Raw genomic sequence first — 82,340 nt, 5'->3', positions numbered from 1 at the left:
CGGCGTGCTGGGCGTGCATATCGAGGGGCCGTTCCTCAACGCCCAGCGCAAGGGCATCCACGACGCCGACAAGTTCCGCGTCCTCGACGAGGCGGCGATCAGGCTGCTCTCCTCGCTGAAACGCGGCAGGACCCTGGTCACCCTGGCCCCCGAGACGACCACCCCCGACATGGTGCGCCGCCTGGCCGACGCCGGGGTGGTGGTGGCCGCCGGCCACACCAACGCAGCTTACGAGACGGTCAAGGCCGCGCTCGAGGCCGGCCTGACCGGCTTCACCCACCTCTTCAACGCCATGTCGCCGCTGACCAGCCGCGCGCCCGGAACCGTCGGCGCGGCCCTGGAAAACCAAGAGGCCTGGTGCGGGATCATCGTCGACGGCCGCCATGTCGACCCGGCCACGCTGAGGATCGCCCTGCGCACCCGCCCGCTCGACCGCTTCATGCTGGTCACCGACGCCATGCCCACCGTCGGCATGAGCGACAAGCGCTTTGTCCTGCAAGGCCAGGCCATCACCGTGCAGGACGGCGTCTGCGTGGGCCCCGGCGGCACCCTGGCCGGCTCGGACCTCGACATGATCGGCGCCGTCCGCAACGCCGTCGACATGCTGGGCCTGTCGCTGGACGAGGCCGTCATGATCGCCTCGGCCGCCCCCGCCGCCTTCCTGGGCCTCGCCGCCCAGCGCGGCACCATCGCCCCCGGCATGGCCGCCGACCTCGTGCTGCTCGACGACCAGCGCAACGTCGTCAGGACCTGGATCGACGGGCGCGGCTAGGTCGGGATCGGCAGGGCCGTCGTGAACTTGATCTGCTCCATCGCGAAGCTGGACGACACGTCGGTCAGCGGCGCGGTGGCGATCAGGCGCTTGTAGAAGCGGTCGTAGGCGGCGATGTCCTTGACCACCACCTTCAGCAGATAATCGACCTCGCCGGCCATCCGGTAGAACTCGACCACCTCGGGCAGGCCCGCCGCGCCCTTGGCGAAGGTTGCGAGCCAGTCCTCGTCGTGGCGGCCGGTCTTGACGGCCACGAACACCGTCAGCGGCAGGTCCAGGGCCTCGCGGTCGAGCAGGGCGACGCGGGCGGTGATGACGCCGGTGTCCTGCAGGCGCTTTAGCCGCTTCCAGCACGGGGTCTGCGACAGGCCCACCCGCTCGGCCAGCTCGGCGATCGAGACGGTGGCGTCCTCCTGAAGGATGGCGAGCAGGCGGCGGTCGATGGAATCGAGATCGATCATCTCGCTTCTTTGCATATCGGAGATGGGAATTCTCCCAAACTGCGCCGCGCCGCCCAGATCGACAATGTCTTTCTCGCCCACGCGGCGCATCCTCGCAGGCCTCGATCGAGGAGGGACCCGCGATGCTCGAGCTCTTCACCCGTCACCCCAAACAGGTCGGCGAAACCTATGGCGAGCATTTCGCCATGGCCTGGAGCTTTGGCCTGCCGATGCTGGCCGCCGGCCTGGCCTGCCTGGTCCACGGGATCGCGCCCTTCCTGTTCGAGCGCACCGGCAGCAATTGCGTCAAGACGCTGCACGCCCGCATGAAGGGCCGCGGCGCCCCGACCCCGGCGCCGATCAGCTTCCAGGCCTTCGACGCCGCCATCTGAACCGACGATCCTTCGGCTCAAGGCCGCCCAAACCGGCGTTTCGTCCGTGGAGGGCGCATTTTCGGCCTCGCGCCGAATATCCGTCGTCTTTGCGCCCTGCCCCCTTGGCGGACCCACGATCCCCGGCCATGGTCCCCCGGCAGTCGGGAGGACAAGCATGAGTTTCTGGACGCGCCGCAAGGCGATCGACACGGCGCACGCCGGCCATGACGGCCCGGCGCTGAAGAAGACGCTGAGCTGGTATCATCTGGTGGCCCTGGGCGTCGGCGCCATCGTCGGCACCGGCATCTACACCCTGACCGGCGTCGGCGCGGGCCTGGCCGGCCCCGGCGTGATCCTGTCCTTCCTGATCGCCGGCGCGGTCTGCGCCTGCGCGGCGCTGTGCTACGCCGAACTGTCGACCATGATCCCGGCCTCGGGCAGCGCCTACACCTACAGCTACGTCGCCATGGGCGAGCCGGTGGCCTGGGTGATCGGCTGGAGCCTGATCCTCGAATACACCCTGGTCTGCGCCGCCGTGGCGGTGGGCTGGTCGGCCCACGCCCAGGGGCTGTTCAAGATGATCGGCACGCCCGACTTCCTGCTGGCCGGCCCGCACGCCGGCGGCCTCATCAACCTGCCGGCCGTGATCATCTCGATGGCGGTGGCGGGCCTGCTGGCGCTGGGCACGCGCGAGAGCGCCACGGTCAACATGGTGCTGGTGGTGATCAAGATCGCGGCCCTGGCCGTGTTCGTCGCCCTGTGCCTGCCGGCCTTCGACGCCAGCCACTTCACGCCGTTCATGCCCAAGGGCTTCGCGGCCAACCCGGGTCCGGACGGGGTCAAGGTCGGCGTCATGGCCGCCGCCAGCCTGATCTTCTTCGCCTTCTACGGCTTCGACGCGGTGTCGACCGCCGCCGAGGAGACCAAGAACCCCAAGCGCGACCTGACCATCGGCATCGTCGGCTCGATGGCCGCCTGCACGGCGATCTACATGATCGTCGCCGCCGTCTCGATCGGCGCTTCGCGCACGGAAGTGTTCTCGGCCAGCGAAGCGCCGCTGGTGTTCATCCTGGAAACCCTCAAGCACCCGAAGATCGCCGCCGGCGTCGCCCTGGCCGCCGTGATCGCCCTGCCGACCGTGATCCTGGCCTTCATGTACGGCCAGAGCCGCATCTTCTTCGTCATGGCCCGCGACGGCCTGCTGCCCCGCGCCCTGTCGCGCGTGAACGCCAGGACCGGCACGCCGGTGCTGATGACCCTGCTGACCGGCGTGCTGGCGGCGGTGCTGTCGGGCCTGCTGCCGCTGAAGGAGATCGCCGAGCTGGCCAACGCCGGCACCCTGGCCGCCTTCATCGCCGTCGGCGCCTCGGTGATCGTGCTGCGCCTGCGAGAGCCCGCCCGCCAGCGCGTGTTTTCGACCCCGGCCTGGCCGGTGGTGGCCGCCGGCGCGATCCTGGGCTGCCTCTATCTGTTCGCCAGCCTCCCGGCCAAGACGCAACACTATTTCTTCTACGCCCAGTTGATCGGCCTCGCGATATACTTCCTTTACGGCGTGAGACGCAGTGTTCTGGCGCAAGGCTCGCCCCCCACGAAGTAACGTGGGCGCGGGGCGGGCCGGAGGGGTTTTCGATGACCAATCTCGACCGCGTCCTGCGCATCTGGCCTACCGCGCTCGTGCTGGGCGCGGCCCTGCTGGTCACCGCGTGCGGGGGCGGCGGCGGAGGCGGCGGTCCCTCGACGGGCGTGACCACGCCCCCGCCGCCCCCTCCTCCTCCTCCGCCACCACCGCCGCCTCCCCCTCCGCCTCCGCCTCCGCCGCCCCCGAGCGTCTCGAGCACGGAGTACCAGCGCAGCTGGGGCCTGGCGGCCATCCACGCCAATGTCGCCTATGACGCCGGCTACACCGGCGCGGGGGTGACGGTCGCGGTCGTCGACACCGGCGTCGACCCGTCCCAGCCGGACCTCGCGGGGCGCCTGTCGGCCGCCTCCACCGACATCGTGGCCGGACGCAACACCCCGTTCGACACCAACCGCCACGGCACCCGCTCGGCCGGGATCATCGCCTCGAACTTCAACGGCTCGGGCACGATCGGCGTGGCCTACGGCTCGACCATCCTGTCGATCCGCGCCGACACCGTCTCGACCAATCCCAGCTGCGAAGACTGCATCTTCGGCTCGACCAACCTGGCGCGCGCGATCGACTACGCCGTCGCCAACGGGGCCAAGGTGATCAACCTCTCGCTGGGCGGCGAGGACCAGCTTGGCCCCACCTTCGAGGCGGCCCTGGCCCGCGCCACGGCGGCCGGCGTCGTCGTCGCCGCCGCCTCCGGCAACGAGGGCCTGGCCGACCCCGGCTGGCCGGCCCGCTACGCCGTCGATCCCCGCTATGCCGGCTCGGTGCTGGCGGTGGGCTCGGTGTCGCGCGCCGGGACGATGTCCAGCTTCTCCAACCGCGCCGGCGTCGCCGCCGAGGGCTACATCGTCGCCCCCGGCGAGGAGGTGATCACCGACTGCGACGGTACGAGCTGCTGGCGGATCAGCGGCACCTCGTTCGCCGCCCCGCACGTCTCCGGCGCCCTGGCGCTGCTGTTGCAGGCCTTTCCCAACATCTCCGGCCGCGACGCGGTGTCGATCCTGCTGCGCACCGCCGCCGACCTCGGGACGACCGGCACGGATTCCACCTACGGCCGCGGTTCGCTGGACCTGACACGGGCCTTCCAGCCGCTCGGGACCAGCAGCCTGACGACCGGCGACGGCGCGGCCGTGATCCTCGACGACGGCGCGGCCCCGGGCACGAACCTGGCCGGCTCGTTCGGTAACGCGCTCGCCCGCACCACCGCCCTGACCACGGTGCTGACCGACGACTACCACCGCCGGTTCGTGGTCGACCTGGCCGGAACCGTGCCGTCGGCCTCGCGCCGGGGCGTCGGCGACCTGCCGCCGGCGGCGGCTTCCAGTTCGGTCGTACTGGGCGGCCCCGCCCTGGCCGGCGCCCAGTTGGCGTTCAGCGCCGAGGCGCCGCTGTTCGAGGACATGCCCAGCGCCAGCACGCCTGACCTTCTGCTGGCGCCCCAGCCCATGCGCTCGGCGCGGATGCAGGCGGCGTTCGGGCGCTTCAGCTTCTCGACCTGGAAGGGCGAGGGCGGCGCGCCCGCCCCGGCCGGCCCCGAGGGCCGCGACGCCTTCCGCATGGTCGCCCGCCCCGACCAGACCGTGCAGGCCGCCGTGCGCCTGGGCCGCTTCGCCTTCAGCGCCGAGCAAGGCGAGGCCGAGCGCCGCCTGCCCCTCCAGACCAATGAGATCAAGGCCTCGCGCTATGTCGCCGCCACCGGCCAGACCGCCGTCGGCGGCGGGGTGCTGAGCCTCACGGCCGGCACGCTGGACGAGCCGCTGGGCCCGCTCGGTTCGTTCCTGGCCCCGGGCTCGACCTTCGCCCTGCCCTCGACCACCCGCTTCACGGCCGCGGCCTTCGACATCTCGCCACGCCCGGGCGTCAGCCTGCGGGCCGAGGCCTCGATGGGCCGCATGGACGCCCAGGGCGGCCTGCTGGCCCTGGACGGCGCGGTCAGCGGCGCCTGGCGGCTGGCGGCGGCGGCCGACTGCGGCCTGATCGGCTGGTCCTGCGCCCAGCTGACCTTCGAAATCAGCCAGCCCCTGCGCATCGAGGCGGGCGCCTTCACCACCACCCTGGCCGACGCCCCGCTGTCCTACGAGGATCCGCTGACCTACTCGACGCGGCGGTTCAGCGCCTCGCCGGACGGACGCGAGATCGACCTGCGCCTGGGCCTGGAGAAGGCCCTGGGCGGCGAGCGGCGCCTGACGGTGCGCGGCGGGGTGGCGTTGCAGCCCGGACATGACGCCTCGGCCGATCCGGAGCTCAACCTGTCGGCCACCTATCGCGCCCGCTTCTGACGGGCCTTCCATTCCGCCGCGCGCCGGCTAAAGTCGGCGAATAAAACGATCGTTTGACGCGACGGAAAACAGGAAGGAACCGCCATGGCCCTCGACCGCGAGACCCGCGACCAGCTGCTCGACATGGTCGCCCGCTTCGTGGCCGAACGCCTGCGGCCGATCGAGGCCCAGGTGGCCGAGGACGACGCCGTGCCAGAGGCCGTGATCGCCGAGATGCGCGACCTTGGGCTCTTTGGCCTGTCGATCCCCGAGGAACACGGCGGCCTTGGCCTTTCGATGGAGGACGAGGCGCTGGTCGCCATCGAGCTGGGCCGCGCCTCGCCGGCCTTCCGCTCGGTGTTCGGCACCAATGTCGGCATCGGCAGCCAGGGCCTGGTGATGTTCGGCACGGAAGCCCAGAAGGCCAGGTGGCTGCCCGGCATCGCCTCGGGCGAGACCGTCACCTCCTTCGCCCTGACCGAGCCGGAGGCCGGCTCCGACAGCGCCTCGGTGCAGACCCGGGCCGTGCGCGACGGCGATGACTACGTCCTGACCGGCTCCAAGCGCTTCATCACCAACGCCGGCAAGGCCTCGCTGTTCACGGTCATGGCCCGCACCGACCCGGATGCGAAGGGCGGCTCGGGCGTCTCGGCCTTCCTCGTGCCCGCCGGTCTGCCGGGCCTGCACGTGGGCAAGGCCGAGAAGAAGATGGGCCAGCAGGGCGCCCACATCCACGACGTCACCTTCGACGGCGTGCGCGTGCCGGCCGAGAACCGCCTGGGCGCCGAGGGCGAGGGCTTCAAGGTGGCCATGCAGGTGCTCGACCGCGGCCGCCTGCACATCGCCGCCGTCTGCGTGGGCGTGGCCGAGCGGCTGATCGCCGACTGCGTGGCCTATGCCTCGGAGCGCAAGCAGTTCGGCCAGCCGATCGCCAGCTTCCAGCTGATCCAGGCGATGCTCGCCGACAGCAAGACCGAGGCCCTGGCCGCCCGCGCCCTGGTGCTGGAGACCGCCCGCAAGCGCGACGCCGGCGAGGGCGTGACGCTGGAAGCGGCGGCGGCCAAGCTGTTCGCCTCGGAAATGGTCGGCCGCGTCGCCGACCGGGCCGTGCAGATCTTCGGCGGGGCCGGCTATGTCGCCGACTACGGCATCGAGCGGCTGTATCGCGATGTCCGTATTTTCCGGATTTACGAAGGCACCAGCCAGATCCAGCAACTGGTCATTGCTCGGGAAACACTTCGCCGCGGCGGATAGCCGCAAGCACAACTCGGTAGAGTGCGACGACCTGACGCGCTCAAAACGGGAAAAGTTGTTGGCGCATTAACCATCAGCCGCGAGAGTGAACCTCGATATCTCAATCGGGGAAGCGGCCAGATGAGCCAGGACTATGCACTGAGTGACCGCGTTGCGTTCATGGGCCTCGACAATCGAGCCCGTGCGGCCCTGCGGGCTCTGCGTCCGCTCATCGAGAAAGAAATCGGCCCGGCGCTGAAGGGCTTCTACGATCGCGTCAAGGCCACGCCCGAAACCCGCAAGTTCTTCGGCGACGAACGCCACATGGACGCGGCCGGCAATCGCCAGAAGTCGCACTGGTCGGTGATCGCCGAGGCCGACTTCAGCGACACCTACGTCAAGGCCGTGCGCACCATCGGCGAGACCCACGCCCGCATCGGCCTGGAGCCGCGCTGGTACATCGGCGGCTACGCCCTGGTCAGCGAGCACCTGATGCGCGCGGCCATCCGCGAGGTCTGGCCCAAGGGCTTCATGGCCAAGGCCGACGGCGCCGAGAAGGCCGGCGACGCGGTCTCGGCCCTGATGAAGGCGGTCATGCTCGACATGGACTTCGCCATCTCGATCTATCTCGAAACCATCGAGGCCGAACGCAAGCGCCTGGAAGAAGTGCGCCTGGCCAACGAACGCAGCCAGACCGCCGTGGTCCAGGCCCTGGGCGAGGCGCTGGCGCGCCTGGCCGAAGGCGACCTCGCCTCGCGCCTCGACATCGAGGTCACCCCCGACTTCCACAAGCTGAAGGGCGACTTCAACGCCGCCGTGGCGACACTGGAGGAAGCGATGGCCGCCGTGTCCGCCGCCACCGACGGCATTCGCTCGGGGACCGACGAGATCGGCGTCGCCGCCGACGACCTGTCGCGCCGCACCGAACAGCAGGCCGCCAGCCTGGAAGAAACCGCCGCCGCCCTCGACGAGATCACCGCCACGGTCAAGCGCGCCGCCGCCGGCGCCCGCCAGGCCTCCGACGTGGTGGCCGGCGCCAAGACCGACGCCGAGCGCTCGGGCGTGGTCGTCACAGACGCCGTCGCCGCCATGGGCGAGATCGAAACGAGCTCCCGCGAGATCAGCAACATCATCGGGGTGATCGACGAGATCGCCTTCCAGACCAACCTCCTGGCGCTGAACGCCGGCGTCGAGGCCGCCCGGGCCGGCGACGCCGGCAAGGGTTTCGCGGTCGTCGCCTCCGAAGTGCGGGCCCTGGCCCAGCGTTCGGCCGAGGCGGCCAAGGAGATCAAGGCCCTGATCGGCGCCTCGTCCAAGCAGGTCGAGGCCGGCGTGGCCCTGGTCGGCCAGACCGGCGAGGCCCTGCGCGGCATCGTCGTCAAGGTGGCCGAGATCGACGCCCTGGTCGGCGAGATCTCGTCCTCGGCCCAGGAACAGTCGAGCGGCCTCGCCCAGGTCAACATCGCCGTGAACCAGATGGACCAGGTCACCCAGCAGAACGCCGCCATGGTCGAGCAGACCACCGCCGCGACCCATTCGCTGAAGGGCCAGTCCAACGAGCTGACCCGCCTCGTCGGCGGCTTCAAGACCTCCCGCCAGGCGGCGCCCGCCCAGGCCGCCCGTCCGGCGCCCCGTCCGGCCGCGCCCCGCGTGGCCTCCCGTCCCGGCGCGCACCGCGGCTCGACCGCCGTCGCCATCGACCAGGACTGGGAGGAGTATTGAATTTCGTGAGGTCGGGGCGCGGCTTAGCGTAACGCGCTCCGATCAGTTTCTTCGCGCGTCTCCTCACCTGACCCGCCGCGAGGCGGGTCTTCTTCTTGGGGCGCGTATTCTTAGGGAACGTGGGGCGTTACTTTGAGACGCCAGTGTCCAGACAGCAAAACGCCCCCGCCGGTCCGGCCGTGGCGCGTCCCGTGCGGGATGCGCCGGCCTGGACCAGCGGAGGCGTTTGAAACCCCCTCTGGGAAGGCGCGTAAGTCTTACGCGCCGCCCGGGAAGCGGAACGGAACCTTCACGGTGCCGGTCTTGGCGCCCATCGGCAGCTTCTCGGCGATGCACATGGCCGCCTTGTCGAAGCCCTTGCCGGCCGCGCTGTTGTCGACGACCTTGCAGCCCGAGAGCTTGCCGGCGTCGGCGGTGCACTCAAGCATCACCTGGGCGGCGTCCTTGGTGTTGGCGAACTGCTGAAGGCAGCGGCCCATTTGGTCTTCGAAACCGCCGGCGGCCGAAGCGGCCTGAGCGACGAAAAAGCTGCCGGCGATTCCCGCGGCAATAGCGATCGGATATTTCATCCCGCTGCTCCTAGTATTTTTTCTTCGTCCGTTGGACGTTGCGCCAACCGGACGCCTGCACCTTTTCGCAGCCGCAAGTTAAGATAGTCTGAGTCACCGAAGAATAATCGATATTTACTTATCGATAACCATAATGACTTGTGAATGGCGCCATGCGGCCACAATCCCCCACTCTAGACTCAAATACGCGTGCGTATGCGCACATCGATACGTGTGCGACAGGGGGTGCGACAGGGTGCGGCCATCATCCTTAACCAAAGTCAGGAAGAATTAGGAATCTATCGTGATGATCGCCCCACATTGCGGACGGTCCGTGGGCACGGCCGTCTCTTGGAGGGGATTTGTCATGAAGCGCTTTCGACTCGTCGATCTGCCGTTGATCATAAAAATCGGCTTCGCGCCGGCTTTCGCTCTGCTGATGCTGGCGGCCATGGCCGTGGGGTCCATCGTCGTGCAGAAGAGCCAGTCGGCGGCGCTGCAACAGGTCGTCGAGACCGACATGCGCACCAACAGCGAGATCCAGTCGCTGTCGCGCCGCATCACCGACGCTCACGGCAAGCTCTACCAGATCCTGGCCTCCAAGGCCGACCCGATGGCCGCTCCGGCCGGTCCGCGCATCACCGAACTGCTCGCCGAGTTCGACACCCTGGGCAAGGAAATGAAGGCCCTCTCCGGCCGTCTTCCGGTTTCGGAGCGTCCGAAGATCGAAGCCCTGGTCAAGGCCCTGGCCGAGTGCCGCAGCGCCGTCGACACCGTCAGCGGCATGGTCGACGTCGACGCGGGCATGGCGATGAGCTTCGCCGGCAGCTTCGAAGACCAGTACGTCAAGATGGCCGCGCAGCTGCAGAAGGTGGTCGACGACGCCGCCAACCGCGCCAAGACGCAGGCCGCCAAGCGCCAAGCCGAGGCCGCCGCCTCGATCAGCATCACCATCGTCCTCTCGCTCATCACCCTGGCCGCCGTCGGCGTCCTGGCCTTCATGACCGTGATGACGACCCGCAAGTCGATCGCCGACATCGCCGGCGCCACCGAGAAGCTCTCCAAGGGCGACAACGGCATCGATCTGGAACGCCTGACTCGTGGGGACGAGCTGGGCGCCATCGTGCGTTCGCTGAAGGTGTTCCGCGACAACCAGCTGCACCTGGAGCAGCTGCGCGCCGAGCAGGAGAAGTCGGCCGCCCTGACCGCCGACGAACGTCGCGCCAAGGAACAGGCCGCCGCCGCCGCCGCCCGCGAGAGCGCCCTTGTGGTCAGCTCGCTGGCCGAGGGCCTCGAGCGCCTGGCCCAGGGCGACCTGACCTTCCGCGTCACCGCCAGCTTCCCGGGCGAATACGCCAAGCTGAAGGACGACTTCAACGGCGCCATCGCCCAGCTGCAGGACACCGTGAAGGTCATCACGGCCTCGACCGACGGCCTGCGCACCGGCGCCGACGAAATCGCCCACGCCTCCGACGACCTGTCGCGCCGCACCGAGCAGCAGGCCGCCAGCCTGGAAGAGACCGCCGCCGCCCTCGACGAGCTGACCGCCACCGTGCGCCGCACGGCTTCGGGCGCCCGCCAGGCCTCGGACGTCGTCTCGACGACCCGTGGCGAAGCGACGCATTCCGGCCAGGTCGTCCATCAGGCAGTGTCCGCGATGGGCGAAATCGAAAATTCCTCCAAGCAGATCAGCCAGATCATTGGCGTGATCGACGAGATCGCCTTCCAGACCAACCTCCTGGCGCTCAACGCCGGGGTGGAGGCCGCCCGGGCGGGCGAAGCGGGACGTGGTTTCGCGGTGGTCGCCCAGGAAGTCCGCGCGCTCGCCCAGCGCTCGGCAGAGGCCGCCAAGGAGATCAAGACCCTGATCTCGTCGTCGACCCAGCAGGTCTCTGCCGGGGTGAGCCTGGTCGGCCAGACCGGCGAGGCCCTGCAGCGGATCGTGGCGAAGGTCGGCGAGATCGACGCCCTGGTCACCGAGATCGCCGCCTCGGCGGCCGAGCAGGCGACCGGCCTCAACGAAGTCAACACCGCCGTCAACCAGATGGATCAGGTGACCCAACAGAACGCCGCCATGGTCGAGCAGTCGACCGCCGCGACGCACTCGCTGAAGGGCGAGACCGCGGAGCTGGTGCGCCTGATCGGTCGCTTCCGTGTGGGCGAGGGTTCGGCCCAACGCTTTGAACGCCCGCGCGAAGCCGACGCCCATGTCGACTCGCCGGCCCGCAACCCCGTCGCCGAGCAACGCGCCCGGCTCGGCGCCTTCGCCCGGCCTGGCCGCGGCGGAGCCGCCGCAGCGGCCGCCCCGGTCAGCGACGGCTGGGAGGAGTTTTGATGACTGTGCTTTCGCTGCCCGAGACGCTTGATCTGAAGGCGTCGGGTCCCCTCAAGGCGGCGTTCCTGGAACGCCGCGGCGATGCGGTCGAGGTTGACGCCGGCAACGTCCGTCGCCTCGGCGGCCTGTGCCTGCAAGTGCTCCTGGCGGCCAAGACCGCCTGGGCGGCGGACGGCAAGTCCTTCTCTATCCGGGCCCCTTCGGAGGCCTTTGTCGAAACCACCCGTCTGTTCGGCGCCGAAGGGGCGCTTCTTTCGGCGGATATTCATGGAGTTCAATCGTGACGCGGACGGTCCTCACGGTCGATGATTCCCGAACGATGCGGGACATGCTGCGCATGGCCCTCGCCGGCGCCGGGTTCAACGTCGTCGAAGCGGTCGACGGCGAGCACGGGCTCGAGGTTCTCTCGGCCCATCGCCCCGACGTGATCATCACCGACATCAACATGCCCAAGCTGGACGGCTTCGGCTTCATCGAGGCGGTGCGGGTCGACGACGACTATCGCGCCATCCCGATCCTGGTGCTGACCACGGAAAGCGACCCGGCCAAGAAGGACCGCGCGCGCCGCGCCGGCGCCACGGGCTGGATCGTCAAGCCGTTCAACCCGGAAAAGCTGGTCGACGCCATCCGCCGCGTCGCGGCCTGACGTCGTTTCCCCCTGCCCGGGGGCACTGAAGACTCTCTCGTTTTAGGAACGTTGGAATGGACGAGTTAGAGGCCATCAAGGTCACCTTCTTCCAGGAGTGCGAGGAACTGCTCGCCGACCTCGAAGGCGGGCTCCTGGCCATGCAGGACGGCAACGACGACGGCGACACCGTCAACGCCGTGTTCCGCGCCGTCCACTCGATCAAGGGCGGCGCCGGCGCCTTCGGCCTCGAGCCGCTGGTGCGCTTCGCCCACGTGTTCGAGACCCTGCTCGACGCCGTTCGTTCCAACGAGGTGCCTGCGACTCCGGACCTGGTGGTGACCCTGCTGCGCGCCTCGGACGTGCTGGCCGACCACGTCAGCTCGGCCCGCGGCCTGGGCGTCGTGGACGAAGCCGTCTCGGCGGCCATGGCCGCCGAGCTGAAGGCCTGCACCGACCCGAACGCCGCGCCGGCTCCCGTCGCCGCGCCCGTGGTCGAGGCGGCCGCCTTCGAAGCCGCGCCCGTCGCCGCCGCGCCGGCCGAAGCGCTGATCGGGGCCGACGACGCCCTGGACGACGACGACCTCGGCTTCGACTTCCAGCCGATGACGATCACCATCGACGAGCAGGCGGCGGACGTCGCCGCCGCCGTCGGCAACGTCTGGACGGTGTCGATCCGTCCGAAGTCGGACCTCTACCGCAAGGCCAACGAGACCGCCCTGCTGCTGCGCGAACTGGCGCGCCTGGGCCCGATCGAGGCCACCCTCGACGCCAGCGCCATCCCGCCGCTGGACCTGCTGGACGCCGAAGCCGCCTACGCCACCTGGACGGTGCGCCTGGAGACCGAGGAAGACGAGACCGCCATCCGCGAGGTCTTCGAATTCGTCGACGGCGACTGCGACCTGGAAATCACCCGCGGCGAAGGCCTGAACCCCGACGCCGCCCTGGCCGCCCTGCTGGCCGGCGAGGCGCCCGCCGCCGCTCCGGCCGCCCCCGTGGCGGTCGCCGAGATCCCGGCCCCGGTCGTGGTCGAAGCCGCCCCCGAACCCGTCGCCGTCGCGCCGGTCGTCGAAGCCGCTCCGGCTCCGGTCGCCGCGCCGGTCGCCCAGGCCGCTCCGGTCGCCGCCGCTCCGGCCGCGGCCAAGACCCAGCAGATCGACGTCCCTGGTCCGGGCCAGTCGGTGATCCGCGTCGATCCCGAGCGCATCGACCGCCTGATCGACCTGGTCGGCGAGCTGGTCATCAACCAGGCCATGCTGGCGCAACGCGTCGGCGAGTACGGCATCGCCCCCTCCTCCAACCTGGCCATGGGCCTCGACGAGCTGGAACAGCTGACGCGCGAGATCCAGGACAGCGTCATGGCCATCCGCGCCCAGCCGGTGAAGTCGGTGTTCCAGCGCATGCCGCGCCTGGTCCGCGAAGTCGCCAGCATGACGGGCAAGCAGGCCCGCCTGGTGATGGACGGCGAGAACACCGAGGTCGACAAGACGGTCATCGAGCGCCTGTCCGACCCGATCACCCACATGCTGCGCAACGCCATCGACCACGGGCTGGAAAGCCCCGAGGAGCGCAAGGCGGCCGGCAAGAACCCGGAAGGCGTCGTGCGCCTGGCCGCCCTGCACCGCAGCGGCCGGATCGTCATCGAGGTCTCCGACGACGGCAAGGGCATCAACCGCGAGCGCGTCCATTCGATCGCGATCAAGAAGGGCCTGATCTCGCCGGAGCTGCAGCTGACCGACGAGGAGATCGACAACCTGATCTTCCTCCCGGGCTTCTCGACCGCCGACAAGATCTCGGACGTCTCGGGCCGCGGCGTCGGCATGGACGTGGTCAAGCGCTCGGTGCAGGCCCTGGGCGGCCGTATCTCGATCACCTCGCGTCCGGGCCAGGGCTCGACCTTCACCCTCAGCCTGCCGCTGACCCTGGCCGTCCTCGACGGCATGGTGGTCGACGTCGCCGGCGAGACCCTGGTCGTGCCGCTGGCGGCCATCGTCGAGAGCCTGCGCCCCAAGCCCGAGGAAGTTCGCCCGCTGGGCCCGGTCGGCTCGGTGCTGGCCGTCCGCGACAGCTTCGTGCCGCTGATCGACGTCGGCCTGACGCTGGGCTACCGCGAGGCCTCGCCGCCGCCGACCGAAGGCGTCGTGCTGCTGGTCGAGGGCGAGGACGGCTCGCGCGCCGCCCTGGTGGCCGACGCCATCCACGGCCAGCGCCAGGTGGTCATCAAGTCGCTGGAGCAGAACTACCAGCAGGTCGACGGCGTGGCCGCCGCGACGATCCTGGGCGACGGCCGCGTGGCCCTCATCCTCGACGTCGACGCGGTGATCAGCCTGCGTCGCCGCGAACCGCCCCGCCCCGTCGAACCCACCCTGATCGCCGCGGAATAAGCCGATGACCGAAGAAATCATCACCACGACCGCCGAGCGTCGGGAGCTGATCTCGTTCCGCGTGGGCGAGCAGGAATACTGCGTGGACATCATGGCCGTCCGCGAGATCCGCGGCTGGAGCCCGGCCACGACGCTTCCGCAGTCGCCCGGCTACATGCGCGGCGTCATCAACCTGCGCGGCGCGGTGCTGCCGATCATGGACCTGGCCTGCCGGCTGGGCATGCCGGTGATCGAGCCGACCGTCCGCAGCGTGTTCATCGTGGTCAAGGCGGGCGACCGCATGATCGGCATGCTGGTCGACGCGGTGTCGGACATCCTGTCGATCACCGACGACCTCGTGCAGCCGACCCCGGACCTGGCCTGCGACGCCGTTCGCAGCTTCATCCGCGGCATCATTTCCATCGACGGCCGGATGATCAGCGAGATCTCGCTCGATCGCCTGCTGCCCGAGCGCGAGGCCCTGGCCGCCTGATGACCTTCGCCTCCGCCCCCACGGACCGCCGCGAAGCCATCGTCGATGGCGAGTTCGCGTTCACGACCCAGGACTTCAAGCGCATCGCCGAGATCCTGTACGGCATGGCCGGCATCAGCCTGCCGGACACCAAGGCCACGCTGGTCTATTCGCGCCTGGCCAAGCGCCTGCGCGCCCTGGGCCTGCGCTCGTTCAAGGAATACTGCGCCTTCGTGACCAGCGAGCAGGGTCACGACGAGAGCCAGGAGATGCTGCGGGCCCTGACGACCAACGTCACCCGCTTCTTCCGCGAGCCGCACCACTTCGACGACCTGCGCGCCAACATCCTGGAGCCGATCGCCGACCAGGTGCGCGCCGGCCGCCGCCTGCGTCTGTGGTCCGCCGCCAGCTCGTCGGGCCAGGAACCCTATTCGATGGCCTTCACGGTGCTGTCGGTCTGGCCCAATGCGGCCGAACTGGACATCCGCATCCTGGGCACCGACATCGACACCAACGTCCTGGCCACCGGCCGGGCCGCCGTCTATGACGAGCACCTGCTGGAAGGCGTGTCGCAATCGATGCGCGGCCAGTTTTTCGAGCGTGATCCGAGCGACCGCCGCGCCTGGCGGGTCTGCGAGGCCGCGCGCAGCCTCGTCGCCTTCCGCGAGCTGAACCTCAACGGTCCGTCGTGGCCGATGAAGGGTCCGTTCGACGCCATTTTCTGCCGGAATGTCGTGATCTATTTCGATGAACCGACCCAGGAGCGGGTCTGGAGCCGTTTCGCGCCGCTGCTGGCGCCGGGCGGCAAGCTCTATGTCGGCCACTCCGAACGCGTCGGCGCCAACGTGCGCGGCTTCGAAAGCTGCGGCCTGACCGCCTATCGCAAGGCGGGGGTCTGAACATGGCCAAGATTCGCACCCTCGTCGTCGACGACTCGGCGACCATGCGCGGCCTGATCACGGCCGCCCTCAACCGCGATCCCGAGATCGAGGTGGTCGGCGCCGCCGGCGACCCGTTCGAAGCCCGCGGCATGATCAAGGCCCTGAACCCCGACGTCGTGACCCTCGACATCGAGATGCCGAACATGAACGGCATCGAGTTCCTCGAGAAGATCATGCGCCTGCGGCCGATGCCGGTGGTCATGGTCTCAAGCCTGACCCAGGCCGGGGCCGAGATGACCCTGCGCGCGCTGGAACTTGGCGCGGTCGACTGCGTGGGCAAGCCCACCACCGCCACCGGCACCGCCGAGGCGCTGGCCGAAGTCGCCGAGAAGGTGAAGACCGCGGCCCGCGCCTCGGTCCGCACCAAGGCCGACGCTCCGGCGACTCCGACCCGTCGCGGCGGCGCCTACCTGCCCTCGGGAGACGTCGTGGCCATCGGCTCGTCGACCGGCGGGGTGGAAGCCCTGCTGACGATCCTGTCGCAGTTCCCCGAGACCTGCCCGCCGACCGTCATCACCCAGCACATGCCGGCGACCTTCACCGCCAGCTTCGCCGCGCGTCTCGACCGCGCCAGCGGGGCCAAGGTGCAGGAAGCCACCGACGGCGCCCTGCTGGAAGTCGGCAAGGTCTATGTCGCTCCGGGCGGCGCCACGCACCTGGAAGTCGTCCGCTCGGCCGGCCTGCGCTGCCGCCTGGTCGCCGGCGACCCGGTCAGCGGCCACCGTCCCTCGGTGGACGTGCTGTTCCGCTCGGTGGCCCAGGCCGTCGGCGACAAGGCCGTCGGCGCGATCCTGACCGGCATGGGCCGCGACGGCGCGCAAGGGCTGCTGCAGATGCGCCAGGCCGGCGCCCGCACGGTGGGCCAGGACGAAGCCAGCTGCGTCGTCTACGGCATGCCGCGCGCCGCCCAAGAAATCGGGGCCGTGGAGAAGCAGGTTTCCCTGTCCTCCATCGGCCAATCCATCCTCGATCTGGCCTCCGCGAGGCGATAGTCCCATGCCCCAAGCAAGCTCCATTTCCGTTCTCGTCGTCGACGACCAGCTGACCATGCGGGCGCTGATCCGTAACGCCCTGCAGCAGATCGGCTTCAAGGACATCCGCGAGGCGCCCGACGGCGAGGAGGCCCTGAAGAACCTCCTGGCCAAGCCGGCCAACCTGGTGATCTCGGACTTCAACATGCCGAAGATGGACGGCCTGGCCCTGCTGCGCGCCGTGCGCTCGCACCCGCCGATCCGCCAGACCGCCTTCGTCATGCTGACCGGCCGCGCCGACCGCGAGCTGGTGCAGCGCGCCGTGCAGTTCGGGGTCAACAACTACTGCGTCAAGCCGTTCACCGTGCAGGGCCTGCGCGACAAGATCGAGCAAGTGTTCGGACAGCTGACATGATCGGCAGGGACTATTCTCACGACGACGAGCTGCGCGCGACCAAGGTCCACGTGACCCAGGGCGAGAGCCATGTCTCGACCGACCCCAACGTGGTGATGACCACGGTGCTGGGCTCGTGCATCGCCGCCTGCATCCGCGATCCCCAGGCCGGGGTCGGCGGCATGAACCACTTCCTGCTGCCCGACGCCGGCGACGGCCGGGGCGGCAGCGGCGGCGACGCGGTGCGCTACGGCGCCTACGCCATGGAACTGCTGATCAACGGCCTGCTGAAGAAGGGCGCCCGCCGCGAGCGGCTGGAAGCCAAGATCTTCGGCGGCGGCAAGCTGTTCGACAGCCTTTCGGACGTCGGCGCCAGCAACGCGGCCTTCGCCGAGCGTTTCCTGCGCGACGAAGGCATTCCGATCGTCTCGTCCAGCGTCGGCGGCGTCTCGGCCCGCCGGGTCGAGTTCTGGCCGGTCACCGGCCGGGTGCGCCAGCGCCTCGTGGCCGTCGACAACGCGCCGCAGGAAGTGCGTCGTCCCGCCCCCATTCCCCAGCCCGCGTCCAACGCCGGCGACCTGGAGCTGTTCTAGTCCTCATGACCGCCCCGTCGACCGCCGCCGCCGATATCGTCGTTTCGCCGGATCACCAGCTTCCGGTGGGCGAGCTGTCGCGCCGGCTGGCGGCCGAACTGGCGGCCGCGGCGACGATCTGCCGCGAGTGCGAACACGTGGCGGGCGAACTGGCCACCGGCGGCGCGGCGCTCGAGAACATCACGCGCCTGCAGGCCCTGGACGAGCTGAGCCAGCGCCTGCACGGCCTGTCGGACGTGCTGGCCCGCATCAGCCAGCATGCCTCGGGCGAATGGAGCCTGTCGGTCGACCCGCTGCTCGAAGGCCTGGGCCTGGCCGACCTCGTCGTGCGTCTGCGTTCGGACCAGGAGCATTCCGGCTGGGGCGCCGAGGCCGGCGAACTCGATTTCTTCTGAGGCTCCGATGCCCGAGCCGCTCAATCCATCGACGCGGATAAACCTCGAGCGCGCCACCGTGCTGGTGCTCGACGACAACGGCGCGTCCCTCGACATCCTGTCGGGCGTCGTCTCCGGCTTCGGCGTGCGCACCCTGCACCGCGCGGAATCCGTCAAGGACGCCCAGGCCCTGGTGAAGATCCACACCTTCGACCTGATCATCAGCGACGTGCAGATGCCCGAGGTCGACGGCTACGAGTTCATCCAGTGGCTGCGGCGCGAGGCGCCCGAGCAGAACCGCTATGTCCCGGTGATCCTGGTCACCGGCCACACCCGCATCTCGCAGGTGTTCAAGAACCGGGACGCGGGATCCAACTTCACCGTCGCCAAGCCGATCACGCCCAAGATTTTGCTGGAGCGGATCTTCTGGGTGGCGCGCGAGGAGCGAGCCTTCATCGAGTGCGATACGTACATCGGGCCCGACCGGAGGTTCAAACACGAGGGGCCGCCGCCGGGGACGGACGGCCGACGCAAGGACGACCTTCAGGGGGAGGTTGGGAATGCCCAGGAGCCCAACATGTCCCAAGAGGAAATCAACAATCTGATGAAGGTCGCGAAGGTGCAGATATGACCGTTCGCAAGTTCCGCCCCCCCAACCGCCTGGCCTCGATGATCAAGGACCGCGGCGGCATCCTGGCCAAGGACGCGCTCGCCGCCGCCGAAGCCAACATCGAGACCCTGCGCGAGAGCTCGCTGGCGGCCCTGGACGCGGCGCTGGAGGCCATCGAAGCCCGCTTCGGCCCCGGCGCGCCCGACCGCGCGAGCGAGGAGTTCGAGACCCTCTACACCATGACGCTGAAAGTCGTGGATGTGTCCGGCTTCGCGGCCGACGCCGGCGTCGACGAGGCGGCGGTGTCGCTGTGCGCCCTGGTCGACGCCTGCGCGGAAGCGCAGGCCTGGCGCTGGGACGCGGTCGACGTCCACCTGTCGGCCCTGCGCCTGCTGCGCAATGTCGGCGCGAGCCTGCCGGCGGAGCATCGCCGGGGCATGCTCGACGGCCTGCACAAGGTCGTTCAGCGCTGAATCCCGCACTTTCGTAGCGCCGGCGCCACGTTCGCGCCGGCCGTTACAACTGTTACCGGTCCCATCACTTGATGCGTCCTCCGGTGTTTGTTACGCGTTCGTTGCTACCGGTGTCAGAGAGCTCCAACAAGGAGTGACACCGGTTTCCAGAATGACGGCCGAGAACGGTCGCGTGGGAAGGACGCGGGACTGTTTCGGAGCCACGGCGGGGTCTCTCCAAGGCCGCGCCGCAACGAAACGAACGGGAGGAGGACAAATGTCTTACGGACATGACGCGCGCCTGCGCGCTCTTAAGATCAGCGTCTCGGCCGGCGCCGTCGCCGTGGCCCTGGCGGCCGCCGGCTCGGCCATGGCCCAGGAAGCCCAAGCCACCACCGAGGACACCGCCGTCGAGGCCGTCGTCGTCACCGGCTTCCGCAACAGCCTGGCCAAGGCCCTCAACGTCAAGCGCGAGGAAGCCGCGGCCACCGACTCGATCCTGGCCGAGGACATCGGCAAGTTCCCCGACCTCAACCTGTCGGAATCCATCCAGCGCATCCCGGGCGTGGCCCTGGCCCGCGACGGCGGCGAAGGCCGGCAGATCTCGGTGCGCGGCCTTGGTCCCCAGTTCACCCGCGTGCGCATCAACGGCATGGAAGCCCTGACCACCGCCGGCGGCTCGGACCCGTCGGGCGGCACCAACCGCGGCCGCGCGTTCGACTTCAACATCTTTGCCTCGGACCTGTTCAACGCCATCACGGTGCGCAAGACCGCCGAGGCGACGACGGAAGAGGGCTCGCTGGGCGCCACGGTCGACCTGCGCACCGCCCGCCCCTTCGACTACAACGGCTTTGCGATGTCGGCCTCGACCCAGGCCAGCTTCAACGACCTGTCGGAGAAGGCCACGCCGCGCGGCGCCTTCATGATCTCCAACACCTGGGCCGACGGCAAGCTCGGGGCCCTGTTCTCGATCGCCTACACCAAGCGCAAGATCGTCGAGGAAGGCCACAGCACCGTGCGCTGGGCCACCGGCAACGCCTTCGCCCCCGGCTTCGACGCCTGCAACCGCACCTCCGAAGTCGTGGGCAGCCCGGGCTACACCGTTCCCGACCTCACCCGCTGCGGCTCGAACGCCACGCTTCCGGCCCTGGCCAACCCCAACGCCGCGGCCCAGGCCAACAACGCCGCCCTGCACCCGCGCTTCCCGCGCGTCGACCGCTTCAACAGCGAGCAGGAACGCCTGGGCGCGACCCTGGCCCTGCAGTTCCAGCCGTTCGAGGGCACGACGATCTCGTTCGACGCCCTCTATGCCGACCTGAAGGGCACCCGCGAGGAATCCTACCTGGAGGCTCCGTCCTTCAGCACCGGCAACCCCTGCACCACCGCCAACGTCGCCACCAGCTGCGGCATCGCCGACACCAACGTGGTCTCCTCGACCATCCAGGACGGCGTAATGGTCAAGGGCGTGTTCGACGACGTCGACCTGGCCGTCGAGAACCGCTTCGACAAGCTGCGCACCACGTTCACCCAGTTCTCGCTGACCGGCGAACACCAGATCAACGACAACTTCACGATCAACGGCTTCGTCGGCCACTCGGAGTCGGACCACACCAACCCGATCCAGACGACGCTGCGCTTCGACTACTTCAACGTCGACGGCTATTCCTACGACTACACCGACAGCCGCAATCCGAAGTTCGGCTATGGCAACGCCGCGCTGACCGACCCGACCAAGTGGCGCCTGACCCAGGTCCGCCTGCGCCCGCAGACGGCCCTGAACACCTATGACGCGGCCCAGGCCTGGGGCGTCTACAAGCTGAACGACACCTGGACGCTCAACGCCGGCCTGAACTTCAAGCAGTACGACTTCGAGACCACCGAGATGCGCCGCACGGTGGGCACCACGACCAACCAGGAAACGGTGATCCCGGCGGCCATCGCGGCCATGTCGCTGGCCAACTTCAGCACCCTGGCCACCCTGGGCGGCTCCCAGACCATCATCCCGAGCATCGCCAAGGCGGTCTCGGCGCTCAGCCTCTACGACCCGACCGCCTACGGCGGCGCCTTCCGCCTGGGCTCCGAGCCCTCGCTGGGCAACAACCGCAGCGTCGCCGAAGAGAACCGCGGCGGCTACGCCCAGGCCGACTTCCGCACCGAAGTGGGCGACTGGGGCCTGCGCGGCAACTTCGGCGTCCGCTACGTGAAGACCAAGCAGTACGCCACCGGCTACACCTATGTCGGCGGCGCGCCCGTCGCGATCTCGTCGGGCCGCGAGTACGACGACACCCTGCCGTCGATGAACCTGGTGCTGGAGCCGACCGACAGCTTCCTGATCCGCTTCGGCGCGGCCAAGGTGATGTCGCGTCCGGACCTGGGCAGCCTGACCCCGGGCTCGACGGTCAGCGTCTCGGGCACCGCCCGCAGCGTCACCGCCGGCAACCCGAACCTGGATCCGTTCCGCGCCAAGACCTTCGACCTGGCCTTCGAATGGTACTTCCAGAGCCAGGCCCTGCTGTCGCTGGCGCTGTTCCAGAAGGACATCGACAGCCTGGTGCAGACGGTCACCACCTCGACCACCTTCACCGGCAACCCGTTCGGCATCCCCGACAGCGTCGCCATCGCCGCCTGCGGCACGACGGTCGGCTGCAGCCCCTCGGCGCAGTGGAACTTCTCGACGCCGGTCAACACCGACGGCGGCAAGGTCAAGGGCTTCGAGGTCAATTACCAGCAGCCGTTCAAGTTCCTGCCCGGCTTCCTGGCCAACACCGGCGTGCTGCTGAACTACACCTACGTGAAGTCGGACGTCGACTATGTGAACGCCACCGGCGCCGTGGTGGCCACGACCGACCTGACGGGCCTGTCGCGCAAGGGCTACAACGCCACGCTCTACTACGAGGACACCAAGTGGAGCGCTCGCGTCTCGGCCTCGTACCGCGACCGCTACCTGACCCGCGTGCTGGGCCAGGAAAACACCACGGCCGCGCCGGTGCTCTATGACGGCACCAACGAGACCTTCAACGTCGACGCCTCGGTGCAATACACCTTGAACGACCAGTTCAAGATCACGCTGGAAGGCGTGAACCTGACCGACGAGTATCAGGACCAGTTCACCGGCGCCCAGAACATGCCGGTGGTCTACCACCACACGGGTCGCGAGATCCTGCTGGGCCTGCGCTACAAGTTCTGATCAGGACTTAAGAAGCGCCCCGCCTTCGGGGGGAGGCGGCGGAAAGGGCGTCGGCGAAAGCCGGCGCCCTTTTTCGGGGCTCCAGATGCTCCCCCTGAAGGGCGAGCTGTCGCGGAGCGACTGAGGGGGAAGAGACTGCTGCGATTGGGGCTGCGCTGACTTCATCAGACACTTCCCCCTCCGGCCCTTCGGGCCACCTCCCCCTTCAGGGAGAGGATCTGGGGCCCCTCAATCCGGCCACAGGTCCTGGATGTCGCCCTTGCGGTTGAGCATGTGGGTGGCGCGCTTGATCAGCATCAGCAGGCGCTCGCGGCGGCCTTCGCCGTCGTAGGTCAGGGTCGTGCGGGCCAGGCCTTCGAGCATGAAGCGCGCCAGGTCGCGGCTGGCCTGGAAGCGCGGACCGGCGCCGGCGTGCAGGATCTTCAGGAAGTGGTCGCCGGCCTGGGCGCGATCGAACTCGGCCTGGGCGGGCGCCAGCAGGGCCTGGATGGCCGGGTCGGTGCGGCCGGCGGCCTCCAGCTCGGCGAAGGCCAGGAACGGCTCGCTCTGCAGGAGGTCCCAATAGCTGTCGATGGCGTGCTCGGTGACGTCGGCGCCGGCCGGGATGCTGTCGGCGGCGGCGCGGAACAGGGCCGAGCGGGCGGCCTGGACGTGGGCCACACCGGCCTCGACCAGGGCCTCGCGAGTCGGGAAATGGTAGAGCATCGCGCCGCGCGTCAGGCCCGCGGCGTCGGCGATCACCGGGTTGGTGGCCGCGTGGTAGCCGATCTCGGCGAACAGACGCATGGCGCAGTCGAGGATGCGCGCGCGCGTCTTCAGCGACTTCGGTGTGTCCTTGGCGAGGCGGGCGGCGTCCATCGGGGTCATCTAGTGCGGACGATGCTGCGCTGCAACAGTCGTTTTCCCTATCAATGCAAGGGATCGCGGCGGTTTCAAGTCGTCGGCTGAGCGCCTGCCACAACGGCGCCCGCTGATCGAAACAAGGGCTTCCGTAACGGCGCCTTTCGAAACACCGCCCTCCCCGCCCGCGACAGGGCGCCGCGCCCGACGCCGAACCCGGACGGTTTCATCAAAGCGACATGCAATCAGCTTATCCGCCATCCTGTTTCTCGCTTGGGATGGCGGTCGTCGCGGGGGCGGCCCGCCGCAGCGCTGGGGAAGCCTTCATGGCCGCCGACACCGAGATCCGCCGCTATCGCAGCATCTTCATCAGCGACATCCATCTGGGCACGCGCGGCTGCCAGGCCGAGCTGCTGCTGGACTTCATCCGGCACGTGGAATGCGACAAGCTGTACCTCGTCGGCGACATCGTCGACGGCTGGAAGCTGCGCAGCGGCTGGTACTGGCCCCAGAGCCACAACGACGTGGTGCAGAAGATCCTGCGCCTGGCCCGCAAGGGCGTCGAGGTGATCTACGTCCCCGGCAACCACGACGACCGCGTGCGCGACTTCTGCGGCACCCACTTCGGCGGCGTGGTCGTGGCCCGCGACGTGATCCACGAGGCCGCCGACGGCAAGCGCTACCTGGTGGTCCACGGCGACGAGTTCGACGGCGTCGTGCAGCATGCCAAGTGGCTCGCCTTCCTCGGGGATTGGTCCTATAGAACCATCCTCATGCTGAACACCTTGCTCAACCGCGCGCGGCGGAGGATGGGGTTCGGCTACTGGAGTCTCTCGGCCTATCTGAAGGTCAAGGTGAAGAACGCGTTGCAGTTCATCGAGAACTTCGAAGCCGCCGTCGCCGACGAAGCCCGTCGGCGCGGCGTCGACGGCGTCATCTGCGGCCATATCCACAAGGCCGAGATGCGGGAGATCGACGGTATTCTTTACGTCAACGACGGTGACTGGGTTGAAAGCTGCACCGCTCTGGTGGAGCATATGGACGGCCAGCTCGAAATCCTCGAATGGTCCAAGATGAGGTCCTGGTCGGTGATCGACCGGGCCCGGGCGCTCGCCGTCGAGCCCCCGTTGCCGGAGCCTGCCGCCGCCTGATGCGGATACTTCTCGCCACCGACGCATGGGAACCGCAGGTCAACGGCGTGGTTCGGACCCTCACCAAGGTGATGGCCGAGCTTCGCGCCATGGGCCATGAGGTGGACGTGGTCAGCCCTGACCAGTTCCCGACCTTCCCGCTGCCCACCTATCCCGAGATCAAGCTCGCGATCGGCGCCTACGAGCCGGTGCAGGAGCGCTTCAAGTCGTTCGAGCCCGAGGCGATCCACATCGCCACCGAGGGTCCGATCGGCCTGGCCGCACGCCGCATCTGCCTGGAGTGGAAGCTGCCGTTCACGACCAGCTACCACACGCGCTTCCCCGAGTACGTCTCGGCCCGCCTGCCGCTGCCGCTGGCGGCCGGCTACACCTACATGCGCTGGTTCCACAAGCCGTCGGGCCGCCTGATGGTGGCCACGCCCACCATGCGCGACGAGCTGGTGCGCCACGGCTTCCGCAACATCTCGCCCTGGTCGCGCGGCGTCGACACCGACGTCTTCAAGCCGCGCCAGCCGGACGAGCCGGATCTGTTCGAAGGCCTGGCCCGCCCGATCTTCCTCAATGTCGGCCGCGTGGCCGTCGAGAAGAACATCGAGGCCTTCGCCAGCCTCGACCTGCCGGGCACCAAGGTCGTCATCGGTGATGGTCCCCAGCGCGAGGAGCTGGCCGAGAAGTATCCCGAGGTGAAGTTCCTGGGCGCCAAGTTCGGCGACGAGCTCGCCCGCCATTTCGCCTGCGCCGACGTGTTCTGCTTCCCGTCCCTGACCGACACCTTCGGCCTGGTGATCCTGGAGGCCATGGCCGCCGGCGTGCCGGTGGCGGCGTTCTCGGCCCCCGGCCCCATCGACATCATCCCCGGCTCCGGCGCCGGCGTGCTGGCGCCCGGCCAGACCGACGGCCTGCGCGAGGCCTGCCTGGCGTGCCTCGACATCGACCACGCCACGGTGCGCAAGTTCGCCGAGGGCTTCTCGTGGCGCGCCTGCGCCGAGGAGTTCTTCAAGAACCTCCAGCCCTACCCCGAACCGGAAAAGACCCGCTTCTGGCGCCGGCTTCGGCGGCTGGCGCGGATCCGGCGCAAGACGGCGGCCTAAAGATGCTCCCCCTGAAGGGGGAGCTGTCGCGGAGCGACTGAGGGGGAAGGGATTGCTCGCGCCTGCGGCTGTCGCCGGCTCATCAGGAACTTCCCCCTCCGGCCCTCTGGCCCCCCCCCCCTTCAGGGGGAGGGTCAGGCTACTCCTTCCACCTCAGGATCAGCTGGCCGCCACGGACCTCGTAGGAGTCCAGGGTGCTCAGGAAGCTCATGCCCAGCAGCGAGGCGCTCATCGGGGCCTGGTTGATGTCCATCGGGAAGCGATCACGGCGGATCGGGCCGATCTCGAGGCGCTCGGCGGTCCACTGGGCGCCATAGCCCAGGCCGTTGGCGGTCTCGCTGGTCTGGTCGAAGCGCAGCGAGGCCATGTCGACGCCGATCCGCTGGGCGTCGGCGGGACTCAGCACGGTGTTGGTGGCGCCGGTGTCGACCAGGAACAGCACCCGCTGGCCGTTGACCTGGCCGACGATGACGAAGGCGCCGCTGGCGTCCTGGGCCACCCGCAGCTCGCGCTCGCCCGTGGCCACCGGCTCGCCGATGTTCAGGGCCATGCGCAGGCGCTGGGGCGCCTCGGCCAGTTCGGCGCGATAGAGATAGCCCACGGCCAGAACCAGCACGATCCCGGCCCAGATCGCCGCATAGCCCAGGCCGTGCAGCGCCTGGCGGCGGGTCGCCCGCAGCAGGCCGGTGGACAGGGCCGCGGCCAGCAGGCCGCCCCAGACGAGGTAGAACCAGTCGTCGGTCTGCCGCATCGCCCAGGGCGAGGCGCGAAACAGCAGGCCCAGCACGGCCAGGCCCGCCGAGACCACGACGAACCAGATCAGCCAGCGCCGCCACGAGGCGCGCGCCGGGCGCGCCTCGACCGGCTCGGGCGGCGGCTCGCCGCCCCAGGGGCCCGGATGGCTCATCCCCTGCCCCGCGTCAGCCCTCGTCGCCCTCGCGGCCCTTGCCGGCCTTGAGGATGACCTTGTCGATGCGCGAGCCGTCCATGTCGACGATCTCGACGTCGAAGGCGCCCAGATGCAGGATCTCGCCCTCGGCCGGGATGCGGCCCAGGCGGTCGAGGATCAGGCCGGCGACGGTGTGATAGCCGCCCTCGGCCTCGAAGTTCTCGCCCAGGGCGTCGTTGAGCTCCTGGATGTCGAGGCGGGCGTCGACCAGCCAGCTGCCGTCCTCGCGGCGCAGGATGCGGCGTTCGCCCTCGTCGTGGTCTTCCGGGAAGTCGCCGGCGATCATTTCCAGCAGGTCGATCGGCGTGATCACGCCCTGCACCGAGCCGAACTCGTCGACCACCAGGGCCACGTGCAGCGAGGTCTGCTTGAAGACCGCCATGGCGCGCAGCAGCGACATGGTCTCGGGGATGGCGATCGGCTGCTGGATGTGGGCGCGCAGGTCCAGCGGCTCGCCGCCCAGGCAGGCGTCCAGCAGGTCCTTCTTCAGCACCACGCCGATCTCGCCGTCGAGGTCGCCTTCCATGGCCACGACGATGCGCGAATAGGGGCACTCGCGCACCTCGGCCAGGACGGCCTCGGGCTCGTCCGACAGCGAGATCCAGTAGAGGTCGCGGCGCGGGGTCATGGCCACCCGCACGGGACGGTCGCCCAGGCGCAGCACCTCCTGGATCATCGAACGCTCTTCAGGCTCGATCAGGCCGGCGTCGGCGCCTTCGGCCAGGACGGTCTCGACCTCTTCGGAGGTGATGCCGCTGTTGCGCTCGTCGCGCACCCCCATCAGCTTGAGGATGGCGGCGGTCGACACCGTCAGCAGGGTCACGAACGGGCGCAGCACCGTGGCCACCAGGGCCAGGAACGGGGCCATGGCGCGGGCGATGGTGTCGGGGAAGATCAGGGCCAGGCGCTTGGGCACCAGCTCGCCCAGGATCACCGAGACGTAGGTCAGGCCGACGACGACGATGGTGGTGGCGATGATTTCCGAATGCGGGCCGATCACCGGCTGCGGCTCGAGCCACTTGTCCAGCGCGCCGGCGATGGTGGCCTGGCCGTAGGCGCCGGCCAGGATGCCGATCAGGGTGATGCCCACCTGCACGGCCGACAGGAAGCGGGTCGGATGCTCGGCCAGGGAGAGGGCGATCTTGGCCCCGCGGTCTCCCCGGTCGGCCTGGCTCTGTAGTCTGGCCCGCCGCGCGGAGACCACCGCGAGTTCGGACATGGCGAAGACCCCGTTCAGCAGAACGAGGAACAGAACGACGGCGAGCGCGAGGAGTATCATTGTCCCTAGGGGCAAGTGACGCGGCGCCGGACGGCTGCCACGGCCCAGACTTTCATTACGCGGCGCGGGCGGACCGGGGGACACTATACAAAAGAAAACGCCGCGGCCCATAGGACCGCGACGCAATCTTCGGTCGCGCGGCGCGAACCGCCGCACAAAAGAGCCCTTTTTTACGAAGCCGGACGGACCATGGCGGTCTTCTTGGCCACCACGTCCTTCTGGGCCTGGTGCTGGCCCGGGGGCAGCGGGATCAGGCCGCGACCCTGCAGGTAGCCGCCTCGACCGGTGGCCGCGTCGGAAGTGAACTCCTTCAGGAAGTCCTCCAGGCCCGGCGTCACGCCGATATTGGACTTCTTGACGTAGATGAACAGCGAGCGCGACAGCGGGTAGGAGCCGTCGGCGATCGTCTGGGCCGAGGGACGCACGCCGTTGATCGAGGCGCCCTTGATCTTATCCATGTTCTCTTCGAGGTAGGACCAGCCGAAGACGCCCAGCGCGCCGGGGGTCTTGGTCAGGGTGCCGACCAGGGCGTTGTCGTTCTCGCCGGCGTCGATCCAGCCGTCGTTGCGCAGCGGGTCGACCTTGGCCTTGAACAGCTTCTCGTTGTCCGAGCGGATCGCGTCGATCGACGGGAACTTGCGGGCGCCGGCCTCGATGGCCAGTTCGACGAAGGCGTCGCGGGTGCCCGAGGTCGGGGGCGGGCCGTAGACCAGGATCTTGTTGCCCGGCAGGCCGCCGCCGACGTCGTCCCAGCTGTTGGTGGTGTTCTTCACCCACTGGCCGCCCTTGTAGACGTTGGCGGCCAGGCCCAGGAACAGCTGCTCGGTCTTGAAGTTGTAGTCGGCGCCGTCCTTGTCGGTGGCGACCACGATGCCGTCGAAGCCGATCTTGATCTGGATGATGTCCTTGACGCCCTTGGCGGCGCAGGCGTCGAACTCGCTCTTCTTCATCGGACGCGAGGCGTTGGCGATGTCGGGGAAACCCTCGCCCGCGCCGCCGCAGAACAGCTTGATGCCGCCGCCGGTGCCCAGGCTTTCGACCTTCGGGGCCTTCTTGCCGGACTTCTTGGCGAAGTTCTCGGCGGTGCGGGTGGCGAACGGGAACACGGTCGACGAGCCGGCGGCCCAGACATAGTCGCGGGCGGCGTGGGCGGGGACGGCGGCCAGGCCCGACAGGGCGACGGCGGCGGCCGCGCAGGACAGGAGCTTCTTCATCTTTGATTTCCTGAAGGGGGAAAGGAAGGAGCCGGACGGACGCGTTCCGCCCGCCCGGCGAAACACGGTCTTAGAAATCCAGCTGAGCGCGCAGCTGGAACTGCTTGATGCTGTAGTCCTGGTTGGCGCCGAAGTTGTCGACGTCGCCGTCGGTGTAGTTCGCCTGGAACCGGACATAACTGGTCGGGTAATAGTTCACCCCCAGGGTGACGCCCTTGTATTCGCCGGCCTGCGAGGTCGCCGGCTTGGTCTTCAGGGTCTCGTAGGCCTCGGTGGTGTCGGCGATGTCGTAGCGCAGCGCCAGCTCGACGCCGCCCCAGCCGCCGGCGGTCACCGGGTTGAGGATCTTGGGCCGCTTGAACTCGCCGGCCATGGCGTCGTAGTTGCGCATCTCGCCGGTCGGCCAGAAGGTCACGTAGGCGTAGCCGACCTTGATCTTCGGGTCGCCGCCGACCGCCGCGCCGCCCAGGCGGGTGACGTCGATCGAAGCGTATTCGCCCTGCACCGAGAACGGCCCGTGCACATAGGCGCCCTCGAAGGCCAGGGTGTTGTCGCGGTTGCCGATGCCGCCCGAGGTGTAGAAGGTGGCGTTGCTGTAGGCGGTGTTGGTGCGGCCGCTGTAGACGAAGGCCCCCTCGTCGCCGCGGTTGCGGTAGCGGTAGGACAGCGCCAGGTGCAGCTTGTCGAGGTCGCCGTTGACCGGCGCCCAGTGGGCGCGGGTGGTCAGGGTCAGGCGCTCCTTGGAGTCGGCGTTGGCGTTGGCCAGGTCGGCGGTGTTGATCGGCGCGCCCTGCACCGCGCCGGTCAGGCTGTAGTTCAGGCCCTGGTACTTGGCCACCACGCCCAGCAGGTAGGAATCGACGCCGAAGTCGCCGTACGGACCACGGTCCATGAAGGTGATGAAGCGGGTCGAGGTCAGGTTCTCGAGGCCGGCGGCCTTGATGTTGCCGAACAGCAGCGAGACCGGCTCGTTCGGCTTATACTCGATGACGACGTCGTCCCAGGCCCACGCGCCGCCGTTCACGGCGCCGCCCTCGGCCTTGTAGGCGAAGTAGTTGTTCAGCTTGCCCTCGACGCCGAGGAAGACCTGGCGGCCGCGCACGTTGCGGGTGTCGAAGTCGCCGCCCGGACCGTCGCGCTCGACGTCCTGGAACACGGCGTCCAGCAGGATCCGACCACGGACCTTGAAGGCCACGTCGTCATTGGAGAATTGCGGGGAACCGCTCCATTTCACGCCCAGGTCCTGGGCTTGGGCGGCGGCGGCGAGGCCCAGGGCGAGCGTGAAGCCCAGCGCCGAGCGGGAAAACAAAGAGGCACTGATACTCATTACGAGACACCCCCCTTTAGGTTTGCGTCTGTTTTCCGCGGCCCATAGCGGGCGGGATAACGACGTTCTGGGGCTTAACGGGAGCTCGTGACGGTTCGGATACCGATTTACGACAAGTCGGCGACAACTGTTTTCCAGTTCGCTGAACAGTGTTCAGACGACTACACGGCGGTCTGGGACGACGCCTGGAAAAATCCGCTCACAGACGAACAACCCGCGCCAGGACCAGGGGCCACGGCGCCGCCAAAAGCAGAAGGGCGGCCCATCACTGGACCGCCCCTCGCCGTTCTTGAACCCTTGCTCCGGCTCCGGACAACGCGGAACCGGAAGATCCGGTCCTAGTATTTCACGCGCAGTTCCAGCCCGTAGGTGCGGGGCGGGTTGAAGTTGGCGTAGTCGCCGATCGTGCCGCGGTTGGCGGCCGAGATACGGTAGATGTGCTCTTCGTTGAGCAGGTTGCGCGACCACAGCGACAGGCTGGCCGAGGCGGCGCCGTCAGCCATGCTGATGTCGGCCAGGGTCAGGTTGCCGTTGACGATGAAGCTGCTGTCGGTCTTCGCCGCCACGTACTCGGTGCGCGAACCGGTCGCCGAGGTGTCGGCGAACTCGGTCTGGAAGGAGTATTGGGCGTCGGCGTAGTTGGCGTCCAGGTGGGCGCGGAAGGTCATCGAACCGACCGGCTTCTTGTAGTCGATATAGGCCGAGGCGGCGTTCGGCGGCGTGTAGACCACGTTGACCGGGAACGGCGTGCCCTGCGGAACCACCGAGTTGCCGGTGAACGGGAACGGCGCGTCCGGCACCTTCACGTCGGTGTAGGCGTACGAGAAGCCGACCAGGATGTCGTCGGTCAGCTTGGCCGTGATGTCGGCCTCGAAACCGCGGATCTTGGAGGTGCCCGGCGCATTGCGGGTTTCCTCGGTGTGCGCGCCCTGGGTCGGGCTGCCGGGGGTGGTGTCGACGTTGTCGAAGTCGATCTGGGTGTCCTTGCGGTCCATGGCGTAGGCGGCCAGGTTCACGCGCAGGCGGTTGTCCAGCAGGTCCATCTTGGCCCCGACTTCATAGGACTTCACCGTTTCCGGATCGAAGGCCTGGAAGTTCGACGAGCGGGCGTTGGCGCCGCCGGCGCGGTAGCCGGTCGAGAACTTGGCGTAGAGGTTGATGTTCTCGGCGGCGTCGTAGGCGACGTTGATCATCGGGTCGAAACGACCCTTGTCGTAGTCGAACTTGAAGTTCGTGGCCTTGCCGTTGACGACGTAGAGCGTGCCCTCGCGGGTGTCCTTGGTGTAGCGGCCGCCGAGCGTCAGGTGCAGGGCGTCCATCGACGGCGGGGTGTAGGTGCCCTGGCCGTAGACCGCGTAGCTTTCGGCGTCGGCTTCCGAGGCGCGGGTGATGAAGCGGGTGCCGCGCTGCCAGCCGGCCGTGCCGGCCGCGTTCTTCGAGGTGCCGTAGGCCGACCGGATGGTGTAGGCGGTGCCGTCGGCGTTCCACTGGTTGGTGAACGGCGTGGCGGCCGATTCCTTCACGTGTTCCTTGAAGTAGTAGAGACCGCCGACATAGGTGAAGTTGTCACCGAAGTCGCCGACCAGCTGGAACTCCTGGCTGAACTGGCGCTGGTAGAGGTCCGACAGGCTGTAGCGGCCGAAGTTGGCGTTCGGCGCGAAGACGTTGCGCGACTCGATGCCCGAGTTGTCCCACTGGTTGGTGGCCACGGCGCGGGCGGCGGTGATCGAGCGCAGCTCGAGGTTCGGCGCGAAGCGGTACTTCAGGTTGGCCATCAGGCCGCCGGTCTCGTCGACGCTGGGCTGCTGGATGGTGCCGATGTCCGAGACCGACTGGCGGTCGGTGTGGACCTTAACCAGCGGCGAGAGCGGGTTGATCGTGCCGGCCGGGGCGCTGGCGGCGGCCAGCAGTTCGGCCTGGGTGCGCACGCGCTTGCCGTAGGGGTTGTAGCTGACCAGCTGGCTGAAGAACGGGGTGTTCTCGTCCTTGGCGTAGTCGAAGGCGACCAGGGCGCTGAACTTGTCGTTCGGCTGGTACAGACCGCTGATGCGGCCGCCCTTGCGGTCGTACTGGTTCCAGCCGGCCTGGCCTTCCAGCGGGTTCTTGGTGGTCGGATCCTGGTGCTGGACCAGGGCGTCGACCTTCACCGACAGGTTGGCGAACTCCTGGAAGTCCTGGTGCAGCTCGGCGGTGTAGGAGCCGTAGTTGCCGACGCCGGCGACGACGCGGCCGCCGAACTCGCCCGTCGGGGCCTTGGTGACGATGCTGAGCGCGCCGCCTTCGGTGTTACGGCCAAACAGCGTGCCTTGCGGACCGCGCAGGACCTCGATGCGCTCCAGGTCGAGCAGGGCGGCGTTCAGGCCCTGCTGGCGGCCCAGATAGACGCCGTCGATATAGACGCCGACGCCCTGGTCGCGGGCGGTCTGGTTGGCGTCGAACGGCACGATGCCGCGGATGCCGATGGTCAGCGCCGACTGGCGGGCTTCGAAGGTGGCGACGCGCAGCGACGGGATGGCGCCGTCCTGCAGGCTGATCAGGCTTTCGGCGTGGCGGTCGGCCATGGCCGTCGCGCTCAGCACCGAGATGGCGATCGGCGTCGATTGCAGATTGGTTTCACGCTTGGTGGCGGTGACGACGACGTTGTCCAGAGCGGTGGCGTCATCGGCGGGCGCGGCGGGCGCGACATCGGCGGCGTACGCAACTTGCGCCGAGGCGAGCAGGAGGGCGGCGACGGCCGCGCCTTCGAAATACTTACGCATGAATGTGTACCCCTTTTCGGTGGGGCGGGGGATAAAACGCCAGCGATGACGCTTCGGCGACACCAATATGTATGTTTCAAGACGTGATAAATTTGCGCCACAGCTGACACTCAGCAGCGCTGCTCAAGCATAAATTATAGATAACAACGTTCGTTTTCGACGAAATCGGCCAAGATTGAAAATATTGGTTTAGCGGCAAGATTTCAGCGTGAGCCTCAAGGCGAATTTTCCAACTTAGAAAGCCGGGAACGAACGGCGATATACGGGATCATGGCCGAAAGGGTGCTTGCGAATGCTGTCGCATGGGTCGAGCGCGGACTTCCCGCGTCCGACGAAAGCGTCACCAGACGCCAAACCGCCCTGGCGTGACACAAAACCGTCGCCGGGAATTTTCAACGGTCCGCCCCGGTCGGGCGCCCGCAACCGCCTAAAGCAGCCGCGAGCGGATCGCCTGGGACAGCAGGTCGATCATCGACACCGCCACGACGATGACCAGGACGATGCAGCCGGTCTGGTCGAACTGGAAGGCGTTGATCGAGTCGATGAGGATCTGGCCGATGCCGCCGGCGCCGATCAGCCCCAGCACCGTGGCGGCGCGGGCGCTGCTTTCGAAGCGGTAGAGGGCATAGCTGGTCCATAGCGGGGCCACCTGCGGGATCACCCCCCAGATGATCTCCTGAAGCTTGACCGCGCCGGTGGCGCGAACGCCCTCGACGGGGCCCTTGTCGATCGACTCCACGGCCTCGGCGAACAGTTTCGCCAGCACGCCGCCGGTGTTGAACATGATGGCCATCACGCCGGCGAAGGGGCCAAGGCCCACGGCGGTGATGAAGATCAGGGCGACCACGAGATCGGGGATCGAGCGGATCAGGTCGAGCAGGCGGCGCACCGGCTGCTGGATCCACCACGGCGTGATGTTGCGCGCGCCCAGTATGCCCAGCGGCACGGCCACGAGCACGGCCAGCGCCGTGCCCCACAGCGCCATCTGGATCGTCTCCCACATCTTGGCGACGAACAGCGACCAGTCCATCGCCAGGAAGGCGTCCAGATTGGTGAAGGCCGAGAAGAAGCCGCGCGCGAAGTCGCGCATCCGCTCCGAACCGCCGAACAATTCGGGAAACTTGTCGATCTCGGCCGGCTTGAAGCTGACCAGCAGCAGGACGGCGACGCCGCCCCACAGCAGCAGGTCGAAGCCGATGGCCGAAGCCGAGCGCTTCGGCGGGGCCGGGATCGGGGTCTCGCTCATCGTCAGTTGGCGGGCAGGCCGGCCTTGGCCTCGGCGGCCAGGCGTTCGGCGCGGACGCCGTCCAGCTTCTTCTGGGCGTCGGCGATCTTGGCGGCGTCGCCGCCTTCCTTGGCCAGGCCGAAGTTCTCCAGGGCCTCCATCTCGCGCACGGTCAGCAGGTGGCTGTCATCGGCCGGCTTGAAGCCGCCGATCGACAGGCGCCGCAGGTTCTCGCGCTGCTTGGCGGCCTCGGGGCTGTCGCCCTGGGCGTAGGTCAGGAAGAACTGGCGCAGCTTTTCCTTCACGACCGGGTCGAGGTCCTTGCGCCAGATGATCGGGTCTTCCGGCAGGGTCGGCGACTCCCAGATCACCTTGACCCTGTCGGACTGGCCGTCCTTGCGCTCGGCGTTCAGGCGCAGGCTGGTCGAGTTGTTGGTGGCCGCGTCCAGCTTGCCGTTGGCCACGGCGAACAGGTTGGCCTGGTGGTTGCCGGTCAGCACGGTCTTGAAGCAGGTCTCGGGCTTCTTGCCGGCCGGGATGAACAGGTAGGTCATCGGGGCCAGGGTGCCCGAGGTCGACTTCTTGTCGCCGATGCCGAAGTTCAGCGACTTGTCGCACTTCAGAAGGGCTTCGAGGGTCAGCTTGCTGTCCTTGGGGACGATGACCACCGACTTGTAGCCGTCGACGCCCGAGGGGTCGAAGGTGCGGGCGAAGACCTCGCCGTTCGAGCGGCGCACGGCCTCCAGGCCCGACTGGTTGGAGAACCAGCCCAGGTCCGTCTGCTTGGCGCCCATGGCCACGATCAGCGACGAGTAGTTGGACGAGAAGAACGGCTTCACCTTGAGGCCGGTCTGCTTTTCCATGTCCTGCAGGATGGGCTTCCAGTAGCCCTCCATGTTCTGGGCGGACTCGGTCGACAGGATCGAGAAGGTCACCGTGTCCTTCGACGCGGGGGCCTCGGACGGGCCCGAGCAGGCGGCCAGGGCGAGGGTCGAAAGCGCGAGGCCGGCGATCAGGCTGCGGCGGATCATTGCGGGGCTCCTTCCCAGAACACGTCCTCGAATTCCGGGCCGTAGATTTCGATGAGCTTTTCGCGGTCCAGCGCGTCGGCCGGACCGTCATAGACCTTCTGCGCGGCCTTCAGGGCCACGACCCGGTCGCAGTAGCGCAGGGCGTAGTCCACCTGGTGCAAGGTGACGATGACGGTCAGGCCGTCGCTGGCGTTGAGATCGCGGAGGATCTCCATGACCTTGCGGGCCGAAACGGGGTCGAGCGAGGCGACCGGTTCGTCGGCGAGGATGATCTTGGCCTTCTGGACCAAAGCCCGGGCGATGGCGCCGCGCTGCTGCTGGCCGCCCGAAAGCGTGTTGGCGCGTTGGCCGGCATAGTCGGAGATGCCGACGCGGTGCAGGGCGGCCATGGCCGCCTCGCGGGTCTCTTTCGGCCAGGCGCCCAGCAGGCCGCGCACCAGCGGGATGCGGCCCAGCGAGCCCAGCGCCACGTTGCTGAACAGCGACAGCCGGCCGACCAGATTGAACTGCTGGGCGATGAAACCGATGCGGATGCGGGCCTTGCGCACCTGGTCAGACACCCGGCCCCTGGCCTGGACGGGACCGCCGAAGGCGCTGATCGCCCCCTCGCCCTCATCGATGGTCTGCAGGCCGTCGATCGAGCGCAGCAGGGTCGACTTGCCCGAGCCCGAAGGACCGATGAGCGCGATCATCTCGCCCCGCGCCACGTCGAGCGAAACGGCGTTCAGGGCCTTCCGCGACCCGAAGGTCTTGGATACGGCGCGGATCGAGAGAACTGGGTCCGACGTCATGGTCGGGACGAATCCTTAACGTGGTTTCCGGCGCGGGCAAATCCGTTCCCTGCTTTGCGGCGCGCGCGCAACGGATTTGTGACGGCCAGTGGATCAATTCGCCTCGCCCGCCACGATCAAAAGGGACTTTACATCCCCGGCCTATGCCCCTATTTCGCACGGCTCCGGCGGACCCGAAGTCCTCTAAAACGCTGCTAACGCCGGCCTGGGTTTAACTTCCAACAGGGGGTTACGTGAATTGTCCACGTACCACACGCCCCTGGACCTGGTCCGTGAGCGGTCACCGGAACGTCCCGTCGCACTCGTGCGACCGGACGCGGTGTCGGTAGCGGCGCGCTGGTTCCAGTCTGAATTCAAAGGCGACGTTTTCTACGCGGTGAAGGCCAATCCCTCGCCGTGGGTGATCCGCGAGCTGGCCAGCGCCGGCGTGCGGTCGTTCGACGTCGCGTCCGTGGCCGAGATCGAGCTCGTGGCCGAGCACGCTCCCGGCTCGCGCATGGCCTTCATGCACCCGGTCAAGAGCCGGCGCGCCATCTCGGCCGCCTATTTCGACCACGGTGTGCGCACCTTCTCGTTCGACACGCACGAGGAGCTGGCCAAGATCATCGACAGCACCGGCCAGGCCAAGGACCTGAACCTGATCGTCCGCATGGGCGTGCAGGCCGAAGGCGCGGCCTATTCGCTGTCGGGCAAGTTCGGCGTTGATCTGCACAACGCCCCGTCCCTGCTGCTGGCGGCCCGCCGTTCGACGCAGGACCTGATGGGCGTGTCGTTCCACGTCGGCAGCCAGTGCATGCGCCCGACCGCCTACCAGGCGGCGATGGCCCAGGCCTCGCGGGCGCTGGTGCGCGCCGGCGTGCTGGCCGACGTCGTCGACGTCGGCGGCGGCTTCCCGTCGATCTATCCGGGCATGGTCCCGCCCGACCTGTCGGAATACCTGGCGGCCATCGACCGCGGCTTCGCCGAGATGATGGTTCACGAGACCACCGAGCTGTGGTGCGAGCCGGGCCGCGCCCTGTGCGCCGAGGCCTCGTCGCTGCTGGTCAAGGTCGAGCTGAAGAAGGGCGACGCGCTCTATCTGAACGACGGGTCGTACGGCTCGCTGTTCGACGCCGCGCACATGAAGTGGCCCTTCCCGGTGAAGCTGTACCGCAAGAACGGCGAAGTGGTGGAAGAGGGCCTCAAGCCCTTCCGCTTCTACGGCCCGACCTGCGACAGCGTCGACCACATGCCGGGGCCCTTCTGGCTGCCGGAAAGCGTGGACGAAGGCGACTATATCGAGATCGGCATGCTGGGCGCCTATGGCGTGGCGATGTCGACCCGCTTCAACGGCTTTGGCGAGACCGACACCGTCGAGGTTTCGGACGCGCCGATGGCCTCGATGTACGGCCTGGCCAAGCGCTCGATCCCGGTGGTCCGCACCGAGGCCGAGGAACGCAAGGTCGTGCGCTTCTCGCGCCCGAAAGGCGCGGCCGGCAAGCGCAAGCGTCGTCGCTAAACGGACGTGTTTCGTCAGTAGACCGTTTCTGAGTTAAACCGCGCGCCGCGCCCGATGTTAGACGACGTCGGGTGCGGTTCGCATTTGCAGCCTCCGTCGGTCGCTCCGTCCCGGCGAAGGCTTCGTTCCAACGACGGGCGTCCAAAGTCAGGGAAACCGAAGCGATGAACGCTCCCGTTCCGAACAACCAGAAGGCCGAGCTGCTCCAGAACGTGGTCGAGCACGTCGACATCACGAGCTACGACGCCCGTCCGATCATCGACTCGATGCGCAAGATGTCGTTCAGCTCGCGCGACACCGCCCGCGCCGCCGACATCTTCAACATGGCCCTGGCCGACAAGGGCTGCTCGACCTGGCTGATCCTGGCCGGTTCGACCTCGGCCGGCGGCTGCATGCACGTCTACCGCGACATGGTGAAGAACGGCATGATCGACGCCGTGGTCGCCACCGGCGCCAGCATCGTCGACATGGACTTCTTCGAAGCCCTCGGCTTCAAGCACTACCAGGCCGCCGGCCCGGTCGACGACAACGTGCTGCGCGACAACTACATCGACCGCATCTACGACACCTACATCGACGAAGAAGAACTGCAGGCCTGCGACCACACGATCCTCGAGATCTGCAATCGCCTGGAGCCGCGCGGCTATTCCTCGCGCGAGTTCATCTGGGAGATGGGCAAGTGGCTGTCGGAAGGCAACGCCAAGAAGGAAGGCAGCCTGATCCAGACCGCCTACGAAGAAGGCGTGCCGATCTTCTGCCCGGCCTTCGTCGACAGCTCGGCTGGTTTCGGCCTGGTCAAGCACCAGAAGGAAAAGATCGCCGAGAAGGCGCCCTACCTGATGATCGACGCCGTGGCCGACTTCCGTGAACTGACGGACGTCAAGATCGCCGCCGGCACCACCGGCCTGTTCATGGTCGGCGGCGGCGTTCCGAAGAACTTCGCCCAGGACACCGTCGTCTGCGCCGAGATCCTCGGCGTCGAGGCCGACATGCACAAGTACGCCATCCAGATCACGGTGGCCGACGTGCGCGACGGCGCCTGCTCGTCGTCGACCCTCAAGGAAGCCGCCTCGTGGGGCAAGGTCTCGACCACCTACGAACAGATGGTCTTCGCCGAAGCCACCACCGTGGTGCCGCTGATCGCCAGCGACGCCTATCACCGCGAAGCCTGGAAGGGCCGCGAAAAGCCGCGCTGGAACAAGCTGTTCGGCAAGTAGGCTTGATCGGCGAAGGCCAAGATTGCAGGGTCCCGGGAAGAGATTTCCGGGACCCTTTTTCTATGCGCCTGCCCACCGTCGTCGCCGCCGCGCTCGCCCTGGCCAGCTGCGCCGCCCTGCCCGGCGACGATGACGACCGCTACCTGCATCCCCGCGCCTTCGACGCCCGCGACCACCTGCCCCCGCCGCCGAAGGAAGGGACGGCCGCCGAGCGGCGCGACCGCGAGATCTTCCGGGCCACCCGTCCGCTCAAGGACGGTCCCCGCTGGTCGCTGGCCCAGGCCGACGCCGACAAGAGCCGCATCCTCGACGGCTACGCCTGCGCCCTGGGGGCCAGCATCACGCCGCGGACCAACCCGAAGCTGGCGGCGATGATGGAGAAGATGCGCGGCGACGTGCGCGCCGCCGTGGCCGGCCCCAAATGGAAGCACCTGCGCCCCCGCCCCTACCTGTTCGAAGATGCGCCGATCTGCCTGCCCAAGACGGTGGGCCTGGCCGTGTCGCCCGACTACCCGTCCGGCCATTCGACCTGGGGCTGGACCGTCGGCCTGCTGCTGGCCGAGGCCGCGCCCGACCGCGCCCCGGCGCTCCTGGCCAGGGCGCAGGGCTTCGGCGAGAGCCGGGTGGTCTGCGGGGTGCACAACATGAGCTCGGTCGAGGCCGGCCGCCGCAACGCCCGCAACCTGCACAAGGCGCTGAAGAGCTCCCGCGCCTTCAAGGCCGACCTGGCGGCGGTGCGCGCCGAGATGACCGCGGTGCGCCGGACCGCTCCCGCGCCGGACAAGCTGCGCTGCGAGGCCGAGGCCGCCCTGGTGGCCCGGCCGCTGCTGTAGCTTGCGCGGGACCCTTCGGCCCTCTACCTGTGGCCCATGGCCCACACCGCGTGCGATCACGACCACCACCACCACGGCGTCGCCGGGGATGCGCTCGCCGCCGAACTGGCGGCGGCCGAGACCCGCTGCGCGGCGGCCGACCAGCGCCTGACCGCCCCGCGCCGCCGGGTGCTGGAACTGCTGCTGCAGGCCGGCCAGCCGGTGAAGGCCTATGACCTGATCTCGACCTTCGCGGTCGACGGCCCGCCGGCCAAGCCGCCGACCGTCTATCGCGCGCTGGAGTTCCTCGAGAAGCAGGGCTTCGCCCACCGCATCGAGAGCCTCAACGCCTATGTCGCCTGCCGGCGCGAGGCCGACGGCCACGCCGCCGCGTTCCTGATCTGCGACTGCTGCGGCGCCACCCGCGAGTTCGAGCCCGAAGCCACCGCCGACATCATCGCCGCGGGCCAGGCGGCCGGCTACGCCCTGACCGGCGTGACCATCGAGGCGCACGGCAAGTGCGCCGACTGCAAGGAATAGGCGTCCCGGCTACGCGATTGCGGCGGCGCGCAAAAGCCGTCTAGGCTGGCTTCGACAGAGGGCTCGCCCTCGTCCTTCGACAAGCTCGGGATGAGGGCTATTGCCGGCCGCGCAGTAGAAATCCTCTTCCTGAGCCTGTCGAAGGACGAGGGTTTCGGCCCCGCCATTCCAGGGATCGACCATGACCAACGCCCCAGCCTCTCTCGGCCAGGAGACTTGGCCCGGCGTCGAGATCTGGCGCGGCGGGGTCAACACCTGGGACTGCGACGAGATGGGGCACATGAACGTGCGCTTCTACGTCGTCCGGGCGATGGAGGGGCTCGTGGGCCTGGCGGCCGAGATGGGCCTGCCGCACGCCTTCGCCCCGCACGCCAACGCCACCCTGGTGGTCCGCGAGCACCACATCCGGTTCCTCAAGGAAGCCCATGCCGGCGCGCCGCTGCACATGCTGGGCGGGGTGATCGAGATCGGCGCCAGCGAGGCGAAACTCCTGCAATTGCTGGTCCATTCGGCCACCGGCGAGCTGGCGGCGACCTTCCAGACCACGGTGGCCCATGTCACCCCACGCGAGGGCGAAGCCTTTCCGTGGCCGACCATCGTCCGTGAACGCGCCAAGGGCCTGATGGTCGAGATCCCCGAACGGGCCCAGGCCCGCAGCGTCGACCTGTCGCCGGCCGTCCCGCAGGCCAGCCTGGACCGCGCCGAGGCGCTGGGCCTTGCCCGGATCAGCCTGGGCGCCCTGGGCGCGGGCGAGAGCGACGTCTTCGGACGGATGCGCGCCGAGCAGTTCATCGGCCGGGTCTCCGACGGCATCGGCGCCTTCATCGCGCCCCTGCGCGACATCGTGGCCGAAGCGGCAGAGACGCCGCCCGGCCGGGTGGGCGGGGCCGTGCTGGAGTATCGGATCGTCTACCTGGCCTGGCCGCGCCTGGGCGACCGGCTGGAGGTGCGCTCGGGCCTGATCGGCAGCGAGGGCCGCATCATGCGCTGCGCCCACTGGCTGCTCAACCCCGACACCGGCCAGGCGTGGGCGACCTCGACCGTCAGCGCCATCACCTTCGACCTCGACGCCCGCAAGGCCGTGGCCATCAGCCCGGCGGCGGCAACGAAGCTGGCGGAACGGTCGGTGGTGGGCCTGGGCCTCTAGCCCGCCCAGATTATTGACTCAGTCAACATGACGGAATATTGACTCCATCAACATTGGAGTCGCCATGACCTTTCAGCACGACCAGGACGTCGCCGATCTGCGGGCCTTCAATCGGACCTATACGCGCCGGCTGGGCCTGCTGGACGCCAGCTACGACGGCAGCCCCTTCACGCTGAGCGAAGCCCGCGTGCTGTACGAGCTGGCCACGCGCATCGACCCCGTGGCCGCCGAGATCGTCCGCGCCCTTGGCCTGGATCCGGCCCAGGTCAGCCGCACGCTCAAGCGCTTCACCGAGCGCGGCCTGGTCACCGCGCGCGAGAACCCGGCCCATGGCCGCCACCAGTTGCTGTCGCTGACCGACGAGGGCCGGGCGGCGTTCGCCGCCCTGGAGGCGAACACGAAAGCCAGCGTCGGAACCCTGATCGAGAGCCTGCATCCGCTGCGCCAGGCCCGGCTGCTGGCGGCGGCGCGCGACATCAACGCGATCTTCGAGAACGAGGCCCCGCCCGCCGCGACGCTGCGCGGCCTGGAGCCTGGCGACCTCGGGATGGTCACGGCGCGCCAGGGCATGATCTATGCCGCCGAGTACGGCTGGGGCGCCGATCACGAGGCCCTGGTGGCCGAGATCGTGGCGGGCTTCCACCGCAACTTCGATCCGGCCAGGGACGACGCCTGGATCGCCCAGGCCGACGGCCGGATGGTCGGCTCGATCTTCCTCGTCCGGGGCGATGCGCCCGGCGTCGCCAAGCTGCGCCTGCTCTATGTGGAGCCCGACGCGCGCGGCATGGGCGTGGGCCAGAGGCTGGTCGAGGCCTGCGTCACCCGCGCCCGGGCGCTGGGCTACCAGCGGCTGGACCTGTGGACCGTCACGGTCCTGAGCGCCGCCCGGAAGCTCTATCAGCGGGCGGGCTTCCAGGTGATCGAGGAAACGCCCTGCCGGCGGTTCGGCCAGGACCTGGTCGACCAGGTCTGGTCGCTGGACTTAAGCGCGTAACCGCCACCCTCCGCGTCATCCCGGCCGGAGCGCGTGGCGCGGAGAGCCGGGACCCAGAGGCGGCCGCAGCGCGTTCGCAACCGCTGGGGGGGGGTGAACCTCGGCATCGCGCCCAGCCCCCTGGGTCCCGGGTCTGCGGTCCGCTGCGCGGCCCTCCGCCCGGGATGACGAATGAGTTGCGGGCGCGAGCGGACCATTAACGGCCACGCTTAAACGCACGTTCGTCGTTTTTGACGCTTTTGTCGAAAATTGAAACCAAGGCCCAGATACACCAAGACCCGCTGCGGGGGATAAACGCAGCGGGTCTGGCTATTTCTCGATCATTCGATCTAGGCGGGCGTTTCCTCCCCGAAACGCCGAAGAGAGGGGGTTCTCTGTGGACCCGTTTCTCTCTTGCCCAGTCAGAAAACGGCAAAACCGAGATCGTGTCAACGGCAACGATCTAGATTCCACAAGGGGTTCGACGTTTTTTTGACATCAGACCCGTAGTTTGGACGCTTTAGTCAAACTAATCACCGTTCGGTTCGGTAATTTTTGACATACTTGTCAAATATAAGCCGTTCAACCGCCCCTTGAGCGCCTCCAGCACCGCCGAGCGGGATTCGAACACGTAGTCGGGACGCGACACGGTTACCGGCTCGACGCCGGCCTGGGCGAGAGCGGCGGCGGCGGCGAACAGGTCGCCGGTCGCCAACAGGGCGCCGTTGGCCCGACGCGAACCGCCGGCCTCGACGAACGGGGCGACGGCGGCCTGGCCGGCGACGTCCTGCTCGGCGGGCCAGACCAGGGTGGCGAGGGTGCGGGCCCGCCCCTTGGCCTCGACCACCGACAGCAGGCGCGCCAGGCTGTCGAGCTGCCCCTCCGTCCACGGCGTGACCAGCGAGGCCGTCAGCTGGGCTTGGCTCTTGAGAATGACGCCGTCGGACAGCACCTTCAGGCCGTTGGCGGCCAGGGTGGCGCCGGTGGTGGTGATGTCGACCACCAGTTCGGCCGCGCCGGCGGCGGGCGCGCCTTCGGTCGCGCCGCTGCTCTCGACGATGCGATAGTCGGCGACGCCGTGACGGGCGAAGAAGGCGCGGGTCTGGGTGACGTACTTGGTGGCTACCCGCAGGCGACGGCCGGTCTTGGCCAGGTGCAGGTGCCCGACCTCGTCGATGTCGGCCATGGTGTCGACGTCGAGCCAGCTCTTGGGCGCGGTCACCACCAGGTCGGCGCGGCCAAAGCCCAGGGCGCGCAGCAGCATCACCCGGCTGTCCATGTCGTCGCCGCGCTCGCGCAGCAGGTCTTCACCAGTGACGCCCAGGTGCAGGTCGCCGCTGTCGAGGCCGGCGGCGATGTCGCCCGCCGACAGCAGCCGCACCGAGACGCCGGGCAGGCCCGACAGCTCGGCCGAATAGCCGCGCGCGCCGCCGGTCATCTCGACGCGGAAGCCGCATTCGGCCAGCCAGGCCTCGACCTGTTCCTTCAGGCGGCCCTTGGAGGGGATGGAGAAGATCATCGGGGTGTCGGTGGTCATTCGCCGCCTCCGGCATAGGCGCGGGCCGGGCGCACCATGCAGCCCACGGCCCCGGTTTTCGTCTCGGCCCCGAGCCGCGCGGGCAGGCCGTCGTAGCGGCCGCCGGCGGCGACCGGGCGTTCCTCGCCGAGAGCGGCGCTGCGCACCTCGAACAGGTAGCCGTCGTAATAGCCGAAGGCGCGCCCGAAAGCGGCGTTCAGGCGGATGCGCTCGATCGGCACGCCGCCCGCGACCATGCCGGCCAGGCGCTTGCGCCAGCCCTCGATGGCGGCGTCCAGGGGGCTACGGTTCGGGCCCGCCAGGGCGGCGATGGCGTCCAGCGCCGCGTCGGGCGCGTCGCTGACGGCCAGGAAGGCGCGGACCTTGTCGGCTTGCTGCGGCGACAGACGGCCGGCCTTCACGACCTCGGCCTTCTCGACCAGGCGATGGGCGATCTCGGCCGGGCGACGGCCGCCGACCGGCTCGATGCCGGCCAGGGACCACAGCTCCTGCAGCACCGCGGCGGCCTCGGCTTCCGGCAGGCCGGCCAGCAGGGCGGCGATGCGGCTGCGCTCGGTCGAGACGACGGGGGCGGCCTCGCCCTCCAGCTCGGCCTTCAGCTGGCGCGGGCGCGAGAAGGTGCGCTTCAGCCGCGCGCCCAGCGGCGGGGTCAGGTCCAGGCTGTCGACGAAGGCGGCGAAGAGGCCGACGTCGCCCAGCAGCAGGGTCAGGTCGTCGCGACCGCCGGCCGCCGCGCCGGCCCAGGCCAGGGCGGCGATCTCGGCGTCGGCGGCCACCGGATCGGCGGCCTCGAAGGCCTCGACGCCGATCTGCAGGAATTCCTCGGCCCGGTCGCTGCCGCGCGGGGCGACGCGGAAGGCCTTGCCTTCATAGAGATAGCGGCCGGCGCCGACGCCCGAGGCCAGGTGCTGGCGAGCCACGGCGACGGTGAAGTCCGGACGCAGGCAGGCCTCGTCGCCGCCGTCGCCGGAGACGACGAACAGCCGCGAGCGCATCGCCTCGCCGGCCAGATCCAGCAGCAGGCCCAAGGGCTGCAACACCGGGGCGTCGACCGGCGCGGCGCCGGCCGACAGGAACGGAGCGCGGATGGCGTCGAGCGCCTCCGCAGGGATGGAACGCTCTAGCCTCAACGGATCAGCCCCCGATGATCTTCTTGACGGCGGCGACCAGGTCGCCCCGCGGAATGGTCTGCTGGCCGGGCCGCTCGGCCTTCCAGGCGGCGTTGTCGGCGACGCCCGAGGCCAGTTCGCGGCCCAGGTCCAGGTCCTTGATCGTCACCGTGCCGGCGGCGATCTCGTCGCCGCCCAGCATGATGGCGGCCGGCGACAGCCGGCGGTCGGCGTACTTCATCTGCGGGCGCATGCCCGAGGTTCCGAGATAGACCTCGGCCGGAATGCCCGCCGCGCGCAGCTGGCCGGCGACGGCGAAATATTCGCCCATGTGGGCCTGGTCGAAATTGATGATCACGACGGGACCGCGCGCGGCCGAGGCCGGCTCGCGGCCGGCCGCCCGCAGGGCCGCCGCCAGGCGCGAGACGCCGAACGAGAAGCCCGTGGCCGGCACCGGCTGGCCGGTGAAGCGGGCCACCAGGTCGTCATAGCGACCACCGCCGCCGATCGAGCCGAAGGTGACCTTGTTACCCTTCTCGTCGGTGGTCGAGAGCAGCAGTTCGGCCTCGAACACCGCGCCGGTGTAGTATTCCAGGCCGCGCACGATCGACGGATCGATGATCGCCTGGTCGTCGGCGACGCCCAGGCTGGTCAGGGCCGCGTCGATCTTGGCCAGCTCTTCCAGGCCCTCGTCGCCTTCGGCCGAGCCGGCGACGACCTTGGCGATATTGTTCAGCGTCGCGCTGCGACCGCCGACACCGGCCTGGACGAAGTCGAGCACGGAGTCGATGGCCTTGCCGGCCAGGCCCGCGCCCTTGGTGAAGTCGCCGCTGTCGTCGAGACGGCCCTCGCCCAGCAGCAGGCGCACGCCGTCGACGCCCAGGCGGTCCAGCTTGTCGACCGCGCGCAGCACGGCCAGCTTCTGGCCCTCGCTGGTGGCGCCGGCCCCGCTCAGCAGGCCGTTGAGCAGCTTGCGGTTGTTGATCTTCAGCACCGCAGCGCCGCGCGGCAGGCCGGCCGCCTCCAGGCCCTCGACGGCCATCGCGATGATCTCGGCGTCGGCCTCCGGACGGGCCGAGCCGACGGTGTCGGCGTCGCACTGGATGAACTGGCGGAAGCGGCCGGGGCCGGGCTTCTCGTTGCGCCAGACCGGGCCAAAGGCATAGCGGCGGAACGGCTTGGGCAGGGTTTCCCAGTTCTGGGCGGCGAAGCGGGCCAGCGGCGCGGTCAGGTCGTAGCGCAGGGCCATCCACTGGTCGTCATCGTCCTGCAAAGCAAAGACGCCTTCGTTGGGACGGTCGCTGTCGGGCAGGAACTTGCCGAGCGCGTCGGCATATTCGAAGGCCCCGGTGTCGAGCGCCTCGAAGCCGTAGCGTTCGTAGACGGCCGAAACGGCCTCGAGGATCGATTTCTCGGCGCGCAGGTCGCGGGCGCGCTTGTCGGCGAAGCCGCGCGGGGCGCGGGCCTCGGGCCGGAAGTCTTCGGTCTTGGTGTCGTCGGAAGCGTCGGTCATCGTCGGTCCTTAGAGATCTCTAGGCTTCGACGGATGGCGCTTGCACTTAAGCCCCATCCGCTAGGCGGGGCTCTGGCTGGGTCGCTCGGCTTTAGAGCGTGCGGACCCGGCCGATCCCGCGAGGCGAGGTCGGATGGTGGTGGCAGCCATGGTGGTGCAGCGTGCGGGTCATCGCGGCGGCCTATAGCCCAGCCGCCGGGGCTTGTCATCCCACGGGACAACCGTCGCTGAAATAAGCGTGCGCGTCGTGGCTGGCGATCTCGATCGTGATCCGGTCCGGATCCTCGAACATCAGGCCATGATAGCCGCCGCGATAGTCGGAGGCGTAGCGGCCCTGGCCGAGCAGCGGCACGCCCAGGGCGTGCAGGTGGCGCTGCATCATGTCCAGGTCCTCGGCCTGAGGCACGACCAGGGCCAGGTGATGCAGGCCGGGCGCCTTGCGATGGTGGCCGCGATCGAGAAAGCGGACCTCGGCCTGGGCCAGGACGATCACCAGGTCGGCCTGGTTGGTCAGGCGACGGTAGCGTCCGGCCTCGCCGTCCGCCCCGACGACGCCCAGCGGCTCGAGGACGCGAAGATAGAACGCCTCCGATCGCGCCAGATCGGAGACGTTGAGGGCCAGGTGGCTGAACCGCGCGAGCGGCATGGGGTCTCCAGGGCGCGGGAGCGGCGCGCGTGCGCCGCTCCCGGCCTGCTCAGTGGATCACGACCTCGCCATGGTGTCGATGGAACAGGGTCAGCACGTCGAAGGACATCACCTTGCCCTTCACGTCGCGGGCGTCGGTCTCGATCACCGCCGACCTCAGATCCTTGATCGTCACATCGGTGACGGTGACGGCCGGATCGTCGAAGGCGATCCGCACCTTGCCGGGCTCGAGGTCGCAGTCAGCCTGGATCTTCAGCTCCACCTTCGAGCCGCTGGCGGTGGCCGTGGCCTGGGGCAGCGGCAGGGGCATGTCCCAGGTCTCGAAGTGCAGGCGCGAGGAGATCGGCTCGCCCAGGTCGTTGGACTCGACGAACAGGTAGTCCATGCTGACCATGTTGGCCTTCTGCCCGGCGCTGTAGCACTCCGAGGCCGAGAAGCCCGCGACCAGCGGCATCTCGTAGTTCAGCAGCGCCGAGGGCGGGAAGTAGATGCCGCCCGCCGACGAGTTGCTGGAGAACAGCTGCCCCTCCTCGGTGCTCAGCACCATGATCAGGCCATGGCCGTCGCTCACGCCGTTGCCGAAGCTGTTGCGGCCGCCGATCGTGCTGGGGAACACCTCGACCGCGACCTTGCGGGTCAGGCCCTTGACCCGGATCGCCTCGACAAGGGCCTTCTCAGCGACCACATAGTTCACCGCCAGGGCTTCGTCGCGATCGTTGAGGGCCAGGGGCACATGGAAGCTGCCGCCCTTGTCGACGATCGGCTTGGCGTAGCCGGGCGCCGGCGTGAAGCCCTTCAGGCCCGACAGGTCGATCGGCTCGGGCTTGGAATAGCGGCGGCCGCCATCGCTGGAGCGGATCAGCGCCGGCACGGGCTGGCCACTCTTCAGAAGGTCGACGCGGGCCAGCACCTCGTCGCCGTAGATGGCGAACGACACCCCGCCCAGGGCCTCCTCGGCCACGACCTGCTCCTCGCCCAGCTTGCCGCCCTCGATCCGGCGCAGATAGAGCTTGCCGCTCGCACGGTCCTTGTAGCCGAGCACGCCGAACGGCGGGGCCTTGGTCTGCACGCGGCCGACCGGAACCTGGCTGAAGGCCAGGAACGGGAAGTCGACATCGGCGGCCTTGGTCTTCACGGCCTCGCCATCGAGCCACAGCGTGCGGCGGCCGGGCGCGCCGGCGATCCAGGCCACGCCGGGCTGGCCGCTGAACTTGTCGAGCGCCAGGGCGTAGCGCCAGACGGGCGCGCGGGTCAGGACCCGCCGCTCGATGCGCTGGCCCGTGTTGCGCTCGACGTTCGGGCCCGCGTACTGGCTGAGGATCAGGGCGCCGGCCTCCACCCCCGCCGCCCAGGTCACCCGCCGCATGTCGTCGCGCGTGATGACCACCTGCGGCCCGAGCAGATAGCGGTCGCTGTCGATCTGGGTGGAGAGGGTGCGCTGCTGGTGCACCGCGCCTTCCGGCAACCAGTTGCGGGCGAGAATTTCTCGCGGCGTCGGACGGCCGTCGAAAATGGCGTCCGACAGGCCCTCCGTGGCGGCCAGGGCCGCGCCTCCATAACCCACGCCGGCCTTCTTGGATTGCTCACGCCGAGTGATCACGCGCATGGCGTCCTCCCTTTGATGAAGCTGATTTTCCGATGACGAAAGCGGGTTGTTGCCGAAACTTCGGCGCGCCCTCGGGACCTTCCCGGACCCGACAGCGACACAAGATACTCAACCTATGATTTTATCAAGCCCACCCTCAGCACGGAGTCGTGATCGCGCCGCCGCCTCCCCGCGCGCACCGGCTTGACAGCGCGCACCGGTCAAGCCACATCTCCGCCCAACAACAAATTGGCCTGACCAATACGAGGGAGAGGTCCATGCGACGTTCGTTGACGCTTCTGGGCGCCGCCAGCCTGCTGGCCCTGGCCGTCGCACCCGCCATGGCGGTCGAGACCCCGTTCAACGACGGCTGGCGCATGGCGACCGGCGAGCTTGCGGGCGCGGAAGCTCCGGCGTTCGACGACGCCGCCTGGAAGCCGGTCACCCTGCCCCGCGCCTTCAACGAGGACGAGGCCTTCTCGCGCGACATCCACGAGCACTCGACCGGGATCACCTGGTACCGCAAGCGCTTCGTGCTGCCGGCGGACCAGGGCCCGGCCGTCGGCGGCCGCGCCATCCTCGACTTCGAGGGCGTGCGCCAGGCCGGCGAGGTCTATGTCAACGGCGTGCGGGCCGGCGGCCACGAGAACGGCGCCACCGCCTTCGGGGTCGACGCGACCAGGCTGCTCAAGCCCGCCCCGTTCGTGAACGTCATCGCCGTGCGGGTCGACAACGACTGGAAGTACAAGGAGCGCGCCACCGGCAGCGGCTTCCAGTGGAACAACAACAACTTCAATGTGAACTATGGCGGCATCCACCGGGCGGTGCGCCTGCTCCTGACCGGCGACCTGCACCAGACCCTGCCGCTCTATACGAGCCTCGGGACCACCGGCGTCTATGTCTGGGCCGACGGTTTCGACATCAAGGGCCGCAAGGCCACGGTCCACGCCGAGAGCCAGGTGCGCAACGACAGCGCCCGCCCGCGCACCTTCGCCTACCGCGTCACGCTGAAGGACGTCGACGGCAAGCCGGCCGGCCAGTTCACCGCCCCCGCCGTGACCATCGCCCCCGGCGAGACCAGGACGGTGTCGGCCAGCCAGCGGCTTTCCGACCTGCACTTCTGGAGCTGGGGCTACGGCTATCTCTATGCGGTGACCACCGAGCTGGTGGAGGACGGCAAGGTCGTCGACAGCGCCCTGACCCGCACCGGATTCCGCAAGACCGAGTTCAGGAACGGGACCGTCTTCCTCAACGACCGCGCCATCCAGGTGCACGGCTACGCCCAGCGCACCAGCAACGAGTGGCCGGCCCTGGGCACCAACATCCCGCCGTGGATCAGCGACTTCTCCAACGGCCTGATGGTGGAAAGCGGCGGCAACCTGGTGCGCTGGATGCACATCGCCCCGGCCCGCCAGGACGTCGAGAGCTCCGACCGCGTCGGCCTGATGCAGGCCATGCCCGCCGGCGACGCCGAGAGCGATGTGTCCGGCCGCCGCTGGGACCAGCGGGTCGAGGCCATGGCCGACGCCATCGTCGCCTTCCGCAACAACCCGTCGATCATCTTCTACGAGGGCGGCAACGAGAACATCAGCGAAGCGCACATGGCCGAACTGAAGGCCGTTCGCGATCGGCTGGATCCGCACGGCGGCCGCGCCATCGGCTCGCGCGAGATGCTCGACAGCAAGGTCGCCGAGTACGGCGGCGAGATGCTCTACATCAACAAGAGCGCCGGCAAGCCGATGTGGGCCATGGAGTATTCCCGCGACGAGTCCGCGCGGAAGTTCCAGGACGCCTTCACCGCCCCGTTCCACGCCGACAGCCCCAGCTACAACCGCAACCAGGACAGCATGGTCGTCGAGACCGTGCAGCGCTGGAACGACTACTGGGCCGAGCGACCGGGCGGCGGCGAGCGGGTCAGCGCCGGCGGCGTCAACATCATCTTCTCCGACAGCAACACCCACTTCCGCGGCGACAACAACTACCGCCGCAGCGGCGAGGTGGACGCCATGCGGATCAAGAAGGAGGGCTTCTTCGCCCACCAGGTGATGTGGGACGGCTGGGTCGACGTCGAAAAGCCGCGCGCCCACGTGGTCGGCCACTGGAACTACGCCGCCGGCACGGTGAAGGACGTGCTGGTGGTCTCCAGCGCCGACAGCGTCGAGCTGGTCCTGAACGGCAAGTCGTTGGGCAAGGGCGAAAAGTCGGACGGCTTCCTCTTCACCTTCAAGGGCGTGCCTTACGCTCCCGGAACCCTGACGGCGATCGCCCGCGACGCCAGGGGCAAGGAAGTGGCCCGCGACGAGCGGGTCACCACCGGTCCGGCGGTCGCCATGAAGCTGACGCCGCGCACCGGCCCCGGCGGCTGGAAGGCCGATGCGGCCGACATCGCCCTCGTGGACGTCGAGGCGGTTGACGCGCAGGGCCGGCGCGTGCCGACGGCCCTCGATCTGGTCAGCTTCGACGTGGCCGGCCCAGCCGAATGGCGCGGCGGCATCGCCCAGGGCGACTCCAGGAGCGACGCCAAGCCGACCGACACCCCGGTCTCGGCCTCGGGCGAGCCGGTGACCAAGGGCCCGGCCGGCGTCGACGCGGTCACCCAATACGCCGGCTCCAACCGCAAGGACGACAACTACATCCTGGCCAAGACCCTGCCGGTCGAGGGCGGGATCAATCGCGTGGCCCTGCGCTCGACCCTGGCGGCCGGCCAGGTGACGCTCGTCGCCAAGGCCGAGGGCCTCAAGCCCGCGACCCTGACCCTGGACGCCGTCGCGCCCTCGGCCGAAGCGCCGCTGCCGCCCGTCAGCCTGGCGCGAGGCCCCACGCCCTCGACCCCGGCCTTCAAGATCCGGCGCGACACGATCAAGGCCGTGGAGATCACCGCCGGCTCGAACGCCGACAAGGCCCAGGCCACCGTCGACGACGACGAGGCCACCCACTGGGCCAGCGACGGCCAGCTGGACAACGCCTGGATCGAGTACCGCCTGGCCAAGGCGCAAACGGTCGACGAGATCTCGCTGAAGCTGATCGGCTGGCGCATCCGCTCCTATCCGCTGCGGATCACCATGGACGGCAAGGTGGTCTGGGAGGGCGAGGCCCCCAAGAGCCTGGGCTACGTGACCCTGCCGCTGAAGGCCGCCAAGGGCTCGCGCCTGCGCATCGCCCTGACCGGCGCCACGGCCGACCGTGACGCCTTCGGCAAGATCGTCGAGGTCACCGGCGCCAAGGGCGGCTTCGACACCGGCGCCGAGAAGGTCAAGACCGGCGGGAGCCTCAGCATCATCGAGGCGGAGTTCTACAAGAAGCGTTCCAACTAAGCTCGCGGCCGCGATGCTCCCCCTCTGGGGGAGCTGTCGCCAAGCGACTGAGGGGGTAGATCCGCCGACGCCGCGCTATCCCCCTCCGCCCCTCTGGGCCACCTCCCCCAGAGGGGGAGGATTTACTGGCGCGAACGAAGAAGTTCCAACCTGAATTTCCTGTAATGATTTCGGATATTTAATCCACATTTCCTGCGTTTAATTTGAGAACGCCGGTCGCGCGCGGCAAGACCTTCCCCGGGATTGAGGGGAAAGTTGATGTCGAAGACCGTCTTGTTCGCCACCGCGGCCATGGCCCTGCTGGCCGCCGGCGCGGCCCATGCCGCAGACAGCGCCCAGGCCGCCCAGGCCCCGGTTCCGACCGGCCCGGTCAGCGAGGCGCCGCTGGACGACGCGACCCAGAAGGGCGTGCTGATCTTCGTGCCGGACTTCTTCACCAGCCTGCGTCCGAACACGGCTCTGGACATGGTGGGCCGCCTGCCCGGCTTCGTGCTCAACGACGGCGCCGGCACCCGCGGCTTCGAAGGCGCGGTCGGCAACGTGCTGGTCAACAACAACCGCCCCGCCTCCAAGGCCGAGACCGGCTCCAACGTGCTCTCACGCACCCCCGCCGCCCAGGTCGAGCGCATCGAGCTGATCCGCGGCGGCGCGCCGGGCATCGACATGCAGGGCTATGGCGTCGTCGCCAACGTGATCCTGAAGAAGGGCGCGGTCCGCCAGTCGATCCTGACCGTGAACAGCCAGATCTTCGACGGCGGCCACGACGTGTGGGGCGGCTCCTACCAGTTCACCGCCCGCGACGGCGACAAGAGCTGGGGCGTCACCCTGTCGGACGGCACCAGCAGCAGCGACTCCAACGGCGCGGGCCGCTCGGTGCGTCGCGACGGCGCCGGCAACATCCTGCGCGACGAAGCCTTCGTGAACGACGGCTACGGCGGCGGCCGCTCGATCCGCGGCAACTATGCCGGCCCGCTGGCGGGCGGCAAGATCGACGCCACCGCCCGCTACGGCGTCAATGACTGGCAGGACTGGCAGGAACTGACCTCGGCCACCTCCAAGCGCCGCACCGCCTATGAGGAGGACAGCCGCTCGGGCGAGCTGGGCCTGACCTACACCCGCCCCCTGGCCCCGCGCTGGAACCTCGAGACCCGGGTGATGCACGAGTTCGAGAAATTCGACAGCGAGGCCACCAGCGACGCCACGCTGGCCGGCGTCGTCAGCCCGCAGGAGCTGTTCGGGGCCGAGGGCGATTCCTCGGAATCCATCCTGCGCGCCACCATCCGCCACGAGCGCAAGCCGGGCCTGACCTTCGAGTTCGGCGGCGAGGTCGCCTACAACATGCTCGACGTGAAGCAGGCCTATTCGGTCGGCGGGACGGCGGTGCCCCTGCCTTCGGCCTCGGTCAAGGTCGAGGAGACGCGCGGCGAGGCCTTCCTGAAGACCACCTGGCGGGTGAACCCCAAGCTGACCCTCGAGGGCGGCGTGCGCCTGGAGACCTCAACGATCAGCCAGTCGGGCGACGCCGACCAGGAGAAGAGCTTCTTCTACGCCAAGCCCCGCTTCCAGGCGACCTGGACGCCCAAGGCCGACCACCAGCTGCGCTTCCGTTTCGAACGCGAACTGGGCCAGCTGGACTTCGGCGACTTCGCCGCCTCGGCCGAGTTCGGCGACGGCACGGTCTATGGCGGCAATGTCGACCTGGAGCCCGAGCAGCGCTGGATCTCGGAACTGACCTATGAGCGCCGCTTCTGGGGCGAGGGCGTGGTGTCGATCGGCTGGCGCCACGACGAGATCATCGGCGTCATCGACCGCCTGCCCCTGCCCGGCGGCCTGTCGGCGACCGGCAACATCGGCGACGGCACGCTGGACAAGCTGTCGCTGAACATCGTCGTGCCCACCGACAAGCTGGGCGTGAAGGGCGGCCGCCTGACCTTCAAGAACGACTGGAACGAGACCCACGTCACCGACCCGACCTCGGGCGAGGACCGTCCGATCACCCAGATCCGCCCGACCCAGGCCAATATCGGCTTCCAGCAGGACCTGATGCGCGGCCAGGTGCAGTGGGGGATCAACTGGCTGCCGCTGCTGGGCCAGCGCACCTACGATCCGGACCAGACCAACGGCTGGCGCGGCGCGAACTATTACGAGGCGTTCGCCGAATACAAGCCGACCAACACCCTGGCCATTCGCGCCCAGCTGAACGTCTGGGACGACTTCGTCGTCACCCGCACGGTCTATGCCGACCGCGTGACGCGCCCGGTGCGCTACCAGGAAGTCCGCGACATCGACCCGCGGACCTTCGTCAGCCTGCGGGTGCGCAAGACGTTCTAGAAATCAAGATCCTCCCCTCGAAGGGGGAGGTGGCCCGGAGGGCCGGAGGGCCGGAGGGCCGGAGGGCCGGAGGGGGAAGTCCCTTCAGAGTTCGATAAAGCCGCCGGAGGGAGCAATCACGTCCCCCTCCGTCGGCTTCGCCGACACCTCCCCCTTCAGGGGAAGGATCTTTCCTTACTTCTTCAGCCGCTCGATCAGCGCGGCCGTCGACGGATCGTGGCTGCCCGCCGCGCCGGCTTCGAGTTCCGGCAGGATGCGGCCGGCCATCACCTTGCCCAGCTCGACACCCCACTGGTCGAAGCTGTTGATCCCCCAGATCACGCCCTCGACGAAGGTCTTGTGCTCATAGAGAGCGATCAGGGCGCCGAAGGTCTGCGGCGTCAGGCGGTCGAGCAGAACCAGGGTCGACGGGCGGTTGCCGGCGAAGGTGCGCTGCGGGGCCAGGGTGGCGATCTCGGCTTCCGAGACGCCCTTGGCCTGAAGCTCGGCGACCACGTCTTCGGTGGTGCGGCCGACCATGAAGGCCTCGGCCTGGGCCAGCAGGTTCGACAGCAGCTTCTCGTGCATGCCGGCCGGACCCTCGTCGGACTTTGAGAGGCCGATCAGCTCCATCGGGGTGATGTCGGTCCCCTGGTGCATGCACTGGAAATAGGCGTGCTGGACGTTGGTGCCCTCGTCGCCGAACACGACGGTGGCCGTGCCGCGCTGGGCGGGCTTGCCGTCCGGCCCGACCGACTTGCCGTTGCTCTCCATCTCCAGCTGCTGGAGGAACGAGGCCAGGCGGCGCAGACGGTGCGAGTACGGAACGACCGAGCGGGCGCGACGGTCCAGGCCGTTGCGGTTGAAGATCTGGGCCAGGGCGACCAGCACCGGAGCGTTCTTTTCCAGCGGCGCGGTGGCGAAGTGGGCGTCCATCTCGGCGGCGCCGTCGAGGAAGCCCTGGAACACGTCCCAGCCGGCGGCGACGGCCACCGACAGGCTGACCGCCGACCACAGCGAATAGCGGCCGCCGACCCAGTCCCAGAAGCCGAACACCCGCTCGTCGGCCACGCCGAAGGCCGAGGTCTTGTCGAGCGCGGTCGAGACGGCGGCCAGGTGGGCGTTGGCGCCCTCCTCGCCCAGGGCCGCGACCAGCCAGGCGCGGGCGGCGGCGGCGTTGGACATGGTCTCCTGGGTGGTGAAGGTCTTGGAGACCACCACGACCAGGGTCTCTTCCGGATCCAGATCGGCCGTGGTCAGCAGGAACTCGGCGCCGTCCACATTGGCCACGAAGCGCAGGTCGATTTCCGGCTTCACCGGGCGCAGGGCGTCCCACAGCAGGCGCGGACCAAGGTCGCTGCCGCCGATGCCGATGTGCAGGATGGCCTTGAACGGCTTGCCGGTGGCGCCCTTGATCGCGCCCGACCGGACGGCCTCGGAGAAGGCCTTCATCCGCTCACGGACAGACTCGACCTCGGCCATCACCGGAACGCCCTGCGCCTTGATGTCGGCATCGGCCTTGGCGCGCAGGGCGACGTGCAGCACGGCGCGGCCTTCGGAACTGTTGATCGCCTCGCCGCCCAGCATGCGGGCGCGGGCGGCCTCGACGCCGGCGGCGTGGGCCAGATCGAGCGCGGCTTCCAGGCCGGCCTCGTCCCAGGCCTGCTTGGAAAAATCCAGGTGCAGGCCGGCGACGTCGAGGGTCAGGGTTTCGAGACGCTGGGGCTCGGTGTCGAAGAACTCGACGATGCGCTTCTCCCCGGCGGCCTTGGCGGCGGTTTCCAGGCGGATCCAGGCGGCGTCGAGATCGGACAAGGTCGTCTCCATGTCTTGTTTTGGCGCGTAGCGGCCGCCGAGACCGGCGTCCACTTTCGGCTGCCACGCTGTGGTAAAACGGCGTTTACGGGCCCGGGCTTACCAAAGGTCCGTCTCGGCGTCATGAAGACCAATGACGTTTTTCGACCGGAGTAGCCGATGTCCTGCGATGCGATCGCTTTTTCCGCCATGCTGTGGCTGGCTTCGACCGGTTCGGCGGCGCCCGTGGCCCAGGCTCCGGCCGTCGTGCAGCCCGGCCAGGCCCCGCCTTCGGTGGCGGGCGAGCCCCTCTTCGCCGACATCGTCAAGCGCGCCGGCGCCCTGAAGACCCGCGTCGAGGGTTATCGCGAGGCCCTGCCCAAGGATCCCGCCGCCCCGGCCGTGGCCCTGCCGGGCTTTTCCGCCTTCAAGGCCGAGATCGAGGCGCTGTCGGCGCTGGACATGAAGGGCCACGTCACCCTGAAGGAGCGCGGCGCGGTCGACGACCTCAAGTGCATCCTGCGCGGCATCAGCCAGGACCTGCCGGAAAAGCTGACCGCCATGGCCGACGCCAAGACCGTCAAGACCCAGGACCAGGCCCTGCGCGACATGGTCTATCTGCTGAACGACAACGTCGAGGTCATCACGGCTCCCCCGCAGCCGGCGGCGTAGTGCGTCCTTCGAGGCTCGCCGGCGGCTTGCACCTCAGGATGAGGACCTCTTTGCACTGACTTCCTCATCCTGAGGCGCCCGCGCAGCGGGCCTCGAAGGACGCACTGAACCTCAAGCGTCCTTGTATTTCACCGCGCAGCCGTACGGCTGGCTGGCGGGAACCGCCACCTTGCGGCCGGCCTTGAGGTCGGAGAGCGCGGCGGCGACGTAGTTCTTGGCCGTGGCGATGTCCTCGACCTTGTTGGACGGCTTGTCGTCTATGGCGCCCTGGTAGACCAGCTGGCCGGCCGGATCGATGACGTACATGTGCGGCGTGGTCTTGGCCTTGTAGGCGGTGGCGACCACGCCCTCGGGATCGAGCAGCAGCGTGGTCGGCTTGGCGCCCTTCGCGCTCATCCAGGTCCTGGCCTGGGCGCCGTCGGCGAAATAGCCCTGCTTGCCGGGGGCCGAGGAAGCGACGCTGAGCCAGACCACGCCGTCGGCGGTGGCGGCCTGCTGCAGGCCCTGCATGTTCCCCGAATAGTGCTTCTTCACATAGGGGCAGCCCTCGTTGACCCATTCGAGCACGACGGTCTTGCCCTTGAATTCGGAGAGCGAGCGGGTCTTGCCGTCGATGTCCCTGGCGGTGAAGGCCGGCGCCGGCGCGGCGAGGGCCAGGCTGGGGGCGAGCACGACCAGCGGGGCGCTGGCGACGATCAGGCGACGGGTGATCATGGGAACCTCCGAAGGGCGAAAGCCGGCTTTGCGAGACATTCTCACGGATCGCTCCGCGGTGGAACAGCGCGCGAGGCGCGCAATCCTTTGTCGCGAACGGCAAAGCTTCACCTCCATGCTTGATCCGCCGCATTTCGGCCGCCAGAAGACGGCATCGCTCGCCCGTTTCCTCCCCGCCCCGCACGATCATGACCCTTCGCTCCAAGCTTTCGCTCGCCGCCGCCATTGCCTTGGGCCTGGCCGTCGCCGGCTGCACGACGACCAAGGAGACGACCGTCTTCGTGCCGGTGGTGGCGCCCACCCCGCCCAGCTCGCTGACGCCGCAGCCGGTGATGCTGTTCAACCAGTCCAAGGAGGGCCGCAAGCTCTTCACTCTGGAGGCGGAGTTCCCCTATTGCGACGTCGAGACCGGCAAGGTCATCGTCGTGCCGCGCTGGTACGTCACCGACTTCGCCAGCGTGCCGTGGTACGGCCAGGGCTTCGTCGACCCGCAGGGCCCGACGGCCCGCGCCGCCATCGTCCATGACTGGCTGTACGCCATCGGCGAGAAGGACAAGCGGGCCGAGGCCGACGCCATCTTCCTGCGCGCCATGCTGAAGTACGGGGTCAAGCCGTTCCACGCCAACATCGCCTACCAGGCGGTGAAGACCGGCGGCGAGAAGGGCTATGGCCTGCCCGGCGACTGGCGGTTCATCGATCCGCGCCGCCAGAGCGTCGCCCAGCCGCCGCCCTTCGCCAGGCCCAGGACCGGCGCGGTGAGGATCATGCCGCGTTGCCAGGGGTTCGAGGCGCTGATCCAGACCGGCTGGCGGGCCTATCCCCTGCCCAAGCCCGTCGTCGTCGCCCCGCCGCCCGTGACCACCACCCGCACGCCGATGGACGGGGTGAAGGAACGCCTGCCCTGGGGCGGCAGGAAGCAGAAGTGAGGCTGCCCTGCCCAATGAACCCTCTCTCTTGGAGAGAGGGGCGCTACCCCTTCGCCGCCTTTTCCACCGCCTCGATCACCAGGCCTTCGGTCAAGAGCTGGGGCAGGATGACCGGCGCGCCGGCGCCTTTGGGATAGACGAGATACAGCGGCACGCCCGCGCGGCCGTGCTCGGCCAGGGCGGCGGCGATGGTCGCGTCGCGCTTGGTCCAGTCGGCCTTCAGCAGCACGGCGTTCTGGGCCTTGAAGGCGTCGACCAGGCGCGGGCCGGCCAGGGCCGTCTTCTCGTTGACCTTGCAGGTCACGCACCAGTCGGCGGTGAAGTCGACCATCACCACCTTGCCCTCGGCCTGCAGGGCGGCGACGCGCTCGGGGCTCCAGGGTTCGGCCACGAGGCCGGGGCCAGCCTCGGCGACTTGCGGACCGGTGGCGGGAACAGGGGCCTTCAGGGCGCCGACCGTCAGGAGAACGCCGCCAGCCAGGCCCGCGAGGGCGAAGCCGAAGGCGACCAGAGGGGTCTTGCCGGCGAACCGGCGCGTCTCGCCCAGGCCGTAGGCCCAGGCGGCGAAGGCCACCAGCACAGCGGCGGCCAGCAGCAGGGCCAGGGCGACGCCGCCGGCCTGCTGGCTGAACACCCAGACCAGCCACGCGGCCGCGCCGTACATCGGGAAGGCCAGGGCGTGCTTGAGCACGTCCATCCAGGCGCCGGGCCTGGGCAGCTTCTTCAGCAGGCCCGGCGCGAAGGCCAGGATCACGAACGGCGCGGCGAAGCCCAGCGCCAGGGCCAGGAACACCAGCAGGGCGAAGGCCGGCGGCTGGGTGAGCGCAAAACCGAGCGCCCCAGCCATGAAGGGCGCGGTGCAGGGGGCCGCGACGATCACCGCCAGGGCCCCGGTCAGGAAGGCGCCGGCCAGGCCCGAGCCGGCCGAGACGCCGCCCGCCGCGCCCTGGACGGCCGCGCCGACCTCGAACACGCCCGACAGGTTCAGCGCCACCAGCAGCATCAGCAGCGACAGCACGGCGACCACCGCCGGCGATTGCAGCTGGAAGCCCCAGCCCACGGCTTCGCCACCGGCGCGCACGGCGATCAGCAGGCCGGCCAGGGCCAGGAAGGTGGCGACCACGCCGGCCAGGAAGGCCAGGCCCTGGACGCGGGTCTTGCCGGCGTCGTGGGCGTGGGCGGCCAGGCTGGCGGCCTTCAGCGACAGCACCGGGAAGACGCAGGGCATCAGGTTGAGGATCAGGCCGCCGAGAAAGGCGAACAGCAGGGCCACCGGCAGGCCACCGACGATGGAGGCCGAACCGGTCTGGCCATTGCCGCTCGCGCCTTGCGAGCCGCCGGTCGAACCGGCGCCGGCCGCGGGCAGCGAGCCTAGCCCTACAGACCCCGCGGGGGTCTCACCGGCGGTGGCGGTGATCTCGTAGGAGCCGCCCTTCAGCGCCAGCACGCCCGACAGCTCGGTCGGGACCTCCGTCGCCTCCGGGCCGAAGTCGAAGCCGGCGGTCAGCGACAGGGTCAGGCCCTCGGGCCCGCGCTCGATCGCCTGGGGCGCGGCGTGGTCGATGGCCTTGCCCGAATAGGGGAAGAAATAGGCGTCGGCGAAGTCGGCGCCCTTCAGGGCCGCGCCGGTGACCGACAGCTTCAGGGTCTCGCCGTCCTTCTTCCAGGTCGCCTTGAGGCCGGCGGGCTTGGGGGCGGCGGCCAGCACCTTCCCGACCGTCTCGCCCCACTTGGGATCGGGCTTGGCCGGGCCGGCGACGACCGGCAGCGACAGGGTCACCACCGCGTCCTCGGGCACGCAGATCTCCTCGCAGACCAGGAAGGCGGCGGCCGCCTTCAGGGTCACGGTCTGCCCCGGCTTGGCAGAGGCCGGCACGGTGATCGGCACGGGCAGCAGCACCTCGCCGCTGTAGGCGTAGTCCTGCAGCGGGCCCACGCGCACGCGCTCGGGCGTCGGCCAGACGATGTCGCCGGCGGTCCAGCCAGCCGGCAGGGTCCAGACGATCTTGGTGGCGTCGCCGGCGTCGCCGGGATTGCGCCAGTAGGTGTGCCAATGGGTCTGGATCTTTTGGCGCAGGGCCACGAACACGGTCGAGCCGGGCACGGCGGCGGCTTCCTGCGAAACCAGCTCGACCTCGATGTGGCCGGTCTTGACCACCTCGGCCCGCGCCGGTGACGCGGCGGCGGCGAGAAGGGCCAGCGGGGCCAGGACGGCGGCGAACAACCTGCGCAACAGCATCGGCGACCTTGCAAAGAAACTTCGCGATGACACATGGCCCGTGCGCGCGCTCTCGACAACCTTCAAGGCGCCGTGGTCAGGTCGCTCGTCCGCTTCGACGGGCGCTTCGACAGGAGAACACGCGTGCCGGCTTCCTTCGACGACATCCAGATCGGTCAGGTGGTGAACCTGGGCGCGACGGTGGTGGACGAGAAGGCGCTGGACGTCTTCATCGCCGCCTTCCAGCCAGGCTGGGATCCGTCGCTGGGCGCGCCCGACGCCATGGTCTTCGCGATCTGGACCCGCCTCGACAGCGAAGCCTCGGCCGACTGGCCGCAGACCAAGCGCGTGGGCGTCGACGCCCTGCGCTGGCTGCGCAACCCGCCGGCCGGCGAACTGCTGCGCGGCCGCATGACGGTGATGGGCAAGGATCCCGTAGGCGAGGGCAAGGGCATCGTCATCGCCCAGCAGGACCTGCTCGACGAAGCCGGGCGCCTGGTCTTCTCGTGCCTGACGCGGAGCATCTTCGCCCGCTGAGGCGGCGCTTACCCACCCGTAGGAGCGTACCCATGATCAACAAGACGCTGATCGCCGGCGGGCTGGCCCTCGCCATGGCCTGCGCCGCCCCCCGCCATGGCCCAGGACGACGAGATCGATCCCAAGACCGTGGACCTGGCCAAGCTGATCGCCTGCGAGACCTATGACGTGCCGAGCTACAACACCGTCGCCTTCTGGCTGGCGGGGACGGAGGGCGCGGACGCGCGCAAGCATTTCGGCCTGACCGAGGTGAAGTCGCCCAACTTCATGCTCAAGCAGTACCGCCTGGCCAGGCCGATCGAGGTGTTCGGCCGCACGACCAGCCTGATCGCCTTCAACAGCTCGGGGCCCATGGCGGTGCTTGACGAAGCCGATCCGCATCCGCTGGCCAAGCAGTTGAAGATCGAGCCGGCGATCGACGTGCCGGCCAAGTTCATGGGCGAGCGGGTGATCGCCGAGAAGACCGAGAGCGCCGACGGCCTGACCACGCAGACGCGCATCACGCTGAACGTCTCGACCGTGACCACGCACCCGGGCAAGACGCTGGCCGGCTGCAGCTACAAGATCGAGGTGCTGTAGGGGCCTTACGCCGCCGTCGGGGTCGCGGTCTCGCGGGCCAGCAGCACGTGCACGGCGTCGGCCGAGCGGGCCTGGCGCAGCTGCTCGCGCAGTTCGGGCTGGCGCAGCATGCGCGAGACGCGGGCCAGGGCCCGCAGGTGCTGGGTGTTGGCCTCGGGCGGGGCGAACAGGGCCAGGAACAGGTCGACCGGCTTGTCGTCCAGCGCGTCGAAGGCGACCGGGGTTTCCAGGCGCACGAACACCGCACGCACGCGGTCCAGGCCCGGCGCCCGGGCGTGCGGCAGGGCGACGCCCTGGCCCACGCCGGTCGAACCGGCCGCCTCGCGGTCGATCAGGCCGTCGAGGGCGATGTCGGAATCGATGCCGAGCACGCGGCCGGCGAAGTCGGCGATGACGCCGAGAACCTGGCGCTTGTCCTTGGCGCTGACGCGCAGGGTCACCGCCCCGTGGTCCAGAAGATCGCCGATAGTCATGGACTTCAACTAGCTCGCTCTATACCGGCCGCCGAAAGCTCGGCCGCCGCGGTCCCGAAACGCGCCGGGACCGCTTAGGCTCCAGCTAGCTCAAGGTCGAGCCGTTTCCGTTCAGCGGCTTGGTGCGCTCGGGGTCGATCCAGCCGATATTTCCGTCCGGCCGGCGGTAGACCACCGACAATCCGCCGTGGGCGGCGTTCCTAAACACGATTGCCTGGGACTCGGTCAAGTCCAGTTCCATGACAGCCATGGAAACGGTCATCGTCTTGAGCGAGGCCTGGGTCTCGGCGATCACCATGGCCGACGGGGCGCCGGCGGGGTGGTCCTCCTCGATCGACCAGTCCTCGTCCTCGTGCTCGTCCTCGGGGGCCCGCAGCACGTAGAAGGCCGCGTTCTCGGCCTGCTTGGCGGTGGCCGCCTCGGTGTGGCTCTTGAGACGGCGCTTGTAGCGCCTTATGCGCGTCTCGATCTTGGCCAGGGCCTGGTCGAACGCCATGTGGGCGTCGCCGCCAGAGCCGTGGCTCATGAGCTGCTGGCCCGAAGCCAGCTTTACCGAACAATCGACCCGGAAGGCGTAGCCCTCCTTGCTGATCACGACGTCGGCGTCACCGCCTCGGTCGAAATACTTGCCGATGCTCAGGGCGATTTCGTCGGCGACTCGCGCTCGCAGAGCCTCACCAACGTCGACATGCTTGCCGGAGATTTGGACTTGCATGCCCTATCAACGCGCCGGTCCGGGGGCGGTGTCAAGCGGGAGCAAAAGGGCCTCAGAAGAGTCCCGAAAAGACCCCGATCAGCCTCTTGACGGCGGCGGTCACGACACCGGCGCTGAGGAACAGCAGCGCGGCGCTGGCGGTCGCCATCAGGTAGCCGAGCAGGGCCAGCAGGCCGTCGCGCTGCAGCAGGGCCAGGGCCAGGACGGCCACCGTCGCGCCAGGGGCAAGGTTTCCAAGGGGAATCGGCAGCACCAGCACCAGGGCCAGCAAGGTGCAGACCACGCCGATGAAGCGTTCGCCGCCGGCCGCGAACATGAAGCCGAGCCTGGGCCGCGTCACCACTTCCAGGCGGCGCAGAACCGGCGTGATGCGCCGGAAAAGGCCCCTTAGGTCGTCGCGCTTAAGGGGTTTTTCCAGCACCCCGCGCGGCAGCCAGGGGGCGTTGGCGCCCCAGGCGATCTGCGGGGCCAGAAGCAGGATCGGCAGCGACAGCAGGGTCGAGGAGCCGGGCGGCAGCGGCAGGCAGTTGAGCAGGCCGAACACCAGCAGCGTGGCCCCGAAGGCGCGGCTGTCGAAGGCTTCCAGCATCTGGCTGACGGTCAGCACCGGGCGCGGGTCGTCCCCGAACCCCTCGATCACGTCTGACAGCTTCTCGTCGCTCATTCCCGGCCCTGGTTCGCAAGGCAGGTATAACGCAGGACGAGCGTAAATCGCTTGCGCGAAAACGTCGCTATTCGACGCGGCGCGGGAAGGACTACGCGCTTTCCTTGATCAGGCGGCGGCGCTCGACCGACGAGGGAATGCGCATCGCCTCGCGATACTTGGCCACCGTGCGGCGGGCGATGTCGACGCCCGCGGCCTTCAGGATCTCGACGATGCGATCGTCGGAGTGGACGTCGCTCTCGGTCTTCTCGGCCTCGACCAAGCCCTTGATCTTGTGACGGACGCTGGCGGCCGAGTGGGCCTCGCCGCCTTCAGACGACTGGATGGCCGAGGTGAAGAAGAACTTCAGCTCGAACACCCCGCGTGGCGTGGCCACGTACTTGTTGGAGGTGACCCGGCTGACCGTGCTCTCGTGCATGCCGATGGCGTCGGCGACGGTCTTCAGGTTCAACGGCCGCAGGTGTTCGACGCCATAGGCCAGGAAGCCGTCCTGCTGGCGCACGATCTCGCTGGCCACCTTCAGGATGGTCTTGGCCCGCTGGTCAAGGCTTTTGACCAGCCAGTTGGCGGTGGCGAAGCTGTCGGAAACGAAGGTCTTTTCCTGGTCGCTGCGCGCGCCCTTGGAGACGCGGGCGTGGTAGCGCTGGTCGACCAGCACGCGCGGCAGGGTGTCGGTGTTCAGCTCCACGTGCCACATGCCGCCCAGGCCTTCGCGCACGTGCACGTCGGGCACCAGGGTCTGGGGCGGGTCACTGTGGAAGGCCGCGCCCGGACGGGGGGTGAGGCCGCGGACCTCGGCGATCATCTCGCGCAGGTCCTCGTCGTCGACGCCGCAGATCTTGCGCAGGGTGGTCAGGTCGCGGCGCGCCAGCAGGTCGAGATTGTCGAGCAGGGCGGCGATGGCCGGGTCGTAGCGGTTGACGTCGCGCAGCTGCAGTTCCAGGCACTCGCGCACGTCGCGGGCGGCCACGCCGCAGGGCTCGAAGCCCTGGACGACCTTCAGCACACGCTCGACGCGGTCCAGTTCGCAGCCCAGGCGCTCGGCGATCTCCCAGAGATCGGCGCGCAGGTAGCCGGCCGCGTCGACGGCGTCGATCAGGATGGCGGCGATGGCCTCGTCGGCGGGCGACAGGCCGGCCAGCAGCAGTTGACCGTTCAGGTGCTCGGACAGCGTCTCGGGACGGTTCAGGGCGCCTTCGAAATTGTCGTCGCCCTCGAAGCTGCCGCCGCCGCCGGCGCGCGACCAGTCGATCTGGCCGCCGGCGTGCTCGGCGCCATGGTCCTCGCCGTCGCCGGTGGCGCGCTCGCCGGGCGAGACGTCGTCGCCGGGCGTGTCCATCTCGCGATTGGCCGAGGCGTCCGAGACGCTTTCCATGCCCAGGTTCTCGACGGCGCGCTCGGGCTCGCCCTCGCGTTCGACCTCACGGTCGCTGTCGTCGCGCTGCAGCAGCGGATTACGTTCGAGCTCGGCCTCGACGAAGGCTTCCAGCTCGATGTTCGACAGCTGCAGAAGCTTGATCGCCTGCTGCAGTTGCGGAGTGATGACAAGGCCCTGGCCCTGCCGGATATCGAGTCTGGGGCTGAGCGCCAACGCGCCCTCCTGGCAAATCGAACGAAAGTTACGATCGCCATTGAAAGGCCGGTCTGGTTAACGGGGCGCGAACGCCTGCAAATATCGGGCCGGTGCGACCATCCGTCCGCGAAAAAAGAAAAAGGCCTTGCGGGACAAGGCCTTTTTCGTGGTCGACGCGGCAGGGCGCCGCGCCGCAATCGTGTCCGAACCGTTTAAGCGCGGTCGGAGAAGCTGTCGCCCAGGTAAACCCGGCGCACTTCGGGGTTGTCGACGATCTCCTTGGGGGATCCTTCGAACAGCACCTCGCCGGCGGCGATGATCGAGGCCCGATCGACCATGTCCAGCGTCTCGCGGACGTTGTGGTCGGTGATCAGGATGCCGATGCCGCGGTTCTTGAGATAGTTCACGACCTCGCGGATGTCGGAGATGGCCAGCGGGTCGATGCCGGCGAACGGTTCGTCGAGCAGCATGAACGACGGCTCGCTGGCCAGGGCGCGGGCGATTTCCACGCGACGGCGCTCGCCGCCCGACAGGGCCACGGCCGGCGACTTGCGGATGTGGGTGATCCGCAGCTCCTCGAGGATGTTGGTCACCGTCTCGCGCGCCACGCGCTGGTTCTTCTGGCGCATCTCGACCACGGCCATGACGTTCTGCTCGACCGTCATGCCCCGGAAGATCGAGGCTTCCTGCGGCAGGTAGCCGACGCCCAGGCGAGCGCGCTGGAACATCGGCTGGGCCGTGATGTCCTCGCCGTCGAGATAGATCGAGCCGTAGTCGGCGGCGATCAGGCCCGTGACCATGTAGAAGGTCGTGGTCTTGCCGGCGCCGTTGGGGCCCAGGAGGCCGACCACCTCGCCGCGCTTGAGGCGCAGCGAGACGTTCTTGACGACAGGCCGGTCGCCGAAGGTCTTGCCGACGCCGTCGACATAGAGACCGTCCTCGGTCGAGCCGCCGCCCAGGGAGTTGAACTGCATCACGGCTCTCAGGGCTTGGGCTTGCTGGCGTCGTCCGAGGTGCTGGGATAGACCACGGCGCGCACGCGGTTCTTCTTGCCCGCGCCCTTGGTGGTCGATTCCATCCGCACGTCGTTGGTCTTAGTGTTGACCACCATGCGGTCGCCTCGGGCCACGTCCTGGCCCTGGATGGCGATGACGTTGCCGGTCACGACGATGGTGTTGGAGGCGTAGTCGTAGGTCGCCCGGTCGCCGCGCACGGTCTGCTTGGGCGTGACGTAGAACACCTCGCCCTCGGCCTCGACCCGGTCGACGTTGCCGCAGCCGCTGCCGTCGCCGCTCTTGGCCTTCTTCTGATTGTAGAGGGTCATCTTGGCGGCGCGCAGGCGCGAGGTCTCCTGCAGCACCTCGACGGCGCCGCGGAAGATCGTCTTGCACTGGCTGGAGATGGTCTCCTGCTCGTCGGCCGAGATGTCGACCGGCGCGCTGGAACTGTTCTGCGCCAGGGCCGGAGCGGCCGAAAGCCCGCCAAGCAGGCTCGCGGCGATAGCGACCGCCATTGCTCGTTTCATCGACCTCGCCCTCATCTGTCGCATCGTCCTCTAGTTCCCGTCGCCGTCGACGCGGTCCAGGCGCGTTTTCACGCCGCCCCGGAAAACGATGCGGTCGCCCTTGTCATATACGGAATAAGCGTTGGATTTCACCTGTCCTGTGGGGCCTTCGCCCTGCAGCAGGGTTTCGCCGGTGATCACACCGGTCTTGGTGTCGACGAAAGCCTCGTCCGACGCGAAGCGATAGCCGCCCCCGTCGTCCATGCGCACGTCGCCGCGCAGCACCAGCTTGAGGGTGTCCTCGCGATAGACGCCGTTCTTGGAGGTGACCCGCGTCGGCTTGGGCTCGTCGGTGCCCAGGGTCAGGGTCGGATCGTCCAGCAGCACGCGCTTGAGGTCGGCGTCGTCGCGGACCGCCGAGCGGGCGGTGATCAGGAAGGCCCGGCCTTCGCTGGACTGGCCGTAGAAGCGCGGGTTGAGCATGCGGATCTGGGCCTGGGGCCTTTCCGGCGCGCGCTCGGCGGCGGTCACCGTGCGCCAGACCACTTGGCCAACGGACGCGCCGACCAGGGCGAGGATGGCCACCGGCAGCAGCAGGCGCGCGCCGCGGACCAGGCGCGAACGACGGCGCCAGCGCCGCAGATCGCGCTTGAAGCCGCCCCTCATCGCCACGTCCGCCACGGCTCGTCTCTCCCTTAAGCGTGCGCGAAGATGTCGACGTCTTCCCAGCCGGCCAGGTCGAGGGCGGCGCGGTGGGGCAGATAGTCGAAGGCGGCCTGGGCCAGGGCCATGCGGCCCTCGCGCACCAGCATGGCGTTCAAACGCTCGCGCAGGCCATGCAGATGCAGAACGTCCGAGGCGGCGTAGGCCACCTGCTCGGGGCTCAGCGAATCAGCGCCCCAGTCGGAGCTCTGCTGGGCCTTGGACAGCTCCACGCCCATCAGCTCGCGCGTCACGTCCTTGAGGCCGTGGCGGTCGGTATAGGTGCGGGCGAGCTTGGAAGCGATCTTCGTGCAGTACACGGGGGCCGTCATGACGCCCAGATGCAGCAGGAACATGGCGATGTCGAAGCGGCCGAAGTGGAAAAGCTTCAGCACGGCCGGATCGGCCAGTAGCTTCTTCAGGTTCGGCGCGTGATAGGTCGAGCGGTCCAGGCGCACCACGTGGGCGTCGCCGTCGCCGGACGACAGCTGCACCACGCACAGCGGATCGCGCCCGAGGCGCAGGCCCATGGTTTCCGAATCGATGGCGATCGCGGTCGCCCCGGCGAACACGCCGTCGGGCAGGTCGCCTTCATGAACAAAGCTGGCCAAGTGTCTTTCGTCTCCACGCGTCGGCGTCGTCGCGACCGGCGCCGCTCCGACGTCTTATAGTGGAGCGTCGGCGATGCACGCCAGATGAACGGAGTATCAATTGTAAGGAAAGCTTGGCGCCACCGCCTCGTCGCATGCTTGCGAGAGGGGTGGTGCCCAGGAGAGGACTCGAACCTCCACGACCTTTCGGTCACTGGCACCTGAAGCCAGCGCGTCTACCAATTCCGCCACCTGGGCCCGCGGCGCAACCCGTTGGGCCGCTGCGAGGGCCGGACGTTTATGCAATGGTTCCGGCGGCGTCAATCGCATTTCTCACTTTTCTTGCGAACATCCCCAGGCTCGTCTAATCCCCCCTTCATCGCAGCGACGAGGAATGAAGATGCAGGGTCTGGTCACGGTGTTCGGCGGCTCGGGCTTCGTAGGAAGCCAGGTGGTGCGCGCCCTCGCCAAGTCGGGCTATCGCGTGCGCGTGGCCGTGCGTCAGCCCAATCTGGCCTATCGCATGCGCATGCTGGGCGATGTCGGCCAGATCGAGGTGATCCAGGCCAATGTGCGCAACGAGGCCTCGGTGGCCCGCGCGCTGGACGGCGCCGAGGCGGCCGTCAACCTGGTGGGCGTGCTGTGGGAAAGCGGCCGCCAGCAGTTCCAGAGCCTGCACGCCATGGGCGCCAAGACCGTGGCCGAACAGGCCGCCGCCGCGGGCGTCAAGCGCCTGGTGCAGGTCTCGGCCATCGGCGCCAACGCCGATTCGGACGCCAAGTACGCCCGCACCAAGGCCGAAGGCGAAGCCGCCGTCCGCGCCGCCTTCCCGACCGCCACCATCGTGCGCCCGTCGGTGGTGTTCGGCCAGGACGACAAGTTCTTCAACAAGTTCGGCCAGCTGGCCGCGACCGCCCCGGCCCTGCCGCTGGTCGGCGGCGGCGCCACCAAGTTCCAGCCGGTGTTCGTCGGCGACGTGGCCGCCGCCATCGCCAAGATCATCGCCACCCCGGGCGCGCAGGGCCAGACCTACGAACTGGGCGGCCCGGCCGTCTATTCGTTCAAGGAACTGCTCGAGCTCGTTCTGACCGAGACCGGCCGCGCCCGCGTGCTGGCGCCCCTGCCCTGGCCGATCGCCGGCCTGGTGGGCAAGCTGGGCGACATCCAGGCCTCGCTCCTGCCGCTGGCTCCGCCGCTGACCACCGACCAGGTCGCCCTGCTGAAGGCCGGCGACAACGTCGTCGCGCCGGGCGCCAAGGGCCTGGCCGACCTCGGGATCGTCCCGACCGCCGTCGAGGCCGTCGTGCCGTCCTACCTCTACCGCTACCGCAAGGGCGGCCAGTACGCCCCCACCCCGGCCGGCGCGTTCTGATCCAAACCTTCCCTCTCCCCTTGCGGGAGAGGGCGGCCTCCCGGAGGGAGGTCGGGCGAGGGGTCGCACCAACGAAAAACGCCGCGACAGCTGATCGGCTGTCGCGGCGTTTTGCTTTTGAGAAATCCCTGATCCGTCGGCTTACGCCGACACCTTCTCCCGCAAGGGGAGAAGGGCCGCGGCCGTCTCAGCGCGGGATGTAGAGCAGCGCCAGGCCGACGACGCCGACGGCGATCCGCCAGTAGGCGAAGGGCGCGAAACCGTGGCGGGTGATGAAGTTCAGCACCGTCTTGACCACGAACACGCCCGAAATCAGCGCGGCGACGAAGCCCAGGCCGATCATGCCCATGTCCTTGGTGCTGAGCTGGTCGATGTTCTTGTAGAGGTCGTAGGCGAAGGCGCCGGCCATGGTCGGCATGGCCAGGAAGAAGCTGAACTCGGCGGCCGAGCGCTTGTCGCACTTCAGCAGCAGGGCGCCGGCGATGGTCGCCCCCGAGCGCGAGACGCCGGGCACCAGGGCCAGGCACTGGAACAGGCCGATGATGAAGGCCGTCTTCAGCGGATAGTCGGCCACGTCGGTGTGCCTGGGCTCGAACTTCATGCGGTCCAGGCCCAGCAGGATGAAGCCGCCGACGATCAGGGTGGTGCAGACCAGGGCCGGGCTCTCGTAGAGCACGGTCTTGATGAAGTCGTGGGCCAGCACGCCGACGAACACCGCCGGCAGGAAGGCCAGCAGGATGCCGATCACGAACCGGCGCGAGCCCGGATTGGTCGGCAGGGTGGTCAGCAGCCCCCACAACCGCCCGAAATAGACGCTGGTGATCGCCAGGATCGCGCCCAGCTGGATCAGCACCTGGAAGGTGTTGCCCGGGCTGTGGAAGCCCAGGAAGTGGCCGACCAGCAGCAGGTGGCCGGTCGACGAGACGGGAATGAACTCGGTCAGGCCCTCGATCAGGCCCAGCACGATCGCGATCAGCCAATCTGGCATGTCATTCCCTTGTGAAACAGGCCCTTACGAGCGGAAACGGGCGTGCGCCCGACACGGTAAAGAAAGGGTTTATCCAAAAAGTGGACCAATTTAGGGCATAGCTGCGAGTCGCTCGCAATGACCATGGCGGCGTCACGGATATATTCGTACACTAATTTTACCACCGCATTCTTATTGCCCTGAAGAGTCCGTATGAGGCCCTCGCAAGCAAATTTTTCCCCGGCAACGGGGGCGAGGGAAGGCGCATGGCCGAGCGCATGTTGAAATTCACGACCGTCGCGCGTCGCACGCCTGAAAAGCGGGCGGCCGAAGAGCGTAACGGCGACTTTCACGAGATCTACGCCGACTTCATCGACGCCAAAGCCAACGAGCAGGCCTCGCGCTGCTCGCAGTGCGGCGTGCCCTACTGCCAAACCCACTGCCCGCTGCACAACAACATCCCCGACTGGCTGCGGATGACCGCCGAAGGCCGGCTGGAGGAAGCCTACGCCCTGTCGCAGGCCACCAACTCGATGCCGGAAGTCTGCGGCCGCATCTGCCCGCAGGACCGCCTCTGCGAAGGCAACTGCGTCATAGAGCAGTCGGGTCACGGCACCGTGACGATCGGCTCGGTCGAACGCTACCTGACCGACAAGGCCTGGGAGATGGGCTGGGTGAAGCCGCTCGTGGCCGCCGCCGACCGCGGCCAGTCGATCGGCGTCGTCGGCGCCGGCCCGGCCGGCCTGGCCGCCGCCGAGAAGCTGCGCGAGCAGGGCTACGCCGTCACCGTCTACGACCGCCACGACCGCGCCGGCGGCCTGCTGATCTACGGCATCCCCGGCTTCAAGCTGGAGAAGGACGTCGTCGAGCGCCGCACCCAGCGCCTGGCCGACGGCGGCGTCACCTTCAAGCTCGGCTTCGAGGTCGGCAAGGACGCCACCCTCGAAGACCTGCGCGCCCAGCACGACGCCGTGCTGATCGCCGTCGGCGTCTACGCCGCCCGCGACCTGACCGTGCCCGGCGGCGGCGACAAGGGCGTGGTGCCCGCGCTCGACTACCTGATCGCCTCCAACAAGAAGACCCTGGGCGACGACGTCCCGGCCTATGACAGCGGCGAACTGAACGCCCAGGGCAAGGACGTGGTCGTGGTCGGCGGCGGCGACACCGCCATGGACTGCGTGCGCACGGCCATCCGCCAGGGCGCGACCTCGGTCACCTGCCTCTATCGCCGCGACAAGGCCAACATGCCCGGCTCGCTGCGCGAAGTGGCCAACGCCGAGGAAGAAGGCGTCACCTTCGAATGGCTGGCCGCCCCGCGCGCCCTGTCGGGCGACGCCAACGCCGTCACCGGCGTGAAGGCCATCCGCATGCGCCTGGGCGCCCCGGACGCCTCGGGGCGCCGCAGCCCCGAGGAGATCCCCGGCGGCGACTTCGACCGTCCGGCCCAGCTGGTGGTCAAGGCGCTGGGCTTCGAGCCCGAGAACCTGCCGCAGGCCTGGTCGGCTCCCGAGCTGAAGACCACCCGCTGGGGCACGGTCAAGGCCGACGTCCGCAACCAGATGACCAACCTCGACGGCGTGTTCGCCGCCGGCGACATCGTCCGCGGCGCCTCGCTGGTGGTGTGGGCGATCAAGGACGGCCGCGACGCCGCCGACGCCATCCACCGCTACCTGAAGGCCAAGGCCGGCGCTCCCGCGCTGATCGCGGCGGAATAAGGAAAGAGAGATCAGACCATGAGCCAGATCGACCTCTATCTGAAGAACCGCCAGGCCCTCATCGACGGCCACGCCTACGACCCGACCACCGAGCGCGACGCCTGCGGCGTCGGCCTGGTCTGCGCCATCGACGGCCAGCCGCGCCGCGAGGTCGTCGAACTGGCGATCAAGGCCCTCAAGGCCCTGTGGCACCGCGGCGCCGTGGACGCCGACGGCAAGACCGGCGATGGCGCCGGCGTGCTCGTCAGCGTCCCGCAGGACTTCTTCATCGATCAGGTGCGCCGCACCGGCCACGCCCTGCGCCAAGGTCCGATCGCCGTCGGCCAGATCTTCCTGCCGCGCACCGACCTGGGCGCCCAAGAGACCTGCCGCACGATCGTCGAGGCCGAGGCCCTGCGCTTCGGCTTCTACATCTACGGCTGGCGCCAGGTGCCCGTCGACACCTCGGTGATCGGCGAGAAGGCCAACGCCACGCGCCCGGAAATCGAGCAGATCATGCTGGCCGGTCCGGCCGGCCTGGAGGGCGAGGCGCTGGAACGCGCCCTGTTCCTGTGCCGCAAGCGCATTGAAAAGCGCGTGCACGCCCAGAACATCAGCGACTTCTACATCTGCTCGTTCTCGGCCCGCTCGCTGATCTACAAGGGCATGTTCCTGGCCGAGTCGATCGACGAGTTCTATCCGGACCTGAAGGACGAGCGCTTCGCCGCCGCCGTGGCGATCTTCCACCAGCGCTACTCGACCAACACCTTCCCGCAGTGGCGCCTGGCCCAGCCCTTCCGGATGCTCGCCCACAACGGCGAGATCAACACGATCAAGGGCAACATCAACTGGATGAAGTCCCACGAGATCAAGATGGCGGCCGACGCCTTCGGTGAGTTCGGGGACGACGTGAAGCCGGTGATCCAGCCGGGCGGTTCGGACAGCGCCAGCCTGGACAACACCTTCGAGGTGCTGGTCCGCGCCGGCCGCGACGCGCCGATGGCCAAGGCCCTGCTGGTGCCCGAGGCGTCCAACCCCAACATGAGCGACGAGCACAAGGCGCTCTATTCCTACTGCAACGCCGTGATGGAGCCGTGGGACGGTCCGGCCGCCCTGTGCGCCACCGACGGCCGCTGGGTCGTGGCCGGCAAGGACCGCTCGGGCCTGCGCCCGCTGCGCGTGGCCTATACCGACGACGGCCTGGTGATCATGGGCTCGGAAGCGGGCATGTGCGGCGTCGAGGAAAGCCGCATCACCCGCAAGCTGGCCATCGCGCCGGGCCGGATGATCGCCATCGACCTGGGCGAGGGCAAGCTCTACGGCGAGGACGAGATCGTCGACGAACTGGCCGGCCGCCACCCCTATACCGAGTGGCTGGGCAACATGGTCGATCTCGAAAAGGAGATCGCGCCCGGTCCCGAGCCGCGCAGCTACGGCCGCGAGGAGCTGACCCGCCGCCAGGCCGCCGCCGGCTATTCGCTGGAAGACCTGGAGATGATCCTCGCCCCGATGGTCGAGGACGGCAAGGAAGCCGTCGGCTCGATGGGCGACGACACGCCGCTGGCGGTGCTGTCGGAGAAGTATCGTCCGCTGTCGCACTACTTCCGCCAGAACTTCAGCCAGGTGACCAACCCGCCGATCGACCCCCTGCGGGAGACCGGCGTCATGAGCCTGAAGACCCGCTTCAAGAACCTGGGCAACATCCTGGCCCAGGACGCGGCGCAGGCCGACGTCTACGTGCTGGAAAGCCCCGTGCTGACCACCGGCATGTACATCCGCATCCGCGAACTGCTGGGCGAGAAGAACGTCGCGGTCATCGACTGCACCATGCCGCTGCCCGCCGCCGAGGCCCGCGCCGGCGACGCCCTGCGCGCCAACCTCGACCGCATCCGCGCCGAGGCCGAGGACGCGGTGCTGCGCGGCTGCGGCGCCATCGTCCTGACCGACGAGGCCAGCGACGAAGGCCGCGTCGGCCTGCCGATGATCCTGGCCACCGGCGGCGTGCACGCCCACCTCGTGGCCAAGGGCCTGCGCTCCTACGTCTCGCTGGTCGTCCGCTCGGCCGAGTGCCTCGACACGCACTATTTCGCGGTGCTGGTCGGCGTCGGCGCCACGGCGGTCAACGCCTATCTGGCGCAGGAAAGCTTCCAGGACCGCCTCGAGCGCGGCCTGGCCGGCGACAAGACGCTGCGCGACGTGTGCCTGAACTTCAAGGGCGCCATCGAGGGCGGCCTGCTGAAGATCATCTCCAAGATGGGCATCAGCGTCATCTCCTCGTACCGCGGCGGCTACAACTTCGAAGCCGTCGGCCTGTCGCGCGCGCTGGCCGCCGAGTTCTTCCCCGGCATGCCCTCGCGCATCTCGGGCATCGGCCTGGCCGGCATCGAGACCAAGACCGTCGAGCTGCACCGCAAGGCCTGGGAACTGTCGGCGGTGACCCTGCCGGTCGGCGGCCTCTACAAGTCGCGCCGCTCGGGCGAGGCCCACGCCTTCGAAGCCCGGCTCATGCACACCCTGCAGAGCGCCTGCGACACCGGCGACTACGAGCTCTATCGCCGCTGGTCCTCGGGCCTGCGCACGCAGAAGCCGATCCAGCTGCGCGACCTGCTCGACTGGCGCTCGGACCGCAACCCGATCTCGACCGACGACGTCGAGAGCGTCAACGAGATCCGCAAGCGCTTCGTCACGCCGGGCATGAGCCTGGGCGCGCTGAGCCCCGAGGCGCACGGCGCGCTGAACATCGCCATGAACCGCATCGGCGCCCGCTCGGTCTCGGGCGAAGGCGGCGAGGACAGCGCGCGCTACAAGCCGCTGCCGAACGGCGACAACCCCAACAGCGCCATCAAGCAGGTGGCTTCGGGCCGCTTCGGCGTCACCGCCGAATACCTGAACCAGTGCGTCGAGCTGGAGATCAAGGTCGCCCAGGGCGCCAAGCCCGGTGAAGGCGGCCAACTTCCTGGCTTTAAAGTCACGGAGATGATTGCACGTCTGCGTCACTCGACGCCGGGCGTGATGCTGATCAGCCCGCCGCCGCACCACGACATCTACTCGATCGAGGACCTGGCGCAGCTCATCTACGACCTGAAGCAGATCAACCCGGTCGCCCGGGTCACGGTGAAGCTGGTCGCGGCCACCGGCATCGGCGCCATCGCCGCCGGCGTGGCCAAGGCCAAAGCGGACGTGATCCTGGTCGCCGGCGGCGTCGGCGGCACGGGCGCCTCGCCCCAGACCTCGGTGAAGTACGCCGGCGGTCCGTGGGAGATGGGCCTGTCGGAAGCCAACCAGGTGCTGACGCTGAACAACCTGCGCCACTCCGTGGTCCTGCGGGCCGACGGCGGCATGCGCACGGGCCGCGACGTGGTCATCGCCGCGATGATGGGCGCCGAGGAGTTCGGCATCGGCACCGCCTCGCTGGTGGCGATGGGCTGCATCATGGTGCGCCAGTGCCACTCCAACACCTGCCCGGTGGGCGTCTGCACCCAGGACGAGGCGCTGCGCGCCAAGTTCACCGGCACGCCGGACAAGGTCGTCAACCTCTTCACCTTCGTGGCCGAGGAAGTGCGCGAGATCCTGGCGGGCCTGGGCTTCAAGTCCTTGCAGGAAATCGTCGGCCGCACCGACCTGCTGGCGCAGGTCTCGCGCGGCGGCGAGCACCTCGACGACCTCGACCTGAACCCGCTGCTGGTTCGCGCCGATCCGGGCGCCAACAAGCCGTACAACACGGTCGTCGGCCGTAACGCCGTGCCCGACACCCTGGACGCCCAGATCGTCCGCGACGCCGCTCCGCTGCTGGAGCGCGGCGAGAAGATGCAGCTGACCTACACGGTCCGCAGCACGGCGCGCACCATCGGCACCCGCACCTCGAGCCACATCGTCCGCAAGTTCGGCATGAAGGGCCTGCCCGCCGGCCACCTGACCGTCCAGCTCAAGGGCTCGGCCGGTCAGAGCCTGGGCGCCTTCGCGGTGCAGGGCCTGCGCATCGAGCTGACCGGCGAGGCCAACGACTATGTCGGCAAGGGCCTGTCGGGCGCGACGATCACCATCAAGCCGCCGCGTGGCCTGGCGGCGCCCGAGACCAACACCCTGATCGGCAACACCGTGCTGTTCGGGGCCACCTCGGGCCGCCTGTTCGCGGCCGGCCAGGCCGGCGAGCGCTTCGCCGTCCGCAACTCGGGCGCCACCACGGTGGTCGAGGGCTGCGGGACCAACGGCTGCGAATACATGACCGGCGGCCAGGTGGTGATCCTCGGGCCCACGGGCGGCAACTTCGGCGCGGGCATGACCGGGGGCATGGCCTTCGTGCTCGACCAGCACGATCGCTTCTCGGCCAACTACAATCCCGAGAGCATCGTCGTGCAGCGCCTGGCCTCGCCCTACTGGGAAGGCGTGCTGCGCTCGCTGATCGCCGAGCACGCCCGCGAGACGGACTCGGCCTTCGCCGAGAGCCTGCTGCGCGACTGGGACCGCGCCCGCGATCTCTTCTGGCAGGTCTGCCCGAAGGAAATGATCAGCCGCCTGCCCCAGCCGCTGGCGGCCGAGGAAGCGGTTCACGAGCGGGCCTAAGGGCTCGCCCGCAACGAGATCCGTCGCCTTCTTCCGGGGCGACGGCCGCGCGGCGCGCCTCCCAGCCCGCCGCACGACGAGGGGAGCGCTCCGGCCCGAGCGCTCCCCTTTGTTGTTTTGATCCTCCCTCCCCCTTGATGGGGAAAGGCCGGGGATGGGGGTGACAACAGCGCCGGCCGACGAACACTGACGCCCGTCATCTTCGTCAGCAACCACCCCCACCCCTGCCCCTCCCCCATCAAGGGGGAGGGAAAGCATCACCCACATACCGCGCCCTCGGCCGGATCAGCCGGCCCGTCCTGGCCTGCTCCAGGGCGTGCGCCAGCCAGCCGGCGGTGCGGCCGGCCGCGAACAGGGCGAAGGGGGCGTCGTCAGGCAGCTTCAGGGTCCGCGCCAGGGCGACCAGGGCGAAGTCGATATTGGCCGCCTGGCCCGTGGCGGCGACCACCGCCGCGTGCAAGGCGGCCATGTCCGGCGCGGGATCGAAAGCCGCCAGCAGCGCCGCCGCGCGCGGATCGCCGTCGGGATAGAGCGGATGGCCAAAGCCCGGCAGCGGCGCGCCCTGGTCCAGACGCACGGCGACCGCTCGCTCGGCGCCCTCCCGTTTGGCCTCGCGGGCCAGGGCCTCGACCCGGGCGGCCATGCCGCCGTGCAGTGGTCCCGACAACGCCGAAAGGCCGGCCAGGGCAGACGCCGACAGCGACGCGCCGGTCGACGCCGCGACCCTTGCTGCGAAGGTCGAGGCGTTGAGCTCGTGGTCGGCCAGCAGGACGAGCGCCCGGCGCACCAGGTCGCCGCCGGCCGCGTCCAGGCCCCAGGCCGCGGCCAGCCGCTGGTGGATCAGCCCCTCACCCGCCCGCCCCGCCACGGCGTCGGCGACCAGGTCCAGCAGGCCCGCCGCCTCCTGGGCCAGCATCAGCGGCGCGCGCCCCCGGGCGGGGCGATCCTCGCCGGCGCGGGCGGCGAGATCGGCGAACAGCCGGGCGCGGATCGTCGGCGCCGGGCTCGGCGCGTGGGCGGCCACCGCCGCCTCGGCCGCATCGTCGCGCAGCAGCCGGCCGACGGCCTCGAAGCTTTCGGTCCTGGCCAGCTCCACGGCGTCGTGGCCGCGATACCACAGCCGCCCCGCCCGCACGGTGGTGATGGCCGAAGCCAGCACCGGCTCGCCCCAGGCGATGGCGGCGGCGGCCACGTCGGCGGCCTTGCGGCCCCGCGCCTTGCGCCCCGCCAGCGCCGCCACGTCGGAGGCGCGATAGAGACTGCGGCGCGGATCCTCGGGGTGAGCGTGAGCCTCGATCCGGCCCCGGCTGACATAGGCGTACAGCGTCTGGGGCCGCACGCCGAGCCGCGCCATCGCCTGGTCCGCATCGAGCCAATCATCCGCCATGGATATTGATTATATTGATCAAGATTGACGATCAACGGGCCGGGACCAAGATCGAGGGCGAAAGGAGACCGCAGTCATGGTCCAAGTTTCCGCCGGCCTCGAAGGCGTGATCGCCGCCGCCACCGTGCTTTCCGACGTCGACGGCCAGGCCGGCCGCCTGACCATCCGCGGCTGGGCGGTGGAAGACCTGGCCGGCCGCGCCCGCTTCGAGGACGCCGTCCACCTGCTGCTGGACGGCTTCTTCGACGACCTGCCGACCGATCTCACGCCCGCCCTGGGCGAGGCCCGCGCCCGGGCCTTCGCCGAGGTCGCGGCCCTCGACGACGCCCTGGCCGCCCGCGATCCCTATGACGCCATGCGCGCCCTCTTGGCCCGCCTGCCCGACGGCGACAGCCTGCAAGACGCCCTGGCGCTGATCGCCGCGCCGGCCGTGTTCACCGCCGCGGCCCTGCGCCGTCGCCAGGACCTGGAGGCGGTCACGCCCGATCCGGCCCTGCCCCACGCCGCCGACGTGCTGCGGATGATCCGGGGCGCCCCGGCGACCGACGGCGAGGCCCGGGCGCTGGACGCCTATCTGGTCACGGTCTGCGACCACGGCCTCAACGCCTCGACCTTCGCCGCCCGGGTGGCGGCCTCGACGCGGGCGGGGCTGGGCTCGGCGGTGCTGGCGGGGCTGTCGACGCTGAAGGGCCCGCTGCACGGCGGCGCGCCGGGACCGGTGATCGACATGCTGGACGCCATCGGCTCGGCCGACAACGCCGTCCCCTCGCTGGAGGCCGCGCTCGACGCCGGCGAGCGGCTGATGGGTTTCGGCCATCGCATCTATCGTGTCCGCGACCCCCGCGCCGACGCCCTGAAGGCGGCCCTGTCGCGGCTGTCGAAGAGCGCCGGCGCCCTGCCCGGCCGCCTGGCCCTGGCCGAAGCGGTGGAGCGCGCGGCCCTCGACATCCTGCGCCGTCGCAAGCCCGACCGGCCGCTGGAAACCAATGTCGAGTTCTACACCGCGCTCCTGCTCGAAGCCCTGGGCCTGCCGCCGCAGGCCTTCACCTGCGTGTTCGCCGCCGGCCGCACGGCCGGCTGGATCGCCCACGCCCGCGAGCAGCAGGCCAGCGGCAAGCTCATTCGTCCGCAGTCGGTCTATGTCGGGCCCCGCCCCAGGGCGGCGGCCTGACGGCCGCTGCTTCCCCGTTGCGCAAGATTGTTGCGAAAGACACACATGAGAGCGAAAGCACATATCGAAGTTCGCCGAACTTGACACATTTTTGACCGCCGATTCACCTTCAGCGCGAGCGAATCCGTAGTTCAACCTTGACCATACGGATGTCGCAGCAAGAGGGACGGCATGAACCGCATCGGCCAAGGACTCCTTTCGCTCTTCCTGACCTCCGTCGCGGCCGCGCCGCTGGCGGCCCACGCCCAGACCCCGACCGACACCGACGTCGAGGGCGTCGTGGTCACCGGCTCGCGCATCCGCGTCAGTCCGCTCGACAAGACCCAGACCGTCTTCCAGATCGACCAGGAGGCGATCGCCAAGACCGGCCTGACCTCGATCGTCGACGTGCTGCAGCGCGTGCCGGCCGCCGGCGGCGGCCTCAATTCCAAGTTCAACAACTCAGGCAACTTCGGCAATCCGCCCGACGGCGGCGGCGTGGGCGCCGGCTCGGCCGAGATCGACCTGCGCTACCTGGGCTCGCGCCGGGCGCTGGTGCTGGTCGACGGCCAGCGCTGGGTCAGCGGGGCCTCGGCCTCGGGCGTGCCGGGGGCCGTGGACCTCAACACCATCCCCAGCGCCATGATCCGCAATGTCGAGATCCTGCAGGAGGGGGCCTCGCCGATCTACGGCTCGGACGCCATCGCCGGGGTCATCAACATCATTACCCGCGACCGCCAGCAGGGCCTGGAACTGTCGGCCCAGGTCGGCGGCTACGGCGAGGGCGACGGCTTCTCGCAGGACTACAACGTCTCGTGGGGAGCCTCGGAGGGCAAGACCAGCATCGTGGTCGGCGGCGGCTACTTCAAGCAGAAGAGCGTGCTGTCGGCCGACCGCGACATCTCGCTCTATCCCAGCCCCTACGGGACCTCGTGCCTGTCGGGCGGCTGTTCGTCGGGCACGCCGCTGGGCCGGTTCATCGTCAGCGACCCCAATACCGGCCGCGACATGGACCTGACCCTGAAGGCGGCCCTGGCCGCCGGGGTGCGGCCCACCTACACGCCGCTGGATCCGACCGGCGCGGGCAGCAGCTTCCGCAACTTCGCCGGCGACGCCGACCGCTTCAACTTCCAGCCCTACAACTACATCGTCACCCCGTCGGAACGGGTCAGCCTGTTCGGCGCGGTGACCCACGACTTCACCGACAGCATCAAGCTGAAGGTGCGCGGCAGCTACGTGCAGCGCAAATCGGCCAACCAGGCCGCCCCGATCCCGCTGTTCGTCGGCCCCGACGCCGGCAACGGCAACCTGCTCGACACCATCTCGATCGACGCCACCAACCCCTACAACCCGTTCGGCTTCACCCTGACCAGCGGCACCTACGCCTTCGTCGGCCAGCGGATGATCGAGGCCGGGCCGCGCCACTACGCCCAGACCGTCGACACCTGGAACGTCAACGCCACCCTGTCGGGCGACTGGGCCGTGGGTTCGCGCCGCTGGTACTGGGACGTCGGCTACACCGCCTCGCGCAACCACGCCGAACAGAGCTTCACCGGCAACATCAACGCCCAGCGCGTGCAGCAGGCCCTGGGGCCGGTCTCGGGCTGCACCGGCTCGTGCGTGCCGCTGAACATCTTCGGCGGCGTCGGCTCGATCACCCCGGCGATGCTGGACTTCATCGGCTTCACCCAGCAGGACGTCTCGCAGCAGGAGCTGCACGACTTCACCGCCAACCTGACCGGCGACTTGTTCGAACTGCCGGCCGGCCCGCTGGCCTTCGCCGCCGGCTATGAGCACCGCGAGACCAAGGGCTACTTCCAGCCCGACGCCATCGTCGCGGCGGGCCTGTCGTCGGACATCCCAGCCCAACCGGCCAGGGGCAAGATCAAGGTCGACGAGGCCTATCTCGAACTGCGCGCCCCGCTGCTGGCCGACCTTCCGCTGATCCACCGGCTGGAAATCTCGGGCGCCGGGCGCTGGTTCGACTATTCCACGTCGGGCTCTGACTCGATCTACAAGGCCGGCCTCAACTGGCGGCCGACAGAGGACGTGCTGGTGCGCGCCTCCTGGGGCCAGGGCTTCCGGGCCCCGTCGATCGGCGAGCTCTATGGCGCGGCCTCGCGCTTCGACCAGGAGATCACCGACCCCTGCTCGGACATGCTGGGCCTGTCGGGCGGAACCCCGGCCAGCGCGACGGTGCGGGCCAACTGCGTCGCCGCCGGCGTACCGGCCAGCGGCGCCTACGTGCAGCTCAATCCGCAGCTGTCGGTGATCACCAGCGGCAACGACGCCCTGAAGCCCGAGACCAGCGAGAGCAAGAACTTCAGCGTCGTCTGGGAGCCCAAAGCGCTGAAGGAGGCCAGCTGGGCCAGCGGCGGCTCGATCGAACTGGCCTACTCCGACATCGAGCTGGACTCGGCGATCCAGGCGCTGTCGGGGGAAAGCCTGCTGTCGCGCTGCGCCGAACTGGCCGACGCCCTGGCCTGCTCAACCATCACCCGCACGGCCTCGGGCCAGGTGGCGGCGATCACCAACCCGCTGATCAACATCGGCGGCATCCAGACCCGGGCCATCGACCTGAACCTGCTGTGGACCTCGCCGGACTACAGCTTCGGACGTCTGGCGGTGCGGTCGTACTCGACCTTCCTGCTGGAGTTCACCGAGATCGTGCCGACGGCCACCGGCTTCACCGAGATCCCGCGCGAGGGCACCGAGCGCGGCAGTCCCGACCAGGCCTATCCGAAGACCAAGTCGACCTTCACCGTCGACTGGGACTGGAAGAACTGGGGCGCCAGCGCCTCGGCCCGCTACCTGTCGTCGATCAAGGAGACGCAAGCCGCCGACGCCAAGCTGGCCTCGCGCACCTATGTCGACGCCCAGCTACGCTGGAAGCCCGACTTCCTGGGCGAGACCACCGCGGTGGCCTTCGGCGTCAACAACCTGTTCGACAAGGACCCGCCGGGCTGCATCAGCTGCGGCCTCAACAACTTCGACCCCAACGCCTATGACGCGCCGGGGCGCTACTTCTACTTCCGCCTGACCTATCGGCAGTAGGGGCTGAACTTGGGCGCGGTCGTGCTACTGCTTGAAGCATGACCGCGCCCGCCGCCTCCGCCGCCGAGCATCAGGCCCTCACCCGCCGGATCACCACCCTGTCGGTGGGCACGGCCGCCATACTGATCGTCATCAAGGGCGGGGCCTGGATCGCCAGCGGCTCGCTGGCCATGCTGGCCTCGCTGGCGGACTCGGGCCTCGATCTCGTCGCCTCGCTGATCACCTTCTTCGCCGTGCGCTACGCGGCCGAGCCGCCCGACGCCGAGCACCGCTTCGGCCACGGCAAGGCCGAGGCCTTCTCCAGCCTGATCCAGGCGGGCCTCGTTTTCGCCTCGGC

General features: G+C 69.0%; 68 protein-coding genes, 1 tRNA gene and 1 pseudogene (1 of these 70 running past the window's edge). 39 read left to right on the top strand and 31 right to left on the bottom strand.

The features are described 5' to 3' along the window. Nucleotides 1-772, top strand: a 772-nt coding sequence (gene nagA, locus DDF62_RS11720) for an N-acetylglucosamine-6-phosphate deacetylase (protein ID WP_116489282.1), incomplete at its 5' end; no start/stop codon positions are given. Here nagA and DDF62_RS11715 read toward each other — a convergent pair. Then, on the bottom strand, nt 769-1,233 hold the full coding sequence (locus DDF62_RS11715) for an Lrp/AsnC family transcriptional regulator (protein ID WP_482764084.1): 465 nt from the start codon (nt 1,231-1,233) through the stop codon (nt 769-771). The genes nagA and DDF62_RS11715 overlap by 4 nt on opposite strands. Nucleotides 1,234-1,355: 122 nt before the next feature. Here DDF62_RS11715 and DDF62_RS11710 point away from each other — a divergent pair, with 122 nt between their 5' ends. From DDF62_RS11710 to DDF62_RS11690, 5 genes are all read left to right on the top strand, one after another. Continuing rightward, entirely contained in the window at nt 1,356-1,604 is a 249-nt protein-coding gene (locus DDF62_RS11710) for a DUF6356 family protein (RefSeq protein ID WP_116489272.1), read from the top strand. A gap of 157 nt (nt 1,605-1,761) precedes the next feature. Next, nucleotides 1,762-3,183, top strand: a complete 1,422-nt coding sequence (locus tag DDF62_RS11705; RefSeq protein ID WP_116489271.1) for an amino acid permease — start codon at nt 1,762-1,764, stop codon at nt 3,181-3,183. Between the two features lie 32 nt (nt 3,184-3,215). After that, entirely contained in the window at nt 3,216-5,498 is a 2,283-nt protein-coding gene (locus DDF62_RS11700; protein ID WP_116489270.1) for a S8 family peptidase, read from the top strand. An 84-nt stretch (nt 5,499-5,582) separates the two neighbouring features. Continuing rightward, nucleotides 5,583-6,731 (top strand): acyl-CoA dehydrogenase family protein, encoded by a 1,149-nt coding sequence (locus DDF62_RS11695; RefSeq protein ID WP_116489269.1) that lies wholly within the window; start codon nt 5,583-5,585, stop codon nt 6,729-6,731. A gap of 120 nt (nt 6,732-6,851) precedes the next feature. Then, nucleotides 6,852-8,432, top strand: a complete 1,581-nt coding sequence (locus tag DDF62_RS11690) for a globin-coupled sensor protein (RefSeq protein WP_116489268.1) — start codon at nt 6,852-6,854, stop codon at nt 8,430-8,432. 257 nt (nt 8,433-8,689) lie between these two features. On the opposite strand, the gene DDF62_RS11685 is transcribed toward DDF62_RS11690, so the two are convergent. After that, nucleotides 8,690-9,001, bottom strand: a complete 312-nt coding sequence (locus tag DDF62_RS11685; RefSeq protein ID WP_101720636.1) for a hypothetical protein — start codon at nt 8,999-9,001, stop codon at nt 8,690-8,692. 346 nt (nt 9,002-9,347) lie between these two features. Between DDF62_RS11685 and DDF62_RS11680 the strand changes: the two genes are divergently transcribed. From DDF62_RS11680 to DDF62_RS11620, 13 genes are all read left to right on the top strand, one after another. Next, on the top strand, nt 9,348-11,315 hold the full coding sequence (locus tag DDF62_RS11680) for a methyl-accepting chemotaxis protein (protein WP_116489267.1): 1,968 nt from the start codon (nt 9,348-9,350) through the stop codon (nt 11,313-11,315). Continuing rightward, on the top strand, nt 11,315-11,599 hold the full coding sequence (locus DDF62_RS11675) for an STAS domain-containing protein (RefSeq protein ID WP_420808196.1): 285 nt from the start codon (nt 11,315-11,317) through the stop codon (nt 11,597-11,599). Before DDF62_RS11680 ends, DDF62_RS11675 begins: the two co-directional genes overlap by 1 nt. After that, the gene (locus tag DDF62_RS11670) at nt 11,596-11,961 is read left to right on the top strand and encodes a response regulator (RefSeq protein WP_058347355.1); all 366 of its coding nucleotides are present in this window, start codon (nt 11,596-11,598) and stop codon (nt 11,959-11,961) included. The genes DDF62_RS11675 and DDF62_RS11670 overlap by 4 nt, the downstream gene beginning before the upstream one ends. Before the next feature lie 56 nt (nt 11,962-12,017). Further along, on the top strand, nt 12,018-14,324 hold the full coding sequence (locus DDF62_RS11665) for a chemotaxis protein CheA (protein ID WP_116489266.1): 2,307 nt from the start codon (nt 12,018-12,020) through the stop codon (nt 14,322-14,324). A 4-nt stretch (nt 14,325-14,328) separates the two neighbouring features. Then, complete coding sequence (locus DDF62_RS11660) at nt 14,329-14,796, top strand: chemotaxis protein CheW (RefSeq protein ID WP_116489265.1); 468 nt, start codon at nt 14,329-14,331, stop codon at nt 14,794-14,796. Beyond that, the gene (locus DDF62_RS11655) at nt 14,796-15,674 is read left to right on the top strand and encodes a CheR family methyltransferase (RefSeq protein ID WP_116489264.1); all 879 of its coding nucleotides are present in this window, start codon (nt 14,796-14,798) and stop codon (nt 15,672-15,674) included. The genes DDF62_RS11660 and DDF62_RS11655 overlap by 1 nt, the downstream gene beginning before the upstream one ends. Nucleotides 15,675-15,676: 2 nt before the next feature. Next, nucleotides 15,677-16,708 (top strand): protein-glutamate methylesterase/protein-glutamine glutaminase, encoded by a 1,032-nt coding sequence (locus tag DDF62_RS11650; RefSeq protein ID WP_116489263.1) that lies wholly within the window; start codon nt 15,677-15,679, stop codon nt 16,706-16,708. Between the two features lie 4 nt (nt 16,709-16,712). Then, nucleotides 16,713-17,102: a response regulator gene (locus DDF62_RS11645; RefSeq protein ID WP_058347350.1), complete on the top strand. Its 390-nt coding sequence runs from the start codon at nt 16,713-16,715 to the stop codon at nt 17,100-17,102. Then, entirely contained in the window at nt 17,099-17,674 is a 576-nt protein-coding gene (locus DDF62_RS11640; protein WP_058347349.1) for a chemotaxis protein CheD, read from the top strand. Before DDF62_RS11645 ends, DDF62_RS11640 begins: the two co-directional genes overlap by 4 nt. Before the next feature lie 5 nt (nt 17,675-17,679). Next, nucleotides 17,680-18,069: a chemotaxis protein CheU gene (locus tag DDF62_RS11635; RefSeq protein WP_101720628.1), complete on the top strand. Its 390-nt coding sequence runs from the start codon at nt 17,680-17,682 to the stop codon at nt 18,067-18,069. A 7-nt stretch (nt 18,070-18,076) separates the two neighbouring features. Further along, nucleotides 18,077-18,679, top strand: a complete 603-nt coding sequence (locus tag DDF62_RS11630; protein WP_101720627.1) for a response regulator — start codon at nt 18,077-18,079, stop codon at nt 18,677-18,679. After that, entirely contained in the window at nt 18,676-19,131 is a 456-nt protein-coding gene (locus tag DDF62_RS11625) for a chemotaxis protein CheE (protein WP_116489262.1), read from the top strand. Before DDF62_RS11630 ends, DDF62_RS11625 begins: the two co-directional genes overlap by 4 nt. A gap of 256 nt (nt 19,132-19,387) precedes the next feature. Further along, a complete protein-coding gene (locus DDF62_RS11620; RefSeq protein WP_116489261.1) occupies nt 19,388-22,297 on the top strand; it encodes a TonB-dependent receptor in 2,910 nt (969 codons plus the stop codon). A 228-nt stretch (nt 22,298-22,525) separates the two neighbouring features. On the opposite strand, the gene DDF62_RS11615 is transcribed toward DDF62_RS11620, so the two are convergent. After that, nucleotides 22,526-23,155, bottom strand: coding sequence for a TetR/AcrR family transcriptional regulator (locus tag DDF62_RS11615; protein WP_101720668.1), 630 nt, complete (start codon nt 23,153-23,155; stop codon nt 22,526-22,528). A gap of 308 nt (nt 23,156-23,463) precedes the next feature. Here DDF62_RS11615 and DDF62_RS11610 point away from each other — a divergent pair, with 308 nt between their 5' ends. Both DDF62_RS11610 and DDF62_RS11605 read left to right on the top strand, forming a co-directional pair. After that, nucleotides 23,464-24,288 (top strand): UDP-2,3-diacylglucosamine diphosphatase, encoded by an 825-nt coding sequence (locus DDF62_RS11610; RefSeq protein ID WP_101720624.1) that lies wholly within the window; start codon nt 23,464-23,466, stop codon nt 24,286-24,288. Further along, nucleotides 24,288-25,379 (top strand): glycosyltransferase family 4 protein, encoded by a 1,092-nt coding sequence (locus DDF62_RS11605; RefSeq protein ID WP_058347343.1) that lies wholly within the window; start codon nt 24,288-24,290, stop codon nt 25,377-25,379. The genes DDF62_RS11610 and DDF62_RS11605 overlap by 1 nt, the downstream gene beginning before the upstream one ends. Nucleotides 25,380-25,518: 139 nt before the next feature. On the opposite strand, the gene DDF62_RS11600 is transcribed toward DDF62_RS11605, so the two are convergent. The 8 genes from DDF62_RS11600 to phnC all read right to left on the bottom strand — a co-directional run bounded on the left by DDF62_RS11600 (nt 25,519) and on the right by phnC (nt 35,954). Beyond that, nucleotides 25,519-26,286: a retropepsin-like aspartic protease family protein gene (locus tag DDF62_RS11600; RefSeq protein ID WP_116489260.1), complete on the bottom strand. Its 768-nt coding sequence runs from the start codon at nt 26,284-26,286 to the stop codon at nt 25,519-25,521. 13 nt (nt 26,287-26,299) lie between these two features. After that, nucleotides 26,300-27,607: a hemolysin family protein gene (locus tag DDF62_RS11595; protein ID WP_101720621.1), complete on the bottom strand. Its 1,308-nt coding sequence runs from the start codon at nt 27,605-27,607 to the stop codon at nt 26,300-26,302. Nucleotides 27,608-27,777: 170 nt separating this feature from the next. Continuing rightward, nucleotides 27,778-28,821 (bottom strand): substrate-binding domain-containing protein, encoded by a 1,044-nt coding sequence (locus DDF62_RS11590; protein ID WP_116489259.1) that lies wholly within the window; start codon nt 28,819-28,821, stop codon nt 27,778-27,780. Between the two features lie 70 nt (nt 28,822-28,891). Beyond that, nucleotides 28,892-30,148: an OprO/OprP family phosphate-selective porin gene (locus DDF62_RS11585; protein WP_116489258.1), complete on the bottom strand. Its 1,257-nt coding sequence runs from the start codon at nt 30,146-30,148 to the stop codon at nt 28,892-28,894. Between the two features lie 338 nt (nt 30,149-30,486). Then, nucleotides 30,487-32,907, bottom strand: coding sequence for a TonB-dependent receptor (locus tag DDF62_RS11580; RefSeq protein ID WP_116489257.1), 2,421 nt, complete (start codon nt 32,905-32,907; stop codon nt 30,487-30,489). A gap of 427 nt (nt 32,908-33,334) precedes the next feature. After that, nucleotides 33,335-34,153 (bottom strand): phosphonate ABC transporter, permease protein PhnE, encoded by an 819-nt coding sequence (gene phnE / locus DDF62_RS11575; protein ID WP_116489256.1) that lies wholly within the window; start codon nt 34,151-34,153, stop codon nt 33,335-33,337. A gap of 2 nt (nt 34,154-34,155) precedes the next feature. After that, the gene (phnD, locus tag DDF62_RS11570) at nt 34,156-35,163 is read right to left on the bottom strand and encodes a phosphate/phosphite/phosphonate ABC transporter substrate-binding protein (RefSeq protein WP_116489255.1); all 1,008 of its coding nucleotides are present in this window, start codon (nt 35,161-35,163) and stop codon (nt 34,156-34,158) included. Continuing rightward, nucleotides 35,160-35,954: a phosphonate ABC transporter ATP-binding protein gene (gene phnC, locus DDF62_RS11565; protein WP_116489254.1), complete on the bottom strand. Its 795-nt coding sequence runs from the start codon at nt 35,952-35,954 to the stop codon at nt 35,160-35,162. The genes phnD and phnC overlap by 4 nt, the downstream gene beginning before the upstream one ends. Before the next feature lie 238 nt (nt 35,955-36,192). On the opposite strand from phnC, the gene DDF62_RS11560 reads away from it, so the two are divergent. From DDF62_RS11560 to DDF62_RS11545, 4 genes are all read left to right on the top strand, one after another. Further along, the gene (locus tag DDF62_RS11560) at nt 36,193-37,452 is read left to right on the top strand and encodes a type III PLP-dependent enzyme (RefSeq protein ID WP_116489253.1); all 1,260 of its coding nucleotides are present in this window, start codon (nt 36,193-36,195) and stop codon (nt 37,450-37,452) included. Between the two features lie 164 nt (nt 37,453-37,616). Continuing rightward, complete coding sequence (locus tag DDF62_RS11555; protein ID WP_116489252.1) at nt 37,617-38,669, top strand: 1,9-bis(guanidino)-5-aza-nonane synthase; 1,053 nt, start codon at nt 37,617-37,619, stop codon at nt 38,667-38,669. Between the two features lie 62 nt (nt 38,670-38,731). After that, entirely contained in the window at nt 38,732-39,502 is a 771-nt protein-coding gene (locus tag DDF62_RS11550) for an acid phosphatase (RefSeq protein ID WP_116489251.1), read from the top strand. Nucleotides 39,503-39,538: 36 nt separating this feature from the next. Next, on the top strand, nt 39,539-40,021 hold the full coding sequence (locus tag DDF62_RS11545) for a Fur family transcriptional regulator (RefSeq protein WP_116489250.1): 483 nt from the start codon (nt 39,539-39,541) through the stop codon (nt 40,019-40,021). 57 nt (nt 40,022-40,078) lie between these two features. On the opposite strand, the pseudogene DDF62_RS26190 reads toward DDF62_RS11545, so the two are convergent. Then, nucleotides 40,079-40,204, bottom strand: a pseudogene (locus DDF62_RS26190) (hypothetical protein); the annotation flags it as partial. On the opposite strand from DDF62_RS26190, the gene DDF62_RS11540 reads away from it, so the two are divergent. After that, on the top strand, nt 40,203-41,168 hold the full coding sequence (locus DDF62_RS11540) for a thioesterase family protein (RefSeq protein ID WP_116489249.1): 966 nt from the start codon (nt 40,203-40,205) through the stop codon (nt 41,166-41,168). The pseudogene DDF62_RS26190 and the gene DDF62_RS11540 sit on opposite strands and share 2 nt — an antisense overlap. A 64-nt stretch (nt 41,169-41,232) precedes the next feature. Next, nucleotides 41,233-42,162 carry a bifunctional helix-turn-helix transcriptional regulator/GNAT family N-acetyltransferase gene (locus DDF62_RS11535; protein ID WP_116489248.1) on the top strand — a complete coding sequence of 310 codons (930 nt, stop codon included), beginning with the start codon at nt 41,233-41,235 and terminating at the stop codon, nt 42,160-42,162. 508 nt (nt 42,163-42,670) lie between these two features. On the opposite strand, the gene hisG is transcribed toward DDF62_RS11535, so the two are convergent. The 5 genes from hisG to DDF62_RS11510 form a co-directional block, all read right to left on the bottom strand. Then, a complete protein-coding gene (gene hisG, locus DDF62_RS11530; protein WP_116489247.1) occupies nt 42,671-43,678 on the bottom strand; it encodes an ATP phosphoribosyltransferase in 1,008 nt (335 codons plus the stop codon). Continuing rightward, on the bottom strand, nt 43,675-44,808 hold the full coding sequence (locus DDF62_RS11525) for an ATP phosphoribosyltransferase regulatory subunit (protein ID WP_116489246.1): 1,134 nt from the start codon (nt 44,806-44,808) through the stop codon (nt 43,675-43,677). The genes hisG and DDF62_RS11525 overlap by 4 nt, the downstream gene beginning before the upstream one ends. A gap of 4 nt (nt 44,809-44,812) precedes the next feature. Next, a complete protein-coding gene (gene hisS / locus DDF62_RS11520) occupies nt 44,813-46,300 on the bottom strand; it encodes a histidine--tRNA ligase (protein ID WP_116489245.1) in 1,488 nt (495 codons plus the stop codon). A 205-nt stretch (nt 46,301-46,505) separates the two neighbouring features. Beyond that, nucleotides 46,506-46,946, bottom strand: coding sequence for a VOC family protein (locus DDF62_RS11515; RefSeq protein ID WP_116489244.1), 441 nt, complete (start codon nt 46,944-46,946; stop codon nt 46,506-46,508). A gap of 49 nt (nt 46,947-46,995) precedes the next feature. After that, on the bottom strand, nt 46,996-48,552 hold the full coding sequence (locus DDF62_RS11510) for a hypothetical protein (protein ID WP_116489243.1): 1,557 nt from the start codon (nt 48,550-48,552) through the stop codon (nt 46,996-46,998). 257 nt (nt 48,553-48,809) lie between these two features. Here DDF62_RS11510 and DDF62_RS11505 point away from each other — a divergent pair, with 257 nt between their 5' ends. Beyond that, entirely contained in the window at nt 48,810-51,845 is a 3,036-nt protein-coding gene (locus DDF62_RS11505; protein ID WP_116489242.1) for a glycoside hydrolase family 2 protein, read from the top strand. Between the two features lie 258 nt (nt 51,846-52,103). Beyond that, nucleotides 52,104-54,176, top strand: a complete 2,073-nt coding sequence (locus DDF62_RS11500; protein ID WP_116489241.1) for a TonB-dependent receptor plug domain-containing protein — start codon at nt 52,104-52,106, stop codon at nt 54,174-54,176. A 174-nt stretch (nt 54,177-54,350) separates the two neighbouring features. Here the strand turns inward: DDF62_RS11500 and pgi are convergent, their stop codons facing one another. Continuing rightward, nucleotides 54,351-55,970 (bottom strand): glucose-6-phosphate isomerase, encoded by a 1,620-nt coding sequence (pgi, locus tag DDF62_RS11495; protein ID WP_116489281.1) that lies wholly within the window; start codon nt 55,968-55,970, stop codon nt 54,351-54,353. A 159-nt stretch (nt 55,971-56,129) separates the two neighbouring features. Between pgi and DDF62_RS11490 the strand changes: the two genes are divergently transcribed. Further along, nucleotides 56,130-56,621: a hypothetical protein gene (locus DDF62_RS11490; RefSeq protein ID WP_116489240.1), complete on the top strand. Its 492-nt coding sequence runs from the start codon at nt 56,130-56,132 to the stop codon at nt 56,619-56,621. A 111-nt stretch (nt 56,622-56,732) separates the two neighbouring features. Here the strand turns inward: DDF62_RS11490 and DDF62_RS11485 are convergent, their stop codons facing one another. Continuing rightward, entirely contained in the window at nt 56,733-57,335 is a 603-nt protein-coding gene (locus tag DDF62_RS11485; RefSeq protein WP_116489239.1) for a redoxin domain-containing protein, read from the bottom strand. 188 nt (nt 57,336-57,523) lie between these two features. Here DDF62_RS11485 and DDF62_RS11480 point away from each other — a divergent pair, with 188 nt between their 5' ends. After that, on the top strand, nt 57,524-58,261 hold the full coding sequence (locus tag DDF62_RS11480; protein ID WP_116489238.1) for a DUF1353 domain-containing protein: 738 nt from the start codon (nt 57,524-57,526) through the stop codon (nt 58,259-58,261). A gap of 43 nt (nt 58,262-58,304) precedes the next feature. Here DDF62_RS11480 and DDF62_RS11475 read toward each other — a convergent pair whose 3' ends face one another. Next, nucleotides 58,305-60,500: a protein-disulfide reductase DsbD family protein gene (locus DDF62_RS11475; protein WP_116489237.1), complete on the bottom strand. Its 2,196-nt coding sequence runs from the start codon at nt 60,498-60,500 to the stop codon at nt 58,305-58,307. Between the two features lie 123 nt (nt 60,501-60,623). Between DDF62_RS11475 and DDF62_RS11470 the strand changes: the two genes are divergently transcribed. Both DDF62_RS11470 and DDF62_RS11465 read left to right on the top strand, forming a co-directional pair. Then, nucleotides 60,624-61,016 carry a hotdog family protein gene (locus tag DDF62_RS11470; protein WP_116489280.1) on the top strand — a complete coding sequence of 131 codons (393 nt, stop codon included), beginning with the start codon at nt 60,624-60,626 and terminating at the stop codon, nt 61,014-61,016. A gap of 96 nt (nt 61,017-61,112) precedes the next feature. Further along, a complete protein-coding gene (locus tag DDF62_RS11465) occupies nt 61,113-61,595 on the top strand; it encodes a hypothetical protein (RefSeq protein ID WP_116489236.1) in 483 nt (160 codons plus the stop codon). Between the two features lie 5 nt (nt 61,596-61,600). On the opposite strand, the gene ptsN is transcribed toward DDF62_RS11465, so the two are convergent. The 9 genes from ptsN to DDF62_RS11420 form a co-directional block, all read right to left on the bottom strand. Then, nucleotides 61,601-62,068, bottom strand: coding sequence for a PTS IIA-like nitrogen regulatory protein PtsN (gene ptsN, locus DDF62_RS11460; protein ID WP_116489235.1), 468 nt, complete (start codon nt 62,066-62,068; stop codon nt 61,601-61,603). An 85-nt stretch (nt 62,069-62,153) separates the two neighbouring features. Next, a complete protein-coding gene (hpf, locus tag DDF62_RS11455; protein ID WP_101720593.1) occupies nt 62,154-62,783 on the bottom strand; it encodes a ribosome hibernation-promoting factor, HPF/YfiA family in 630 nt (209 codons plus the stop codon). Nucleotides 62,784-62,835: 52 nt separating this feature from the next. After that, nucleotides 62,836-63,447: an exopolysaccharide biosynthesis protein gene (locus DDF62_RS11450; protein ID WP_116489234.1), complete on the bottom strand. Its 612-nt coding sequence runs from the start codon at nt 63,445-63,447 to the stop codon at nt 62,836-62,838. 91 nt (nt 63,448-63,538) lie between these two features. Then, nucleotides 63,539-65,038, bottom strand: coding sequence for an RNA polymerase factor sigma-54 (gene rpoN, locus DDF62_RS11445; RefSeq protein WP_116489233.1), 1,500 nt, complete (start codon nt 65,036-65,038; stop codon nt 63,539-63,541). 194 nt (nt 65,039-65,232) lie between these two features. Beyond that, nucleotides 65,233-65,994 (bottom strand): LPS export ABC transporter ATP-binding protein, encoded by a 762-nt coding sequence (gene lptB, locus DDF62_RS11440; protein ID WP_116489232.1) that lies wholly within the window; start codon nt 65,992-65,994, stop codon nt 65,233-65,235. An 8-nt stretch (nt 65,995-66,002) separates the two neighbouring features. Beyond that, a complete protein-coding gene (locus tag DDF62_RS11435; RefSeq protein WP_244286795.1) occupies nt 66,003-66,533 on the bottom strand; it encodes an LptA/OstA family protein in 531 nt (176 codons plus the stop codon). A 42-nt stretch (nt 66,534-66,575) separates the two neighbouring features. Then, entirely contained in the window at nt 66,576-67,205 is a 630-nt protein-coding gene (gene lptC / locus DDF62_RS11430) for an LPS export ABC transporter periplasmic protein LptC (protein ID WP_341871571.1), read from the bottom strand. A 14-nt stretch (nt 67,206-67,219) separates the two neighbouring features. Further along, entirely contained in the window at nt 67,220-67,837 is a 618-nt protein-coding gene (locus tag DDF62_RS11425; RefSeq protein ID WP_101720588.1) for a ribonuclease D, read from the bottom strand. Between the two features lie 150 nt (nt 67,838-67,987). After that, a tRNA-Leu gene (locus DDF62_RS11420) sits at nt 67,988-68,074 on the bottom strand. 142 nt (nt 68,075-68,216) lie between these two features. On the opposite strand from DDF62_RS11420, the gene DDF62_RS11415 reads away from it, so the two are divergent. Beyond that, nucleotides 68,217-69,188, top strand: a complete 972-nt coding sequence (locus tag DDF62_RS11415) for a complex I NDUFA9 subunit family protein (RefSeq protein WP_116489279.1) — start codon at nt 68,217-68,219, stop codon at nt 69,186-69,188. Nucleotides 69,189-69,375: 187 nt separating this feature from the next. Here DDF62_RS11415 and DDF62_RS11410 read toward each other — a convergent pair whose 3' ends face one another. After that, nucleotides 69,376-70,176 carry an undecaprenyl-diphosphate phosphatase gene (locus DDF62_RS11410; RefSeq protein WP_116489229.1) on the bottom strand — a complete coding sequence of 267 codons (801 nt, stop codon included), beginning with the start codon at nt 70,174-70,176 and terminating at the stop codon, nt 69,376-69,378. 245 nt (nt 70,177-70,421) lie between these two features. Here DDF62_RS11410 and DDF62_RS11405 point away from each other — a divergent pair, with 245 nt between their 5' ends. Further along, nucleotides 70,422-71,870, top strand: a complete 1,449-nt coding sequence (locus DDF62_RS11405; protein WP_116489228.1) for an NAD(P)-dependent oxidoreductase — start codon at nt 70,422-70,424, stop codon at nt 71,868-71,870. A gap of 18 nt (nt 71,871-71,888) precedes the next feature. Beyond that, the gene (gltB, locus tag DDF62_RS11400) at nt 71,889-76,412 is read left to right on the top strand and encodes a glutamate synthase large subunit (protein WP_116489227.1); all 4,524 of its coding nucleotides are present in this window, start codon (nt 71,889-71,891) and stop codon (nt 76,410-76,412) included. A 238-nt stretch (nt 76,413-76,650) separates the two neighbouring features. On the opposite strand, the gene DDF62_RS11395 is transcribed toward gltB, so the two are convergent. After that, complete coding sequence (locus tag DDF62_RS11395; protein ID WP_116489226.1) at nt 76,651-77,799, bottom strand: citrate synthase family protein; 1,149 nt, start codon at nt 77,797-77,799, stop codon at nt 76,651-76,653. 76 nt (nt 77,800-77,875) lie between these two features. On the opposite strand from DDF62_RS11395, the gene DDF62_RS11390 reads away from it, so the two are divergent. From DDF62_RS11390 to DDF62_RS11380, 3 genes are all read left to right on the top strand, one after another. Then, nucleotides 77,876-78,970 carry a citrate synthase/methylcitrate synthase gene (locus DDF62_RS11390; protein WP_116489225.1) on the top strand — a complete coding sequence of 365 codons (1,095 nt, stop codon included), beginning with the start codon at nt 77,876-77,878 and terminating at the stop codon, nt 78,968-78,970. Between the two features lie 171 nt (nt 78,971-79,141). Further along, nucleotides 79,142-82,003, top strand: a complete 2,862-nt coding sequence (locus DDF62_RS11385) for a TonB-dependent receptor domain-containing protein (RefSeq protein WP_116489224.1) — start codon at nt 79,142-79,144, stop codon at nt 82,001-82,003. Between the two features lie 38 nt (nt 82,004-82,041). Further along, nucleotides 82,042-82,340: the beginning of a cation diffusion facilitator family transporter gene (locus DDF62_RS11380; RefSeq protein ID WP_116489223.1), read on the top strand. It continues 589 nt past the right edge of the window; only the first 299 of its 888 coding nucleotides appear in the window; it begins with the start codon at nt 82,042-82,044; the stop codon falls past the right edge of the window.

Source organism: Caulobacter radicis, assembly GCF_003094615.1.
Taxonomy (GTDB): domain Bacteria; phylum Pseudomonadota; class Alphaproteobacteria; order Caulobacterales; family Caulobacteraceae; genus Caulobacter; species Caulobacter radicis.
Note: the sequence above shows the minus strand (reverse complement) of the source record. Positions and strands in the feature narration are given on the sequence as shown.

Coding starts and splice junctions, on each gene's coding strand:
- DDF62_RS11715 (WP_482764084.1), bottom strand. CDS start 1,233: ATGATCGATCTCGATTCCATCGACCGCCGCCTGCTCGCCATCCTTCAG.
- DDF62_RS11710 (WP_116489272.1), top strand. CDS start 1,356: ATGCTCGAGCTCTTCACCCGTCACCCCAAACAGGTCGGCGAAACCTAT.
- DDF62_RS11705 (WP_116489271.1), top strand. CDS start 1,762: ATGAGTTTCTGGACGCGCCGCAAGGCGATCGACACGGCGCACGCCGGC.
- DDF62_RS11700 (WP_116489270.1), top strand. CDS start 3,216: ATGACCAATCTCGACCGCGTCCTGCGCATCTGGCCTACCGCGCTCGTG.
- DDF62_RS11695 (WP_116489269.1), top strand. CDS start 5,583: ATGGCCCTCGACCGCGAGACCCGCGACCAGCTGCTCGACATGGTCGCC.
- DDF62_RS11690 (WP_116489268.1), top strand. CDS start 6,852: ATGAGCCAGGACTATGCACTGAGTGACCGCGTTGCGTTCATGGGCCTC.
- DDF62_RS11685 (WP_101720636.1), bottom strand. CDS start 9,001: ATGAAATATCCGATCGCTATTGCCGCGGGAATCGCCGGCAGCTTTTTC.
- DDF62_RS11680 (WP_116489267.1), top strand. CDS start 9,348: ATGAAGCGCTTTCGACTCGTCGATCTGCCGTTGATCATAAAAATCGGC.
- DDF62_RS11675 (WP_420808196.1), top strand. CDS start 11,315: ATGACTGTGCTTTCGCTGCCCGAGACGCTTGATCTGAAGGCGTCGGGT.
- DDF62_RS11665 (WP_116489266.1), top strand. CDS start 12,018: ATGGACGAGTTAGAGGCCATCAAGGTCACCTTCTTCCAGGAGTGCGAG.
- DDF62_RS11660 (WP_116489265.1), top strand. CDS start 14,329: ATGACCGAAGAAATCATCACCACGACCGCCGAGCGTCGGGAGCTGATC.
- DDF62_RS11655 (WP_116489264.1), top strand. CDS start 14,796: ATGACCTTCGCCTCCGCCCCCACGGACCGCCGCGAAGCCATCGTCGAT.
- DDF62_RS11650 (WP_116489263.1), top strand. CDS start 15,677: ATGGCCAAGATTCGCACCCTCGTCGTCGACGACTCGGCGACCATGCGC.
- DDF62_RS11645 (WP_058347350.1), top strand. CDS start 16,713: ATGCCCCAAGCAAGCTCCATTTCCGTTCTCGTCGTCGACGACCAGCTG.
- DDF62_RS11640 (WP_058347349.1), top strand. CDS start 17,099: ATGATCGGCAGGGACTATTCTCACGACGACGAGCTGCGCGCGACCAAG.
- DDF62_RS11635 (WP_101720628.1), top strand. CDS start 17,680: ATGACCGCCCCGTCGACCGCCGCCGCCGATATCGTCGTTTCGCCGGAT.
- DDF62_RS11630 (WP_101720627.1), top strand. CDS start 18,077: ATGCCCGAGCCGCTCAATCCATCGACGCGGATAAACCTCGAGCGCGCC.
- DDF62_RS11625 (WP_116489262.1), top strand. CDS start 18,676: ATGACCGTTCGCAAGTTCCGCCCCCCCAACCGCCTGGCCTCGATGATC.
- DDF62_RS11620 (WP_116489261.1), top strand. CDS start 19,388: ATGTCTTACGGACATGACGCGCGCCTGCGCGCTCTTAAGATCAGCGTC.
- DDF62_RS11615 (WP_101720668.1), bottom strand. CDS start 23,155: ATGGACGCCGCCCGCCTCGCCAAGGACACACCGAAGTCGCTGAAGACG.
- DDF62_RS11610 (WP_101720624.1), top strand. CDS start 23,464: ATGGCCGCCGACACCGAGATCCGCCGCTATCGCAGCATCTTCATCAGC.
- DDF62_RS11605 (WP_058347343.1), top strand. CDS start 24,288: ATGCGGATACTTCTCGCCACCGACGCATGGGAACCGCAGGTCAACGGC.
- DDF62_RS11600 (WP_116489260.1), bottom strand. CDS start 26,286: ATGAGCCATCCGGGCCCCTGGGGCGGCGAGCCGCCGCCCGAGCCGGTC.
- DDF62_RS11595 (WP_101720621.1), bottom strand. CDS start 27,607: ATGATACTCCTCGCGCTCGCCGTCGTTCTGTTCCTCGTTCTGCTGAAC.
- DDF62_RS11590 (WP_116489259.1), bottom strand. CDS start 28,821: ATGAAGAAGCTCCTGTCCTGCGCGGCCGCCGCCGTCGCCCTGTCGGGC.
- DDF62_RS11585 (WP_116489258.1), bottom strand. CDS start 30,148: ATGAGTATCAGTGCCTCTTTGTTTTCCCGCTCGGCGCTGGGCTTCACG.
- DDF62_RS11580 (WP_116489257.1), bottom strand. CDS start 32,907: ATGCGTAAGTATTTCGAAGGCGCGGCCGTCGCCGCCCTCCTGCTCGCC.
- phnE (WP_116489256.1), bottom strand. CDS start 34,153: ATGAGCGAGACCCCGATCCCGGCCCCGCCGAAGCGCTCGGCTTCGGCC.
- phnD (WP_116489255.1), bottom strand. CDS start 35,163: ATGATCCGCCGCAGCCTGATCGCCGGCCTCGCGCTTTCGACCCTCGCC.
- phnC (WP_116489254.1), bottom strand. CDS start 35,954: ATGACGTCGGACCCAGTTCTCTCGATCCGCGCCGTATCCAAGACCTTC.
- DDF62_RS11555 (WP_116489252.1), top strand. CDS start 37,617: ATGAACGCTCCCGTTCCGAACAACCAGAAGGCCGAGCTGCTCCAGAAC.
- DDF62_RS11550 (WP_116489251.1), top strand. CDS start 38,732: ATGCGCCTGCCCACCGTCGTCGCCGCCGCGCTCGCCCTGGCCAGCTGC.
- DDF62_RS11545 (WP_116489250.1), top strand. CDS start 39,539: ATGGCCCACACCGCGTGCGATCACGACCACCACCACCACGGCGTCGCC.
- DDF62_RS11540 (WP_116489249.1), top strand. CDS start 40,203: ATGACCAACGCCCCAGCCTCTCTCGGCCAGGAGACTTGGCCCGGCGTC.
- DDF62_RS11535 (WP_116489248.1), top strand. CDS start 41,233: ATGACCTTTCAGCACGACCAGGACGTCGCCGATCTGCGGGCCTTCAAT.
- hisG (WP_116489247.1), bottom strand. CDS start 43,678: ATGACCACCGACACCCCGATGATCTTCTCCATCCCCTCCAAGGGCCGC.
- hisS (WP_116489245.1), bottom strand. CDS start 46,300: ATGACCGACGCTTCCGACGACACCAAGACCGAAGACTTCCGGCCCGAG.
- DDF62_RS11515 (WP_116489244.1), bottom strand. CDS start 46,946: ATGCCGCTCGCGCGGTTCAGCCACCTGGCCCTCAACGTCTCCGATCTG.
- DDF62_RS11510 (WP_116489243.1), bottom strand. CDS start 48,552: ATGCGCGTGATCACTCGGCGTGAGCAATCCAAGAAGGCCGGCGTGGGT.
- DDF62_RS11505 (WP_116489242.1), top strand. CDS start 48,810: ATGCGACGTTCGTTGACGCTTCTGGGCGCCGCCAGCCTGCTGGCCCTG.
- DDF62_RS11500 (WP_116489241.1), top strand. CDS start 52,104: ATGTCGAAGACCGTCTTGTTCGCCACCGCGGCCATGGCCCTGCTGGCC.
- DDF62_RS11490 (WP_116489240.1), top strand. CDS start 56,130: ATGTCCTGCGATGCGATCGCTTTTTCCGCCATGCTGTGGCTGGCTTCG.
- DDF62_RS11485 (WP_116489239.1), bottom strand. CDS start 57,335: ATGATCACCCGTCGCCTGATCGTCGCCAGCGCCCCGCTGGTCGTGCTC.
- DDF62_RS11480 (WP_116489238.1), top strand. CDS start 57,524: ATGACCCTTCGCTCCAAGCTTTCGCTCGCCGCCGCCATTGCCTTGGGC.
- DDF62_RS11475 (WP_116489237.1), bottom strand. CDS start 60,500: ATGCTGTTGCGCAGGTTGTTCGCCGCCGTCCTGGCCCCGCTGGCCCTT.
- DDF62_RS11465 (WP_116489236.1), top strand. CDS start 61,113: ATGGCCCAGGACGACGAGATCGATCCCAAGACCGTGGACCTGGCCAAG.
- ptsN (WP_116489235.1), bottom strand. CDS start 62,068: ATGACTATCGGCGATCTTCTGGACCACGGGGCGGTGACCCTGCGCGTC.
- hpf (WP_101720593.1), bottom strand. CDS start 62,783: ATGCAAGTCCAAATCTCCGGCAAGCATGTCGACGTTGGTGAGGCTCTG.
- DDF62_RS11450 (WP_116489234.1), bottom strand. CDS start 63,447: ATGAGCGACGAGAAGCTGTCAGACGTGATCGAGGGGTTCGGGGACGAC.
- lptB (WP_116489232.1), bottom strand. CDS start 65,994: ATGCAGTTCAACTCCCTGGGCGGCGGCTCGACCGAGGACGGTCTCTAT.
- DDF62_RS11435 (WP_244286795.1), bottom strand. CDS start 66,533: ATGGCGGTCGCTATCGCCGCGAGCCTGCTTGGCGGGCTTTCGGCCGCT.
- DDF62_RS11415 (WP_116489279.1), top strand. CDS start 68,217: ATGCAGGGTCTGGTCACGGTGTTCGGCGGCTCGGGCTTCGTAGGAAGC.
- DDF62_RS11410 (WP_116489229.1), bottom strand. CDS start 70,176: ATGCCAGATTGGCTGATCGCGATCGTGCTGGGCCTGATCGAGGGCCTG.
- DDF62_RS11405 (WP_116489228.1), top strand. CDS start 70,422: ATGGCCGAGCGCATGTTGAAATTCACGACCGTCGCGCGTCGCACGCCT.
- gltB (WP_116489227.1), top strand. CDS start 71,889: ATGAGCCAGATCGACCTCTATCTGAAGAACCGCCAGGCCCTCATCGAC.
- DDF62_RS11395 (WP_116489226.1), bottom strand. CDS start 77,799: ATGGCGGATGATTGGCTCGATGCGGACCAGGCGATGGCGCGGCTCGGC.
- DDF62_RS11390 (WP_116489225.1), top strand. CDS start 77,876: ATGGTCCAAGTTTCCGCCGGCCTCGAAGGCGTGATCGCCGCCGCCACC.
- DDF62_RS11385 (WP_116489224.1), top strand. CDS start 79,142: ATGAACCGCATCGGCCAAGGACTCCTTTCGCTCTTCCTGACCTCCGTC.